We start from the raw sequence: 115,343 nt of genomic DNA, 5'->3' as shown, positions 1-115,343 counted from the left end.
CATGTCTTGTCAACAGCCATGTGGCAAGTGAGCCCGAACCGTTCGATCCTATGGAAATCGCACTACATCAGGCATATCAAGAGCTACCTGGCAAAGATGACCGGCCTGACTTCAAAATGGTTTACGAATACCCGCTGAGTGGCACGCCTCCGATGATGACACACATATTTGAAAATGCATCCGGAGTAAGAATGGTGGCAGCAAAAGGAGCGCCAGAGGCTATGTTATCGGTATGCATGTTGAGCAATGTAGAGAAGGAAAGCATCTTGAAGCCTGTCAATGAATTCACAAAAAAGGGATACCGGGTTCTTGGTGTTGGACAGAGTAGTTTCTCCGCTAACCAATTTCCAGAAACGCAGCAGCAGATCGAATTTCGGTTTGTAGGGCTTATCGCCTTTTACGACCCTGCTAAGCATAATATCCGCTCTGTACTCGAATCTTTTTACAGAGCTGGCATACAGATAAAGATCATTACTGGCGACAATGCCGCCACAACCTAGAACATTGCCTCGCAAATCGGGTTCCGTGGCGCGGAAAATGTCCTGCTTGGGCAGACCCTTATCGGAGAGGATGATCAGCAGCTGCGAAAAACTGTAACTGATACCCAGATTTTTGCGCGCATGTTTCCTGAGGCAAAACTTCGGGTCATCAATGCGCTGAAAGCCAATGGCCAGATAGTGGCGATGATCGGCGATGGTGTAAACGATGGCCCGGCGCTAAAAGCGGCCCACATTGGCATAGCCATGGGCAAAAAAGGAAGCGAGATTGCCAAACAAGCGTCTGCACTTATTCTGCAAAATGATGATCTGTCCGGTATGGTTGACGCCATTGCGGCCGGGAGAAGAATTTATACCAATCTAAAAAAAGCGATCCGGTACATTATTTCCATTCACATACCCATCATCCTGACCTTATTTGTACCACTGCTGCTGGGATGGAAGTATGCTCAGATTTTCACTCCTATACACGTGATCTTTTTTGAACTGATTATGGGACCTACATGCTCGATCGTTTACGAAAATGAGCCTAGCGACAAAGATGTTTTATCGCAAGCGCCACGCCCTTTCACCAGCAGCCTATTTAGTGCAAATGAATTGCTGCTTAGCTTCGTTCAGGGCCTGGTCATTACGGCAGGTTTATTTGGCGTTTACTGGTATGGGCTAAACATCGGCTGCTCAGAGGCTATGACCAGATCACTGGTCTTTATCAGTCTTATTTCGGCTAATTTCTTTCTGACGCTAGCCAACCGCTCATTTGAGAAATCACTGCTTACCACATTGAAATATAAAAATGATCTGATTGGGTGGGTCTTAACGATTTCGATTTCCCTATGCGTTGTAATCCTTTTTACTCCCACCCTGAGAGCCTTGTTTAAGCTCGACGCTGTGAACATAGAGCAGGCTTTACTTTGCATTCTGATTGGCTTTATTTCCGTTAGCTGGTTTGAGATATATAAGTACTGGAAACGACTCTATTAAAGACAGTTATTGATCAAAATCATAATCTGGGCTAAGCCTTATCAAGGCATTAAAGTCCACGATCCCCTTATTTTATCTTGGAAATGGACTAGCTCTGCAACTAACCAATAACTTAATCTCATGAAAAATATTCTGGTTCCTTGTGACTTTTCGAAGGCCTCTGAGCAGGCGCTTCGATTTGCTATTGAAATTGCGGCTCTAAGCCAAGGAGAAGTAACTGTTTTACATGTCATTAACCTGACCCCCGACTACATTGAGACCCTTGAAACAAATCCATATTATGTAGACTCAATGTCTATTCTTGCTGAATTGAAACGACAAGCCGCTTCCGATTTTAATGAATTAAAGCAAAAGGTAGATACGGGTAACGTCCCGGTGAAACTCGCTATTGAACAAGGTCTGTTCAATCATGCAATTTTAAAGTCTATTCACCAGCATAATGCTGATCTTGTGGTGATGGCAACAAACGGTGCCAGCGGGCTCAGCGAAATTCTCGTTGGCTCCAATACTGAAAAAATAGTCCGAAGCTCCCCTGTTCCCGTTTTCGCCATTCACAAAGACCAGAAAGTCGAGCAAATAAAGAATATTATTTTCCCTACTACGATTGAATTGAATAAGGGTGCCTTGATCGAAAAAGTAAAAGCATTGCAAGCTTTTTTTAATGCGAGGCTTTATTTGCTACATGTGAAAACCCCGGAATCCAGGCAGAAAGATCACGAATTGAAGATGGCTTTGGAAAACTTTGCGCGCTTTTATGATCTAGAAAACTACTTGGCAGTAATCAAGCAAGCCAAAACAGAGGAAGAAGGAATTATTAGATTCGCGCGGCAACTCGAATTCTCAATCATTGCGATGTCTACCCACGGACATACCGGTTTGACACACCTGATGCTGGGCAGTATTGCGGAAAACGTTGTAAACCATTGCCCGGAAGCCGTCTGGACGTACTCGGCACCGGAGGTATAAATTTTCCTGTACGACCGTTATATAAAACAACCCTTTAAATTAAATAATGATATTATGAAAAAGAGCAGTGTGTTCTTAAGTGTTTTAGTTGCCGCAGGAGCAGGGATCATTGTTGGTATATTAATAGCTCCCAACAGCGGGGCGAGAACCCGAAGGAAGATTCAGTATTTAGGCGACGACGCCTTGGAAGAACTTGTGCAAACAATTGAAGATTCATTTGACGAATTAAAACGTCAGACGCAAAAGAAGTGCGCCGAAGTAAGAAATAAGCTGATGTGTAATCCGCAGCAGCACTTTAACCATGGGGAGTCAAAAGATCAACCCATACAAAGCAAGCAACCGGTATCATGAGATAAGAACGCTATGAGCATAGCTGGTTACAAGTATTTGAATGTCATGAATCTATGCCGGGTAATCTAGCTCTTGAAAATAGTCTGCTATTGATTTATTTTTAGATAAAACCAGCTATTGCTTAAAATGACTATTCCCCTAAAACAATTTATTGATGCGCTTCCTGCCGACAGGCAATTGGCATTTGCCAGGCTTCGTGACTGTGCAGTAAATAGCGTACCGGAAGGTTTTCTGGAATCATTTAGCGAGAACAGTCTGAATTATATGGTTCCTCACAGCTTATATCCGAGTGGCTACCACTGCAATTCCGCACTTCCCTTGCCATTTGTCAGCATCACCTCGCAAAAAAACGTGATCACTTTACATCACATGGGTCTTTACGCCGATCCTGATCTGCACAGCTGGTTTACTTCGCAATATGTTAAACAAGTTCCAAAGGAACTGGACATGGGTAAGGGCTGTACACGTTTTAAGAAGCCTGATCTGATACCTTATGAGCTGATATCTGACTTGATGTCAAAAACTTCCGTACTAGAATGGATAGCCCTTTACGAGCGCCGCATCAAAAGATAAAAATGTTTGGCTGCACCCTCGATAGCTTTATCATGCTTTTGTTTATCGCTCGCCTAATTCACCACCTTAACGTAAATTGTCCATGTTTAGTGACATTTTGATACAAACCAAGGCAATTTCACGACATATTGAGATGCTGGACGCTCTATTCAAACATGCTACGGAGGGCATTGTGGTGGTTAAAAAATCAGGTGAAATTGTCATGATTAATCCAAAAGCAAAGGAGCTTTTTGGTTACACTGACCAGGGTCTGATTGGAAAGCAAATCGAAACACTCGTACCTCAGCGTTTTGCAAAAAACCATGTACATTACCGAGACGAGTACCTTCAAGCTCCTAAAGCAAGGGGTATGGGCCATTCACTCGATCTTTTTGCTAAAAGATCAGATGGAAGCGAATTTCCCGTAGAAGTAAGCCTGAGTCCATTTACTACCAGTGACGGTGAATTTGTGGTCAGCTTTATTATTGACATTACTGAGCGAAAAAACCAAGAAAACAAGATCAAGGAGGCCAATCTGGAAATACAAAACCTAAACGCCGAATTGGAAGCTCGCGTCGAGCAGCGAACCAGAGAATTAGCACAAGCTGTTAAAAAAATAGAAGAATCTCAGGAAGAAGTTATACGCGCGTTGAAAAAGGAAAAAGAGCTTAATACGATGAAGAGCCAGTTCGTCAATATTGCCTCTCATGAATTCCGCACCCCTTTGGCAACCATTCTCTCATCGGCTTCTCTGATTGGGCGCTACGCAACTACTGAGGAACAGGAAAAAAGACAAAAACACGTCGACAGGATTAAATCAGCGGTCACCAACCTTACTGAAATCCTCAATGATTTTCTCTCCATTGGAAAACTGGAAGAAGGCCGTATCCAGTGTGTCCCGGTCCTTGTCGAACTGCCTTACTTTTGTACAAATCTTATTGAACAAGCACAGGGTTTATGTAAAGAAGGCCAAAAAATTCACTTCAGTTATTCAGGGACCTCCCAGGTTTGGCTAGACAAACAGCTGCTTAGGAACATTTTATTCAACCTGCTTTCCAATGCGATCAAGTATTCTGAAAACAGCAAACCTATCTTTCTTAATGTACTTGCCCAGGAAGAAATGATCAGTATAGAGATTTGCGATCAGGGCATTGGCATCCCGATTGCAGACCAGGTGCATGTTTTTGACCGCTTTTATAGGGCAACTAATGCAGGAACGGTCCAGGGCACAGGTTTGGGTCTCAATATCGTAAGCAGCTATGTCGAGCTGATGGGAGGATCCATTTCACTGTCAAGTGAAGTAGAAAAAGGAACGAAATTCTATGTAAATCTTCCTAATATGATCCTGGAAACCCAAAATCCAGAGTAAATGTTTTCAACTTCGACTTTTGCTTGAGAGTTGAACCTAAAATAAAGAATAATTTGGAACAAAAGAAGATTTTGCTCATTGAGGACAATCCAGAAATGCGCGAGAATACGGCCGAAATTTTGGAATTAGCTAACTATAAGGTCCAAACTGCTCAAAACGGGAAAGAGGGCGTCCGGCTTGCCACGCAATTCAAGCCCGATATCATTATATGCGATATTATGATGCCTGAGCTTGATGGCTATGGAGTGCTGCACCTTCTGAGTAAGGACGAGAATACAGCCCATGTTCCATTTCTTTTCTTGACTGCAAAAGCGGAAAAAGAAGATTATCGCAAAGGCATGACCATGGGAGCAGATGACTATCTTACCAAACCTTACGATGACCTCGAGCTTCTTCATATTGTTGAAGTGCGTTTAAAGAAAAATCAAAATTTACGTAAGAGATTCGAACGCTCATCGGCTGGATTTGATCAGTTCATTCAAGAGGCTAGATCTTATGATTTGCTATCCAAACTTGGACAGGACAGGAAGGTAAAAGCCTTTCGCAAAAAAGACACTATTTATACAGAGGGCAGCTTTCCGTCCCATATCTTCTTTCTTCTAAAAGGGAAAGTGAAAGCATACAAGTCCAGTGATACAGGTAAAGAATACATCACCGAGCTATATAAAATAGGCGATTTTTTTGGATATCTCGACTTGTTGCAGGGTGAACCCTATCAAGAAACTGCCATTGCCCTGGAAGATGTTGAAGTGTCAATCATTCCAAAAGATGACTTTTTCAATCTGTTACAAGGCAACCGGGAGGTATCTTCAAAATTCATCAAGATGCTGTCTAATGAAATTAAAGAAAGGGAACAGCGGTTGCTGAACCTTGCGTATAACTCCGTGCGTAAGAGGGTAGCCCAAGCCTTGGTGATGCTCGCGCAGCGCTACCAAGATGATCATACCAAACCTTTTTCAATGGCTATCGCCCGTGAAGACATCGCCTCAATAGTCGGCACGGCGACGGAAACTGTGATACGCACATTATCAGATTTTAAAGAAGAACACCTTATCGACATGAAAGGCAGTCTCATTACCGTTCTGGAATATGATAAGTTGGTCCGTATTCGAAATTGACCTCGCCTATCAGAAAACTGACAAAAGTCAGTCTTTCTTCTGACCACACTCCTGACAACAAAACTATTAAGAACTGAAATTTACCATCTCAAAGTAAATCAGATTCTAAACTTTGTTGTGATGCTCCCAAAAACAATGAAAGCCGCGGTTGTTCGGCAGTTCGGAAAACCCCTTCAAATCGAAGAAATGCTAGTTAAAAGACCAGGAAATCACCAAATCCTGGTTAAACTTGTTGCCAGTGGCGTTTGTCATACGGACCTGCATGCTGCCGATGGTGATTGGCCTGTCAAACCCAAGCTCCCCCTGATCCCTGGCCATGAAGGCATCGGTTATGTTGCAGCAGTTGGCCCGGAAGTTACCAATGTAAAAGAAGGTGATATCGTAGGCGTGCCCTGGTTATACAGCGCATGTGGACGCTGCGATTACTGCACGACAGGCTGGGAAACGTTATGCGAAACCCAGCAAAACGGCGGATACAGTGTCGACGGCGGCTATGCCGAATACGTTGTGGCCGATGCCCGGTATGTTGCGCATTTACCAGCCGGAACGGATATGATCGAGATGGCGCCAATTCTCTGCGCAGGTGTGACCGTTTACAAAGGGATTAAGGAAACAGAAACCAAAGCGGGAGAATGGATTGCGATCTCAGGTGTAGGTGGCCTTGGGCACCTTGCCATACAATATGCGAAAGCAATGGGCATGCACGTAGCAGCCATTGATATTGCAGACGATAAATTAGAGCTTGCAAAAAGTCTGGGAGCAGATTTGACCGTTAATGCATTGGAAGACGACCCAGGCGAGTATTTGAAAAAAGAAACTGGTGGAATGCATGGCGTATTGGTTACCGCAGTATCGCCGACCGCGTTCAAACAAGGCATTTCGGTGATGAGAAGAAAAGGAACCCTTGCATTGAATGGTTTGCCCCCTGGCGGATTTGATCTGCCTATTTTCGAAACAGTACTCAACCGCTTTACTATTCGTGGCTCCATTGTAGGCACCAGAAAAGATATGCACGAGGCAATAGAATTTGCCCTGGATGGGAAAGTGAAAGCCACCGTGTCTACGGCCCGTTTGGAGGACATTAATGACGTTTTTACTGATATGAAGGCAGGTGAAATTCAGGGACGCGTTGTGATGAAAATTGCCGATGCCTAATTTATTTAAGGCAGTTAGCCTCTCCTATCGCAATGCGCCCTTGCATGTCAGGGGGCTGTTCACGCTCAATGACACCGAAGCCAAACAGCTCATGCTGCGGATAAAGGAGTATTTTCTGGTCAGCGAATTGCTGGTGCTTTCGACCTGCAACAGGACAGAGATCTATTATTCATCATCCAAAGATCTTAACGAGGGCATCATCAAGCTCTTGTTAATTGAAAAACAGATAAATCACACTGAGAAGTATTTGAGCTATTTTAAACAGCTTGTCTGCGAAGAAGATACAGTTCAGCACTTGTTTGAAGTTTCTTTGGGCTTACACTCCCAGGTGATTGGTGATATGCAGATTATAAACCAGGTCAAGCAGGCATACCAATGCAGTATCGACCTTGATCTGGCTGGCCCTTTCCTTCACCGGCTTCTACACACGATATTTTTCGCCAATAAGAGAGTGGTCCAACAGACAGCATTCCGGGACGGAGCCTGCTCTGCGTCCTACGCAACCGTAGAACTTCTAAAAAGTCTGGTGCAGAATCCAAAAATCCTGGTTGTGGGCTTGGGAGAAATTGGTACCGATGTGGTCAAGAACCTTCCACCAGGCACCCAGGTAACATTAGTCAACCGGACAAAAAGCAAGGCCGAAGAGCTCGGCTCAAAATATGGCCACAGGACTGCGGATTTTGATGAGATGGAAGGCGAGATTGCTGCCGCCGATGTGATCATTTCCTCCATTGTCATGGATAAACCATTTTTCACAAAAGATATGTTGGGCCGGTCTGGCAGCTACACTTTCAAATACCTGATCGACCTGTCGGTACCAATCAGTGTAAGCCCGGATGTAGAGGATATCCCCGGCGTTTTAATTTATAACATTGATGGGATACGCGCCAGGACTGACGAAAGCCTGGCACAAAGAATGCAGGCGATCCCAATGGTAAATCAGATTATCTCAGAGGCCATTTCCGATTTTGATGACTGGTCAAAGCAGATGGTCATGCAACCGGTGGTTCAACAATTAAAGCAGGCCCTCGAGCAGATCCGGAGCCAGGAAATTGCCCGAGCTACAAAGGGCTTGTCGCCACAAGAGCTTGAAAACGTGGAACGAATCACCAGCAGTATCATTCAGAAGATCATCAAACAACCCGTTCTTCAACTTAAACAGGCGTGCAAACAAGGTGAGCCAGAAATATTAGTCCAGGCCCTGCAAGACCTGTTCAACCTCGACAAAAAGAACTTACACCATTCCGTTAATTTCTATTAGTGTATTTTGATCGGCATATCTACACTTTGTCTTTTTACTGAGTCTGGAAAGTCCTTGAGAATCTTAGCTAAGGCAGACCGGATCGCTACCTCCACATCGCCGCTTTCATAAACTACAACTTCCAGGACTCCTACTGCCCACCCACGCCATAGGAGGTGCCCGTCCGATGCATTTGATACTTCCAGTGCCAAAGTGGCTTCCCGATAGTTAAAAACATCGGGTCTTGACCGCATATAATAATCCCAATACATGTACCCATAAGGGTCCGGCAAGAATACCGATCGTTCTTCAACAGTGATCGTGTAATCCAGTGTAAGCTCAGCGCTGCTATCGGTCAGCACGTAACCCCGTACTGCTAACAGGTCATTTACCGCTGATCTGATCCTTTTGTCAGTCATTTCATTATAGTATAAAGGGTACCACTCCTGGTCGGCCAAAGGTTTCGACCAGTGATAGGTACGAAACTGCGCCACATCAAATTCTTTGTCATAATCAGAGTAGATCCGGATTTCCGGGCTGCATGCCATCGCAAAGATTGCCAGAAGATATACCAGTCGTTTCATGAGTTATCGGGATCAGATAAATGATCTACCAAATTACCATCTGAACAGCTACTACGTAATGATATTAGATTGCCTTTCGGCTGATCACAATCATGCTTTGATAATCAATGTATAAAACTTCGATGCAAACCGGTCCTCATGAGAAATATCATATTTGGCTGCTACCAGGATCATTACATATGATTGGCAGCAGCGATAATATTGTCCTATTGATAGCAAGGCTTAACTCAATTTCTATTTAATATTTCCACACTCCCACGATATGACTTACCAACCCAATTCCCAACAAGTAACATTCGTTTTACCGATGTACTTTACAAAAGCTGAAATCGTATTTTCAAAATCTTCTAAAAGTCTTGAGAACTTCTCTTTCAAGATCGCCCCGACCAGTAAACCGATTCACGCCATTTCTACTGAGATTTTAGAAAAAGGCCAATGGCTGGCACAATTGATCTGGTCGCAAGGTAAATCGCAATTTTGTAGTGAGCAGGTAATTGACATCAATTGAAATTCTGAACCCGGCTATTTCGCGCCGTCTGCATATTTGAGGATAATGGCCAGTTGCCCGCCATGGTGTGCAGTATGAGATATGATCCTTCCAAGCGATTCCGCTTTCGTTTTCACCCCAAACTCTTTGGTTACAATCTCAGTATCCCAATCCTGATCACTTTGCAGTCCAATAGCGATTTCCAACGCTTCGGCTGAATGAGACACATATTCAAGCAGGCTGGCCAGATCCGTCCATTCCCCTGTATCATGCTGAGCGATCAATGTTTTTGCGCTCACTGAGAGCTTACTTCCAAAAACGTTTTTGGCAAATAACAATTCCACATCTCCAATATGCCTGATCAGGAATCCCACAGTATTCTGTGTGAGGGGCAATTTTCGAATCAGGTCCTGGGATTGAAGGCTTATTAATTGAGTGGAGAAACGTGTCCTTGCTTCCTTCCAGAGAGAAAGAAGCGTCTGTGTTTTTAGTTGTAGTTCCATTTTATTTTCGGTTTTTAATACAAAACAACTATTTCTGCAAACACAGGGCTATGAGTCAGATCATTTAAGGATGTGATATATGTGTGATGAAAAGATCTTATCAAACTTCTTATCAGAGTATTATCATTTTGACTTGTGACCGAAGTCATAATCCTACCCAGCGCTAACATCTACTTTTAATACATCGCAAAAAAATCCTGTCACGAATTTTATCAATCAGCTATGAAAACGATCCTTGTTCCCATTGATTTCTCGGGTCCCTCAGAAAAGGCCCTTTCCGTTGCAAAAGGTATTGCAGCAAAAACAGGTGCAAAGCTCCTGTTGATGTATGTGTATCAACCTTACATTTCTGACATCGCGATTCCAGAAACGATTTATGCCTTGCCTATCTACCAGCAGCTAGAAGAACAGTATAGAAAACAGTTAAACGATCACAGCGAGCAGGCCAAAAAAGAGGGACTAACTGCAGAGGCGATCTGGCGCGCCGAAGGTATCCATGATGCGATCATACGTCAATCTAAAGAATCACAAGCAGACCTGATCGTGATGGGTAGGACTGGAAAGGGAAGTTTCATGGATAAACTAGTTGGAAGTTCTACCACTTCCATAGCCAAGCACGCCTCCTGCCCGGTATTGATTGTGCCTGCTCAAACAAGTAAGTTTTCATTTGAGAAAATCATTTATGCCACCCAACTTGAATACGAAGAGAACGAGATTATTGCGCAGGTAACGGATTTGGTAAAGCAGCTTGGCGCTACGTTGACGTTCTTAAAAGTGGATGCCTGGACACAGCCAGATATTCAACCTGATGGTCAATTTATAGATGAGATCAAAGCACAATTTAACCTGGCCGATAACGATATCGTTGTTACGAAAAACCAGAGGGTAATACACGGAATCGAGGCGTACTGCGATCAGGTGCAAGCGGATTTGATTATTGTGTCCTCAAGAGAAAGAGGATTTCTTGAAGAGCATTTGATCAATCCAAGTCTAACTAAAAAATTGGTATTGGATACGCACTTGCCATTGCTGGTCTATCATTTGAAACCAGACCAATAAGCCATTTTCGAAATCGATTTTCACAAACCGCTAAAATCAGTACAAACACTTCTACTACAAAAGTCATGGAAGACACACTACTGGCACCACTTATTTTCTGGGCCATTTATACTGGCAGCAACCTTACCGCCCTTATCTTGCTTTGGGCAACAATAAAACATCCTGGCGCTGGTCGGGCAATGCTTTCAATTTTCTTTGCGGCTTGTTGCCTGATCAATATATCAAAGGCTATGGAAATGTCCTGGCTCTATGCCAAAGAAGCAGAAATCATCACCCTGCCCTATCACTTCTTTCTCGGCAAAGCCTTGGGAGATCTGGGTAAACCTATACTCTGGATAATTGCTGGTTGCCAGGGATTAGCCTCAATTGCATTGACACGCAAAGGCTTGATTTTCGTTCTGGGTTGCTGGTGCGGAATGATGCTGTTAATAGCGCTATTTCCACTAGGATTGAGGGCTGCTTTTCCAGCGCCAGCATTCGCTGCCCTTGCACTTTATTATCTACAAAAGTCGCCAAGCCATACTGTTCTTACCGGAAAGACTCGGTAACGCGCTAGATGTTCAAAAAGCCTTCGCTCTATTTTAAGTGTACAATTATGATGGTGAATTTTCTCTTTCCCAGGTTAGAATACAGTCGATTGGGAATTGTATTAATACTTTATATGATCCTGGCTGGGTGTCAAAGAAACGCTCAGGAAATTGCCCAAAATAGAAGCGATCCTTTCGCTTCACAACAAAAATCCGGGCATCGAAAAACTGTCGCGGGGGTGAGCTCTTCTAACGTCCTGAGTTTCCGGCACGCAGCGCGCATGTCTACATTGGCGACCGTAAAAGTAAAGTCTATCTTCCCAGAAGTAGCACCCCTGCCCGTACCCGATTTCTACTATGAATTTTTCAATAAAGACTATGTCGGTCCTTATAGGATGCCTTCTGGTGACGGCCGTCAAGACAATACCGGCAGCGCATCGGGTGTGCTGATCAGTGAGGACGGATATATAGTTACTAATTATCATGTCATCAACACTGCGAAAAGTATTGAAGTTATCCTTGCAGACAGGCGCAGTTATCCGGCGACGGTAGTCGGCACCGACAAAGCAACCGATCTGGCATTACTTAAAATCGAGGCAAAAAACCTTCCCTTCATCGAATTTGGCAATTCAGATTCCGCCGCTGTGGGGGACATTGTTTTAATCGTGGGCAATCCGCTAAACTTTACATCTACTGTAACTCAGGGCATTATCAGCTACAAAGCGCGCGACATAGCGCATAGCTCAAAGCAATGGACGCTGCAATCCTATCTTCAAACTGATGGCGTCGTCAATATTGGCAATAGCGGGGGTGCGTTACTGGATATATCCGGAAAACTTCTCGGGATTGTAACAGCGATCGCCTCACCTAACGGCGTATACGCAGGTTATTCATTTGCTATTCCGGTTAAAGTAGTCAAAAAAACCGCTGCTGATTTACGCAACTATGGCCAGGTGCGACGCGGCAGTTTCGGCATGACAGCGGTTGAAATGGATGCGGAAACGGCAGCTGAGTTGAAAACCAGTGTGGTCGCAGGTATTTTAATAGGCAGCATCGAAAACGGAGGCGCAGCTGACGAGGCTGGTTTGGCCCGCGGTGATATTATCACCAGTATTTCCGGGGTAACAGTGGAATCGTTGGCCGAGCTCAGCGAGGTAATTGCCTGCTCCTACCCAGGCCAGCGGCTGCTCTTGAAAGTGGTCAGAAACGGCAGGTATATCCAAAACGCTATTATATTATAGGGCGGCTCGGGCATTGCTAAATAGTAAGCGCGTATCGGACTTCGTGACTATAAGTTGCTGTGGATCAATTAATATTTTAGTCTCGAAAAATGACGTTTATCTCTTTGGTGAGAATATCTGTTAACAAGCCAAGGACAATAATGATATTCAAAATTGTTCCAAATCTTGCGTCCTGCCAAGCCATTAATATTACTGTCTGAGAGACCAATATGGAGAGAATTGCCGCCCAAAGCCAATTTTCATTTCTTAGTAAAAAGAAAACTGTAGTCAGGGTTAATGATATAGTAGCAATTAACGACAAGGCGCCGACAGGGCGAGTTATCTCACTAGAAATAGGGTCAATCCTACTAAAACCGAATGCTGCTGCAAATCCTGCCAAATGTATCAAACCGTGGATTAACATTACAAAAACAAACAAATACCTGATCATGGCTTCCCGGTGAAAAATTGATGAACCTGTTTACTATGGAATCACAAATAGAGCAGAACGGCGGCTCATTAAGAATGACCTGCCTCAATATTGTATGTGACTTTTGTCGTGCGCCTAATTAACCTAATACTTAACCATCATCTACTCATGAACAAAAAATTGAATCTTCCAGAAATACCAGTGCCCGCCAAGGTATCCGAGTTCATCCCTATACCTGCAGAACCAGTTAACCCAGGGTTCCCCGAGATCGATCCCGAAAGTTTTCCAGTACAGCCGCCAGCGCCGAAAGAAATGCCCCCCATACATTTTCCTGATTCTATTTAGGGCAGCAAAAAAGTCCTGCCCGCTCCCGGTCGCTTCTCATGACATATCTCATTTTTAGAGGTGATCAATAGACTGTAGCGCGTCGAAGGGATTAATATAGTTTTAAAGAAATAAATTTTACATCTGCATAATGAAACCAAATCAGCAGCAGGTTCAAGGTTTAGGTCTTAAACTCTGAATACCATGAGAACGATTAGCGAATTTTCAAACGCCAGAAAAGCTACGCCTTTAAAACCTAAGCAGCCTTCATCGGCAACAATGACCGCTTTATTGTTAATTTTTATCATCGCGGTGATCGTCCCCGCAGCCGGTAAGTTCTATGGATCCGTACAGTTTGAAAATGCTGTAAAGCAGCTTTATAAAAACCCTGCGATACAGCATCCAAAGCCATTTTCATACCATCAACTCAGCGGGCTACCCTCTCCTGTTCAGGGCTACCTTAAACATGTTTTGAAGGAAGGCCAAATGCCTGTGAGATCAGTCCGGATGCTTATGAACGGGCAGTTTAGGACTGATATCAAAAAAGATTGGATCGAGGTCAATGCCCAGCAATATATCCCTGGTTGGCAACCCGGCTTTGTGTGGCATGGCAAAGGTTACATGCTATCTTCCAGGGATTCGTATTTGGCAGGCAGCGGAAACTCTGTTGTATATCGGTTTGGTTTCTTTCCAGCGCGTAAATATCGAAGCGATGAAGGAGAGCTTTTGCGCTGGATAGCAGAAAGTACGTTCCATCCAACCACCTTGCTGCCCAGTGACAACATTCAATGGTTACCCATTGATCCCGCATCGGCCTTGGTGACTTTCAGTGATAAAGGTGCACTGATCACTTGCAGGGCTTTCTTTAACAGTAAGCAGGAAATTTCCAGAATGGAAACCTACCGGCCATGGAAAGGCAAAAAAGAAAAGTGGGTAGTTAGATTTAGTAATTATCAATCCAGGAACGGAATGCTAATACCAAATGAGTTGGAAGCGGGATGGCAGCTGACCGATGGGTACTTCTCCGATCTCAAACTCAAAATCACAAGTATTGAATTCAATAAAACTGAAATTTTCTAATGTACTTAAATTGGTCTATACCGGTTATAAAGCTGGCCCTTTTCAGCGCCATTGTTGCATTGATGATCTGCTGTCACAGAAAGCCTGAAACGACTCAGCCCGCTATGGAAAATATCATGGAGTCTGTTTACGCTTCGGGCATTATAAAAGGGGCGAATCAGTACCGGGTTTATTCAACTGTAAACGGCCTGATCGATAAGGTGCTTGTCTCGGAAGGCGAGCTGATCCGGAAAGGCACGCCGGTCATGAGCCTGGTTGGTAATGTGGCCCGGCTTAATGCAGAAAATGCTGAATTAACAGTCGCCTACGCCTCTATCACTGCAAATACCGAGCGTCTGGATGAGTTAAAGAACGCACTTTCGCTGGCCAAACTTAAGTTGGGAAATGAGCAGTCTCTTTGGTCCAGGCAAAAAACCTTTGGGCGCAAAAAATCGGTACGCGCAACGAGTTTGAGCAACGTGAACTCAATTACAACAACGCACTTAACGCTTACGAGACGGCTAAACTCCGGTATACGGAGACATTAAAGCAACTCAGCTTTCAGGAGCAGCAATCCCGGAAAAACTTGCAGATCGCCAAAACAACAGCAAAAGAGTACATAGTAACAAGCCAGCAGGATGGCCAGGTTTATAGTATTCTTAAAGAACCAGGCGAAATGGTCACACCTCAAAGCGCTGTCGCAATCATCGGCGCAGGTGACGATTTTTTGATCGAGATGCAGATCGATGAATATGACATCATCAAGGTCAAAACCGGCCAGAGGATAGCCATCGCGATGGATAGTTACAGAGGCCAGGTCTTTGAGGGGGAAGTAGGCAAAATTGTGCCGTATATGAATGAGGGTTCAAAATCATTTACCGTGGAAGGACATTTTTTGAAAAAGCCGGAGACGCTTTATGCTAACCTGACATGCGAGGCAAACGTTATTATTAGCCAGAAGCCTAAAACCCTTACTATCCCAAGAGATTATTTGATCGATGGCGGGTACGTGCTTGTTGAGAATAATAAAAAACGAAAGGTAAGAATTGGGCTAATGGACTATAAACGGGTCGAGATTGTGGCCGGATTACAGCAGAATGAGCACATTTTTAAACCAGATCCATGAAATTGAAACTGATCATGGACATTTCCTGGGCATTACTGCTTGCCAGATGGAAACAAACTTTGGTTGCAGCCGCAGGTGTAACATTCAGCATTGCCATGTTTATCTCGTTGTTAGGCTTTATGACAGGGCTAAATGTTTTACTCGACGGGCTGATCCTTAACAGGGTACCGCATGTGCGTTTATACAAGTCCATTCGTCCCAGCCAGAAGCAACCCATCATGCAGGTCCCAGGATTTAGAAAACACTATCATTTTATCAGCTCTGTGAAGGCAGTAAATGCAAGTCAGCAGATCCGCAATAGTCAGGCAATCCTGACCTATCTCAGAAATGATCATCTAGTTTTCGGTGCCGCACCCAGGATCACAACACAGGTATTTTTCAATGACGGCAATATCGATCTCACCGGAATAGTACAGGGCATTGATCCAGCACTGGAAAACAAATTATTTAACTTTGATGAATACATGATCTCGGGCTCGGCAGCTGATCTGTCCAAAATCCCGAACAGCATCATTCTCGGAAAGACCTTAGCCGACCTTTTATTAGCAGATGTAGGAGAAGTGATCCAGTTAACAACCTCCCAGGGACAAGTTTTTCAACTCAAGGTTGTTGGCCTTTTTCAATCCGGTATCCAGGAGTATGATAAGACACAAAGCTACGCTTCTGTGAATGTGGTGCAAAAGCTACTGGGAAAAACGGCTCGTTATGTGACGGACATTCAAATCAGATTGACAGATATAACCCAAGCCCCGGCCGTAGCGAAAAAATTTGCCCAGATTTTCGAAACGGATGCCGAAGATATTCAGACAGCTAATGCTCAATTTGAAACCGGCAGCTTTATCAGGACCCTTATTTCTTATGCAGTTGGCATTACCGTTCTGATTGTAGCGGGTTTTGGTATTTATAATATTCTCAACATGATGATTTACGAGAAAATGGATACGATTGCCATATTGAAGGCGACGGGCTTTTCGGGCAAAGATGTGAAAACTGTGTTTCTGCTCATTGCACTCGTCATCGGGCTATTTGGGGGGTACTCGGATTGCTTGCTGGTTTTGGTATCTCGGTCATGGTTGATCAAATTCCCTTCGTGACACCTTCATTGCCAACCATTACGACTTACCCTGTAAATTATAACCCCTGGTTTTACGGCATCGGGATTGTCTTTTCACTGACTACCACGCTGCTTGCCGGGTGGTTCCCATCCCGTAAGGCAAGTAAAATCGACCCGGTTGTTATTATAAGAGGAAAATGATGGAAAACATTGTGCTTGCAGCCCGCCATATCAATAAGGAGTTCACAGATCCTCTCCGGGTCAAAGTGCTTTCAGATGTCTGCTTTGAGATCAAGGCGGGAGAGTTTGTGTCTGTGACCGGCAAATCCGGATGCGGAAAGTCAACTTTGCTTTATATCCTGTCGACCATGGATACTGCCTATGAAGGCGAGCTTTGGATTGACGGCCAGTTGATGAAAAACAGAAAAGAAGAACAGCTAGCCCAGGTCCGAAATGAGAAAATCGGCTTTGTCTTCCAGTTTCATTATCTGTTAAAAGAGTTTACAGTTCTACAAAATGTAATGCTTCCCGGATTAAAGCTCAATAAATATTCTAAACCAGAAGTGGAGCACCGCGCAATGGAGAAACTGACAATGCTGGGCATCGGCGATCTGGCGCTCAAAAATGCCAACCATGTATCGGGAGGTGAAAAGCAGCGGATAGCTATTGCCAGAGCGCTCATCAACGATCCGATGATCATCATGGGAGACGAACCTACCGGTAATCTTGATAAAAAAAACAGCGAACTGGTATTAGAGATCTTTAAACGCCTTGCCGAAGAGTATAACCAGACGATGCTTATTGTTACCCATGACACTAGTTTTGCAAGGAAAACCAGCAGGAATATCGAAATCGAGGATGGTCAGATTATCAAGGACAAAGTAATTACTCGATTCGGCTAACTGCTTAATTTGAAACCTGATCATGATCATTTTCAGTGCTGCAAATGATCATTCACAAGAATCTCTCCCTACTCTATTTTTATGTCGTTGATAAATTATTGTTCAACCTAAATAACAAAAATTATGTCACTCGTAAAAAGAAATGGGACCCTGTTCCCTAAACTGCTTTTAAATGATTTTTTCGATAACAACACGCTGGACATCCCGGCTATGTTTGATTTCGACGGTAACTTTTCCAGGTTTGGACTCTCAGCAAACATCCCCTCGGTTAACATCACCGAAAATAACGAGAATTACTCTATTCAGCTGGCGGCCCCAGGGTTGGAGAAAAAGGATTTTAAGATTGAAGTAGAAAATGATATGCTGACTATCAGTTCTCAAAAAGAACAGCAGAGCGACGAAGAAAAAGACAATTACAGAAGAAGAGAGTTTTCTTATCAAAGCTTTTCGAGATCGTTCCAGCTTCCCCAAAATTCGCAAGCCGATAAAATAGAAGCCCAATATCAGGACGGCATTCTAAAGCTGACACTGCCAAAAAAAGAGATCACTTTGCCTGCGCCGAAAAAGGAAATTGCCATCGCCTAGCTAAGGATCGTTTAAAGAGGTGCCAGAAGGCGTACCGGTTTGCCAATATTGTAGACTGGTGCGCCTTCCGGTATTTAAAGGATATCCAATTATTTTCAATAAAAGAACAATCATGAAAAGTGGAGCGGTGGTATACAAAGGCAAGTATGGTGCAACAAAGCAGTATGCGCAGTGGCTTAGCGGCGATTTAGAACTGCCCTGCTTAGAGGCGGACCTGGTAGCTGGTCAAACCCTAAATAATTTTGATTATATCATTCTGGGAAGTTCGGTCTACTATGGTAAGCTGTTATTGCGCCCATTTCTTGTCAAACATCTGGAAGTACTAAAACACAAGAAAGTCTTCGTTTTTATTTCTTGTGCAACTCCGGATTCCGACCAAAGGGAACAAAAGAGAATTTCAAAGGTGAATATCCCTAAACCGCTTCAAAAGGGAGAAAACATCTTCTTTCTTCCTGGGAAACTCGACCTAAAAGCACTCACTCTATTGGATCGCACCTTGCTACGGATAGCTGCCTTTTTTGAAAAAGACCCGGAAAGAAAAAAAGTAATGACCGATGGGGTCGATGCGCTTTCAAAAGAAAACCTCATAGACCTCGATATTTCAGTGAGGGCATTTGCCCGCGCTACACACTAGTATCTCCATTTTCAGTTCCACACAAGTCTAACCAATTCATGCTGATGAAGATCAAACAAGTACTTAAACTTCTCCCGTTCACATCAATTCTGGCGATTGCTGTGGCCATTTCATGTACGGACCACGATATTCCAAATCCGGATAATCAGTGCGAACGATTGGATGGGACGCCACGCTTCTATCCATGCGAGTTTGAAATCGTCAAAGCAGAGTTCGCCAAAGGATTAACGATCAATGACATTTTTGCAACTATCACCGCGCAAAATACGGACGTGGTACTGCCTATGCAATTTGCCTGGTACCGTTTCAGCCAGAACCCCAATACGATAGACTCACTTTCAAAATCAAATTGCACGTAAAACGCATTGCAAATGCCTCCGTCCAAGCCAGCTCGGGCTACATTCTAGATAAGCCGACCGGCAGGCCTGCTACCATTGCTTCACTTTATTCAACCCTCATCTTTCCCCCACTTCATCCGCAGGTGCCCGTAGAGCTTCAATTGCTGCCTTTGGGCCAGACTGCAGTTGTTATTTCGGATGCTGCTTACCATATCTCAGTCGAGTATTTGCCGCCGCTTAACACGCCGGTGTACACAAATTTCACCGGTAATGTGCTCTACGCCTTCCACAACATTGAAACAACAAAAATACTAATTGCCGCCCCACACAATTATTCACTGGGAATTGATGCGTCAGAGGCACATATCGTGATTAATCCAACATTTACTGAATAACTATTCGGTGTTACAAACCAGGACCGTGATGAAAACACAAATTCCCAACGTTCTCGCACTAAGTGTGATTTTGGCAATGTTTTCCATTGTCTCCTGCACGGATCATCCAATTCCTGAGGAAACGCAATGGCGGCTAAAAGCTTTGACAAGGGTACTGCCCGAAAATACAGAAAGCAAATTTGTAAGTGAATTTTCATACAATCCTGATGGAAGAATTACTTACATATTTACTTATCAAGCCCCGGATAGCGCTGGCTTACCCACAGAGAAGAGTGTGTATCAATACGACCAATCTGGAAGGTTATCTCAAATGGAACGGGCCCTGAGCTCATTAGCTTCCGAGCGATATGTTTACACTTATAACCAAGCAGGGCAACTGTCAGCAATCCACTATACCGGCACGCCAAATGATTACTATGATTTGACTTTTAAGTATGATGGCACCGGAAAACTTCAGAACAGCAGACGATACTTCGATTATTTCCATGCCATTTCCTATGAACAGCTGATCAGTTATTCATTCATCCATGACAATTTGAGCTCAATCCACGCAGAGGCCACAGTGGTGCGGGCAGTTCCGGGAACTAGTATTACCAATACTGAATTCATCTATGACGATCATAAAAACCCGTTTTATGGCACTCATATCATCCCGGCCCCGGTAAAAATTGCATCTCCATCTACAGGCAATTTTCAGCATTACACTTACGCTGGCGGGATCGACAACCTGCTTCATCTAAGTAAAAACAATCCCACTTCTTCCAATATCAAGGGGCTTTCACAAACCAATTACACCTATACCTACCATGTCAGCGGCATGCCAGAGAGCCGGATGACTTGGGTAAAAGCCATGCTCGACCGCCCCGAAGTATTGCACGAAACACTCTACTACGAATACGAACAGTATTAACCTGGCTTAGGACATGGATCTACCGGATACAATGCACGCAATGGTGCTCGAAAAGGCGGGAGAGCCCCTTTTGTATAAAACTGTTCCTGTTCCACAGCCAGGCGAAAACCAGGTACTGATCAAGGTCCATGCATGTGGCGTTTGCCGGACTGATTTACATATTGTCGATGGAGAGCTGAAAAATGCCAAGCTGCCTTTGATACCTGGCCATGAAATCGTCGGAACCGTCGTAATGGTTGGCGTAAAAACCAATGTTCTTCAACCTGGCATGCTTGTGGGTGTTCCCTGGCTTGGGTACACCTGTGGCCAGTGCGTGTATTGTAGAACTGGCCGGGAGAACTTGTGTGATGCTCCACTGTTTACCGGCTATACCATCGATGGAGGTTATGCGCAATATACTGTCGCAGATAGCGCATTCTGTATCCAGCTTCCCGAAATCTTCAACAATCCTGCCTGCGCGCCTTTGCTCTGTGCCGGCCTGATCGGCTACAGGTCTTTAAAGCTTGCCGGTTCGAATGTCAACAATATTGGGATCTACGGATTCGGCGCGGCAGCTCATATCATCACTCAAATTGCCATCAGCCAGGGTAAAAAGATCTATGCATTTACCCGCGAAGGAGATCTGGAAAGTCAGCATTTTGCCAGCAGCCTAGGGGCTGTTTGGTCAGGTCATTCAGGCCAGCTACCGCCCGAAAAGTTAGACGCGGCACTCGTCTTTGCACCCGTCGGTGAGCTCGTGCCCATTGCATTGCAAGCTGTTGATAAAGGAGGTACTGTTGTTTGTGGCGGAATCCATATGAGCGATATTCCATCCTTTCCCTATCAAATTCTATGGGAGGAAAGAAGGATATTGTCCGTAGCCAATCTGACCAGAGATGATGCGAAGGAATTTATAGGAATGCTCGGTCAGGTGCCTGTAACAACTCAGGCAACGTTTTTCCCATTGAATGAGGCAAATACTGTATTAAACGCTCTTCGCGAAGGGTCTATTACAGGTGCGGCCGTTCTGTTAATCAATTAAAGGTTCATTGTGAAGCCAATAAAAGACTGAATTGGCAGATATGGTTTCACTATTTCATCTTAGAAGGGAACACAATAACGGGCAGGTTTATCTGTTCAAGAATGTTCTTTGTTGTGCTTGATTTAAGCATTCTTATTAATAACGCATCTTGATGGTGTAACAAAGCAAGCATGCCGATGCCTTGCCTGGAACATAACCGCTTCAAACTTTGACCCACATTCTTTCCATGAATTTCTAAATGGGTCAAATTTGGATGGTTAATATCTTCAAGCATATTAAAAAAAACCTGTTTGGATACATTCTCTTCACTTTCCTTGTCTTCGATATCATTAACATGGACGAGTTCAAGGTCAAAATGGAGTGCTTCTGCATATTTAGCAAGAAGATTTACTGCCCTCAGATCGGAAAGGTTGAAATCAGTTGCGAACAACACTTTCTGAACGTCTTTAAATTCAAACTTACCAGGAAGTATGAGCACTGGCCTTTTTGCATTTGAGATCACTAAATTGGTATTCTTTCCAAATAAAAAGTGCTTGAAACCGCTCTGTTTACTGGTGCCCATCATGATCATTTCGATATCCTCACTTTCGAGGACATTTTTTAGGTTATCTGACAAATCACCCGCTTCGCAGTGAAACGTGACTTCTGGCCGCCACCTCTCACCAGGCAGAGAGAGTAGAATGAATGCTCGTAATTCAAATGCTATTACACTAAGCTTATCTTTGCTTTCCTGCTGCCAAGATGCGTCATTGCCGTTAATCCATGAGCTGGCCTCGTAAAAGGTGTTGATTGGTAAAGACTGATAGACAGAGAATAAAAGAACGTCACAATGCAGCTCAATGGCAAGTTTAGCCGCTGCCTGAGTCAGATCAGGAGCGTTTTTGGAAGGATCGGTGAGAACCAGGATTTTTTTCATAGACATTAAGAAGGGGTGATCTTGTCCGTTTAGCATTCCAGATCTTAACTTCACTGGCTCATCTGAGTAGAGGCATTTTGCCAGTTAATATTCTAGTAGCAGCTGCGATCCTCATTTCCCGTTTTTGCCGCTTCAATTCTTCATCTAAGAGCTTCAGCTCCTTTTTAATTTTGTTTTCTTCGACTTTGCTAACGTCGTTTATCAGATTCTTGGCTATTTTTCTAATTTCCTTTTCCAGCTTTCTGGTCTGCTGAGTTTCTGCATCAATTTTCAATTTCCGGTTAAGTGCGGTGACGATCTCGTCAACTCTCTGGAGTTTTTCAGCTTTCATTACCTTCTAGGTTTAAGTTCAAATCGGTAAGCCGCAAAAATAATTTCAATGCAAGCTTTTAATGATGACTTGCGCGCATCCCCTATATGATCTTAATCATAGACGAACCTAACTCCCTTAAACTAGGGAGTGCCAAATTATGTTGCAGTGAGTAATGGCCGTACAATCTGTACATGTCTACTACGATGCTTTTTAAAGCCAGGCAATGTGGCTGCGAAAGAGCTGTATCTTTTTATCCTGCTCCATTTTTTTCAGCAACCTGGAAACCACCTCCCTGGATGTATTCAGGTCATTGGCTATCTCCGAATGGGTCATGGCAAGTTTTCCGGTACCGCGGCTTTTCACCTGGTTTTTCAGGTAAAATTCAAGCCGCTGGTCCATGCCTTTGAAAATTACGCTGTCCAAGACCGTCAGCAACTCTTCAAATCTCGACCGGTAATTGTCTATCACAAAATAGTACCAGCTTTTGTATTGCTGCATCAAATTATCCATGAGCTGGATAGGAACCATGATGGCGGTAGTATCTTCCAGAGCAATGGCCGTGATCTCGCTGGTCTGCTGCCTGGTGTTGCAGATCATTGAAAACGCACAGGCATTCCCAGCTTGCAAGGTATAAATGTAAGCTTCCTCGCCATCGTCGCCTTCCCGGTACAACTTCACTTTTCCCCTCGCAATCAATAAAGTATACTTAAAATACTGCCCGGTGCGCATGATCACCTCCCCTGCCGGGATCAGTTTCAGCGTTGATTCCTGTGCGAGCCTTGATTTTAATTCTGGTTCAAAAGCTGGAAAAACCTTATCCAGGTACTCCCTATTTCCTCATTCATATTACCTCATTTTAGACTCAAATATAGAATCAAATCATCTTCTTAAATGTGACATTTATCACTGACTAGCAAAATTCGGTCTGTCAAATTTGTGCTCGAAAAAACACATTTACATGGAAACACTTGCTTACCTGGCTTCGATCTTCATTGGCATATCGCTCGGCCTGATCGGTGGTGGTGGCTCCATTCTGACAGTCCCGGTATTGGTATATCTGTTCGGGATCAGCCCATTGGTTTCCACATCCTATTCGCTTTTTATCGTGGGGTCGACCAGCCTGGTTGGCGCGTTTACAAACTACCGCAAGGGTCTGGTCAACGTTAAAACAGCCACGCTTTTTGGGCTAACCTCAATCACGACCGTGTTCCTGACAAGAAAATTGCTGATACCCTTGATCCCAAACAGCCTTTTTCACTTAGGCAATTTTACCATCACCGAGCCTTTACTTACCATGATCGTCTTTGCGATACTGATGGTGGCTGCTTCAGTAGGTATGATTAGGGACAAAACAAAAAAGCCGGGATGCCTTACATGCAATTTGAAGGGTAATCTCATCAGATTGCTGCTGAGCGGCATTGGAATTGGTCTGACTACCGGCCTCTTGGGGGCAGGAGGTGGCTTTCTGTTGATCCCGACGCTAGTATTGTTCCTGGATATGCCGATGCGCGAAGCTGTCGGCACTTCACTTTTGATTATTGCACTTAACTCTCTGATCGGCTTTTTGGGAGACCTTGGACATTTTACAATTGACTGGTTATTCCTTTCCAAAGTGACCACGGTGGCAATCAGTGGGATTGTGCTTGGCACATGGCTCAGCAAACGGATAAAATCCAATCAATTGAAAGAAGGTTTTGGTTGGTTTGTTCTTGCGATGGGCGTTTTCATTATTACCAAAGAGCTGTTCTCGGCCCTTTGAGCAAAGTCTTTCCTTTTGACATAAGATTTATTGTTGGGTGACAAATGTCACCGATTTCGCTGATTCGATTCCTGAAATTTGTACACATCAAGAACAAAATAAAAATCATATGAAAATTGAACAAATTTATACCGGGTGTCTTGCACAAGGTGCCTACTATATTGAAAGCAATGGAGAGGCCCTCGTGATAGACCCGCTCCGAGAAGTAGATCCCTACATAACGCGTGCGGAGAAGAGCGGCGCGAAAATTAAATATGTATTGGAAACACACTTTCATGCCGACTTTGTCTCGGGCCACATTGACCTGGCTGAGAAAACAGGGGCACAGATCGTGTTTGGACCAACGGCCAAGCCAGGGTTTAAAGCGTATGTGGCAAATGACGGCGAAGTACTGCGACTCGGAGATGTGACAATTAAAGTATTGCACACGCCCGGCCATACGATGGAAAGTACATGCTTTCTGTTGAGTGATGCAACTGGCAAAGACATCGCCATTTTCACCGGCGATACGTTGTTTATCGGAGATGTTGGCCGTCCTGACCTGGCACAAAAAGTCGTGGCTGATCTCACGCAGGATAAACTGGCCAGACATTTATTTACATCATTAAGAACCAAGATCATGCCCCTGGCAGACGATATCATCGTGTATCCTGCTCATGGTTCAGGCAGTGCTTGTGGTAAAAATATGAGTAAAGAAACGAGCGACACACTAGGTAATCAGAAGCTATTCAACTACGCTTTGCGTGCAGACATGACCGAGGAGGAATTTGTGAAAGAGGTTACCGATGGATTGATGCCGCCCCCAGCCTATTTTCCTGAAAACGTAATGATGAACATCAAGGGATACGACAGCATTGATACGGTAATGCAGCGCGGAAATTCCGCTCTTGATCCTGATGCATTTGAAGCAGCGGCCACTGAAACAGGCGCCATCCTGCTTGACACACGTGAAGCCCAGGTTTTCGCCCAAGGCTTCATCCCCAATTCGATCAACATCGGCATTGACGGAAGTTTCGCGCCGTGGGTCGGTGCGATGATCCCTGACATCAAACATCAAATACTGGTGATCGCTGATGACGGCAGAGAAGAAGAAGTGGTAACCAGGCTCGCCCGTGTCGGTTATGATTATACGATCGGCTATCTAAATAGCGGCTTCGAGGCGTGGGAAAAAGCAGGTAAAGAAATCGATCATATAGAATCCGTTACTGCGGTCGAAATGGCACGGCGACTTACAAGCAATCATGACTTGACCGTGCTTGATGTAAGAAGAGCCAGCGAGCATTTCTCTGAGCATGTAATCGGATCGGAGAATATTCCATTGGACTACCTCAATGACCACCTGGCTGAAATCAGTAAAGACAAAACCTATCTGGTTTACTGCGCGGGCGGGTACCGTTCAATGATTTTTAATTCGATCCTCAAAGCCCGTGGTTACGATAATCTGATTGACGTCCAGGGAGGCTTTAAAGCAATTAAAGAATCCGGCCTTTTTCAGATAAGCAATTACGTCTGCCCAAGTACTATGTTATAAATCAGAGTGCCTACCTGTCCGACAAAATAATCTTTAATCATTTAAATGTCATAATATGAAATCAAACATGGGATCTGCCGATAAAATAATTCGTGTGCTACTCGCCCTTTCGGCTGCGGTATTATACTTTACAGGCATAACATCTGGAACGCCAGGTATCGCTTTGATGGCGATCGGGGCCGTATTGCTGGTAACGTCCTTTCTGAATTTTTGCCCGCTCTACACGATTTTCGGTATCTCCACCAGAAATAAAAAATAAACCTATGGGACTCTTATCTTCATTATTCGTAAATAAGAGAAGTAATCTCTCCCATTTTTCCGACCTGTCAAAACCGCCTGGTCTTGAGGGACAAATGAGGGACAAAAATTAGTAAATCATTCAGGAAAGAGCAAAATAAAACGTCTGAAAATTTAGATCAAATATCTAGTTTTCAGGCATTTGTATATTAATACTTAGTAGTATTCTATGTGTTTACTTCCCGATACAAAACTTACTAAAAATATTATCCAAAAGATCATCCGTCACAATTGTCCCCGTAATCTCACCCAGATGATGTAGCGACAGTCTGATGTCCTGCGCCAGAAAATCACCTGTAATCCCGGTGTTGAGTCCGTTGAGCACGTCGGCTAATGCTTCGTTGGTTTTGAGCAGGTGCTCGTAATGGCGCAGGTTGGTTACTACCGTGTCACCTGCCGCTTGCCGGTGCACCAATGACACCAGTCTATCAGTCAGACCTGCCAGTCCTTTTTGGGTTTGAGCCGAAATCTGAATGACTTCCTGGTGATCAACGGCCAACTTCTCGCTTAGATCTGAGTGCAGGTCAATTTTATTTAAAACAAACAAAACCTCTTTCCCTGCCGGTAAATCACTGGCGAGCTGTTTATTTTCCATTAAAGTTTCCTGGCTGTCAAAAAGGAAAATGACGATATCAGCCTTTTCCATTGCCGCTTTGGAGCGCTGTATCCCAATTGACTCCACCAGATCAACCGTTTGGCGGATTCCAGCCGTATCTATAAATCTGAATTTAAGCCCGCCGAGCACGATCGTGTCTTCGATCACGTCCCTTGTCGTGCCGGCAATGCTTGTCACAATCGCTTTTTCCTCGTTGAGCAGTGCATTCAAAAGTGTTGACTTGCCTACATTGGGCGAGCCGATGATGGCAACCGGTACGCCTTCTTTAATTGCATTGCCGAAATCAAAGGAATCAATCAGCGGCGCAATCGTAGTTTGCAAGGCATTGATCAAACGCCGCAGATCCTCGCGCTGCGCAAACTCGACATCTTCTTCGCCAAAATCCAGTTCAAGCTCTATTAATGAAGCAAAATGAATCAGCTCGCTGCGAAGTGAGGCCAGCTTTTTAGAAAATCCACCCCGAAGTTGATTCAATGCGGTTTTATGGCTGGCCTGAGAATCTGCTGCGATCAGATCGGCGACAGCTTCGGCTTGCACCAGGTCAAACTGGCCGTTCAGGAAAGCACGCTGAGTGAACTCCCCGGGCTTGGCAATTCTCGCCCCCTTGGTAATGAGCAGTTTCAGTATCTGGCGGATAATGTAGTCAGAGCCATGGCATGAAATTTCAACCGAATCTTCTTTCGTAAATGATTTTGGTGTTTTAAAAATCGTGACCAGTACCTCATCAATCACTTCCTCCTCTGACCGTATCGTCCCGAAATGAACGGTATGACTTTCCGCGTTTTCAAGATTTTTCCCTCCAAAGACCGAATTAACCATTGCAATAGCGCCGAGTCCGGATACCCGGATGATCGCAATAGCACCCACGCCAGATGGGGTTGCAAGCGCGCATATGACTTCCTGTTGATGGATTTTCGCTGTATTCATAATGCAAATATGCGACTAAATCTGAATTTCGTACCTTTGTGGGATTTTCCAGCCGCTTTGGTTGTTACACTTTTTTAAACATTTGTCTTCTTTAAATTTTGCTTACTGAAACTTCACCGATCCTCACCCATCAGCTTCCCGTCATGGAGGCCTTCTATACCCTGCAGGGCGAAGGCCAGCATAGTGGCAAAGCGGCTTACTTTATCCGCCTGGGCGGCTGCGAGGTGGGTTGTCACTGGTGTGATGTAAAAGAATCCTGGGATGCGAGTCTTCACCCCCGACACAGTATCACATCCATTGTGGATGGAGCATTGCAGTATCCAGGCCGACTGGCGGTTGTTACCGGCGGCGAGCCATTGATGTATAACCTGGATGAGCTGACTGCTGCCCTGCAAAGGGCGGGGTTCAAAACAAACATTGAAACCTCAGGCGTTTATCCATTCACCGGTCATTGGGACTGGGTGTGTTTTTCACCGAAAAAGTTTAAAACCCCACACCCGGACATCTATCAAAATGCCCATGAGCTCAAAGCCATTATCTACAATAAAAGTGATTTTGACTTTGCAGAAGAGCACGCCAGCCAGGTTTCGGGCGACTGCGCGCTACTGCTCCAGCCAGAATGGAGTAAGCAACAGGTGATGCTGCCTTTGATAATTGACTATATCAAAGACAATCCCAAATGGAAAATGTCGTTACAAACTCACAAGTTTATGAATATTCCATAATGCGCCGGGTTCTGATTTTTTTTCTGTTATTAAGTCTTCACACACTGCACGTTGCCTCAGCACAAGATGCTACTTTGCCGAGACGGGCACGGGAAATTTACGACAAAGCGCAGGCTGCCTGGCAGGCGCGCCAACTCGTAGAAGCTGCTACGCTCTTTGAAAAAGTGCTTCAAGAGGTCCCCGACAGCTATGACACGCACTTGCGCCTTGCGCAGATCTATGAATTGCAGCGGAATGTCGACCTGGTAAAAAAACACTATTATAAGGTAGTCGCATTGAAACCAACGGCCCCTCAATCTGCCGGGGCTTTTCAATGGTTGGGCCGCTATCATTTCAATGCCGAGCGCTACGACTCAGCACAGGTTTATTTCGAAAAGGCCTACCCATTGTTTCCACCCAAATCAAGTCTTTCAAGACTAGCCGAAAAATCCATTGCTTCTTCCATATTTGCGCAGCATGCAATCAAAAATCCGCTTGTGATCCAGAAACGTTCGCTGGGCGATACGGTCAACTTTCTGGGCACGCAGTATTTCCCGGTCATGACCGCTGATGATGAGACGCTGATATTTACCGGGCTTACCGAAAATAGGGACGAGAATATTTACATTACCCACCGCAAACAAAATGGCCGGGCCGCGGACGGCGGGGCCACCGATGGCCGGGCCGCGACCGGCTGGGAAGTACCAGAAGAGATTTCAAAAGCAATCAATACGTCCAACAATGAGGGCACATGCAGTGTGTCGGCCGACGGCCGGACGCTGGTTTTTACAGCCTGCAACCGGCAGGATGGTTTTGGAAGCTGCGATCTATACATTTCCCATAAAGACGGCAGGGATTGGAGTGCGCCAGTCAATCTTGGTCAGCAGGTCAATACCCGTGACTGGGAGTCGCAGCCGTCACTCTCCGCTGACGGGCACACATTGTACTTCGCTTCCGACCGCAAAGGCGGGCAGGGTAAAAGAGACATCTGGATGACGCATTTAGATGAAAAGAAACAATGGACAAACCCCAAAAATCTGGGCACGACTATTAATACCTCAGACGATGAAAACGCGCCTTTTATCCATGCCAACGGACGCACGCTTTTTTACGCCTCCAATGGCCTGACCGGTATGGGCGGTTTCGACATTTTTATTTCCCAAAGAATGGACACGGTCTGGTCACCCTCAAAAAATCTGGGCTATCCCATCAACACGGTCGCCGACCAGGTAGGTATGTTCATTGCTTCCGATGGCCAGAAGGCCTACTATACCGATGATACTTCCGAAAGAGGCAAAACACGCTCGCTGATTTACACCTTTCAGCTTCCCGAGTCGGTTCAGCAGATGATCATTCCCACGCGCTATGCCAAAGGAAGGGTTTTTGATAAAAAGACCGGTACCCCGCTGGCCTCGGAGATTGACCTGTTTGATTTAAAAACCCAGCAAAAAGTAGGCGCATTTACATCTGACGGTAAAACCGGCTCATTTCTGACGGTCCTTAACAGTGGTGGAGAATACGCTTTTTATGTTTCCAAAACAGGCTACCTCTTTAAAAGTCTTTCCTTTACCGTCAATGATTCTGCCTCTTTTGTGAACCTTGATATTCCGCTGGAAGCCATTGAAAAAGACCGGGCCGAAGTACTCAACAATATTTTCTTTCACACCGGCCAGTACGAGCTTGACGACAAGTCAAAGGTGGAGCTCAACAAGATGGTCGAATTTTTAAATAAAAACAGGAGCATTAAGATTGAGATTTCCGGTCACACCGACGATGTGGGCTCGGACAGTGAAAACATGGAGCTTTCCCGTAAGAGAGCGTTGTCTGTACAACAATATTTGCATAAATCCGGGGTTAGCACAGAAAGGATCTCCTCAAAGGGTTACGGTGAGACAAAACCCGTGGCTGCCAACGACTCAGAAACCGCCCGCCAGATGAACCGGCGCATTGAATGGCGGATACTCTAATAGAATTTGCATAAAGAACTGAAATTTCGCACTTTTGTCGATCAGCCAATGTTGTATTTGACGAGTACAACCATTGCATTGCCCCAATAAGCACACTTGAATGCCTGGCTAGGCTCTTCTTTATTTTACAGTAATAATTAACAACATTCGTCATTAACAATTAGTATTTAATAAATATGTCATCTGAGAAAGTTTCTTGCCTGATTATTGGCTCCGGCCCCGCCGGTTACACAGCCGCTATATATGCTTCCAGAGCAGGATTGAATCCTGTACTTTACCAAGGTGCCCAACCAGGCGGCCAGCTGACGATCACTACCGAGGTAGATAATTATCCAGGCTATCCCGACGGAATTACAGGCCCTGAAATGATGATCAATTTTGAAAAACAGGCCAAGCGTTTCGGAACCGACGTTCGCTACGGCCTCGCAACCGAAGTGGATTTTACGACCTATCCTCATAAAGTGATCATCGACAATAAGCATGAGATCCATGCTGATTCAGTGATTATTTCGACAGGTGCTTCCGCCAAATGGCTGGGCCTTGAAGATGAAGAAAGGCTAAATGGCCGCGGTGTTTCTGCCTGTGCGGTCTGTGATGGTTTCTTTTTCCGTGGTCAGGATGTAGTGGTGGTTGGCGCGGGAGATACTGCCGCTGAGGAAGCCAGCTACCTGGCTAAGCTTTGCCGTAAGGTATACCTGCTCGTGCGTCGCGACGAAATGCGCGCATCTAAAATCATGCAGAAAAGAGTGGAAATGCTTCCAAACATTGAAGTGCTTTGGAACACTGAAACTGTTAAGCTCAATGGTGAAGATGGACTCGAATCTGTATTGGTTAAAAATAATAAAACCGGCCAGGAGCAACTTTTGGACGCAACTGGTTTCTTTGTAGCAATAGGCCACAAACCCAACACAGATATTTTCAAAGGTTACTTGCATATGGATGAGACGGGCTACATCCAAACCATCAAAGGAAGCTCCTGCACGAATGTAAAAGGTGTTTTTGCTTGTGGTGATGCGCAGGACAATGTATACAGACAAGCCATTACCGCCGCCGGAACGGGCTGTATGGCGGCATTGGATGCCGAAAGATTTTTGATGGAACGCGAAGTGGACATTATTATCGAAGAGACAGCTTAATTATTTGCCATACCCCTAATTTGAATCAGGCTATGCTCAGGACGTCAAACGGCGAGTATAGTCTGATCTGATTTTATCCCTATGAAAGTAAAGCTTATTGTAAGTTTGCTAATGACCGTGTGTTTGATCTCCTGGAACACGCAAGCGCAAGAGCGAGGAAAATTCAAAAGAAATCCTAAAATCAATCAGTCCGGAAACAACGCCAACGAAGGACCTACTACCAAAGTGACCGTTCCGCAAGCCGAGGACGAGTACCAGGTAGAAACTTCCAATCTTAAATTTCAAAGCCAGTTTGAACCTGTCAAGCCCCTCAATCCGGTGGTGAGCGAGGATACCACTACCCTTGATGAAGGCGAGACGGAAGTTGTGCAGGTGGAAGATTCAATACTGGTGGCCGACGAATGGGTAAAAGCAGCAGAATATTACGTGATCTGGGATGCACGCAGCATTAATCCCTACGGGTTGAGCCCACTGGAATTTGACGAACCGGTCGATCTGAAACTGTATGATCCGGCTGCCAACCGCATGTGGAGCACGCCCATGACCCGCACGCCAACGACATCCAATTTCAGCTACCGCTGGGGCCGCTGGCACAATGGTACGGATCTGGACCTTGAAACTGGCGATACGGTGCGCTCGACTTATGACGGAATGGTCAGGATTGTGGCATGGGACGGTAGTGGTTACGGCCGTTTCATTTTAGTCAGGCATTATAATGGACTGGAAACACTATATGGCCACCTTTCAAAACAATCCGTAGAATCCGGTCAGCTGGTCAAAGCCGGAGAAATGATCGGCCTGGGCGGTAACACCGGCAGAAGCTCAGGTTCTCACCTGCATTATGAAAACCGGTACGAAGGCAACCCGTTTGACCCCAGAAACATTTTTGACTGGGACAATGCGGCCATCAAATCTGACCACTTTCTGCTCACCAGTTCCGCCTGGAATCACCTCAGGGGCAAATCCAACAAAAGTGAATTCGAGGCAGGGGATGCGCCAGTGGCCTATACCCGCTCTATTTTGCACAAAGTACGCTCCGGTGACACGCTGGGCTCGATTGCAAGCCGGTATGGGGTAAGTATTTCTTCGATCGCCCGGCGCAACAGAATGTCGACGCGTTCCACATTAAGGATCGGACAGAAGCTTCGCATCAAATAACCTGACAAAGTTTATGAAACTAGATATTTTAGCCATCACGGCCCATCCCGACGATGTCGAACTATGCTGTGCGGGCACGCTCTTGTCTCAAATGGCACTGGGCAGAAAAGTGGGCATTGTAGACCTTACCCGCGGCGAGCTAGGCACCAGAGGTACCCCGGAAGGCCGGATTCAGGAAGCCCAGGACGCGGCGGCGATCATGAATATCGCAGTGAGGGACAATGTGGGGCTTGCCGACGGCTTTTTTGCCAACAATGAAGCCCATCAAAAAGCAATTATTCCCTATATCCGCAAATACCAGCCTGATATTGTTATTACCAATGCCGTAAACGATCGCCACCCCGATCATGGAAGGGCCGGACAGCTGGTTGCCGACAGCTGCTTTTACTCGGGGTTGAGAATGATCAAAACCTACGACGAGCAAGGCAATGAGCAGGAAGCCTGGCGCCCCAAACATATTTTCCATACCGTTCAGGACCGCTATATCTCTCCGGATTTTGTCGTTGACATATCGGCATTCCACGATCTGAAAGTTGAGGCGATCCGCGCATTCAAAAGTCAGTTTCATGTGCCTGAATACCAGGGTGAAGACCAGCCCCAAAGCTACATCTCAACACCCGAGTTTCTAGAATTCGTTATAGCCCGCGCCCGGGAAATGGGACATGCCATCGGCGTCTCATTTGGAGAGGGTTTTACGAGCGCTAAAAAACTGGGAGTAAAAGATTTGTCAGCCTTTATTTAGGGTCAATATTTTCATTCCGCTCCCATGGGCGACTTCCCTCCTGGCAAGTCACCCAAAGCACTATTGATCAGATCATTGACATTTTGTCTGACGAGCTCACCAATGTACTAGGCCCACAGATTCAAAAAAGGGTAATAATAGATTGAAACCGCTACAAGTTGTCGAAAATTTGTCAAATTAATTCAATGACAAATAGAATTAATTAACTTTTTTATATACTTGCGGGCACATCAATCATTATTCACTTTTATTTAGGCATTCCATGAAAAAAAGTCTAATGTATCTCTGGCTCCTGGTCTTACTGGGTGCGAGCTCCTGGTCCTGTAAAGACGATGACAAAACACCTGAGTCTTACAAGCTCGAAGATTCCTGGCTGCCAGGCTGGACATCACAAAAAGTGCTCGACATTGCCAAAGGCCAGCGCCCTGACCCATCTGTTTACCTTGACCAAAAATACATTGTCTACCATCTGGGTGAATTTGCCAATGGGGCCGCCTACCTGGTCACCAAAAAAGCACTGGACGATTACGGCCGTGATACGCTCGGTTACCCCGACAACACACAGTTTGTGATGCCTAAAAGCGAAATGGACGCACTTCTGGCTAAGACCAACAAGGATATCAGTAAAATTGAAAAAGAGCTTGGCATCCCGGCCGGCAGCTGGACGGGCAAAGAAATGGTAAAAATCGAAATACAGGACCCCAAGGCACTGCGGCTCCGTATGCCATCCGGTAATGAGATGGGCGCTAACAGTCTCTGGCTACCGGGAGGCCAGCTTCCAACCGGATATCCCGAGGCCGTCATCAACAAGATCCCAAAGGGAAAATACACTGAAACTCCCCTTTAAAACGAAAAGGCCAGTACATTTGTAAATGCACTGGCCCCTCGTTTTTCAGTGCTATCTTAGCTGTTTAAATAATTCTTTTTTGAGATGCGGGAAATTGCCAGGGAGCCATGGAGCTATACTTTTACAGAACAAGGTCCGGGTGACTATATTCTGACTGTCGTATGTGGCGGTGCGGGCCTTTATGACTATTCGATCCGGCTGGATCAGCAGCAGGTAGCAGGTTATCAAAAAGAAGGTATGCCATTCATTTTAAGGCTCATCGAGCAGGTACGCTTTAACCAATCCCCTTTCGAAAAGCAAAAAGTCTGACCCGCAAAATGTTCCGGCGATGCCGATCATATATTAAAACCTGAGAGCTACTCAACTTTTAGCTCGCCGATTTCGTATATATAGAATAAACCATCAAATCAGACCAGCATGAAAAAATCACTTTTGCTTGCCATGTTGGGGACCGTAGCAGTTTTGCTGCAAAACTGCTACGGACAATCCTCATCAGAGCAAACTACCCAAACCAAAAAAAGCGCAGAATACTCTCATACTGACACTTCGAAAGTAAATAAAAACAACAATGACTGGCAGAAGATCCTTTCACCGGAAGTATACCAGGTAGCCAGGCTAAAAGGTACTGAAAGGCCATTTACCAGTGCATTTGAGCATTCCAAAGAGATTGGCACATTCTATTGTGCCGTTTGCGGTAACCCGCTTTTCAAGAGTGATGCCAAGTACGAAAGCGGCTGCGGATGGCCCAGCTTCTTTGAGCCCATCAATAAAAAATCAATTATTGAAGCCAAGGATAACAGCCTCGGCATGAGGCGCATTGAGGTCATGTGCGGACGTTGCAAATCGCACCTGGGCCATGTTTTCGACGACGGGCCCCCTCCTACCGGACTTCGTTATTGTATCAATGGGGTCGTGCTGGACTTTGAGAAGGCTAAAACAGCAGAAAAGAAATACAACGGAAAAAAGAAAGCCAACGCAGGCAGCTGATCTGACCTGTATGGAGTCAGAAAAAACCACTCATTGCTGATGGAAGGGCAACGTCCTTATAATCAGCAACGAGTGGTTTTTTCATTGGGCAAATTAAAAAAAAAGTTGGTGAATCACTTCCACAATTTGTTCTAATTCTAAATAAAGCCGTATGTTTGCCCGGATTTATTATTGGTCTAAATAAGCCAAACGTACAATATAAGCCAAACGTACAATCCCTAACATATACGGTATATAACAATGCTACACCTTAACTCAAAATGGCAGGCGATCCTGCTGGCGTCCCTAGTGGCTTTCGCTGTCACTTCCTGCTCTGACGACGATGAAGGAACACCTGTACAGCCAGATTTGCGCGCTAAAATTGATATCGCCAAGGCCACACCTACTACGCCATACAAGGCCCTGTTCACAGATGCAAAAGGCGACACGACGGTTGATCTCAAATCAGGAAATGACCGCTACAAGATGTTCCAGGCCCTTAATTACTACCTGGGTTCTGCCGTCAGAGACAGCGCTGTGCTTGAGGCTACTGTGATGAAGAATATGTACGCCAACACCGCCAGTCCGTTTACAGACATTAAAACGTCCACCATCTCTATCAAAGGAGCGGATCTGAATGCTTCTGAGGTGCAACTAAGAAACGTTACAGCTAATTCGAAATCTTCGGCGGAAGCTGAGGCCAACCGTGTTGCAATAGAAGGTTATTTTACTTCCATGGCCGACGCTAGTAAATCTGTGAAAGCGGCTGCTTCCAAAGGCGTGGCCGGAAAACTGGGAACCTATCTGGTCAACAAGCAAGGCATTGAAATAGCGCAAATCATTCAAAAAGGATTGATCGGTGCTGTTCAGCTGGACCACATCAGCAACGTGTTGCTCGATAAAGGACTTACCGCAGATAACAGCGCACTGGTTTCAGGCAAAAAATATACTGCCTTGGAACACAACTGGGATGAAGCCTACGGTTTGTTGACATTGAACCCAATTTACCTGGCTGGCGCGACCGACGCTGCCAGAAATTCCAACGAAAGCTTTATTGGATCTTACCTGTGGGAATACAACAAGGCCAGCTATGCAAAAATCCATCCTGCATTTTTGAAAGGCCGCGTTGCGATCGTCAACAAAGACAATACTGAACTGAAAACGCAGGCCACATTTATCCGTACCGAAATGGAGAAAGCCATCGCTGCTGCCGCATTGGGATACCTCGGTAAATGGAAAAGCGCAGCAACCGATGCAGCCCGCGCGCACGCCATCGGCGAAGGCCTTGGCTTTATTTACTCGCTTCGCTTCTGTACGATCAACGGTGCTGATGCTGCATTTTCAGACGGCCTGCTGGGTGGACTGGTCGGTTCACCAAACGGCTTCTGGGATTTGACTAACGAAAAAATAAATGCTGCTTCTGACGCTATCACGGCCAAATTCAAGCTGTAAGCACATTCAAAAATAGATTCATGTCCAAGGTGGATTGACAACATTTTGTCAATCCACCATTGTTGTTTAAGATCTAACCACTAATAGAATGAAAAAATACCTTGTGCTGCTGCTGACATTATCACTCTGGGCCTGCTCTGACAGCGGCGACAAACCCGAACCGGTGCCCGTTGACGAGGATAAGGACCGCAAAGTAATGCTCTCCTACCTGGCCAGCCAGATCATTATCCCCTCTTATGATCAGTTCAAAGTCAAATTTGATGCGATGGTTGCCAAATCAAATGCATTTGCTGCCAAGCCCGACGCTGCAACGTTAGCCGATTATCGCGGCGCCTGGGCAGATGCCTATACGGAATGGCAAAAAGTGGAGCTCTTTGATTTTGGTCCCGGGGAAAAACACACGATCCGTAATTTTTTCAATATCTATCCTGCTAGTGAGCTGGGTATCGCCGCTAACATGGCCGATCCTGCTTCCAGCCTGGACGTACCGAGCTCCTACCCCAGCCAGGGATTTCCAGCCCTGGATTATCTGATCAACGGGCTTGCTGCTACCGACGCGGCCATACTCACCGAGTATACCACCGCACCGGATGCCGCCAAAAAACTGGCCTATATCAAGCGTGTCAATGAGCGGATGAGCTCGATTCTTAATACGGTGATCACCGAATGGAAAGGCCCTTACAATGCGACTTTTACCACAAAAACAGGCCTGGATATCGGCTCTTCCACTTCGCTGCTGGTTAACGGATATGTGCTTCATTACGAGCGCTACATCCGTTCCGGAAAATTTGGTATTCCCTCTGGCGCCATGCTCAATGGTGTTCCTGCTGCTGAGAAAGTAGAGGCCTACTATAAAAAGGATTTGTCGCTAACGCTGGCCAAAACGGCACATCAGGCCTATATTGATTTTTTCAATGGTAAAGATGTTAAATCCGGCGGGTCTGGTCCTTCTTTGAAAACCTACCTGAATGCACTAGGGGCCAAAGACAGCGCTACCGGTAAGTCGCTCTCCGAGCTGCTCAACAGCCAATTTGAAGCAAGCAACGCCAAACTCAGTGTGTTGAAGCCTAACCTTTTCGAAGAGGTCAAGACCAACAACCAAGCCATGAAGGATACTTACACGGAAATGCAGAAAGCGGTGCGGATGCTGAAAGTGGATATGAGCTCGGCCATGAGCATTACCATTACTTACACCGACAACGATGGGGACTAGGCCGCAAAGGCACTTTTGCAACCTGGTAAAAATTTCACCTGGCCCGCAGGGATTCGAATGTATCTTTGCCGGCGCATTTGCAGCCCTCCAATTCAGTTCCGCATTTTACTATTGAAAGATGAAGCCAAAGGTCTTTAACCTGTTTTGCATATTACTGCTTGTCTCGACTGCTTCCATCGCCCAATCCCGATTTTCAGGACAGGTTTTTTCAAGATCAGACAGCACGGTCATCCAAGGTTGCCTGATTTATTTAAGTGATCAGCTCAGCGTTCTCACCGATAGCAGCGGAGCATTTCTTTTTCAAAGCGTTCCCAATGGCAGCTACACCCTGCAAACAACTGTATCGCATTTCAGGGTATTGAAAAAAAACATTTCTATAAGCGGCAAAGACATGCACCTGGACCTTTACCTGACCTCTTCGGATCAAACCTTGCAGGAGCTGACGGTCACAGAAAAATCTACTGATTTTGGATTTTCACGGCTCAGGGGTGTGGAAAGTATGGGGATTTATGAAGGAAAAAAATCAGAAGTCATTACCCCTGAGCAGCTGGTCGCCAATTTATCCACCAACAACGCGCGCCAGGTGTATTCCCGGGTGGCAGGACTGAACATCTGGGAAAATGAGGGAGGCGGTTTACAGCTGAGCATTGGCGGCCGCGGTCTTGACCCCAACCGCACTTCCAATTTCAATGTCCGCCAAAATGGGCACGACATCAGCGCCGATGCGCTGGGCTATCCGGAAAGTTACTATACCCCTCCTATTGAGGGCGTGGGCCGCATTCAGATCGTGCGGGGTGCAGCCTCCTTGCAGTATGGCACGCAGTTTGGCGGGCTGATCAATTTTGTCATGCGAAAACCGGTTCAAAACAAGAAATTAGAGGTAGTCGCCCGGCAGAGCATCGGTTCGTTTGGCTTTTACAATGCCTTCACCAGCGCCAGTGGCAGCATGGGAAAACTGAGCTACTATACTTTTTATCAATACAAAAAGGCCGACGGCTGGCGGGCTAATTCTCATTTTAACAGTTCGACTCTGTACGCCGATCTGGACTATAAGCTCTCAGAGAAAACATCGTTGGGCCTGGATGTGACCCATATGGACTACCTGGCCAAACAGCCCGGCGGGCTTTCGGATGCCATGTTCAAGAACGATGCCCGGCAGACCAACCGTGAGAGAAACTGGTTTCAGGTGGGATGGAATATGATGGCCCTGCATTTTGATCACAAGTTCAATGCCACTAGTGACTTTAATCTCAGGGTTTTCGGTCTGGCCGCTCATCGCTATTCGCTCGGGTTCAGGCCTAACCGGGTGGCGACCATCGATGATAACAGTGAGCGTGATCTGATCAAAGGCAATTTTACCAACTGGGGTGCGGAAGCCCGCTATCTGAAACGTTATTTTGTGGCCAAGAAAATGGCCGTTTTGCTGGTGGGAACCCGTTACTATCACGGTTTCAACCACAGTCTTCAGGGTCAGGGGTCAAAGGGTAAGGATGCCGATTTCAGCTTTGTTGAGCCTGAAAGGTTTGTTACCTATGACTACCGATTTCCAAACAGAAATGTCTCTTTGTTTGCCGAAAACGTGTTTTACCTCAGTGAACGCTTGTCGGTTACGCCCGGCGTCCGTTTTGAATACATTAAGACAACTGCCGATGGTTTCTATGGCAATATCTCGCGTGATTTGGCCGGTAACATCATCAATATTTCCAAAACCACAGAGCAGCGCAGCAATGGGCGGCAGTTTGTGCTAGCAGGCGTGGGCGTCAGCTACAAGCCGCATTCAAAGGTTGATCTGTATGGAAATATCTCTCAGAACTACCGCTCGATTACATTCAGTGATATGCGCATCGCCAATCCTTCCTCGGTGATTGATCCCGATCTGAAAGATGAAAAAGGGTATTCTATTGATTTGGGTGTCCGCAGTCATCAAACCGCCCTTTACAATTATGATATCAGTCTATTTTATCTGAATTATAATAACAGGATCGGTGAAGTTCAGTTTTACGATGAAAGCAACAGGGTCCTCAGATTGAGAAGCAATGTGGGCCAGGCTATCATCACAGGCATTGAATCGTATGCCGAAGCAGATTTTTTAAGGCTGGCCCTGCCAGACTCGAAAGATTGGAGCGGCGTGGTTTTCTCTAATCTTGCATTGATTCAATCCGAATACAAACACAGCGAAGTGCCAGGGGTTCAGGGCAACCAGGTGGAATTTGTGCCCAAAGTCAATCTTAAAACCGGACTAAGAATCGGATATAAAAAGCTGAAAGGCTCCTTTCAGCTCACCAGCCTGAGCGACCAGTTTTCGGAGGCAACCAATGCGACCGATGGCGGCGTATCCTCGGTTGTGGGCCTTATTCCAGCCTATCAAATTATGGACCTGAGTTTTTCCTATGAATGGAAAATGTTGAAAATAGAATCCAGCATCAACAATTTAGCCAACCAGATGTATTTTACCAGACGTGCCACGGGCTACCCCGGTCCGGGTATCCTGCCCTCAGACGGTCGCGGGTTCTACCTGACAGTACAGGTAAAGATCTGATAGTTACAGCGACGGGACCGAATGCAATGCGATCCGGTTTCCTTCCGAGTCCAGAAATGCCGCCATATAACCATATTCAGGGCTGATTTGCGTCTTGGGTACCAGAATGCTGCCACCTGCCGCTTCGATCCGATCGAGGATGATTTGCACATCCGGATTGGCATTCAGATAAATCAGTGGCCCGTCGGTGGCCGATGGCCTGTGAAACCCTTGGCTGTATACCAGCGCCCCTCCTACTCCACTCATCATGTTATCGATGGGAAACATTCGCATTTTCAGATTGGGAGTATCGAGCGGGATGAGCTGGATCTGAAATAGCGTTTCGTAAAAAGTAGCGGCACGGTCCAGGTCCGTGGTAGGGATTTCAAACCAGCTTATTGCATTGTCCATGGTGAGGGCATATTAGGATGGATGTCCCGCCAATATAATCAATCGCTGAATTTTCCCAAAACCAACCCGAAATGAAATCCCAGCACCAGGCTGGGAACCATCTCCCCTGTTCCCGGACTGGTATTGGACCACATTTCCCTGGGCTTGGAGTACCTTACATTTTCCAGGCCAGCCGTGATGGCCCTCACACCGATGTGCCGCATGCCAAATCCCGTGAAAAGATCCAGGGCTATTCGACTACCCAGATAGAATTGCCAGCCCATTCTGGCATGCCCGGCGGCGACAAACCGGCCGATTTTAATATCCCTGTTTTCAAAAAATCCGCAGGTACCCATCTCGTTGCAGTCCATTCCGACCCATTGATTATCGCGGTACACCACTTTTTTGTATAGAAATTCACCACCCACATATCCCCTGACGCGGCGGCCGTCAAAATAATAATACCGGAGCTGGGTCCTGCTTTTGAAGATTTCCTTGTTGGGCGGGTTGACCTCGTCGGTATACCAAATGCTAAAAGAAGACTGTCCATAGCCCAGGTCTTCTTGCAGGCTCCATCCACTTTTGCCCAGCGGAACCTCCACACCAAACTGGACCGTATTGTCAGCGTCGAAAAGTGGTAGGGGCGAGAATTTGACGATCACATGGTTTTTGGCCTTTTCAACATCAATTTGCGCCAAAACCTTCTTAAATGGAAAGAAAACGCATGCCATGCAAATCAGCGAAAATCTCATAGGACCGGAATTTTACTTAGTAGTTCAATCGTGTCGGTATCGTCATATTGGTATTGGAACAGCCCTTTTTTGCCGGTAATGATCAGGTGCTTACCCCGGGAAATCACATCGTAGGACGGCAGGTCGTGAAAGTAATGCTTGTATATGGGTACTGCCGGGTTGGAAATGTCCATGACCCGGAAACCCTTATCGCCCTCGCAAACAAAGAGCCTATTTCCCGATGCGCTCAGTCCGTAGGGTGAATCCATGGCTTGGCTGTTGACAAGCACTGGTTTAACCGGATCACTGATATCGACCACATCCAGGGAGCTTAATGTGTTCCCAATCCGGCAAACCACACCGCTTCTCAGGGTTACATAAGCATATTTTCCCTGCACAACCACCGGATCACAGGACTGTATGTGGGTGAATTTGGAGAGCAGTACAGGCTCTTTGGGTCTTGTATTATCGTAAATGTACATCCCATCGCTGGCCCCAATGAAAAGATTGTCCTTGAATGGAAAAATGGTTTCGATGCCCAGGCCCATGTCTTTGGTCACCGATTTGACAGGGTTTGCACCTTCGCTAATGTCATAGACTTCCAAAGACCGCTTGGAGACAATGTAAAGGGTACTACCTGTGATGGCAAACCGAGCCATGGATCCGCCAGTACCGGACTGAGGGTTTAGTGCCGAATCATTGCCCCCATCGCAGGAGGTCAGAATGATCAGCAGGCCGATGATTGCCAACCCTATGAAAAACAAAGGTGCCAGTCTTTTCATGATACCATTAAAAATTAAATAGATCTTGTATGGATTGTTTTAACGCAGGATCGCCTGATGCGAATTATCTGAAACATCTTGGCTGCTCAGGCATAGGGACTTTTTCCCAACCGATGACTACCCCCTTTTTACTTTCAACACATTCAAAATAAATGTTTTGGTAAGGCGGGTAGTTACTGACCGGTATGGCATCCGCGACTTTTTTGGCCAGTTTGGGTGTCTTGGGATCGCTGATATCGAAGACCAGTAAATTAGAAAGGTTATCAGCATAAAGAAACTGGCCCTTGGCGGCCATGTCGTAATTACCTGTAATGGCAATAAATGAGAGGTTTTCCGGGTTTTTCGGATCAGTATTATTGATGATATGAATCCCCTTTCCCATTTCATTGATAAATAGGTACGGGTCTGAAACGTAGATTTTGCCAGGTTCGGTCAGCGGTTTAGCCGCCGTAAACTCGATTTTGGCCACTTCATCCGCACTGGCATAAATGGGTTTATAGCCCGTGCCATCAAATTTGACTCCATTGACAGGCTCCCTGGGCTCCGGCAGACAGGACAGCGAAATAAACAGCAGAAGCAGTAAATGAAGAGATTTTTTCATGGCCAATGTAGTCAGGATACCCATTTTCCTTTTAGACACCATGTTGCATAATATGGTTGCATCCGTTTTGTCGAAACGGGAAATATTTGTGGGTAATAGAGCTGAGCTACTTTTCCATCTTGACAGGTGGCCACTCCATGCTCATCCTTTTGAGTCTGTCTTTGTAATAGCGTTTATAATCTGCTTTGATTTGATTTTCTAAGAATGATTTATCAATCAAAGAATCAATAGCATCATCTCTGCCAATGAATTCATTGATCATTTTATTGACACGGCTTTCTTTAATTTCCAATACCCTGCCGAATTCCAAGAAATCCTCACCAGTGCAAAAGCCCGGGGCATCATAAGCCATGGTAAACCGCTCTTTTAATAGCATCAGGGCCATATCCGATTCATTGGGAGAATGTATCCGGGTGCAAAGCAGGTCGTAGGCAGGTGACAATATATAATCCCCTTCATCGATTTGGATTATAGAGAAGTTTTTCACGTGGGCGTCACCATTTGAAAATACATAATTGAAAAGCACAAGCCGGAAGAACTTTTCAATTTCTATTGGATACATGGAAATGTGAAGTTTGATCAGCTCGCCAATTTCCTGGTAGGATAAATCATACTTAAAGTTTTTGCTGTGGGTTTCTTCGGTTAACTGAGCAATTTGGGCAAAGTCCTCCTGTTGAGATTTTGTGCCATCTGCCTTGACATCAAATCTTTTGACCAGATAAGCCGGGGTTCGGTCATTGAAGTATACGATCGCGTTAGCGGGGACGGTGATTTTGAAAAGTTGTCTAGCCAATTGCATGGTCAAATGCTCATTAGCAGGCGCTTGATCCAGGTTTTTGAATTGACCAGAAGGAATAGGTTTGAGTAGGTATTGCCCAGCAGTGTCAGTAAGAATCAGTTTGTTGTCCTGCAAACGCATAGAGTATTTTACTTGAACACCTGAGATTGACATTTTCTTGGTCAAGTCCCGATAAAGATCCGATTCCTCTTTGAAGGGTGAATTAAATGGTAAAATGTGATCGACTTTTTTTCCATTAAACAGGTCTGCCAGGCATTTTTTACAATAACCGGCCCTGTCTATTTCCTTGAAACACCCGTGACAAATCATAATACCTCTCTAACTGTTATTGATCCTATTGTATCAGATTTTGCTGTTGCCAACAATAGACTAAAATGGTCATTTTCGTCTATTCTTAATAATCTACATTGGGTTTGCTTATTGACTCCCTCGGATAGTAAACCGTAAAAGAACGGGAATAGAACCTTGGAAGCATATGCTTGCTGTACCTTTGGAAAAGAAAGACTGATCGCAAAACAATTCGGATCTTCCAGGTAAGAATCCTCATACCGGAAAGTATACTGCTGGCGACCGGTTTTTATAAGGGTGCCAGCCAGCACATCATTATTATATATATGTGCCTTTCTAATCATTACCTGATTACTTCCAGTTTGATCTCCATACCAAGAACTTTACAAATACGCAACAAGGTTTCAAGTTCCGGGTTGGCCACTCCTTTTTCGATATCTCTAAGGGTACGAGGGGAAACCCCGGCAATGTCTGCCAGTTCTTCCTGTATGATCTTTCGGGATTTACGTCTGCTTTGAATGATTTTCCCGATTATTTCTTTCTCTCCAAATTTGATATGCATGGTACCTGACCGGCATTAAAGTGCCTATTTTACCCAAATATAGTAGGCACTGATATAAATTCCAATAAAACAGCAGTATAATTCCGATAATAACCACAAACCATCCATTTGTGATTCAATCTCCTAAAAGCGGCAGTATAACTCCTGTATTAGATATTACTTGCTGGATCTTCATACACCCATATAGTTTAGTCAATAAAAGATCATGGGACTGCTTACGGGCGCAGTAATAAGCTTCTTGAAGGAACCTTGCCAGACTCAAAGTCCGGATTCAATTTCTTAAAGTCCTGGCATCATTTGACTATATCTTCCACCGCGGCTTGATCACCCCTTGCCGGACCGTGCCAGATGCCTCCTCCAAAGGTTACAATAAATATTTTTTCAGGGTCACCAGGGTCAAGATCCACACGTTTTCCCCACTTGAAATTGTAGCCTTTGATTCGGCTCCACGTATTCCCCGAATCCGCAGATCTGTATGCAGAACCATTAAATCCACAGGCGTAAAAGGTGTTGATGCGCCCGTCATAAGTAATGTCGTGTATATGCTGATCATGGTGCAAAACCTGTTTCCAGCTTTTGCCATCGTCATCGGAAGCAAAAATTCCGCCTCCGGTATCCTGCGAGAACTTGCCACTGGCTCTTTTTCCCCAGCCAGAAAGGATTAGCCGTTGCCCGTTTTGCGGATCGACAGCCAGACTGGTGGGGCCATTGGTGCCTTCGGGTAATCTCACCTTTGTCCACGACTCAGCGCCGTCCGTGGAGCGGTACAATGCACCGTCCCCCGCACCGACGCTACCCTTTTCGCTTCGCCGGCTCACTACCAGAAACAAAGTGTTATCCTTTTCTCTTTTCACAATGCGCCAGGCAAAGGGCTCATTTCCCTGGATCCCATTATTTTTCTGTTTCCAGCTCTTGCCGCCATCGCTGGATTTGTAGACGCCCTTGCCAAAAACGCAGACATACAACGTCCGGTTTTCAGGATCGCTCGCCGGGTCGATCAGAATGTGGGTCGCGGCCCCTTCGCCAATGTCATGACTAATGGGCTTCCAGGTTTGGCCTGCATCCTCACTGAGCAGTACACCGCCTTTGTAATCCTTGGTTCCGTTTTTTCGCCACATTTTGGGTCTGGGCAGATCATGTGTTCCGCTCATGACCGCCCAAACGCGACCCTTTACTTTCGGATCAAATTCAAGCCAGTAAGTACTATTGGCCCAGGCGCGCGGAACGCCATTATTTTGGGTCGCGCTCAGCCAGCTTTCTGCTCCGTCTTTGCTTTCCATCAGCCCGATATCCGTATTGGCGATGAATACATGGCTGCTCTCAAAAGGATCAAAAACCACTGCATAACTCGTTGTTACTTCCAGTCCACGGGAAATCCAGCCACCGCTATTCTTTTTTCGGGTATAGACCTGCTCCCAGCTTTTACCGCCATTGCTGGATTTGACGGTTCGACCAAAATCAGTTGCATAACAAATATCCGGATCCGAAGGTGATACCCCTATTGAAAATGGGTTTTCCCCCCAGCTCGGCCCGAAGCGTTCATTGATCCATCCGTTTTCAAAGTTTTTGGAGACGACATTCTCATTTTTGGTCAAGTCGTCTTTCCATGCAAGCGCCCAGGTTTGGCCGTAATCCTCACTTTTGGCCACGCCAATGCTGGTAGTGTCCGCGTGCACTTTCAAATTCGCGTAGGATACATATACCACTTGTGGGTGCTGCGCGCTGGTGGCAATACTTCGCCACTCGGGATCCGCAGCGCCTTTCACTGCCCATTTAATTAGCCCAGCCTGCCTGTTTTCCCAGTGCTTACCACCGTCTTTGGTAAAGTAAATTCCCGAGTTTTCCTGGTCAGCATTAAAGTAGGACGTTCCGGAAATGGCGTAGATCATAAAGCGCTTACTTTTCTTGTCAAAACCTGCTGCAAACTCAGTAAGCTCTGTAACATGGGTATTTCTATTGATTTCCCACGCGCCCTTTTCCCGTTTGGTAATCGCATTTTGGCCGCATACATAGATCGTCCTATCGTTTTCGGGCGAGCCAGGGTTAATGTAAATGTTTTTGATTTTCCCCGTCAGCTGCCGCTCTTTGCGCCAGGTGATCCCACCATCTTTTGAAGTATAAAAAGCTGAACGCGCATCCATTGAACTGTCCCCGATGGAAATGGCGGCATATACCTTTTTTGAATCAGCCGGATCAACCGCAAATGCCTGCACTTTCCGGTCCATACCATCATTTGTTATCAGCTTCTCGCTGGCATGATCGCCTTGGGAAACAATACCGCTGAGATCGGATCCAGAAGGATAAAAAAGCGACCAAGTGCTGCCCCGATCGATACTTTTGTAGAGTCCGATCGAATTGGCATAAACCGTATTGGAGTCAACCGGGTCAAAGACAAAGTAGTTAACAGGCCCTTTGAGGTTAAACATGCGCCACGAATTACCCCCGTCATCAGTGGCAAACGAGCCTGTCATATCACAAGCCACCATCGCGCGGCTGGGGTTATGCGGGCTGATGGCAGGATAAAACATCGCCCCTCCCCCGCCAAAGCCGACAAAGCCCCATTGATCATTTCTTCCGTTCGGATTCTTGTATTTTGAATGCTCCCTCAAAGCAGCCCCATGCCAGACGCTGGATCCAAAAGTATTGATAAAAATCTGCCCGGGATCATTGCGGTCCACGGTAATGCGATGGCCCCAATGAAAATCGTAGCCTTTGATCTTATGCCAGGCTTTCCCGTAGTCATCACTGCGGTAAGCGGCACTGTTGAATGTATTGCAGTAGAGCCTTCCCCCATGATAGGGATCTGCAGTCACATCGTATACATATTGCTTTTTGTCAAAAATGCTTTTCCAGGTTGTCCCGTTATCTTCTGAGAGGAATATACCGCCGGGGATTTCGAGTTTTTTATTTCCTCCAGTTGATCGCGCCACCTCTCCGCCAATCAGATCGCTGAGATCAATATCTGCCCAGCCCGCCAGGTAAATACGGTCTGGACCCTTGGGGTCATATTCGATACCATTTGGGAAAAGGAGTCCGTCGGTAACATTGAGCTTCGTCCAGTTTTCGGCCCCGTCGGTTGACCTGTAAACTGCTCCCGAATAAAACTCTCTCCCTTTTTTACCGTTTTTGTGCGCAGGTGTTGCGCTTACCGTCAGAAAAAGGGTGCCGTTTCCGGTCCGGGTCAGCTCGAAAGCGCAGGTATTCTCGCCAATCCCTTTATTTTTCAATCGCCAGCTTCTGCCATCGTCTGTTGATTTGAAAACCCCTTTAGAATACACACTGGCATACAATGTGCGCTTGCCCGGAGCGGAGCTCGGGTCCAGCACAATGCTGGTTGCAGGTGAATCCATTCCCATGCCTTCAATGCTGGGCTGCCAGGTTCTGCCGCCATCCGTCGAGACGCAGACTCCGCCTTTGGCGCTCTTTTTCCAGGCAGGGTTTCTGGTCATTTTCCCGCGCGGATAATCATGCATTCCCGACCAGACCGACCAGACTTTTCCCTTTATCTTCGGGTCAAATTCGAGCCAGTAGCAGGTATTGACCCATTCGGCAGGAACTCCCTGGACGGAACGCGTCCAGCTTTTACCGCTATTGAAACTGTGATGAAAGCCAATATCGGTGTAGCTGATGGCAATATGACTGCTGTCGAAAGGGTCAAAATGTACGCCGTAACTGGTAGTCACGTCGAGTCCTGTGCTCTTGTAGCTGCCACCCGGTTGCGGCTCGCTGTAAATTTCATTCCATGATTCGCCGCCATCGATGGTTTTCATCGTCCTGTACCAATCCGTAACGATGGCTATTTTTCCATCCAGCGGAGATACGCCCACATCCATCAACCGGATGTACTCGCCGCCAAATGCCCTGGCCGCCCACGCGTCTTTCAGATTTGCCGCGTCGACGCCATCCCTGACACCATACTGACCTGAACCTCCCCCACCTTTCCATACCCAATCCCAGTTTTTACCACCATCACCTGTTTTCAATACGCCATACCAATAAATAAACCCGCCGTCTTTTTTTTGCTCATAACGGTTGGTAACCAAATACACCTGCCGGGCATCGAACTCGGCGCAGGAAATCATGGAATAGCTAGGTTTTGTGCCTGCCTGCGCATTGGTTACCAATGTGTTTTCGCTCTGCTTCCAGCTACTGCCTTGATCCTGAGAAATCCAGAGCTCGCTATGGCCGAATTCCTCCTGGATCTGTTGCCCAGGATCGTGGTGCAGTGCATAAAATATTTCCTTTCCGCCCTTTGATACGCTGCCTGCCGTAAAGCAGAACGCGGGACTCATTGCCTTCGGAAACATTTTGGGGACGATTTTACGGGTGGTTTTATTAAAAACAAATGCCGATTCCCCGGTAAAGACCATCAGTTCATTTTTGAGTCCGCAGCCATTGCTGTACAAATATTCGATGCGCTTTCCGATATCTTTTTTCTCCCAGCTTTTGCCGCCATTGAAAGAGTAAAACAAATACGGCCCCATACTAAAATACAATGAAGCTGAGCGGACCGGGTCCACACGGATAGCCCCTATACGTCCCTCTTCCATTTCATAAAGGGAGCCGGCCTTGGTCTGAATCTGAAAAGTAGCGTGGTCGCCGGAATATGACTGGCTGAGCACGTCGGTTGGGGAGGGGAATATTTGCTCCCAGGTTTTGCCGCCATCCATGCTTTTGTTTAAAGTATTGGAACCAATGTAGATGGTGTTGGAATCCAAAGGATCATAGGCAAAACTGTTGGCCCCGTTTGGAAGATTGATCTGATCATAGGACTTACCCCCATTTTTAGTCAGATAGGATCCTGTCCTATCACATCTGAGCAAAAACTCTGAGACGCTGTGATAGGAGAATGTTGGGATAAAAATAGCCCCGCCCCCACCCGGGCCGATCTTCTCCCACTGCGGCCTTTGCTCCTCCTTTATGTCATTGTCATCGAATGCAAAACGGAATGCCAAAAAACCTGCCAGCACAAGCAGGGAAAGTGTGGCTCTGCCCACCTTGTTGAAATACAACATTTTCTAATGAATTAAACGGTTATAGCAGCCCAGGCTATTTTCTGCTCAGTATTTGGGCCGCGTTGGTTTTGTAAATTTTCTTTAAAACCGCATCACTGAGCCCAAAGCCTTGCAGCGGCCAGTGGTAACCCGTCAGATCAATAGCATAAAAATGTTCATCCTTGGTTTCCAGTACCCTGAAAGTGGTTTCATACATGTAGTCGGTGGCCTGCATATCGGTCCCGTATAAGAGCTTATCCTGATACTTTTCAAAAAATTGATGCATATACCTCGGTATCGGCGCGATCTCGGCATACCTGGCGGCAAAATCTGCATACAGGTTTTGGTATTGGGACAACAAGCGCCCCAGAATGGTCAGATCATATTCGCAATTGGCTAAATGACAGGCAATGAATGTCGTCCCGGGGTTGTCACGCACCACATTTTCAAGCGTACGGATCAACGCACCATGCCCCAAAAACCCTGGTTTACTTTGGTCGACTCTCCACTCGAAGGCATTCATCAAGCCGTCATTGGTTGAGTCGGCCGGCTCGTACATCCACATTGGTTCGGCAACATGGACATTCACCGGCAACTTCAACTGGCCGCATTTCTCAAACAAGGGCTTCATGCGCTGATCATCGATATGCATGCCGTGCGCGGCCACCGGCTTGGAAAAAACCTCCCCAAGGCCTTTATCACCCAGCTCGCCTACACCTTTGGCGCCAAGCTTTGCGCATCGTTCCAGCTCTTTGACTGCTTTCTGACTCCATCCAGGCTTGTTATAACCCGTATAATCAAAGCCGCACCATAGCTCAAAACGCTCGCCGTAAGGCGCATAGGCTTTATAGACCGAGTCAAACCCTGCGCCAGTCAGCATGGTAAGTATGATGGTTTTTTCGATTCCAAAACGATCCATGCGCTTTACCCATTCTTTCAATTCGGCATCGGTCTTCACATTACCCTGGTGGGCATGCATGTCGATGACCGGATGGCTGGCTTTGGTAATTTTGGTTACCGGAATCTTGTAAATCGAATGCGGCCGGTAGTTTTTCAGCAGCAGGGAATCTGCCCGTTGGGCCGGGCAGATTCCTATAGAAATGATAAAAAGCAATGTGTAACCGAGGAATTTTAACATGCTATTGGAAGGTCAGGTTGATGATCAATACCCCGCATTCTGCCCGATTGCTTTGGCATCCAGGGCCGGTATAGGCAGCAGGTAATCAGTCTGCTGGAAGCCCTGTGCATTGTCCGGCAGATTGACCTGCTCTAAAATCCGTTTTCTTAAAACATCAAAGTACCGGTCGTTTTCAAAACAAAGCTCATAGCTCCTTTCGTCAATTACCTTTTGGTCAAAAGCCGCTTTGCTCAATGCTAGGGTTGCCCTTGCTTCCTTGCCCGTAGCTGCATTGGCCCGGTCTATGATCAGATTCAGCCGGTCTACCGCAAGTTGGGTAGGCGCGCCGCCTGCCATGTTGGCTGCTTCTGCGTAGATGAGCAGGATGTCGGCAAAACGCAGCAGCTTCATTTCGATACCTGCATCACCACCGCTGACCTGCTGCTCATAAGTAAGGTTAGGCATATTGTATTTACCAATGTAGGGTACTCCGTCGGCAGATTTGGACCAGTTAATGATCGGCGCGGCAGGATCATAAATGTCCGAGGTAAAGTCAAGCAGCAGATAGTTGTGCTTGCGGGGCTGCTCGGGATAAATGTTGGATGCCCAGTAAATCTTCACAGGGCCACCGCTCCATCCGTCCATTTCGGAAGGCGCCCAGGCATTGCCCGGCATGTAAGGGGTTTGGGGTGTCGTATAGAAGGCAAACATAATTTCCATGCTGCGGTTGTTGGCTGTTTTGAAGACATCCTGCAAATTCGGTAGCAGCTTGTAAGGCCCTTTGGTAATGACCTCATCGGCCACATCGCGCGCTTTTGCATAATATTCGCTTTGATTGAGTGGAGCTGTTGCCCGGGTCAAATACGCTTTGGCCAAAAATCCTTTGGCAATCCATTTATTGGGTTTGCCAGGCGTTGCCGCTTCGTAGTCGCCCAGATGATCTGCTGCAAACGCCAGATCGGCTTCCAGCAGATCGTAGACCTTGGCCACTTCCAGACGGGACTCGGGTGTTAATGGCGTCAGTACCGGATCAGGCGTTTCTTCTGTGAGATAGGGAATTTTGCCATACAAACGTACCAGTGTGAAATAGTTGAATGCTCTCAGAAATCTCCCCTGCGCCACGACCTGATCGATTGCATCCTGCGAATTACCGGCCAGGCTTCCACCTTTGACCGCTTTCAGCACTGCATTAATGTTGGCAATGGATTTATAATGCCAGTTCCAAAGATCATTGAAGGAGGAAACCCCAAAGTCAAGACTGGTACCTTCAAAGTGGCCATCGGGAAAAGCAGGTATGTTCTGATACCCTCCCCATGTGACAAACAGGGCGTTGATCGATCCGGCATAAGCTGCCTCACACTGACTGAGGGTCGCATAGAAATTCCGCGGGGTGGAGATCCCTGCGGGTGCTTCCTGTAGACTCTCGCAGGAGAAACTGAGTATGATCAAAAGTAACGCGACAATACTTTTAGCTGGGTAGAATATATTCTTTTTCATTGGATGCACTTTTAAAATGTCAGATTAAGTCCAAACATGAGTGATTTGGCCGTCGGATAATTGCTCAGGTCAATACCCAGACCACCGGCCCCGCCGGCATTAAAGGAGCTCACCTCCGGGTCGTAGCCCGTGTACTTGGTGATGGTAAACAGGTTAATACCCGTCACATAGGTCGAGAGCCTGCTGATTCCTATCCTGCCGACAATGGATGTGGGAATAGTATAGGTAAGGGTTACATTTTTCATCCGCAGGTAGGAGCCATCCTCGATCCAACGGCTGGAACGCTGGTCGACGCCAATCCCCGAGGTTTGATTACTGCCCAGTTCCAGCAGGTTTCTTTCCCGTGAGCTCAAAAACACGGGCACGTCCGTATTTTGATTTTCAGCGCTCCATCTGTTTTTAAGATTGGTGCTTAGCCCGTTGGAGGGGTTTTCGGTTTTAATTCTGACGGCATTAAAAATCGCATTGCCATAACTGCCTTGCATCAGAAAAGTCAGATCGAAATCTTTGTAGCTCACCGTGTTATTCCAGCCATAGATAAACTTGGGCGAAGCATTCCCGATCACTTCCAACCCGTCGGCTGCCCTGGTTATTTTGCCGTCTCCGTTCACATCTTTCCACTTCGGCTCCCCTGGCGCCTGTCCCATTTTCTTAGCCTCGGCACGCTCTGCTTCACTCCAAGTTCCCAGGTTGGTATAGCCGCGCATCTGATCTACCGGCTGACCTACCTGTAAGTACTTCAAAGAAAAACCGCTGCCGTAGATCTGGTAGCCTCCACCCGTATTGGTCCGGATGGCCAAAGGAGCATTGTCAAGCAGGGTCAATACCTTACTTCGGTTGAAAGAAATATTGGCCGATGTGCTCCATTTTAGCGCCCCGGCCGCCAGAGGCTTACCTCCGACAGAAATTTCAAGTCCTTTGTTTTGTATCGAGCCCACATTGGAAAGAATCGTCGTAAAGCCTGTGTAGGCCTCTACCTGTTTGTTTAGCAAAAGGTCCGCAGTGGTCTTTTTATAAAGGTCCACTGTGGCAACCAACCGCTCTGCAAAGAAGCCCAGGTCCATACCCACATTGGTCTGCTGGGTAGTTTCCCATTTCAGGTTGGGATTGGCCGCCCGACCCAGCGCAAAGCCTACATTGGGCGCACTGTTGCCTTCGTAGGGATAGTTGAAACCAGAAGCAACCGTTGCCAGGGTTTGATAGGGCTGAATAGCCTGATTACCGGTTTTACCCCAGCTCGCGCGCAGCTTTAAATTGGAAATAGCCTTGATATTTTCAAGAAATGCTTCCTGGGAAACGCGCCAGGCAGCGGCCGCAGATGGAAAATATCCCCATTTATTATTGGCCCCGAAAACCGACGACCCGTCAGCCCGGTAACTGGCTGTGATCATGTATTTGTCATTGAATACGTAGTTGACCCGGCCCAGAAACGAATTCAAAACCTGCTTTGCCTGCGCATTGTAACGTTCATTAATCTGAGAGGCGCCGCCCAGGTCATTGATCCCGGTATCATCGCTGAAAAATCCCTGAGCGGAGATAAAAGAGCTCTTGGACTGTATCAACTGCTGTTCTGCTACGCCGGTGAAGGTTAGCGCATGCTTTTTATTGAAAACATTGCTGTATGTGAGAATGTTGGAATTCTGGTAATACTGATACTTGCTTTCGGTCAGATCACCCAGTCCGCTCACGCCACGGCCCGGCTGGGTTTTGGTGCTGTAATAATGCTGCTCATCATTGGAATTGATGCTGGCAGCGCCAGTAACCCGCAATGAGAACCCTTTCAGCAGTTTAAAATCCAGGAATGTGCTGATCTCGTTGGTAATGTTATTTTTCTCCGACTTGGTTTCTAAGGCGGTGGCCACCGGGTTCCATACATCACTGTCTGCATAGATCTTGGAGCCATCCGGGCCGCCTTTCAATGCCTTATTGTTGTAGTTTCCATTGGCATCATAAACCGGAGTAACCGGGTCAAATCGCGCGACGGTATTGATTACCTGCCCGAGGATATCCCCAAAACGCGTTCCTTCTCCTACCGGCGGCACATTGCCCTTGTCTTTGATCACGTTCAGGTTGATCCCTGCATTCATCCAACTGGTCACTTTCAGATCCAGGTTACTTCTTAAATTATAACGGGCGTATTTGGTATTGACCACAATTCCCTGTTGGTTCATATAACCGGCCGAGACGAAAAAACGGGCCGATTCACCGCCACCGCTGACCGAGAGCTGATGGTTCTGCAGTTTTCCGCTCCGGTATATTTCATTCTGCCAGTCCGTACCGCCATTGGCATCCAGCTGCGCAATCTGCTCGGTTGAAAAAGGTATCACCGGGGTAATGGGCGCGCTGGCCGTTCCATTCTGTGTGGCTGCCCAGTCGTTGGACTTGCGGGCATAGTAACCGGCATTCATCAAATCCAGTTTATGGTTCAGCCTCTGAAAGCCCATGCTGAAACCGTAGTTGAAGACCGCTTTGCCGGATGCGCCCCTTTTGGTTGTAATCAGTATTACCCCGTTTGCGCCACGCGCTCCATAAATCGCCGTGGCCGAAGCATCTTTGAGTACTTCCAGGGATTCAATATCGTTGGGGTTGATTGTCGTGATGTTGACCCCCTGTATGCCATCCACCACCACCAGCGCATTGTTACCACCCGTTATCGAGTTGCCGCCTCTGACGCGGATAGTGGCATTGCCACCAGGCGCTCCGTCCGTATTCTGCACCATGACGCCAGCAGCGCGGCCCTGCAAAGCCTGATCCACCCGCTGGGTGGGAAGCCGCGTCAGATCCGAGCCCTTTACCGAGCTGACCGAGCCGGTAAGATCTGACTTTTTCTGGGTACCGTATCCTACTACCATTACTTCATCGAGTGCTTTGGTGTCAGCGGCCAGTGCTATATCAATCTTTTTTCTGTCTCCGATAGTAGCTTCCTTTGAGAGATACCCTACAAAGGAAAACACCAGCACATCCGCATCCGAGCCGATGCTGATGCTGTACGCCCCGCTCGCACCGGTGACCGTACCACGCTGCGTGCCTTTGAGCACGACACTGACGCCGGGTAATCCTTCGCCTTTTTCATCAGTTACAGCGCCGGTTACAGTTCGGTCCGGTGGACTGGTGGCAGGCATTGCACCCAGAAAATTGTCCGGGTCACCGTCCGCGCCGGGAGAATCTGTCCAGGACCGATGCAAGAGAATGGAGCCGTCCACGAGCCGAAAACCAATGTTCATGGGTTTCAATGTGGTTTCAAGCACAAAAGAGAGCTTTTGGTTAACGTGGTGAACCGACAGTTTGCGCTGCGCGCCAATGGCCTTGGAGCTGTAAACGAAATCGACGCCCGTTGATTTTTCAAGAGTATTCAAAAAAGCGCCGACGTTGGTCTGGTCCAGATGAATCGTCACGATCCGTTCCAGCAGGTTTTGCGCATGGGTGGGCCCTGCCTGAATGGCACTTATCACAAAAGCCGCCAGGATAAATTGGTAGACGGAGTGTTTCATAACTACCCAGAGCCAGGTTTGACAATGTAGATGGTCTTTCATACTTTTGAATGTTTGTTAAGTTTTGTCTAGGATTTAGCAATAGCAGCCCTTTTACACCCTGAGATGGATGTTCTGACAGATACAGGAAGGGCCGAGTAAATCGGTACCGGTGCAACGGTACCGATTTCATTTTCAGAAACTCAGATAAAGTCAGCGCATAGTTTAGAAGGTTATAGATGGGTAATTATTGACAGCCTTTTCCTGTAATCAAAATCTTGGTCCCACGCACTTCGTAGCTCCCGTTGATGGTTCCGCAAAGCAGTTCCAGTTTGGTAAACAAGGCCTGGTGCGTGAGATTTCCAGTAAATGGACAATGGCTCAAAGATTCCTGCTCCAATTCAATTTCCGTTCCGTAGATGACTTCCAGCTGATGGATCACCTGGCCAATGGGTGTATCCTCAAATTCCAGCGAGGGGGCTGCCACCGCCGCTGACACAGCCGCGACAATGGGCTGAGGGTCCTCGGCGATACTGGTCACGAACTGCTCGTTATCAGGAAAATAGGTTGCTTTCTGATTGGGAGTCAAAATCACACCGCGATTGGGGCTGACATTGGTAAGGTCTTTGGCCGTCTGCCTGTACACGGTCACCTTACCGCTTTGAACGATCACCTGAATAGGTTGTCCTGGATCGCCTGTCCGGACCAGAAATGTCGTGCCCAATACTTTTGTAATGATATCACCAGAATACACCAGAAATGGCCGGCTGGGATCACGATGTACGCGGAAGCTGGCCTCGCCCAGCAATCTCACATCCCTGGTTTTCTGATTGAAATCCTTATGCATGGCCAGTTGCGCATGCGGGGAGAGCACAACAATACTTCCATCGGGCAGTTTCACTTCCTTGGACTTGTCGGTCTGATTAACAAACTGCGTCCACTGGGCCTGTTCCACTTTGTCGATCAGCGACTGCGGTCCAAACCAGTTTGGGAGAATTTTCTGGTTCCCATTTAAACCTATCACGATGGCGATCGCGGCAGCTATACCAGAAGCGGCCACGGCGAGTTGACGCCACAATGGCCGGATGAAAGGTACGGGGTCCGCACCTGCCAGCTGGCTTTGCGGCTGCACCTGACTCCACAGCTTTTGCTCCATGATAAGCCACTGCTCTTCTGAGAGCGGAATTTCTATGGGCTCTCCAAGCAATTCGTACCACTGCTCAACGAGCTGGATTTCGGCCGGTGTACATGTATGTGCTTCGTAACGGGTTAATAAGCCAAGAAGGGCAGATCGATTCATGAGCAAGCAACGTCAGAAGTTTTCATTTATATAGTATACAAATGCAGGTGCAGCCGTAAAAGAAATTTGCACTTATTTGAAAAATGAAAAACAAATGAGCACCAAATGGCAAGATTCTTGAAATAATTACATCCCAGACCTCCCTTTGACAATAGAAAAAAATGAGAGGGATCTACGAAAAAAGAAAGGAGGTGGCAATGGTGTAGGCCAGATAGTCTTTTAATTGAAACCGTAGCAGCCGTAAGGACTGTGTGATATGATATTCCACAGCACGATCAGAAAGCCCTAAGTGCGCTGCGATTTCTGAGGTAGAACGCTGCTCAAAACGGCTCATCTGAAATACCAGCCTTGTTTTTTCAGGAAGTAGCAGCAGGGCCTGTTCCAATGCGGCCGATAAGTCGGCCAAATCTACGTCGGTATCGGCCAATTGCTCAGCGGCTTGATATGAAGCTTCCCCCAGCTCGGCCTGCGCACTAGCAAGCTTGGCTTTAATGAAGCCGATCACGCTGTATTTAAGCGCCGTTTTCAGGTAAGCCTCCGGCTTTTCGATCAGGGTCTTTTGCCGGTTCTCCCACAATCTTAAGAATAATTCCTGCACCAATTCCTCGGCAGCCACCTGACTATTGGTTTTCCAGGTCGCAATCGAAAACAATGCACGCCAGTGACGCTGATAGATCGCCTCATAAGCTTTTGCGTCCCCTGTAAAAAGAAGCCGTCCCAGCATTTCATCGGGCAGCGTCGAATACAGATCATGCTCCATGGTAAGTGTTTAGGCCGGTACCGGTAAGTTTCCTGATAATCAAGTCAAGATACACAGATTTCTTTACAATGAAACTGCGTGCTGAGGCGGGCCGGGAACTGGCCGCTTCTGACTTAACCCCACACAATCTCTGGTTTGCCCCACCTCATTGAGATGATCTCGCAGCTGGTCATCATCTCATCACATTGGTTTCCCAGTGTTTAGGCCGCAAATTTTGCATCACCGATCGGGTTGAAAACAAACCAAGCCCTATTAGCCATACTTTACTAAGATTCAAATGAACAGGTTTTCAATGTTTTTTACCTACGTTGTGATGAGCGTATGCTTCCTCTCATACGGCCTGAGTACATGTAATTTAAGCGATACCTTGTCTGGCATTTACACCCCGGATTCCCGCGGTCTTTTTTTACTCAATTTCTCGCTCACTAATAGGATAGATATAAAGTTTTATAACATACTTTTAACTTTGGAAGAAACAGCCACATGTTTCTTCCAAAGTTTTTGCATTTATAAACCGGTGAAAAATGAAAATCAAAAGTTACGAGTTGTTTCAGGTGCCTCCAAGATGGTTATTTCTAAAAATAGAAACAGATGAGGGCCTCATTGGCTGGGGAGAACCGGTGATCGAGGGCAAAGCTGCAACAGTGAAAGCCGCAGTGATTGAGCTGATGGAAGCATTGATCGGTAAAGATCCGATGGATATTGAGGGGCATTGGAACACCATGTACCGTGGAGGATTTTATCGTGGCGGACCAATCCTGATGAGCGCCATAGCGGGTATCGATCAGGCGTTGTGGGATATCAAGGGAAAGTTTTATAATGCTCCTGTTTATCAACTTCTTGGAGGCAAATGCAGGGATAAGATCAAAGTGTATTCCTGGATTGGCGGCGATCGTCCGGCCGATGTTGCCAATGCTGCGAAACTGTCTTTTGAAAGTGGTTTCAAAGCCATTAAAATGAATGCGACCGACGAAATGCAGTACATTGATTCTTACGAAAAAATTGATCTGGTACTGGCCAGGGTCGGCTCGATACGTGACGCTGTGGGTTATGGCCTGGATATTGGCGTGGACTTCCACGGAAGACTGCACAAGCCTATGGCGAAGGTGTTGGCGAAGGAATTGGAGCAGTTCCGGCCTATGTTTATTGAGGAGCCTGTTTTACCTGAGAACAATGAGGCGCTACGTGAGATTGCCAACCATACCTGCATTCCTATCGCTACCGGTGAAAGAATGTTCAGCCGCTGGCAATTTAAAAATTTGTTAACGGACGGATACGCCGACATCATTCAGCCTGACTTGTCACATGCCGGCGGGATTACTGAATGTAAAAAAATCATGTCAATGGCCGAAGCTTTCGACGTTGCAGCAGCCCCACATTGTCCGCTCGGGCCTATCGCGCTGGCAGCTTGCCTGCAGGTAGATGCTACTTGCCACAACGCATTTATACAAGAGCAAAGTCTGGGTATACATTATAATCAGGGAAATGACCTGATGGATTATCTGCAAGATCAAGCAGTTTTTAGTTACGAAGGTGGTTTTGTCAATATTCCATCCGGCCCGGGACTAGGAATTCAGGTGGATGAGGCGCAGGTAAGGAAGATGGTCGAGGTAGGTCACAACTGGAAAAATCCGTTGTGGACACACGCCGACGGCAGCGCCGCTGAATGGTGATTGGGCTAAGGGCTGATTTTCAACAGACGGTACATTCTGATGGTGCGAGAGGCTATTTTAACTATTTTAAAAATAGCCTCTTGCTTGAATTTTCTAACTTCTTATCAACAGTTTTGAAGCTCGTCAGACGTTGTCCCACCCCAGTTGGCCAAGCCTTTCTAAACCCAGGCAACCAGCGACCCATTCAAGTTCTATGGCAATAAGTTTCTTGAAAACCTGCGAGATCCATTGCTCGGTATCTTCATCGGATGCCGCTTTGATAAACACATTGTGATTGTTTTCCAGCTGCACCGCGAAGCTGTGCGCTGACGACAACCCACAATCGGATACCGTCCACCGGATCGGTTTTTTTGTCAACTGCCTCCGGCAGGTCTCGTAAATGCTGTCGAGGCGCTTTTTCCGCTATTGTTAACCATATGCAATTTCCAGTTTGCAGGAAAGGAACTCGAAAACCCGGACTTAACCACTTTTCAAAACTTTCTCAGGATTGGTTCCTGCCGCTTTCACGGTCTGTGAGCCGATCAGGAAAAACGCAAATAACACCCCCAATTACGATCCGCCCAGCATTTCGGCCTGGCGGATAGACTGATGATGCGGGAATTTACTAAAACCATCTTCTCAAAAATCATATAAGTGAGCGGCGATGCAACCAGGTTCGAAATGACGAACAGAATTAAACAGCTTTTACAGAAAAGGTAGATCGGGCCGAGGGATGAACAAGCTTTAATTGTGTGTACGGTATGAAAGTATTTTTTGATTTAATATACTTTTGCCTATAACACTTCATCGGAATGCTGCACTGTCCTGGCGAGGGACTCTTGATGTTCATTTTACAACCCTAACTCCTCATTGAGAATGAAAAAAATTTTGCGAATTGTCGGTATTTTATTGGCAGTAGTCATCTTGGTTGCGGCCAGTGCGATCCTTTACATTAAAACTGCCCTGCCTGACGTGGGAGATGCGCCTGAAATCTCCATTGAAAAAACGCCTGCAAGAATTGAAAGGGGCAAATACCTGGCCAACCATGTGACAGTCTGCATGGATTGCCACAGCTCCCGGGACTGGAATCTGTATTCGGCCCCGCTACTGGAAGGCAACTTTGGGGGCGGCGGAGAGGTTTTTGGGCGGGAACTTGGTTTTCCCGGTGTGTTCCACGCCAGAAACATCACTCCATACGGCATTGGTCAATGGACTGACGGAGAAGTTTTCCGGGCAATCACCACAGGCGTCAGCAGAGACGGCAGTCCGCTGTTTGAAGTGATGCCCTATCACGGCTACGGCCAGCTCGACCAGGAAGACATCTACAGCATCGTCGCCTATGTCAGAAGCCTTGAAGCAGTCAAGCACGACATCCCGGCACCCGAGAAGGATTTCCCAGTCAATATTTTGATCAATACCATGCCATCAAAGGCAAATTTGCAGCCTAAGCCAGCGGAAAGTGATGTTTTGGCTACGGGTAAATATATGACGCGCGCCTCTGGATGTGTAGAATGTCATAGCATGCGAGAAAAAGGAAAGATCGTAGCAGGGACTGAATTTGGGGGAGGAATGGAATTTGTGTTCCCTTCCGGCATCGTCCGCTCGGCCAACATCACCCCTGACAAAACAACGGGAATAGGTCTTTGGACCGAAGATGCTTTTGTTAAAAAATTCAAAATGTATGCTGACTCCGGCTATGTGCCCCACAAAGTAGGTCCGACCGAGATGAACACTACCATGCCCTGGATGATGTATGCGGGTATGAAAGAGCAGGATTTAAGGGCGATTTTCACCTATCTGCGTAGTCTGTCACCGATCAGTCACACGGTGGTCAAGTTTCAGCCTAAGTGATGGAAGGTAAAATAGTCACGAATTTTTAGTCTACCTGCAAGAAATTTGTTCATAATTATTCAGATGCAGTGGGTTAATCAAAATCACCTACGAGCCAGAACCTTGAAGGCATGGCTAATCCACTTAAGAAACAGCGGCCTGGCAAAAATGCCCAGGCCGCTGGCTAAAAAATTCAAACTTTCTACCTTTCCCCTTTATAAGTCCATTTTTCTGTGAAGAATGTACGGTCAACCCCGCCAGCCTGAACCAAGATGTACTTTACCTCCAGGGTTTTGCTTCCATCATCGTTAACGGTGAATTTATTGACACCGGTCGGATCAAGTCTGGCCGAGCGGCCGCTTGAATTGGTTCCCTGCCCATAGAAGTTGGTCACACTGATCACTTTTCCGTCGCTATCCATGTTAAATATGGGTGCAAAGTTTCCGTACTGTGACGCATCCGGACCGTTCAGGATAGGATGCGTGTAATTATAGAAATCTGCACCGTTTGCGGAGTTTGAGAACATGGCCACTGAATTGGCGCCCGTAGTATGTAAGTCAGCATCAATTGGATAATTTCCTACAAGAGCTGAATTTGTTACGTCCAGCATTGGTTGCGTCGCTTCCACTTCATAGTTTCCATCATACTTGTTCTTGATACTAAAAAAAACAAGGATCGAGTCTTTCGAACTGCTTAGGTTGTAGCCTCCCGCGTCGGACACCGCAAATGCGAGTGCGTACTTTTTACCTAGATCGGTCCACTTGCTCCCATCAAGCTCGATCGTGAATTCTTTGGAAAAATCACCAGAGGCGAAGTTAACCTTATAGCCATCACCGGACTTTTCAAACGCAGAATTTGCCAGTTTGAAAAAATCGTCAGGCAGTGCTTCGAACGTTTCGCCGTTATGCACATTGAATGAATCAATCATGGCTTGCGATTGGGTCAAAACGAAAGTACTGGCCGTTTTCAACGTGGCATTTGAATTCGCATCTTTTCTTAGACTAAACGCATCCATGGTTTTCACTTCTGTGAAAGGGGAGAAGAAAAAATTCTGCTCAGGTCCTTCCAGAATCTTGACCAGGGTTTGCCCCTGATCGCCAAGTGGTACCAAATCATCATCAATACAGGAGCTCAGCACCATGGCGAGCATCCCTAGGGCAAGCAAACTTTTCGAAATTATATTTTTCATATATGTTAATATCAGGTTCTGAATAAAAGATACTTATCCTCGCTTATTGATCCCACCAAACCCGCGAATCCTGTGTGTCGCCACCGGTCAGCCTCGCAATCGCTTCTTTCACACTCACCTCGTTGCTGGTGTACTCATTGGATGCGTAGGTGTACCGGCGAACGATTTGACGCGATGAATTCACAGCGTTGACGGCCGGTGTCAAAGCCGGATATCCCGTTCTTCTCCACAGATTCCATGCTGCCATTCCGTTGGGATAGCTGGCAACATATTGCTGCGTGGCGATTTTAGCCAGGTTTGCTCCTGTGCCGGCCGATGCTGATAACGCAACAGCGCTTTGTGTAAAGTAGGATGCAGGTGCGGTCAGTCCCCATTGTTCATACGAAAGATCGATGCCTAGCTTGTAAGTGGCAGCAACATTTTCAGTTGTCCACCCATAGTCAGCGGCTTCGGCACGGGCAAGGGTTACCTGGCTTGCTGTAAGCACGTAGACCGGGCTGCTTTCGGTTCTTTTATCGCCTCTGAGCACACGTGCCCAGGTTGGATTGGCAGCCGTGAAAGCTTCTGCTGTTGCTCTCACAACACCATACGGCACGCCGATATTTGAGCTAGCATTGGCGTTTGCAGTTGTCTGGCTCTCGGTTGCACCTCCAAAAACGGTCTGCCGGTTGTCTGACAGCGAACCCATTAATGTGGTCATGGTTGCACTTTCGGCCAAGTCCTTACGACCATTGTAAGTATTAAACCAGTTACTTTTAAAGTTTCCCCCCGGATATTTTACCACGAAATTCTGGGCGTTGGTGGCGATCACGCCCGCAGGATCAGCCAAAGCGGATTTGAACTCAGTCGCCGCGTATTCGGAGGCACCTTTGAATTTTTTTGACAATTGTAAAGCAGCCATCAGTCTGATGGAATTCGCCGTTCTTTTCCATTGCGCAACATCTCCCGCAAAGATGACATCTCCGGTTATAGCAGAGCCATCAAATTGGGTAACAGCTGTTTTCAAAGTCGCAATCACACCTTTGTAAATCTCCTCCTGCGTATCATATTTCGGGCGGGAAAAATCAACGCCTTTCAGGGCCTCACTGTAGGGAACATCACCCCATTTATCAGTAACATTCAGGAAAATATATTGTTGCAATATGGTAGCGACAACATTCATATTGTTACTTTGATTCTGGACCTTGATGTTTTCAAGATCATAGAGATCTCCTGAGTATATTCCGGTATGGTCTATTTGCGGGATACTGTAAAGGGACGCATCCGAATACTGCGTTTCTGAAAAATACTGCGCATACATACCTCCCCGGCTATCAGATGCATAACCTCCGATGTGGGATTCAACATTGGTAAGAAGAGCCGCAATGCTTGGGTCCGTGGTTACAGACGGGTCTTTATTGGTATCTCCAAAATCCGCGAGATCGTCGCAGGATGAGAGAGAAAAAAACAATGATGTGCTTAGAATATATATTAGTTTCTTTTTCATATGAATTTTCAATTAGCTAAATCAAATTAGGTTAAGATCAGAATCCAACTCTTATATTGAAGCCGTAACCGCGCGTTCCCGGGTACTGGCCGGTTTCACCATAGATCGCACTTACCTCCGAGGGATCAAAGTCTTTGGTTTTTGCATAGATCAAAACCGGATTTCTCGCTACAAAAGACACAGAAAGTGAGGTAAGGGTTTTTGGAATCCCTAATTTCCTGAGCGGTACCTTATAGCCTATCGACAGTTCGCGTAATTTGATGTAAGTCAAATCGTAGATGTAATCGTCAAAAGTCTTTTTGGAGAAAAGATTGTGAAAATAATCCTGTGCTTCCACATAGAAATCAACAGGTTCACCCTCTGCATTTACACCCACCGTATGAACACCGCCACCGTCGGCCACAGCGTCACGAATGGAATTTCCCTTGTCGTTGGCCACTGCTGTACGGGCGGTAAGGCCGCTATATGAGCCCCACATGTTTGATAAAGAGCTGAATTTCCCGCCGAACTGATAGTCAAAATTCACGTTAACAGTGAAGTCGTTAAACAGCTCAAAGGAGTTTTGCAATCCACCGGTAACTTTCGGCAGTACGCTTCCAAAATTGACTTCCGGATCGTTGTCATAAAAACCATTGGCATCCAAAACGGGTACACCGTTGATTCGTTTGATGCCATTGCCGATCAGCTGCCCCCATCTTTTGCCTTTTTGGTGAACCATGATAGGCATGGTGGTTCCCCATCCACCACCAAGGTTTCCTGTTCTGGTAATTCCGAATTCGTCGCTAAGTTCGATAACGTCATTCTCGAAAATATTAGAATAAGTTGCCGTCAGGTCCCACCGGAACTTTGGTATTAAAACGGGGGTCAGGTTCAGGTTGAACTCAACACCCTTTTTGCTGATCTTTCCGATATTGGTCAAAAGCGAAGTAAATCCACTTGCCCCATTGATACTCAGTGCATAAGGGAAGGCAACCTCGGTACCGTCAAAATAAGTCGCCGAAATACCTGCACGGCTTTTGAGGAATTTAAGATCGAGTCCTATTTCTTTTTGATTGACCACAGAGCCACTGATTGCCGGATCGACAAGCTGGTTTGGCGTTCCCATCAAAAGGTTTGTGCCCCATTTGTTTGCGGGAACACTATAAGCAAAACCAGGATAGCGGTATGCACCGAAGCTTTCATTGGTTGTACCCAGGGCCTTTGGAATTTCACCCCAAGATGCCCTCAGTTTTCCCATAGTCAACCAAGGTGTTGCATTGCTCAGCAGATCGCTGAATACGAACGAGGCGCCTAATGACTTGGAGAGGACGGCATTATCATCGGTGGGCAAGGTAGAGTACCAGTCTTTTCTCAATGATCCATCAATGAACAACATGTTTTTATACCCGAATGCAGCCCTTCCGAAAATAGCCCTGTATTTTTCTTCAACACGATCATTTCCAACCTGAGGCTGATCTACCGAGTTGCCAACCGTGTAAAGATTTGGAATACTAAGTCCGTTTACCGTGTTGGCATAGTTGGTTTTGGCGATCGCTGAGAAGAAATCAGATCCTGCTGATAAATCTACTTTGAAATCTCCGAACACTTTACTGTACGTAGCCAGCACATCAATGTTCTGACGATTACTGTAACCCTGATAAGTGCTGTATGCACCTTTCTCGCCTGTCTGCAACGCGCTGGTTAGCAGGTCAGTGCTTCTTTTGTTTTCATTGAACCCATTATTTTGTTGCTTTCTGTAGGTTGCCTTTACTCTGAAATCGTCATTAAACTTGTAAATAAAGGCCACATCACCATAGATTCTGTCGCGCTGCTGGAAATTGTTGATCAGATTCAAATAGGTGTAGGGATTGTACCAATAGTTGCCGCCATAAAATGCTTTCACATTGGAGGCGTCATAACTGATGGGGGAAGCGTGGTTCCAGCTGGCGTATATGCCTTCTGGGGTTTGCAGGCCTTGTAGCTCCTTCATAATACCCATGTCCAGGTTCCTATGGAACCACTGGTTAAAGTTCCCTGATGTCGCATTGGCGTAGCCATCAGAAATTTCACCATCCAGTTTCCAGTTGATGTAGTTGACATTGGCACTCACTTCAAAATGCTTGCTGATGTCATAGCTGGTCATCAGGTTCAAGGTATTCTTATTCAATTTACTATTTGGGATCAGCCCTTTGACATGCTGATTTCCATAAGTCATCTTGAAGTTGAGCTTATCCGTGGCCGTACTGAAGCTGATCGAGTTATTGAGGGTAACCCCGGTATTGTAAAACTCCCTTGCATTGTCCGGTTGCGGGTTCAAAGCAGCAGTTTGGTAGGAACGGCTATGGCCACCATACCATGCATACCACGGTATGTATTCCTGTCCTACCATCCTTGGACCCCAGCTTGCATCATCATTGTAATCATTATAATACTTGCCGCTCAGTGCCTGCCATTCCACCGGATGACCTTCCTGCCATACGTATTTTACAAGCTCAGAAGAAGATCCGCCAGCATAAGAATTCTGATAGTTGGGCAAAATGTTGACTTTGTCAAACTGTGCTCCAAGGTTCAGGACAACGCCTGTTCCTTGTCCTTTAACGCCTCTTTTTAACGTAATCACAATCGCCCCGTTTGCTCCCTGAGCACCGAACTGGGCAGCGGCAGCGGGGCCTTGTAATACTGATATTGTTTCAATGTCATCTAAATTGACATCGTCAGCATTCGGAAGGATTGTTCCGTTTACTACATAAAGCGCGCCGGAACCTGTTCCGAATCCCGATGCCCCTCTGAGCCTTACCTCTGTATTTCGTCCCAGTGCCGCCACAGACTGGCTTCTGACTTGTATACCGGCAACCTTACCGGCAAGGGCATTGTTGATGTTGGTCTGACGAATGGTGTTTAATTGTTCATCATTGACAACCTGGGCACTATACGTAGTTGCGCGTGAAGATGTTTTAGCGCCGTAAGCTCCGGTTACCACAACTTCGGTTAACACCATGTCCGACAAGACCAGGGAGACATCCAACTCGGTTTTAGTGCCCAGCTCAACAGTTTGAACTTCAAAACCAACGAAACTGAACACGAGGGCTTTTACGTCCTGTGAAACGGAAATAGTAAAAGCACCATTTTCATTAGTCGTTGTACCACTGGCAGTTCCTGGTACGAATACAGAGACACCCGGCAGTTCAGAGCCGTCGTTGGCCTTGACTTTTCCTGTAATTGTTTTGTTTTGAGCGGTGGCGTCCGGACACACCACGGCAAGGAACGAAAAGAAGAGTAGATAGTATTTAAGCATATAAATTAATTAGGTTAGTTGGTACAACAAATGTTCATTAAAATTTGGTTAAAATCAACATTGTATTATACAATAAATTGTATTATTTAAATATCATAATATATAATTCGCTTTTTTATGAAATTTATTTAATAAAAGATGGTTTTCGGTTTACAAAAATGACTAATCACCAAGTTTCAGGGACGCTATCGCACGGAGACAAAACAAAAAGCGGTTTGCAGTGTGATGAAGGGTAAGGCAGGGGCTCAGATCAGATATAGAGCTCACAAAACCGTTGAATTCCGGCTTTGACTTGCTAAGCAGCTTTTGGAAAGGACGACCGGCAAAGCCCCTCACTGAGAAATGGGATAAAATCCAACGGCGATGGTTTCAGCCCGGTGCCGCGCATGCTGATCACATATTTTTCCGCATGGCCACCAGCCTCTTGACATTGTAGCTCACCAAGTCAATTTGAACCATTGAGTCATGAGCCTACAATCCTACCCATTTGCTGTGCTGCGCAGGCCTCTTCTTTCCAAAGACCTACTTTACGATTTCCATCAGAGCACCTGTGAGGATCCCCAGGCCTTTGAAGCAGCGCTTCTGGCGATATTCTCTGGTCCGCTTCTTTTGGAAGGTTTACAGCTGGCCTCCACGGAGGTATATGATGCCACCTTGCAACTGCTGCAAACCGGGACTGTTAGCGGCAAGCAAAAACTGCTCATGAGCCTTTACAAATACCTGGTCCGTTGGTGCCATCGATGCACACCGTTCGGCCTTTTTGCCGGTTACTTTCCGGCTGCCATTTCCAATAAAACAGATATCGAGTTTTCAAAACTGCCGCTGCAAAGACATCGCAGGCTAGATCACCGTATTTTAGGGTCCATTAAAGATTTGATTTTAAAAAATCCCAGGTACGTCAAGCAGCTTCGATTTTACCCTAATACTTCCCTGTATAAATTGGGGGATACATTCCGCTTTGTGCAGCGGCTCTCAAACCATGACGCTGCCGGCTTTTCCCTCAACGAGGCCGTAGCCCACCCCGTACTGGATGAGCTTCTGAAAAAAGCCCGGAACGGCCTTTTACCGTCGGAGCTGGTGGCTTTTCTTATGGGTGCCAATCTTTCCAAAGCCAACGCGTGGGCCTATTTAAAATCCCTTGTCGATAGTCAGCTGCTCGTCTCGGGAATTGAAATGAATATTACCGGACCAGATTACCTGCGCTTGCTTATTGCGCGTACCGACCAGCTCGAAGGCAGCGGCGCACTGGTCAAAGGGCTCAGGAAACTGGAAAAAGGCCTGGCTGAAAACCACACTTTCGAAAACCTGGATCAACAGGTGGGCAACCTCCTTGCTGATCGCCCCAATACCCCTTGCATTCAGACCGATCTTTGTTTCCCTACCCAGAGGGCCACTTTGAGCCAGAAAACAATTGATTACCTGCGTGCGAGGATACTCAAAATGGGACGTCTCTGCAAAACCGGTCAGAGCAAAGACCTTGCCATCTTCGCCCGGGATTTAAATGCCCGGTACGGCCAGCAGCAGGTTCCGCTTTTGCAAGCCTTAGACTATGACTACGGGGTCGGCTACGGTGCGCTCAAAAATGATATTCAGTGGAGCAAGTCGCTCCTTGCGGGTTTGGAATTTACCGACCCGGCCGATGAGGATGCCACCGACCCGTTGGTAGAAGCCGTCTTTATGGACTTTATGGCCCCAAATGCGCAATGCATACAGCTGACAGATCAAATGCTTCACCCAGGTAGCAATGCTGTCGCAGGCTTACCGGAGAGCTTTTATTTGCTGGGAAGTATCATCACCGCATCCCAACAGGCCCTTGACAACGCCGATTTTCTATTTGAGCTAAAAGCGCTCAGCGGACCTTCGGCAACGCATCTGCTAACACGGTTCGGTGTGGCCGATGCATCCCTGCGCCATCAAATCGCCAGCATCATCCAAACCGAGCAAAAACACCGACCCGAGGTGATCTTTGCCGAAATTGCCCATATTGCCAATTTAAGAGATGCCAATGTCACGGCCCGAGCTGCATTCCGGGACTTTGAGATTTGCTATCTGGCCAGTAGCGGCGCTCGGCACAACTTAGGCCTATGTGATCTAACTGTCGGTAGCGATGACGGGAAAAAACTAAGCTTACGTAGCACAAAATACCAGAAGGAAGTGATCCCGGTTTTAAGCTGCGCCCACAATTACAGCCAGGGCCTTCCGATCTACCGCTTTCTTTGCGAGCTGGCCAGCCAGCACAGCACAGCCCTGTACTGGGACTGGGGCCGTTTTTCCAACAGCCCATTTCTGCCCAGGGTGCAATATGAAAAGCTGGTGATAAGTAAAGCAAGCTGGCAGTTGGGTCCAGCCGAGCTTGCCGCGCTGAAGACACTACAAAAAAAGAATTCCCTTTCAAGCCAAGAGCCTCTCAGGGTTTGGTGGAAAGAAATCAAAGGCAAACGAAGACTCCCGCGGTATTTTACGGTGGGAAACCACGACAACCAGCTTCTGATTGACAGCGAGCATCCGATCTCATTAGCGCTGTTAGCTCAGATACTAAAGAAAGATGGCAGCCTGCGGCTCACCGAAAACCTGGAAGAGCCTTTTAAGGGCATGCTGAAAGATGAAGGAAAACACTTTTCCAGCGAGATCATCATACCATTTGCTAATCATCAAAACCCCGTCGCCAGCAGCACGCCGCCCAAGCCGGGCCTTGAAAATCCAGCCAGAGCCTTTATGCTCACCAGCAGCTGGCTTTACGTAAAAATTTATTGTAGCCCAGGACTCTCTGACCAAATCATCACCGGTCAACTGGGGCCATTATCAGAAAAGCTGATAAGCTCCAAGGTGATTGATAAATGGTTTTACATCCGCTACCAGGATCCAAAACCCCATATTCGCATACGCTTCTATTATCCTGGCAAATCGGAATTCTGGGTAAAGGTTCTTCAAGAACTACATCAGGCGCTAGCACCGTTAGTTCAAACCGGCGCAGTATCGGGCATGCAAACCGATATTTACCAAAGAGAGCCCGAACGCTACGGGGCGCAATACTATGAGCAGGTTGAATCCATATTTCATCTGGACAGCCAGACTGTTTACCGGTGCCTTTGTCTGCTGTCCGCTCCAAACAACCCGGACCTGTCCTGGCTTGCAGCACTCCAAGGCGCCGATGCGCTTTTAAGTGACCTGGGCCTAGACCCATATCAAAAGAATGCGTTAATCCAGGCCCTGGATGCGCAGTTCTCTGATGAGCAGGACGCGCAGGGGCGCCTAACGGTCACAATCAATCGAGACTATCGCCTGCACAGAGCAGAGATTGCCAGTGTCTTGGAATGGGCAGGCACCCAAGCCGGGATGGCGCCGTTTCAAGACTACTTTGAAGCGCGCTCAACCAAAATCAAGGCGCTGCTGGCCCCTGTTTTGACGGACGACCCGCAATTCTCACAGCAGCTCGCCCCGCATCTGCTTCACCTGTTTTTGAACCGGTGGTTTAGCAGCCAGCATAGAACGCAAGAGTTTGTCATCTATAAATATCTAAAGAACTACTATGTCACTCTCTTGAAAAACCGTGATTTCAGCAAAAAATCAGCCAAAAATGGCAGCATGTAACCGAAAATTTATTTAAATTCACTTAGCCCCCTCGAACCAATCCTGTGACGCGTACCTACCAGTCGGATGCATAGTACTTAAACACTTATTGCAATGAAGCTAGAAGCTACCACCCCACTGCAATGCCTGATCATTGACGATGAGAGCTCGGCACACAAAACCTTAAAATTCCATATGGGCAAAGTCCCCTGGCTTGAATTCACCCATAGCTGTATGAATGCCGTCCGGGCCTTGGAGCTCATATCCTCAATAAGGCCCGATATCATTTTTCTAGACGTTGACATGCCCCACCTGTCGGGCATTGAAATGCTCGGGCTCGCCGGCAGGATCTCTGCCTCGGTGATTTTGACAACGGCCCATGAAAAGTTTGCCATACAGGGATATGAGTATGATGTGACCGACTTTCTTTTAAAACCTATTTCTTTTCCCCGGTTTTTAAGGGCGGTCAACAAAGTCAGAGAACGCGGCAATCCTGACCCGTCACGAAACGAGCGGCCCGCTGCGGCAGCTACTAATGAGCCTCATCCGCACCACCCATTTCAGATCGTCGACTGTACCAGGCCGGCGGACACGGCCCTGGCCAGCCCAGCAGATTCGCCCGTGTTTGCCGAGAAAATGATGTGGGTCAAAGTCGATAAGAACATTTACCCCCTTGAATACAAACACATCTACATGATCCAAAGCTATGGCAACTACGTTCAGATCTATTCGAGAGCCCATAAGCTTGTGGTCAGGACATCGCTGACGCTTCTTCTCAAAAACCTGCCGCCGCATTTCATTCAGACCCACCGCTCGTATATTATCAACAGTGCACACATCAGCCACATCAGCGGCAATGAGATCTACTTGACAGATCTGGGTTTTAAAGCAATGATTTCCAAGGAGTTAAGAAATGATTTTTTGAGAAGACTTCCTGTATCCTATGGATAACAACCACCAGGATTTTATAAACCGGTATTTTTTCCGAGAGCAAAATCCGGCACAAAGAACTCGGTATCATGCTGCATTCTGGCTTGCCTTTATCGCATTGCATTTGCTGTATTTCATTGATTCTGGCGATGAGATCAAGCTCACACCGCGCTGGGTGGTTTCCTATGGCCTTTACTATTTTCGCTTTGTTCCCGTATTTTATCTCTCCGTATTGATCTTTGATGTGCTCAAACATCGCTATCAGGGCCTTGATCTAGTCATTAGGATAGTCGTGTTGATGGTACTGCTCATGCATGTGATGAATGTGTCTTTATTTTTGCTGCTCGAATCGGTCTACGGACTCCAATCGCTTTCGAGCCCTTTCCAGCATTTTGGCCAAAACTACCTTCGGCCCATCAGTGAGAGCAAACCCTCAGAAATACTCATCCTTTTGATGTATGATCTGACCGAGATACAATTGCTCTTCCTTCCGATAGGGCTGAAAATGACCAAGTTCGGCTTACTCGCTCAGATCCAAAAATTGGAACTTCAAGCCGATAAACTGAAAAACGAGCTGCAAACATTAAGGTCCCAGCCTGCTCCCCATTTTGTTTTGAATGCGGTTAATGCCGCCTATGCCGAAATCCAACCCGTCAGCGAGCGTGCTGCCGAATACCTTGAAGACCTGACGGGTGTGTTGCATTTTGCGCTCTATGAAACAACCCACAATATGATTCTGCTTCACAAGGAGTGGAATGCACTTCTGCACTTTGTGCATATGGAATCGAAGCGCTTCGATGATCGGCTCAGAGTAAGCATCAATCAAGACGGAGACATGTCTCATCAGGTCTATATTCCCACCCTGATGCTGATTACACTTACTGAAAACGCTTTCAAACACGGAGTCTATAAGGCCCTGGATGATTGCTGGATTGATATTCTTTTGACAACCAAAGAGGGCGAGCTTATTTTTATGATTTCAAACAGTAAGACCCAAAACAGTGCCGCTTCACAGGACGACGACAATTCGGGCATCGGTTTGGCCAACATCAGACAACGTCTTGAACTGTATTTCCCCAAAAACCACCAGCTGCAAATCTCGGAAAACAAGACGAGCTTCACGGTCAGAATCAGATTTGCTTTGAAGGCCAAAGCCTAGGTGAGAAAACGCCAACAACGGCATTTGTTTTGCAGACAGTCCTTCGAATGCCACCACCGGTTTACGGTTACGGTTTTGAATAAAGTGTTCGACTTTTGCTTGAGCTCCTGTTGTGACCAACGTCCCTTGTTCGCATCCGGATGAGGCTGCCGGAAACTCTTGTATGATATGGTCTGAGAACTCCATACCGAAGGTGCTTGCTTGGCAGTAAATGTGCTAGGCCTACTATATTTCATGGCTAACGGTTGGTAAAACCTTACATCGGTTGGTAAAGCAAGGCTTCCTTTACCAGTAACCTAAGCTTGACCGTAACTTTTGATTTGCCGATGAAATGATACGGAACCTAGCGGATCAATCAACTAATGCAGAAAGTGCTAACTGGCCTGACCAAGTTGCTTGCGGATATCGGATACATAGTCTGCGGTTACCTCTAGGGCAGACGCAATCTGTTCATCTGTAAGTAAGGACTGTTTGATCAGGTTCCGGACCGCTTTTTCGGTCTTTTCCAAATGCCCCTCGTTCCGGCCTTTCTCTACAAAAAAATCCAAGGTATTCATGACAGTTTCTTTCGTTTGAGTAGGTAGCGATGTGATCAGCTCGAGAACCTGCTGTACGGTGAGATCGCTACTCACGAATGTATAAACAATAAGGCTACTTTGCAAGTTCTGGTCCATTTCACCGGCTAGTGCCAGTATCGTTGGAATCAGTTTACCAAGCCTGTCTTTTAATGCGCTGTACTTCAACGCCAGCAGCGAGGCGGCCAGGAACTTATTGTGCAAAGCCTGGATCTGCTGGTCTGGGATTTGCCCTAGGTTGTGAAAAATGTACTGGTATTCGGGCAAAAATCCCAGCAGCTCGGGTCCTATGTTTTCGAACAGGCCGGAAAGCGTGTTATATTCCCAGCGGTTTTTACCGTGATAGAGCAGTATTGGAATGATCAGCGAGGGCTTTTCACCATTTCCGATCTGTTTCAGCATCCCCGAAAAAATGTAGCTACCGATTTGGATAGGTACATTTTTATCAATATAGCTCTTGTGTTCGATCAGAAGGGAGATTTTAACTCGTTGTTCGCCACCAGCCATACGGCATTCGTACAGAATATCAGACATTGATTTTTGCAAATCCTTGGAGACGTATGTGTCCGGAAGCTGCCTAAAAGTGGAAAAATCCAGCTTTTTAATGACATGTTCAGGTAGACAAATCCGAAAATAATCCAGGGCGATTTGCTGATTGGCCATAATAGCCCTGATGAAAGTGTCGTGCTTTGATGTGTGCTTAGCCATGATTCAAAAATATGCTTTTTAGCTTTCAGTTCCTGACTAAGTAGCGATGTCCCAGACAATTGATCCTTTGGGTGAAACTGACTTATTGATGCATGATTGAACCCAATACCTGCCATGAGCCTAAACTCATGCCAAAATCATTGGTAAGCTCATCACAGGAAAATCAAAAGACTAGGGAGCTGTTCATTATTATTTTATGTTCACTGAACACGAACAAGATAAAAAAATGAACAGAACTACTAGCGAAAGAGAAATTGCTGAGACTGCCTTGAAAAATCTGGAGGGCCACACTGGCATAAAAGGAACTTGGGAGCCAACAATCGCACGGCCTGACCCAGGCTTTGATGGAAAGACTTCACTAAGTATTAAAGGTAAACCGCTGACATTTATAACAGAAATTAAAGGTGAATTTCGCGGCTACTTTATAGACGAACTTTTACACCAAGCTAAAAAGAACAAACCATTTCTGTTAATCGCCGAAAAGATTTTTCCAGCACAGAAACAACGTCTACGCGAAGAAGGAATAGCTTATTTGGACGTGGCAGGCAACATCTATGTGGCAGATGGCGAAACGCTGATTTGGTTAGAAGGCCAAAAAGCCGTGCGTATTGACAAAGAACAAACCAAGAGGAACCGAGCATTTACCAAAGCGGGGCTCCGAATCGTCTACATATTTTTAGAAAACGAGACCTATGTCAACTACACATACCGCCAAATTGCCAGCCTTGCCACTGTTGCACTGGGCACGATCAAGCCAGTGATATCTGCATTGAAAGAAGATGGATATCTGCTCGAAGTGAATAAAAAAAGAATGCTGCTCAATAATAAAAAACAGTTGTTGGAAAACTGGCTAATCGGCTACGCCAATGTATTGAAACCATCCTTACTTTTGGGCACTTACTTTTTTCGCGAGATTGATCAGTGGAAGGAGCTCGATCTTCCGGAGGGAGCAGTCTGGGGCGGAGAACCGGCCGGTGAATATTTAACCAATTATCTGAATCCCCAGCAGTGGACTATCTATACATCTCAAAACAAGGTAGAGCTAATAAGAAAATTACAACTCATTCCCAAAGAAGACGGTAACCTAAAAATTTACAAACGCTTCTTTGCCCCCACGTTCCAAGGCTGCCAGCGATTAGAGGCCCCTGAAATTATAACTTACGCAGATTTGATGATCACGGGAGATCCTCGGTGCATAGAAACAGCACAAATCTTATACGAAAATCGTCTCGCAAAAAAATTTGATTAAGCATGAGGTATGGCGAACTAAAAAATGTTTTTGATGCAATTCTCACCACAACAATCCTCAAAAATTCTCCGGCGAGAGAGAAAATTCCTGTCGTCGCATTAGGAGCAGTTCCAGCTCAGTACAATACGTCCTACAGCTTTCCCACCTCCAGTTCTTATAACGCTGCATGTTAAAATCATCTGCCGCTGACTAAATGCTCGCTTCCCTCACATCCACCGCATGGAGAATGCTGGCTTCTGGCCGTTGCAAGGACATACTTGAGCACGCTGGCAAAACTGCTTCCTATTGCCACTTTATCCATAATCGTGTCGTAGCTCTCTAAGGATTTAATCAAAGAGAAGCTGCCTGTAATTCTTTAAATCGCAATCAGCACTTCCTTGTGATAGCGCGTGAGCTGCCTCTACCTCAAGCCACTGTAACGAGCATGGAAGGTTTCAAACCTACAATGCTCCCATTCGAAACAAAATTACCAGGTTTGGTCACATAAATTTCAGCGCCTTGATATACCCACCTTGTTTTGCTTGATGTCCTAATGTCCACTAATTCAATACTGCATCATGAAAAAAAATCAAAAGCTCGTTCTAAAACAAACTTGGTTGCATCATTATCAGGGCCAAATCTGGCGGAACCTGGCTAAAACCTCGCAAGAAGAACCCATCACCACCAGTGGCATGATTTGCACGATGATTATCCGAAGGTAAATCACCAAGGTGTACCTAACCGAGTCTGGCAGCTATCTTTTCCCGATAGCTGCTTTTTAGTGCCCTGCAAAAAAGATCGGTGAGTCGGGCCACCCAAAGGCGCACAGCGCACCAGATCCCCTCTTCTAAAAATGAAAATATTAGGCTCAAAACTTGAAATTCTCATGATAGAAAAGCATCGCACCATCGAATGGCTGGATTTTATCCTCACAACCGTTTTGAATACAGCTCAAACAGATGCCACAGCGCTGACTGCCCAGCAACTTCAAACGCTTATCGGAAAAGCCCATCAAGAAAAGCTCAGCTATATCTCTTTTCTCAAGGGGCAAAACCTGCGTCTTTCCGGCAGACGAAAACTACTCCATCTTATTGATCAGCAGCATGGCAAGCTGCTGATCTTACTGGATCAGGCCTATGAAAATGCGGCTTTGATCCAGATTCCCGACCCGATGATCATCAGCGCCATTGATTCTATCAGTTGCTGCATTTATGAGCTTCTCACTTTCATGGAAAGTCGGATGGATATCTATATCTCATTGGATGATCCTGCTGGGCCAGCTTATGTTTCCCATGCCCAAAAAGAGCTTGGCGGCCACATTGATCTGATCCGAGCAGATCTGTTGAGCCACACCGACAATCAGATCCTGACCGATATTGTACTCAGATCAATGGTTGATATCAGCCAAGAGCCAGGTCAGCGCGCGATTACTTTTCGAGAAATCTTTTACAAAAAAGAGCTGCTGAAAGAACTGGAAAAAATCAGCCGCATCTCCGATCAACGCAAAGCCCATGATGCAATAGTCGAACTATTGGTTTATATGAATTTCAACAGTCGATCATTCATAAATTACTTTACCCAAACGCTCGCCCGGCGCATCAATAGCTCTGGCTCTGCTCGTGAAAAAATGACTCAGTTGTTGCATAGCTACAAGGAATTCAAGCAGATGCACAAAAAATCGGGTGTCAGACTGCACCCGTACCAGGCAGATGTCAAGAAAGCCATTGGCGACTGGTTTACCCAGGAGATCAACTACCTGGAAAAAATGTGCCAGTGGGATATAGCCGGACACCTGCAAGGTTCCACGGCCATATCACAACAAAAACCAGAGCCTTTCAAGGTCATGGTGTTACTCTCCGTTGATCAGATCGGGCTGATTTTAAGAGCACTGGATTCGGTGCGGATTTTAAAAGCCAAATCACTCAATGCCGTTTTTGAGAGCATTACGCCATTCCTTTCTACGCCCAGAAAGCCAGAGATATCCTGGGAAAGCATGCGCTCGAAATCCTACACTTTCGAAGAAAAAGACAAACAGACCGTCATCAAGATTTTGCAAACGGTCATCGACTGGATCAACGAATACTGACACCTCATCCATCAAAAACTATGAATGCTTCAAAGCTCTCAGATCACCTGGCCGCCTTTTACCCACTGAGTACTGGATTCAAAACTGCATTGGACCAGGTGCTCATCCGGCAGGTTTTCAAAAAAGGGGCATTGCTCAGGCAAAGCGGCCCCCGTCCGACAATCTGGTTTATCGTAGAAGGGCTTGCCAAAGCCATCTACGAAGATCAAGACGGCAAAGAACACGTTACCCGGTTTTGGAAACAAGGCCAGGTCATGCTTTTGGCCAACGGCAACACCCACATGATGACTGCGGACCGGATCGTGCTTTTGGAAGACAGCGTCTTGACAACAATGACCAGTGCCAGCATCCTTTTTCTTTATCACAGCTTCCCGGAGGGGCCAAAGTTGTCTAGTAAAATCTTGCTCGATGACCGAAATCAGGGTGAGCTCAAATCGTTTCTTTGCTCCTTGCCTGCTCAGCAGGCCTACAGGCAATTCCAACAAGTTTTTCCGGCCAGACGCCTGATGCTCAAAGACATTGCAAGCTACCTTGAAATCTCGCCGGGCAGGCTCAGTGAGATCAGAAAAAGTTTGCGCTGACCCGGCCTGTCATACAAAAAAGAATCAATGATCCACTTACGATACAGGAAGTTACAACCTGTTTTTCCCATCTAGCTTTATGGGCACCTGCACAAGACCTGGCATGCACCGGTAGCCAGTCTGCGACCGACGGGTTACACCAAAATAAACAGCTATGAAAGCAAAAACACTTCCGACAATCCTATCGGCGATCTTGATCACTCTTTTCCTGTACACGGCCCTTTCCAAACTGCTGGATTTCGAACAGTTCAGAAAACAGATGTCCAATCAAAACATACCCAAATGGTCGGCAGGACTTCTGGCCTGGGGCATTGTGTCCAGTGAAATCATGGCAGTCATTCTTTTAGCCACCGAGAAATACCGGCTCTGGGGTTTGTATACTTCGGCTTTGCTCATGGTTGTTTTCAGCGGGTATATGGTACTGGTGCTTCTTGATTTTTTCGACCGGGTGCCTTGCAGCTGTGGAGGGGTGCTCAACTCGATGAATTTTGGCGCGCATCTTCTTTTTAACCTGGCATTTCTGACCATTACGATCCTGGCCATTGCCTTGACCAGAAAAAGTCAGCAGCATCGCGCTCGGGTTTAAAATCTTAGTCGCAGCAGGCACAGGCGGGATGTCTGCCCTGCATGCGCCAGGGGAAACGCTGAAAACCTGAAAACAGAGTAGGCACTTTCTTATCATTCACAATTTTATTTTTAAATCTAATGAAAAAGTTAAAAATCAATTATCTCATCATGGCTGCCCTGGTGCTAGGAAGCAGTATGGCCGTGGCAACCCGGAGCGTAGCAGGCCAGAAAACAGCACTCGTCACCAGATGGGAACGCGTGGCCGCGGATGGCGATGATACGGGAAGCTGGCGAGCTGTCTCTTCTGAGTCGTGCGAAGCCTCAGAGAAAATCTGCAAGGCCGACTTTGCCACAGGTTATGATCCCAATCAGCATACCGAGGCTCAAAACAACAGCGCTGCGCTCTCCGGCACGATCCAGTCCGGTTATGTTCAGCAGTAAAGAGTAAGTTTTTGGTAAGGCAAACCGCCAGTGGCGGTTTGCCTTTTTTCTTGGGTCTTACCTGGGGTTTTGCTCGATGCCGCTGAGTTTGATCTCATTATCAGGAATCGGAAAAACATACCGGTTATCGCCTGGGGCTAACTTGAGCGGCTTGCCATTGACGATCCGCATCAGGGTTACCTGATGAGCTGGTTCCATATTGAGCCTTCTTAAATCGGACCATCTTAAACCGCGGGCGAACAGCTCTTTTCTCCGCTCCATTAAGACCAGGTCCAGTATGGTCTCATCGGTTGCTTTCAAGGTTTCAAAGCTGCCCTTTTTGAACCTGCTTCTCAGCAGCGTGTTCAGATCGGCCAGTGCAAGATCTGTTTTCTTGCTACGGGCATAACTTTCAGCACGTATCAAATAGAGCTCATCGGTCACCAGGCCTCCATAAAGGGAGGCACCGCCACCGTAGCTTCCTTTAAAACCATATACGCCACTGGGCCGTGACACAAAAAAGCAGGTTTTCCTCAAATCATTGCTTTGATAAGATTGGTACAGGACCGAGTCGACACCCGTTAGCGGTGAGCTTACCAGTGGCGAGTAGGGCGTCAGTCCATAGTGATAAATGATTTCAGGGTTCGCCTTTGAGAATGGCGCGGGAAAAGGCCTCGCAGCCGAAGGGTTTAGCGTATTGTAGTCCAGTAAATGATCATGGATTTGCAGAGCGGCCGATGCCATCAGCCCGGCTTTCTCATAGTCACCCATGCTCAGATAGACCCTGGCCAGCAGCGCCTTGACAGCTGCGCCTGAAGGCCGGTTGATGTAGGTTACCTGTGGCGGGAGCATGGGCTCGGATTCTGTCAGATCTGCGATGATCTGATCATAGGTCTGCTTTAAGGATCCCCTACCCACTATTTGATTGACATCCATGGAAAGCCGGATCGGTATACCGGGCAGAACCGCCGCCGTAGCCGGCTCGTAGGGCGCCGCAAAAACCTGCGCCAGATGAAAATGCGACACAGCGCGGTAAAATAGGGCGCTGCCATAAATGTGCTGGTAGAGCTCTTCCGTCTGGGCATCGGGGCTGATCTTGCGCAGCCCATCTAAGGCGATATTGGCGTTAAAGATGGCCTTGTATGGGAATTCCCAGTCGGCTACCCCTGTCCCTTCGAAAATGTCATCTGCCCACAAATAGGCATTGCGAGGCACAAATGGCAGGTTTTTCAAATTATCGTCCGGATGATAAAATTCATCGGTGGCCAGTGCCTGAATGCCAGGCCCCTGATTCATGGCCACGCCAGCCGCGTCAAGCAAGGCCTGAAAATGTTGCAGTTGACTAGGAACCACCAGCGACTTGCTGGGTTTTACATCCAGGTAATCCGGGGAGCACCCCAAAGGCACGCCGGCGGTAATGATCAGAAATAGCGAAATCTTTTTCATCTTTTTAAATAGCGTTAAAAATCAATCTTTAATCCCGCAGCGAGACTCTTGGAGGGTGGAGGGGACGACAAATAATCTGGATCCAGATTGGATTTGGCCCGCTTGTAGATTATACCGAGGTTGCTGGCAAACAAATAAATCTGGACAGTCTGAAAGGGCATCCAGCGCGCATGGCTTTTGGATAGCGTATAACTTAAATTGATGTCTTGGAGCCGCACGTGGTCCCCTCTGTGAACCAAAACAGATGAATGGGTGTAAAATTCGTCCCGGGCTGAGCTGCTCACCGGAGGCATCGAAGGCACATGGGTGGTCAGCTCATCGCCAGGCTGCTGCCAGCGACGGTAATAATCTGAGTGCCCCCCGTTCCCCTGTAGCAGGCTGCCATAACTGACCGATGGCGCTCTGATGTAATACCCAAGCCGGTAGCTGATGTTGGCTGAAAGTGATAGGCCACGGAAAGAAAAGGTGTTGCGGAGCGCCCCAAAAAGCCGCGGCCGCAGCGAGCCGTGGTAGATCAGCTCATCAATACCGGTCGATGTTCTGAGTGCACTATAATCCTTACTGATCTCACCATTCAAATACCCCTGCGGATCCCCGGATGCCGCATCCAGGCCAGCCCACTGGTAGCTGTACATGGCATACAAGGGCCTGCCTTCTGTGGGAACCATAACGTCTGCGCTCAGATACGCGGCTGAACTGACGGGCTTGATCAGATACTTACTTACCTGATCGGCAGCATAACTGGCCAGCAGCGTGGTCTGCCAACCCAGAGCGCCCCTTACATTTTCGCTGGTGATGGTGATATCAAAACCATGGCCTTTGGTGTTGGCCGTATTTCCCTTAAAGGTGGTGATGCCAGTCTGCGGCGCAAAGGGGGCCTCCCCGATCAAATCGATACCTTTTTTAAAGTAATACTCCAGACTGGCGCTCAGCCGATTGTTCTTGGTTTTTAGATCAGCGCCCAGATTGATCATTTTGGTGCGCTCCCAACGCAGCTGCGGGTTTGGGGGGTTGACTACCCTAGCGTAGGGGAGTCCGTATGGGGCAGCGGCAGCCGAAAACATGGCAGTTGTGTAGGCTGAAAGCGTCTTGTCAATATTACCATTGTAGCCAAATGTGGCCCGCAGGTTCAGATAGGGCATCCACCTGAGCTTGTAGAAGGGCTCACTGCTCAGCTTCCAGCTCAGACCTGCCGAATAAAGCGGAACCCCCTTCTGGTTTGCTTTCACGCCGAAAAGATTGGATTGGTCTAACCTGGCGCTGGCTGAGAGTGTATAAAGGCCGCCGTAGGTATAGGCAGCATTGCCATAATAGGAAATGTAGCGGTCAGTCAGGGATGTAATCCCATCATAGTTAGGGATCTGATTCAGCGTGGAGGCCGGGTTGACATAGGAACTAAAATAGGACAGGTAGTCCACTGCAACACTGGTGGCCATCTCATTGTCAAAGCCATAGTACCCCCTTCCGGTACCTTCTGTATTCAGTCCACGGACCTCAGCGCCTGCCAATGCGGTCAGGCTGCCGCTCTTCTGCCAATCTTGATGATAGTTAAGCTGGGCGCGCAGCGAGTGGCTGGTGGTAGCCAGCTGCTGCATATCCAAAATGTCCCCGATGGGCACGGCGCGTTGAAGACTTCCGTCCTGACCAACAGAGGTGAAACGGTTGATCAAATCCCTGGTGTACCAGCTATCGATGCTTTTTCGGTTTCGCTGTTGGTTGTCAATTTTATTGTATTGATAAAGCATTTGCACCGAAAGGGCTGGCAGCACCGCGTAAGTCGCATTCAAGTTCAGACGATAGTCGGCCATTGAGGCGGTGTGATCCCCTATCTGGATTTCCTGCAAAGGATTATACCGCCAGTCGAGCAGGCCGGCCTGCTGGGCATCCTCAATAAAACTGCCCCGGTAGCTATGCGGAATAAAAACCGGCTTGGCCCCTTGATCGACCAGACGCACATAAGGAGGCAGGGGTTTGCCATTGGCAATATTGAGATTTTGCATGGAGAGTGCATTGAGCTCATTTTTGGAAGCGGCATAATAGATTGCTGTCGTCACATCGAGCTTTTGGCCGAGCAGGCTCAACGTGTTGCTGGCATTGACCGTAGTCCTGCTACTGGCATTGCCTACGGCAGCAGCCATGTTCCGATCGTAACCCGCTGAAATGAAGTATTTGTTGGTAATGCCTCCGCCACGGACGTTAATTGCATACTGCTGATTGAGCTGGTTTCGGTACAAATATTTGCCTACATCTTCTCTCAGGTCCTGATTTTTGAGCCCGTCTATCTGTGTTTGGAGCTGGGATTGGGAAATCTTCCCGTCCCGCTGCGCTATTAAAAGCTCTACCACCGGTGTCAGGGCTGTCTTTTCTTCACTGTCCTCGAAGGTTTTATAGTACCCCCTCTCAAAGAGGGCTTTCTCCATGTCAATATAGTCGGCAGTTGCGATCGCAGGAAAATAAGAAAGATCGGGCTTCTGGCCTACCGTCACATTGGAATTGAAGGAAACCTGAACGGGCTTATTGAATTTCCCTTTTTTGGTCGTGATTACAATGACGCCGTTGGACGATTGCGCTCCCCAGATCGAGGCCGCGGCCGCATCTTTGAGCACGGTAATACTTTCCACATCATTAGGATTAATCAGGCTGATATCCCCTATGTAGGGAAAGTTGTCGAGTACCACCAGTGGATCTTCTCTTCCAAAAATCGTGTTGTTGCCTCGGATGCTGATCGCACTTTGGGCACCTGGGCGCACCATGCCGCTACGGTTAAAGACCAGGCCGGCCACATTGTCGGCCAACCGGCCGATGATATCGCTGCTCACCTGCCGGCTGAGCAGTTCATTGCCCACGTGCGCAAAAGACCCCGGGGCGCGCTCTGGGGAAATATCCTGATAACCGCTGGAAATGACCACTTCACCCAGCTGACTGGGATCCGCTTCCAGCTCGACAGAAACCCAGCCCAACCCCTTCACAGGTACCTGCTTTTTACGGTAACCAATAAAGGAAACGATGATTTCAGGTTCGTCAGAGGCGGGTATGCGAATGCGGAACCGACCGGCGGAATCTGCACTCACCCCTTGCAGACTAGCCTTGTGTACGACCGAGGCGCCTGCGAGTGGTGTTTTGGTGTCAGCCGCAAGAATTCTTCCCTCGATGAGAATCTGCGATAACCCGGTCAACGGCAAGGCACAGAAAAAGAGCAAATACAAAATATTTTTCATGAGATTTTGCTGTCTATCAATCTGGTATGACTATTTACTGGTCGGTTCACGATCACGGATCACCAAAACGGGCCGGTCCAACTGCTTCTCGGTGAGCATCAGCCCGTAGCGGGCAAGTGCTTTGTTGAGATCGGGTAAATTTGAAATATTGCCTTCTATTTGAAGGTCAACAGCGGCGGTATGACCCGTTTGGTCCACCAGATTCAGCGGACAGTTCTGTGTCAGGTTAAACCGGTCCACCAGGCTTCCCAGAGAAGCATTGGCAAGCTTCCATTCGAAAGGGTCGATGCTGATTTGCGCTCTGCCGCCCGCTGAGGGTTTCAATAAATGTCCTTGCCCCTCCATGCGGACCAGTGCCAAACATTTCCTGGTGCGGTTTTCCATCGCCGCAGCGTAATCTGGAAAGAAGTTGATCAGATCCTGCTGCATGATGGCATTGGTTTTGTCCTGAAATCCAGCTGGCACGATGAGCTCATAGCAAAAACCATTGTCATCTTTAAGCCAGTCCAGGTAATGCTGGCCATGAAGCCCTGTCGTCAATCTGGATGCCCGCTCTGATTCGATCACCACACTGCCCTCATCGAGTATGTTGCCCGGTTTGGCATAGGCGATCCGGTAAAGCCAAAACCGGCTGCAATTGGTAACGGTGATTTTGCGACCGGTCTTCGGATCGATATTCCAGGAGAACCTGCCCTGCATGCCAGGTGTGTAACGGGTCAAGACCGAATGGTAAATCATATTGCTGCCATCCCCGCCATTACCATTGGCCAGCAGCGGACGGGATTGATCGTATGCGATACGCTTTTCGTCCCTTTTTTCATTTAAAACGGGTTTTGCCCGGCGCAAATAGGAGCTGATTTTGTCCGAGTTGATCTGATCCATCCCAGTTACGGCCACTACCACCCCATCCCGATCAATCCAGACATAATGCGGTAATGAATTATGATAGAAGAATTTGCCCAAAATACTATCGGAGACAACTTCCGGATGCAGTATACGTTTACCATGACGCTTCTCATATTTGGCGCGAAATGCAGTTACGGTGTTTTCCGGCTGAGTCGTGACAGGCAAAAACTGCACTTTTCCTTCGAACTGGTTTTGCAAGGAATCCATTTTGGGTATCATCGATACGCATGGACTGCACCAGGTAGCCCAAAAGTCCAGGATGAGCAGTTTACCTTTGAAATCTGAGCGTTTTGCAGACGCTGTCTGGTAATGAAGTATGCGGTTAATTGCGACATCAGGCACTGTATCTCCGATGGCAAGGGGCCTGATTTGAGAAATCTTCTGGGCTTTGAGTGGATGTGAGCCCCAAAGCAGGAAATAAACAAGCAATAAGTTGAAAATGTAAGGCAAAGAGTTGCCTGGGGAGCAAAAACGTGAGTTCATTGCAACTAATTTTTAGGAGTGAAAAAGATCCGTCAGTAATGAATTTCAAGAATCGAGCATAACTTTTCCCCAGAAGGAAAACATAGCTGAGACCTTTAGCTGAACGGATGAGATTGTATATAGCAGCGCTTGCTATTCTCAGTCAGGAGGGCAGATAACAACAATTAGGATTGATTTCATAACACTAGATGGTTTGCGCTTTTAGTTTAAAAGCATGAAACAATAAGTATTAAATAAGAGAAGCTCCTTTGCGAATGTGGTTCAACAAGGAACCTGAACGAGACGTGGAGCTCAACTGATTTCATTTACAGGTACCGATATACCTTGGAGCTAATAAGCAAACCCACGCCCAGGACGTGTGCCGTTTTTTAATGAGAGACTTTGAGCGAATGTTTCAATTTCTCTATAAGTATCGCGGAATCCTTAAAATAAGACCAATTGCCCTGTCTCAAAAATTAAACAAACATAGCAAAAAAGTAAAATGATATACAATCATACGTCAATTTATTTTTAAAATACCATGACTTTCCTTGTATGGATAACAAGGACATTATACTTCAACAATTTGCAAATGCGGTTCTAGTCTCTGCAAAGCAAAGAAATCTGAGCCTAAGAAAATTGGCGGCGGCTTCTGGCCTCGAGTACTCTCAAGTGCAAAGAATTACAAAAGGAAAGGTCAATCTAGCCTTGACCACCATCATCTCGCTCTGCGAAGGTCTCGAGATAAGCCCGTCCGAATTGTTCAGTCAGTTCAAATAAAAGTTGAAATCCAAACGGTCTCGTCACAGCACGCAACATACAACTAATGCCCGGGATTGATTTTGAGTGGTGATGCCGTAAAATTGACCATTTCAGACTTACAAAAAGTTGGAACCATCGTCAATGACTTGTATCGACCTAAACTTTCGGTTGAGGTCTTTCAATTTTTCTCTCGGTCAAACTTCTGGTAAAGGCCTAAGCTGCAAGATATCAGCAAGCAGTTTACTCCTGAAATCTGAGCGATTTGCAGACGCTGCCCGATAGCGAAGTATCCAGTTAATTACGAGGTCGGGCATCGTATCTTCGGTTGCAAGCGGCTTAATTTTAGAAGTCTGCTGGGCTTTGAGTGGCTCACCAAAGCAGGAAATAGACAAACAGCAAGTTGAAAACATTAGGCAAAGAGTTCCCAGGGAAGCAAAACGTGAGTTCATTGCAACAATTATTAAGGAGTGAAAATTAAGAAATTGCTTCGCTCGTAAGCGGCTCTGTTGCCACACAACGAGAAGCACCTGACATTGCGGTGTTGTTACAGATTGAATTCGAGCAAATAGTTTCAATCCGGTGGACAAATTACTAAAACAAGAATTGACATCATAAGCGCGACTTGGTTAGTGTTGCAGAGCAGTGTTATGCAAAGTGCAATTGAACCAAAAAGTACAAAATTTTGGAAGCAATATTTCGAATGAGGACCTTGATTCACTTAATACATCCAGTTTTACGAGTTCTCAATCTTCCAATTAGCAGTAGCGAGTCAAATTTCCAAGAGGTAAAAAATATACAAACGGACAGGCAAACACTTTGACCGTTTTGATTCCTACATCCTTAATTCAAAATTAAGAAAAAGCAAATAAAAAGTCAACCATATGGTTGACTTTTTATTTGCTAAATATCTTCTCATTGCATCATGAGTGCAAAATTGAATGAAGTTGATGAGAAATTAAAGGAAAGCATTGCCAAAAGGATAACTCAACTAAGAGTTGCTTCTGGCAAAAGGCAGTCGCAGTTTGCCTTAGAAAATTTGGAATTAGAGAAACAAGTCCTACAACGACTTGAAGCTGGAAGGGGTGCTTCAATTTATACTATAAACAAATTTTGCAAATCAATTGGTATTAGTCTGAGTGAATTTTTCAATTCTGAACATTTTAGTTGATATCGAAAATACACTAAAGCTCAGACACTTTTAGTCAGTGAATATCCTATAACCCTCCTTTTCAGTTTCTTCCGCACCTCACATAACGGGTGTTCCAGGTCAGATCTTGGTGACTACCGGTTCGACAATAATTCTAAAATCAGTCGGAGATAATACTCATTTTAAAACAACTCGCCGCCTAAATATCGAGCATTTTGGAGAGTACCCTCCTATTCAACGGTCGTCATCGAACAAAAATTGAGTTTCCTTGCTGGTGCCATTTACTGAATCGTTGACACATACTTTTTCAATAACCTTGTTTGACATGAACAATCATGCATCATCTTATCTACTACCTAACATTCCAATAATCTGGCAGCAGCGCATCTATCACGTAAACCATAAGTTGACTTGACACCTTATCGATTTGGGTGGCAAAAAGGTGATAGAAAATTTGTACTTTTTTGCCACCCTACTCCAACCTTTACTTTGCATCGGATCTTCTGATGGATATCACATCCTGTTGTCCAGCCTGCGTCCATGAACACTTAAATCTGATTCATTATGCTCACCTTTGACCTTTGGAAATACTACCTCATTTTCGTATCGGCTAGCTTGCTCGCTTATTATGCCCTGATCCTATTGCGCTTCTATAAAGCAGATCTGAAAACCCTCTTTTCTGGTAAAACCCGTTCCCAGCAGTTTAGCCCGGCCCCGCTCAATGAGTCTCTCGCAGAGGTTGCCACCGAGCCGGCAGGCCAGCTCACAGCAAACGGCGTGGAGTCTTTTCTTTGGAAAGACCCGGCAGTCTTCGAGCAGGCGGTTTCCGCTTCTGATGCTCTCAAGACCGCCATTGGTGAAGCATTCGATAAAAACTACAGCAAAGACGATCTACTAGCACTTCTGCAAATGATATTAAGTGAATACGCGAGCCTGGGTGAGTCCCTTCACCGGGTTCCGGTCATCGAATTCATTCAGGCAGAATGCGCAAAATATGGCTCCATACATCTAAGCACGGCTGAAATAACCAAAGTTTGGAGAAAGTTGGATTGACGGAGCCGCCCGAGAAAGGCCCTTCTGCCCCCGTAGCAGAAGGCGCTCTTTTAGGGCAAATTCAAAGAAGTATGTTCCACCAATTAAATAGACAAGACCTATGAAAACAAATCGTATCAATCGCCGATCACTGCTTTTACTGGCATTCCTTCTGGTAGCCAGTTCGGTTAAAGTATGGTCTCAAGATGGGGCGGCCGGGATTCAAGAAGCCGATTCGCAGGTAAGATCCTACTTTGAACCCGGCACCAATTTAATGTATGCGATTGGGGCCGTATTAGGCCTTGTAGGGGCTGTAAAAGTATTTCAAAAATGGAATGGAGGAGACCAGGATACAGGCAAAGTGGCCTCGGCTTGGTTTGGAAGCTGCATTTTCTTGGTGGTCGTAGCCACCGTCCTTCAATCATTCTTTGGCCTGTAATCCGCTCACGTATACACCAGCACGTCACAACTGTCCAGCCTGACCTATGCAGCGAATCATCTACCCCATCAACAAGGGCATCAATGCAAGTATTGTCTTTCGGGGCCTGAAAGGTCAGTACATCTTGTATATGGCAGCGGCCATCTTTGCTTTGATGATCCTTTATGCGCTCATGTATGTGATAGGGATCAACACTTACGTGAGCCTTCTGATCACCGTCGTTCTGGCCGGTCTGTCGACGGCGCTGGTGTACCATCTGAGTGCCGCTTACGGTGAGCACGGCCTGACCAAAGCCCTGGCCAGGCGTTCAATACCCAATGTAGTCAAAGCTACCTCGAGGGCAAAGTTTATGAATCCTAAAAAAAGCATCTAATGCAGAAGCTACTCAGCGAGATACTTCCGATACTGGATATAGAGCATGATCTGATCCTTTCCAAGGCAGGGGATGTCACCATTGCCTTTCAGGTGCAGCTTCCCGAAATCTTTACGCTTTCCGAGGCCCAGTACGATGCCTTTCACCAGACTTGGGTGAAGGCAATCAAGGTTTTGCAGCCGCGCACGGTTTTGCAAAAACAAGATTGGTTTGTAATCAAACCCTTTCGCGCAGAAAGTGCCGCATCCAAAAGCTTTCTGAGCACGGCAAGCGATGCATTCTTTAAAGGAAGGCCTTATTTGGATCACCAATGTTTTTTAATGCTGACCCGTATGCCCGATGAGCGCAGGCTTTCCTCTTCGCTGCTTTCCAATCTGATCAGGCCTTCGATCGCACCAAGCCAGACGCTCGAGCAGCAGTCACTCGATGACTTCTTAGACAGCGCTGGCCAGTTTAAAAGAATATTGGAAGACAGTGGTTTTGCTCGTCTGGATCAGCTTGACAACCAAGCGCTTTTCAGCCAGGCCAAGAAAGCGGGACTGATCGAGAAATATGGTTTCCTTCTCACAGATGATCAGCAGCGTATCCTACGCGATGTCAGCTTTCAGAACGGGATACAGATCGGAGACCGGAATTGCAGCCTTTACACGCTGGCGGATGCATCCGATCTACCCTCACAATGCAGCGCTTCTGCCACCTATGAGCGCTACTCGACAGAGCGCACCAAGTTTAGCATTGGTTTTGCCAGCCTGTTGGGAGAGCTCTTGCACTGTAACCATATCTACAACCAGTATATTTTTACAACCGACACGGAGAAGACGCTCAAAAGGCTTGAAAGTAAACGACTCAGACTGCAATCCCTATCGCTTTACGCCAGAGAAAACAACCTGGCCTTGGAGGCTACTAACGAGTTTTTAAATGAAGCCATTCGCGAGCAGCGCCTGCCGGTCAAGGCCCATTTCAATGTACTGGCGTGGACTGAGGAGCATTCCGGTGTCAAGGAGCTCAAAAGCCGGGTATCTTCCGCCCTTGCCCAACTGGATACTTCCGCCAAAATCGAATCGGTAGGAGCCCCTCAGATTTTTTGGGCCGGTATTCCGGGAAACGCCGGGGACTTTCCCATGAATGATACCTTTGATACTTTCGCAGAACAGGCGGCTTGCTTTTTGAACTTAGAGGCTCCTTACCGTTCCTCGGAGGGTGACTTTGGAATCCGCTTGGGAGACAGGCTGACGGGTAAACCTGTACTAGTCGATATCTCTGACGAACCCTTCGAGCGCGGGATTATCCAGAACAGAAATAAGTTTATTCTGGGGCCATCGGGGAGCGGCAAAAGCTTTTTTACCAACCACATGGTTCGCAGCTATTATGAATCGGGCGCCCATATCGTGCTTGTTGATGTGGGCCACAGCTACAAAGGCCTCTGTGATATGGTATCGGGTTACTACTTCACTTATGATACAGACAATCCGATCCGCTTTAACCCTTTTTACATCGAGGAGGGTTATGCGCTGGACATTGAAAAGAAGGAAAGTATCAAGACCCTGCTTGTAGCGCTTTGGAAAAAAGATGATGAGACTTTCACACGCTCGGAGTATGTTGCTCTGTCCAATGCGCTGACGTTGTTTTATGAACTGGCCGGTCAGCGGGGCACTTTCCCCTGTTTTGACAGCTTCTACGAGTTTCTGCTTACTGATTTTACGGCTGTGCTCAAAGAGGACCAGGTCAAAGAGCGGGATTTTGATATGGGTAACTTTCTATATGTGCTCAAACCCTACTATCGAGGCGGCGAGTTTGATTACCTTCTTAATGCCCGTCAGAACATCGATCTGTTAGCGGAGCGCTTTATTGTCTTCGAACTAGATCATATCAAAGAGCATCCAGTCCTTTTTCCGATCGTTACCATTATCATCATGGAAGTTTTCATCTCCAAGATGCGCAAGTTGACTGGGATCAGAAAAGTGATTCTCGTTGAAGAGGCTTGGAAGGCTATCGCCCGAGAAGGCATGGCTGAATACATTCAATACATCTTTAAAACGGTTAGAAAGTTTTTTGGAGAAGCCATCGTTGTCACCCAGGAGGTAGAAGATATCATCTCCTCCCCTATCGTCAAACAGGCCATTATCAATAACTCTGATTGCAAAATTCTGCTGGATCAGAGCAAATACCAAAACAAGTTTGATCAGATACAGGAATTGCTCGGCCTGACAGACAAAGAGAAGTCTCTGGTATTGTCGGTCAATAAGGCCAATGATCCTCTTAGAAAATACAAAGAAGTATTCATCAGTCTGGGCGGGGTGCTTTCCAAGGTGTATCGCACCGAGGTGAGTCCGGAGGAGTATTTGACCTATACCACAGAGCAGCGTGAAAAGATGAAAGTCGCAGAATACGCTGGCCGGCTTGGCAGCATCCAACAAGCCGTTGGGCTGCTGGCAGAAGAGATGCGGCAAGCCAAACGATAAAAACAGCAATGAGATGAGAAGGAAAGTCTTTATGATCGTGTTTTTTATTTTTACGGCAACTACCCCAGTCAAGCAAGCTGAGGCCGCCATCCCTTGGGCCCAAATCATCAAAGAGGCTGTCAAGCGCGTGGTGCGGGCTTTTGACCTTTTGGTTCAGCGCAGGCAAAACCGGCAGATCCGTCTTCAAAACGCCCAGAAGGCCCTTGAGAACACGATGGCCAAATTAAAGCTGGATGAAATTGAAGACTGGGTCAAAAAACAGCGGGATCTCTATGAGCAGTACTATCAGGAGCTCAAAAAGGTAAAAGCAGTCGTCAGCTATTATTTCCGTGTGAAGGCGATCGCTGACAAGCAGATCCAAATCCTGAGAGCCTACCAATCGGCTTGGGCTTTATTTCGCAACGACGCCCATTTCACTGCCATCGAGCGGGGCCATATGCAAACGGTCTACCAGGGAATGCTTGCAGAAACTGCCCGCAGTGTTGAACTCTTGGAGCTGGTGGTCAAATCATTTACCACTCAAATGTCTGATGTGAAGCGTCTTGAAATCATTGACCAGGCCGCCGACAGAACGGATCAGATCCTGGATGAGCTCAATGCATTCAGCCATGAGAACAAGCTTTTGAGCCTGTCCCGCGCTAAAAATGAGGTGGATGCCAAAGTCGTCAAAGAACTATACGGAATTCCATAAATCGTTATGATCAACAAAACAATGCTACTGGCCATCTGGCTGGCGCTCTTGCAGACTGCGTGCCACGGCCAAAGATTCAAGGAATGGTTCCGGCAGAATAAGACCCAGAAACAGTATCTGCTCGAACAGATTGCCCAGCTGAAAATCTATTTGGAGCTCACCCAGAAAGGCTACCGGATCGCAAGGCAAGGCCTTGCCACGATCCATCAGCTCAAAAACGGGGAATTCAAACTGCACAAAAATCGTTTCGATTCGCTGTTGACGGTCAATTCCTCAATCACATCGCTGGACAGGCTGCAACAGATCTCTGACATGCATGGCAGCATCAATCAGATCTGTGAAAAGCTGCCAGCCGAGCTGGCCCAATGCACAGGTTTGGCAGATGTGCAAAGAAAACAGGTCCGCACCGCGCTCGACAGGCTCTATCAGGATTGCCAGGTGCTGATAGGCGGGTTTCTTTCTGTGATCCGAAGCGGGCAGTTGCGCATGACCGACGATGAGCGGATAACCCGTATCCAGGCGATCCATCAGCAGTTTGAATCCAATTACATTTTTGCAGAAAGTCTTCGGCGCCAGGTTGGCTTATTGTGCAAGCAAGCCGCAGCGCAGGAAGATGAGATGAACCACCGTCAAATCATTCACGGCTTTAACTGATCAAGAAATGAAAAAAATGATAATAATCCTGCTGCTAGGCCTGGTTTGGCCTGCCAGCTCGAAGGCGCAGAGCCCTGAGGTGACCCAGCTGATTTTGAACCTGGAAAAGCTCAATGAGCTGCGTAAAATCCTCAAAGAGCTCAAAAAAGGATATGAGATCCTCTTTGAGGGCTACACTAAAATCAGAGATATTTCCCGCGGCAACTTCAAGCTTCATCAAGCGTTTTTGGACGGGCTCTTGCAGGTGAGTCCTTCTGTGAAACGCTATGGTCGTATAGCCGATATCGTAAAGATCCAGCTAGCCATTCTTTCCGAGTCCAGACAAAGCCTCTCGCGCCTGGCTGCATCGGGCGCATTCAGCGCTCAGGAGCTGGATTACCTGCAAAAGGTTTACGGTGATCTGCTTGCAGACAGCGTAAAAAACCTGGATGCACTCACGGACGTACTCACCGATAAAAAGCTGCGCGCCTCAGACGACGAGCGGCTCTCTGTGATTGATGGGATCTATGAGCAGCTCAGTGAAAAGCTAGTATTTCTCAGAGATTTTAACAGCAACAACAGCGTTTTGGCCGCCCAGCGCAGGGAAGAAAAGTCTTCGATGGGCACCTTGAAAGAAATCTATGGGCTGCAACCCTAATTCAAACGCCATGAAAAAAAGTATTACGCTATTAACTGGGCTGATGGTGCTGGCCCTGCCCGGAACCGCCCTGGCCCAGGGTTATGAGGCCCAGATCCGCGGCCTGAACCAGGTGCTCGATGAGCTCTATGCGCAGATGCTGCCGCTGTGCTCCAAGCTCATCAGCGTCGGACGCGGGATCGCAGCTTTTGGCGCGATCTGGTATATCGGCCACCGGGTATGGCGCCACATCGCAGCCGCAGAACCCGTTGACTTTTACCCGCTGCTGCGCCCGTTCGTGCTGGGATTTGCCATTCTAATCTTCCCTTCTGTGATCGCCCTTTTAAATGCGGTGCTCTCCCCTGCCGTGCGGGGCACCTCCTCGATGGTGGCTGATTCCAATAAAGCCATCCAGGTGCTTTTGAAACAGAAACAGGACGCCATCAAAAGCTCTCAGTTCTGGGAAATGTATGTGGGAGATGATAGCCGTGGCAGTAAGGAGAAATGGCTCAAATATATGTATGGGGACAGCTACTCAGAGGGTTTTACCGACGACATTGCCAACGATATCAAGTTCTACATGGCCAAGCAGTCCTACAACTTTCGCAATTCAATCAAGGCGGCCCTGAGCGAAATTCTCCGCGTGATCTTTGAGGCCGCCGCCCTTTGCATCAACACGATGCGCACCTTTCAGCTGATCGTGCTGGCCATCATTGGCCCGATGGCATTTGGCATTGCTGTTTTTGATGGTTTTCAACATACGCTGACGGCCTGGATTGCCCGCTACATCAATGTTTACCTCTGGCTGCCGGTAGCCAATATCTTCGGGGCTATCATCGGCAAGATCCAGGAAAAAATGATCGCCATGGACATCCGTCAGATTGAAGGCGCTGGTGACACCTTTTTTAATGCCCATGACGTCGCATACATACTTTTTCTCATCATTGGCATCGTCGGTTATTTCTCCGTACCCTCAGTAGCTGGTTATATCATCCACGCCGGTGGCCCTAACTCGCTGCTCTATAAAGTTACGGCCCTGTTTGCCAGTACGGCCGGCTCGGCAGCCAAAATCGCCGCTCCCGCCTCCCCCGTGTTTGGAAGATCCCTCACAGCTCAACGCTAGACAGATATGTTTACCAAAACCAAGGACATCGAAAGGGCATTTCGCCACATCAGGCTATTTACGTTGGTAGTCGTTCTCAGCAGCGCAGCCAGCTGCGCTGTGGCCATCTACCTGAGCATAGGACTTGCTGAACGCTCTGGTCAGAAGGTCTACCTTTTGGCCAGCGGCAAGGTGCTGGAAGCCTACGCCTCCGAGCGCAGCGAGAATATCGCTGTCGAGGCCCGTGACCACGTAGCCAGCTTCCACCGGCTTTTTTTTACGTTGGCACCCGATGATAAGGTCATCAGTGCCAGCATGGCCAAAGCACTCTATTTAGCGGACGGCTCGGCCAAAAAACAATATGAAGACCTTAAAGAGTCAGGCTATTACACAGGTGTCATTTCGGGCAACATCTCTCAGGAAATCCAGATCGACAGCATCCTGATCTCATCTGAGAAGCCTCCTTACCGCTTTGAATGCAAGGCCATTCAAAAGATTATCCGCCCCACAAGCATCGTCTTGCGTAGCCTGGTGACCCAGGGGCAGCTGCGGCCGGTGCTACGCAGTGATAACAATCCCCACGGCTTTCTCATCGAGCGCTGGCTAACCCTGGAAAATAAAGACATACATGTACAAAACCGCTAGCATATGTTTTATCGATTCAAACCCACCAGAAGGCGCGCCCCCATCGCGCAGCCCGCTGCAAACGCCAATCTGGCAAAGCTCATCTTTGAGAAAATCACCGCCAGCCAGCGCAGGATTGCGCAAGCGCTAGAAAAGGGCTGCTCTCAACTTTCTGATCGCGCCCTGAAAAGGTGCTGGCTAGCGGCCGGTATCGGCTCGGCGCTCATGGCAAGCTACCTGATGTATGCGGGGCTAGCCAACAGTCCTTATAGCCTCTTTCTGATTAGTCCGGCCAGCGTCACACCCCCTGAACAGATGCAGGTGCCGGCCGGGATGACCCAGCAGCTATTGCTGGACCTGTATTTAGACAGCATGCAAAAAGCGATCGTAGCAGACAGTATCAGCGCTCTAACACCTCAACACGAAAAACATGGAAAATCAGCTCAATGAATCTGCTGCTCAGCGCAGATTTTACCTTTTGATGCCAGTAATTGTCTTACCCTTTCTGACTGTGATCTACTGGCTGGTGGTGATCAAAAACATGGGTACAAATCTGGCTGAGGCCAGCTCCAAAGGCGGGCTGCTGACCAGTCTACCGGCAGCCTCACCCCAAGAGGGTGATCCGGTCAGCAAACTGGAATTCTACCATAAAGCCGAGCAGGATTCGGCGGCCCGTTTAAAACAGATCAAAAAAGACCCTTACCGGCAGGGCGCCCCGCCAGAAGGTGCTGATTCGCTACGATCACGTCTCATGGGCCTGGAAGGATCGATGGCAAAAAACAAGAAAGGTAAGCCTCTCCAAGCCGCTTTACTGGATGAGGACCATCCGGAGACGCGCCTGGTCAAACAAAGACTTGCCGCACTTGACCGGGCGCTGGCCGCCGCCCAGAGTCCGGCCTTCGACCAGGCTAGCCCTGTCGCCCCTGAGCCGGAACCCAAGCCAGAAGCACCCACGACCGAACAGTTCGATGCGATGATGCAGGACCTGCAAGCGCAGGCCTCCGAGCAGCCCGCAGACCCCGAGCTGGATAAGCTCGATAGTATGCTGGATAAAATTATGCAAATCCAGGACCCTCATCAAAAAGAGGCCGGTACGGCAGCCCAACCGGCCAAAGCGGCCTATACGGCCACGGCAGCTGCTCAAAAAGATCCGGTCACTTTGATGGACGTGCAAAGCCCGGACTCACTTTCGGGTTTGGCTTCGCACGCATCTTCGGCTGAAAATGGCTTTTTTTCTTTGGATCAGACTCTGCCCGATGCTGTCTCCGCCGGCATCACAGCCGTGGTCAGTCAGGATCAACAGCTCATTACAGGCTCGATCATTCGGCTGCGGCTTACCAGTCCCATGCTGGTAGCAGGGGTAACCTTACCTGAGCATACGCTGCTATACGGAACAGTCACGCTCGCCGGCGAAAGGCTGCAAGTTGAAATCAGCTCGATCCATATCCAAAACCAGCTGCTGCCTGTCAAGCTTAGTGTATATGACCAGGATGGACTTTCCGGCATTTACATTCCAGGAGCCCTTTCGCGGGTAGTGGCCAAGCAACAAATCAGCCAGGACATCCAGGGATATGACCTGGATATTGCCGGCACCTCTGCCGGAGTGCAGGCTGCCAGCGCTGCGGTACAGACGGCCAAAACTTTTTTAAGCAGAAAAACCAGGCTCGTCCAGGTCAAGGTACCCGACGGGTATCAGGTCCTACTCAAAGATTTAAACTCCCCACTGCCATGAAAACCCTTGCCATACCCAAATTTGTATTTTTCGCGCTGACCACCTTGGCCGGATTCATTGCCAGCGCCCAAGATGCATCTCTTGCCAGTCAAAAAACACTCGCCTTACAGGTGAGCCTGAATCAGACTGTTTCAGTGCGCTTTCCCGAGGCTATCACAAGCGTCGATCGGGGCAGCAGTCAGCTGCTGGCCAAAAAAGCGCCAACGGTCGAAAATGTGCTGCTCTTAAAGGCTGGCTCTCCTGATATGCCGCCCACCAGTCTGATGGTTATCCTCTCTGATGGGTCTCTGCATAGTTTTCAGGTGCAATTCAGTAGCGGGCCGGTTCCGATCGGTTTGGAGCTGCTTTCGGATACAGCCCCGGGCGCTGTTACAACTGCGCAGCTTTCCGGCCAGCAGCCGCTGATCCGCCATGAAATGGGCAAAGCCCAAGGCATGCCCCGAAATCTCAGGGTGAAAGCCTCTACCCAGGGCATTAAGGCCCGGATCGACGGCTTTTACATAGCTGGCGACAGGATTTATCTCCGGCTGAGCCTTGCCAACCATTCGGTGATCGGCTATGATCTGGCCAGCGTTGCTTTGTATCTCCAAGACAAAGCCCAGCCTAAAAGAACAGCGGCCCAGCAAAAACAGATCATACCACTCTTGCCGCTTCCCAAGCAAAACACCATAGCATCCGGGGGGCAGCTTACAGTCGTGATCCCGCTACCCAAACTCACCATTGATCGCCGCAAGTATCTGGCCGTGCAAATCCATGAAAATACCGGCAGCAGAAACATCTCTATCCGGCTCAAAGCGAGCCATTTTAGAAAAATGAAAGCGCTCTGAGCGGACCTAACCTTTAAAGTATAACGATCATGAACCAGAAAAACTTCGAGTACCTCAAAGAGCAAGTCAAATTCGCCGGCTTCGGAGAGAGTCTGCATCAGCAGCTCCAAGAAAACATGCACAAGCAGCTCCCCGAATTTGCTTTGCAGCACCAGGCCCGCTTTGGTGGTGATCAGATCAGCAGCTGGCTGCACTTTAAAAAATCTGCCAGCAGCGAGCTGTATTTTTTTAACAGCTATTTAGCGTCTCTTAAAAACCAGGATCAAACCCAAAAAATCAACCACCTTTTTTCAACAAACCACCCAGGCAGCTTCACGCTAAAGGAAGCCTTCAACCTTTTGCAGGGGCGCGCCGTTGAAAAGCAGCTGGTCAATGGCGATGGCAAGCGCTACCGGGCGTGGCTACAAATGGATTTTAAGCAAACCGAGCTTAATGGCAACTTTAAGATCCGGCAGTTTCACACTAGCTACGGTTACGATCTGGAAAAATCCCTGGCCAAGCTTTCCCTGCGGGAGCTTGCTGAGCCGGATAGTAAAAGCAGGCTGCTGGACTCGCTTCGGAAAGGCAACCGCCAGCAGGTTACCCTGATTGACGGCCCAAAACAGCACAAGCTCTTCGTTGAGGCCAGCCCCCAGTTCAAGGCCATCATCGTCTATGATCAAAACGCAGTCCGTCAGCAGATTCAGCAGGTGACCCAAAAACAAAGCCAGCAGATCTCAAACCAAACAACAGTCATGCACGCTCAGCAGTCCGTGCTGAATACCGACAAAGACCGCCAACAAGGCCTTTCCATCGGCTAAGGGTTGGCCTCTTGCATTTCAAACCACTCGTAGTCACTGATGCTATGGATTTTGCAGGTGATCAAGACTATATCAAAAGGGTGCGCGAAACAGATATGGTCAGCTACCTTTCGCGGCTGGGCATTGAGCCTGAAAAGATCAGCGGGGTCAATTATTGGTATCTAAGCCCGCTCCGGGCCGAGCGGACGGCATCCTTTAAAGTCAACCGGAATTTGAACCGGTGGTTTGATTTTGGCGAAGGCATCGGGGGCAATCTGATTGATTTCGGGATCCTGCACCAACAGTGCAGCGTGGCTGATTTTCTGCGGCAATTCAAAGTCGATCTGCTCGTAGGTCGCCTGAAAGAGCACCAAGCGCCTTCTGCTTCTGAGCGGGAAAGAGAAAGCAAAATCCAGATCCTGGAAGTCACAGGGATACAGAAACCTGCGCTGCTCGAATATCTGACGCAAAGAAAGATCGCAGCGGATGCGGCCAGGGCTTTCTGCCACCAGGTTCACTATCAACTGGCTGGCAAAAACTACTACGCGATCGGTTTTCGAAATGATTCAGGCGGATTTGAGCTTCGGAATCCATACAGCAAAATCAGCAGTTCACCCAAGGATATTACCAGCATCAACCGGGGAGCAACCACAGTCAGCGTTTTTGAAGGCTTTTTCGATATGCTTTCTTACCAGAGTTTATATGGCAGCAAAACCAGGCCGCCTGAAAATTTGGTCGTTCTCAACTCGGTCGCATTTTTTAAGAGGTCTCAGCCATTTTTAGAAACCCATCAAAGCATCCAGCTGTACCTGGACCAGGACCAGTCGGGAAGACTTCTGACTACTCGCGCCCTGGCGCTGGGCGACCAGTACGTGGACCGGAGCAGTCTTTACAGTGGGTTTAAGGATCTCAATGAGTACCTGCTAGCCAGCCAGCAGCCGCACGCCAAACTGATTGCCCATCAAGAGGGCCATCAACTCTGATCCGGCTTCTGGCCAAGAGGCCCGCCAGAAGCCTGAACCAGTAAACATCTCAAAGCAAGCTTTAAAATGAAAACAAAAAAACCAAGCAAGCAGTCGCAATCGAAATACATCTGTTTTAGGATCGATGTTGACCAATACGATTTGCTTCGGGAAAACTGTAAGCAGACCACCTGCCGCAGTTTGAGCCAGTATATCCGAAAACTCTTATCGGCAGGGCCCGTCACAGTCAATTACCGAAACGCCACCATGGAAGAGCTCATTGTTGAGCTTTCAGCTTTAAGGGGAGAGCTTGCGCATGTGTCCAGAACCTTTGAAAGCGCAGTAGATCAGCTTGGCGGCTTCCAAAACGCTCAGCAGCTGGGCAGTTGGCTGCTACGTTTTGAGACTGAGAAGAGGGATCTTGCCACCCAGATACATTCGATCAATGAATACATCAAAAAAACAGCCAAGCAATGGTTGCAGTAATCGGCACGAACCGCTCTTTGTCCAAATCGTTTTATTACAACGAACAGAAGGTCAAAAAAGGCCAGGCCAGCTGCATTTTGGCCGAAAACTATCCCTGCGAGCCAGATGAGCTTTCTTCCAAAGCGCGCCTTGCCGTCTTGCGCAGACGCGCAGCACTCAATGAAAATCTGGCCAAGAACTCGGTTCACATCAGCCTGAACTTTCATCCCTCTGATAAGCTTTCCAAAGCAAAACTGCAAGATATTGCCCGCATGTACATGACCCTGATCGGGTTTGGCCACCAACCCTATCTGGTCTATCAGCATCTGGATGTCGCCCATCCGCACCTGCACGTGGTGGGAGTCAACATCAGGCCAGATGGCAGCTGGATCAATACCTACCGGATGGGTATGGGCCTATCTCAAAAGGCAAGCAGACAGATCGAGAAGCGTTATGATCTCACTGTTGCCAGCGGCCATAGCACCGTTCTTTCTCCGCTGGCAGGCTCTCAAAAACTGCGCTATGGAAAAACGCCAACATCCCCTACCATAGCAGGTGTGCTTGCGATGGTACTTCCCAGTTTTCACTACGGCTCTCTGATCGAGCTCAATGCTGTGTTGCGTCATTACAATGTTTGCGCCGACCCGGCCAGGAGCAACGCCAAGATCTTAAACCGTCAGGGCTTGGTGTACCGCGCCCTGAGCGAAGATGGTCGAAAAGTGGGAGCACCCATTAAAGCCCGCTCTTTCTCAGCAAAACACACCCTTCCCTACCTGAACGGCCGTTTTATCAGCGGAAAAGCCCAGCGGACAGCTCATCAGCCGCGCGTGAGCTCAATGATTGACCTGGCGCTACTAAGCTCCGCTAGCAGCGTTTCTGAGCTGCAAGAACAGCTGGCCCGGGAAGGTATCAAAACCGTTTTCGCTGTGAGCCAAAAAGGAGCAGTCTCTGAGCTTTTCTTTGTTGATTTCAAAACGCGCTGCGTATTCACTGCCAGCGGGCTGGGTGAAAAATATGCGCCCGCTAAGCTGCTGGGAAAATTCGCTGACTTCCGGCACGTACCCAGCCCGAAGGATACACTCTCCCCCCAGGCTTCGGTCTGGGATCAAAGCGGCCGCCTGCCCATAGATGCAAGCGGCCACAAACGCACCGGTGATGAGCGGGCCGTGGCAGATACAGATCAGGCAAGTCTTAGATTGGAGCTCCTTGCGCCCGTCGCAGACGGTGATTATCTGCCCTGGCAGCTAAAAAAACGGTCCAAGAAAAAAAGAAAAGAAATCACTATTCAACTTTAATACTAGAATACCATGGCCTCAAGCACCGGTGAGAACGAGCAAGCCTTGCGGCGGATCATGGACATGAGCCGTCTGATTAGCATACTGGCACTTGCCCTGCACTTTTACTACTATTGTTACCGGGTCTTCGAGCATTGGCAGCTCAGCTGGCCAATCATGGACAAAATTCTAAAACAGGTAGAAAAAACGGGGCTTTTCAGCTCATTTTCCAAGACAAAGCTGGCTGCGCTGCTCTTTCTTGTGATCTCGCTGCTTGGGGCCAAAGGAAAGAAAAAACAGGCGCTCAGCCTTGCAATGCCCCTTGGCTGGATGCTGGCGGGGCTAGTGGTATTTACTTTGGCCAGCGGGTTGCTGCACCTTCCGCTACCGGCAGCCACAGCCGCTGGCAGCTATATGCTCTGCTGCACCTCAGGTTACCTGGCCATCCTGTATGGGGGCTCGCATCTTTCACGGGTGATTCGCCAGCGCATCAATGTCGACATATTCAATGCCGACAATGAGAGCTTTCCCCAGCAGGAGCAGCTGCTGGCAAACCCCTACTCGGTCAATTTGAAAGCCCGCTACCATCACCGTGGCAGAACACGGGCGAGCTGGATCAACTTCATCAACCCTTTCCGGGGCATTCTGGTCGTTGGATCTCCCGGGTCAGGAAAGACCTATTACGTCATTCGTCACATCATCACCCAGCATATCCAAAAGGGATTTACCATGTTCCTCTATGATTTTAAGTTCGATGATCTGACCAGGATCGCCTACAACACCTGGCTTGAATATAAATCCGGCCCGGGTATGGCCAAGCATTTTTACTATATCAATTTCGATGACCTCTCGCGCTCTCACCGCTGTAATCCGCTGGAACCTGCCTCCTTGATCGATATCTCCGATGCGGCAGAATCAGCCAGAACCATCCTGATGGGGCTCAACCGGGAGTGGATCCGGAGGCAGGGAGACTTTTTTGTCGAGTCCCCCATTAATTTCCTGACGGCTATCATCTGGTTTCTGCGCTGCTACCAAGACGGCGTCTTCTGCACTTTGCCACATGTCGTAGAGCTCATGCAAACGCCCCACGCCAAGCTTTTTTCAGTGCTCAGGACCCAAAAAGAGATTCACGTGCTCATTAATCCTTTCATATCCGCTTTCCTGCACCAGGCCAATCAGCAGCTGGAAGGGCAAATTGCCTCGGCTCAGATCTCTATGGCGCGTCTTTCCTCGCCAGCGCTTTACTATATACTTTCGGGAAACGACTTTTCTCTGGACATCAACAGTCATAGCCAGCCCAAGATTGTTTGCATGGGAAATAATCCTCAAAAGCTTCAAACCTTCGGTGCAGTGATTTCGCTGTACATTAGCCGCATCATCAAATCGGTCAATCAGAAGGGCAAGCAAAAATCCAGCCTGGTCTTTGACGAATTCCCAACTGTTTATCTCAACCACATCGATGCCTTGATTGCGACGGCGCGTCAAAACAAAGTGGCTACCACGATCGGAATTCAGGACCTGAGCCAACTTAGGAAGGATTATGGCAGGGAGCTCGCCGACGTGGTCATGAACATTACCGGTAACATCATTTGCGGGCAGGTCACCGGGGAGACTGCCAAGCAGCTCTCAGAGCGCTTTGGCCGGATCAACCAGGACCGGACCAGTCTATCCATCAACAGGACGGACACCTCCATTAGCCAATCTAAACAACTGGACCTTGCCATCCCACCCTCCAAGATAGCCTCGTTGAGCGCAGGTGAATTTGTGGGGATGACCTCGGATAATCCAGATCAAACCATGCTTTTGAAGACCTTTCATTGCCAGCTTATCAATAACCATGACGCCATCCGCAAACAGGAGGCCCGCTACCAGCCGCTACCCGTGGTACGACAGATCAATGCCTCCGTTATTGATGCTAATTACCTGCAAATCAAAGAGGATATTGAAGGGATCATATTTTCGGAAATGGAAAGGATGCTTAATGATCCTGAGTTGTCGCATTTGATTATCAGCAAATAGGGGTTTCTATGTGTTCAATCCATCTTAACAAATCCTTTGTGTTCTATGAAGGATATCTTGTCCCATAGCTCCCAAAGCTAAATGTACTTCCTACTTTTGAGTAAATACATCCGAGTCATTATCAATAGCTCTATCGTTAATTGCACATTTTGGAAAATTAAAAAGCTATGTTCCAATCTGTTCTGGGAGAAATTTTTGATCGCCGCATCCAAGCATTCCATGGGGTCAGCTCGGTAGCCTTTTTGGTGAAACAGGTTATTACATGGCTTAACTTAATGGAATTGACACCAATTTACTCTCAATCGCCATCTCGAAGGAAGGCTATCGCGTAATTTAGTTTGCACCTTTTAGTTGATCAGACAATTTATTGTATTGCAAATAGTGCGGACTTGCCGAACGTCAAAGTCAAAAACGTCATAGAAGTCAAGGACTCTGCTGAATATGCATATGTGACCTGTAAGTTACTAATTATGCACAGCCATGGAAAGTCCAACTGACGGGTCTATTTTTTATAGTTCAATAATGGCCATAGCATACTCTTTATAACCAGGCCCCAAGCCTCCAAAACGTTGCTGTACAAGCTTTCCCATCAACCCAAGATCACCAAGCTTGTGAAAGACTTCCTTGGGAAAGTGCTGTTTTTTGCCCCACCATTGATATTGGTTTAATATGGTGTGCTGCAAAATCTCTCACCGTTTCTTTGATCAGATGGCAGGTTTCCTCCCGCTGGCTCTGAGTTAAATCTGATTTTGTTATGTTCATAATGGTTGATGATTATATTTGTGCTATTCAATCATTCTGAGAAATAGACAAATTCATTAACCGCAAACGAACAAATCCGGATGGTAGCAGTGAACATCCGTTTAAAAAAATTACTTTTGCAAAGGCCTCAGTACCATAGACTTGGTAAAGTTCAATTTTTTAATCATAAATAAATACCGTAACAGCTATATAATAATCATCACATTTTATGAAAATCGCAGTTGTAGGAACAGGTTATGTTGGATTAGTGACTGGTACTTGCTTTGCCGAAACCGGCAATCAGGTTACTTGTGTTGACATTGATGTCAGAAAAATAGAACGTCTTCAAAAGGGTGAGGTACCTATCTACGAACCCGGGCTTGATGTGCTTTTTGACCGTAACGTGGCGGAAGGTCGTCTGGTATTTACTACGAATCTCGCAGAAGGCATTAAAGACGCCAAAGTAATTTTCCTTGCATTGCCAACACCTCCCGGTGAAGACGGATCAGCGGATTTGAAGTACATCCTTAAAGTAGCCGATGATCTTGGATACATATTGGATCAATACGCAGTGATTATCGATAAGAGTACTGTACCGGTAGGCACTGCTGAAAAAGTACACGCAGCGATCGTGAAAAATGCAAAAGTGGATTTTGACGTGGTTTCTAACCCTGAATTTTTGAGGGAAGGTGTCGCCGTCGAAGATTTCATGAAGCCTGACCGCGTTGTGGTGGGGACCTCTTCTGAAAAAGCTAAGAAGGTAATGGAGAAATTGTATGCTCCATTAGTGAGACAGGGTAACCCTGTCATATTTATGGATGAGCGTTCGGCAGAAATGACCAAATATGCAGCGAACTCTTTCCTGGCGATGAAAATCACTTTCATGAACGAAATTGCCAACCTTTGCGAAAAAGTAGGTGCCAATGTGGACGATATCCGTCGTGGTATCGGAACGGACAGTCGCATTGGTAAAAGGTTCCTTTTTGCAGGTATCGGATACGGTGGAAGCTGTTTCCCAAAAGACGTACAGGCTTTGGCTAAAACCTCCAAAGACTACAACTATGATTTCCGCATTCTCCAATCAGTAATGGATGTCAATGATGATCAGAAGAAAAAACTTCTTCCGATGGTTGAAACTTACTTCGAAGGTAGCCTGAAAGGAAAAACGATCGCTGTGTGGGGTCTTGCATTCAAACCTTATACGGATGATATCCGTGAAGCTCCCGCCCTTGAAAATATCAATTTCTTGCTCGAAGCAGGTGCAAAAGTGACGGTATACGATCCCGAAGCAATGAACAATGTAAAGGGTATATTAGGAGATAAAGTTACTTTCTGCCATACGCCTTACGCAGCTTTGGATGATGCTGACGCCCTGATGATCTTCACAGAATGGCCTCAGTTCCGTACTCCTGAGTTTGAGAAAATGGGTAAGTTGCTCAAAAATAAAGTAATTTTTGACGGAAGAAACCTGTATGAACTAGAACAAATGAAGGAAATGGGCTATACCTATTACAGTATTGGTAGGGAAAAAGTGATTCCAGCCTGAGAAAATTGAAAATATTGTCGGGATATTGAACACCTGCGATCGAGAGGCTTGTCAGTGACGGACGTGTACTACGTGCATTGTCAGGCCTTAGAGCTGGATGGTACGAATCAACTCCAGCCAGACATCACGAAAGCCAAGGAAATCCTGGGCCGGGAGCCAAAAGTTTCACGTCCGGAAGATTTAAAATCACATACGATTACTTCCGTAACTTACCTACTGAAAGGTTGTATGAAGAGTCTAGTCACAGAGGTGTTGAAGGATTCAGTGATAATAAGTAATAGAGATTTATAAACAAAACATCCAGCACATTGAAATCTGCTGGGTGTTTTATTTAGAGGAAATAGGCTCAATTTAAACATAGTGGCCTGATAAGTAAATAATTGTATAAAAAAATCGGTTCAATTTCAGAGCCTGAAATCCAACCTATCCTGAACATCAAATTGCAATTCGCCCAGGACATTTTGAAAGTCCGGTTGATAAGAACACTGTAATTTTAATTGATTGTGATTTCTTGGATGAACAAATTCTACGCTCACTGCATGTAGCATCATGCTGGTCATATCCAGATTATCCTTGAAGTATTTATTCTGCTTGTTGCAGCCGTGAGGGCGGTCGCCGATGATGGGATGGAAAATGTGAGCCATGTGCTTGCGGAGTTGATGCATCCGGCCGGTTGTGGGCGTCAGCTCCACAAGGGAGTAACGCGAGGTCAGGTGCTTGCCGATTGCAAAGGGCACTTCTGTTCTTTGCAGGGTTTTGTAGGAGGTAAAAGCCTGCTGAATGGTTCCGTCCTCCCGTTTTAAGGGATAGTCAATTTCACCACTATCTGGCGTAAAACCCCGGACAATGGCGTGATAGGTCTTATTGATTTCTCCTTCCTGAAACTTTTGCTGCATTAAGCTGTTCATTTCATCATTTAATGCAAACAAAAGTACGCCTGCTGTTTTTCTGTCCAGACGATGGACCGGGTACACTTTCTGACCCAGCTGATCGCGCAGCAGCTGCACCGCGAAGATATCTGTATCTGCTGCAATCGATGAGCGGTGGACTAGCAGCCCGTGCGGCTTATTGATAGCCACCAGCTCCTCGTCCTGGTAAATGATCGAAAGTGGGAAATATGGATCTGAGAGCACTTAAAAAATAGACAGGTCCTTTTCAGTTTTGGACGTAAGTACGGCGTAGGAACTCGGCTTGATTCCCAGTAAATATGGAAAAAACCGTAGAATGGCGAATTTCAATTTGGTCACAAATAAACCTTTGGGATTGTTCTTAAACAATGGCCTGATCACTTCTTCGTGATACAAATGACAAATGTCTTTTTTGACCTCTAAATTCTCTGACCGCAATAAAAACCGAAACAATGACGGCGTATAAATGTTTATGTGCCCGTAGGACAAGAAATGTTTCAGTTTCTTGTCTACATAAAATGAGAAATCAATGGGCACTTCAAAAATCTGGTTTTTGGATACTCTTTTGATCTCCCTTAAAAGCAATCTCTCGTGCTCGACGTGCTCCATCACGTGTGAGCAGATCACCAAATCGAAATGATCGTCAGGATAAGGTATTTTGTACCCGTCAAACAATAGAATGTCATTGAGACTCTTGATGTTTTTGGATTTGATCAGTCCGATGCCGCTCTCTGAGATTTCCACGCAGTTCATGTCCGGGCAAAAATCCCATTGTGATAGCCAGCTCAGTATACTCCCCTCTCCTGCCCCGACTTCCAGTACATTTTTGAAACTAATATTTTTGGTTAATTCTACGATGTTAAGCGCCTTATATTTGGCCCCGGTGTTGCGCCAGGCTACTGAACTTTCATCATATTGCGAGGAATAGGAATCCTTTACGTTGTCAGATATTTGCATACAATTATAAATAATGCGCTAAGCAAAAAAGCTGTTTTTGAGGGTAGTTTAACTCTTTCTGCTGTGTCTGATACGAAACCTGATGATCGCCCACAGTACCAGATACAGGATCCCTAGCAGCATTCCGATCTCCATACTGAATACCCACGCTGTACGGTCCAAAATGCTTTCAAAGAGGTTTTTAATGATCGCTTCCGGCTCGTGAATGATATCCCAACTGTTCATCCTTCTGACCCTGCCCAAATATACGCCAAATCCCGCCAGGGGCAGACTGATCAACAGCAGGATATTAGCTGTTCTTTTTTCAAAAACACGCCTCCATGAGCGGTGTATCCAGTAAAGTGAGACCAATCCATTGAAAAGGCTTACTTCCGCATAGGAAAAAAGCATAATGATGTCATGCCAGGTCAGATCTCGCTGATAATCAACCGTTAAATGCGCCAGATCGGTGATCATATAAGGCGCATTGGGCAGAAAAGCAATCCAGGTTACACTAAGCAAGGTGATGATGATGACATTGCTGTCGAAGCGCTTGGTCAATGTATCAGCCAGAAACGCGATAATCAGGGGTATCCAACTCAGAAATAAATTCCAGTCCAGCGAAAAATCAACAGGGGAATTAAAAAGAATGCGGATCAGATGAAAAGTGACAGCTGCGATACTCAAAAGCAAAAGCAGCAACAGCGAAAAAACGCCTTCCATAGTGATAATGGGAGGATCAGATACGCTAAACTTATAATTCCTTATCCAATCTATTAAACGGTCCAATAGTGATCAATTTAAGTTCATTCATGACGATTTAAATGCAAGGCAAATGAAAAGCAAAATCGGCACACTACATTCATATCATTGATTTCATTAAATAAAACATTGATATAATCATAATCACCTCTTATTCCCTGGCTGCTCACGTCTGACAAACTCTGAATTCAGGCTATGCCTGAGTAGGATTCTTTTGTTCTTTTTTAGGTTTACGTCTCTTCTGTTTTCCAGAAGGTTTGCCGGCAGGCCGGTTTCCCGGGCCTTTTCTGGGTCCTGAGGAGCGGAACTTTTTGGGTTCAAATACCGGCGGCTCACCAAGTCCCAGTTCCTGGGTAATGGACCTTTTCTCTACTTCTTTTTCAAAAAGCCGTTCTATTTTCAGAACGTATTTTTGATCTTGTTCATTGATAAAAGTGATCGCTGTGCCCTTCGACTCTGCCCTGGCCGTACGGCCAATGCGGTGCACATAATCCTCAGGATCGCGCGGAACGTCATAATTGACTACGTGGCTCAAATTGTCAATATCTATACCGCGTGAAAGCACATCTGTCGCGACGAGCACAGGAAATTTTCTATTTTTAAAATCCCTCAGCACAATTTCACGATCCGCCTGCTCGGAATCCGAAGAAATTCCGTGAGCGCCCATTCCTAATTTGCGCAGCGAACGTACAATGGGCTCTACTGTCGACTTCCGTGAAGTAAACAAGACCATACTTGTTGTACTTTGTTCCTGGCTCAGTAAATGGAGCAGCAATGGCAATTTTTGTTCGTCTTTGGCCATATAGAACTGCTGGTCGATGCGGTCAACAGGTCTTGAAACGGCCAGCCTGATTTCTTCCGGATTTTGAAGGATCCGCTTAGCCAGCTCTCCTATTTTAGAGGGCATTGTTGCTGAAAACATCAACGTCTGACGCTTGGTGGGCAGAAAGCTCATTATTTTAAGGATATCACCCAAAAAGCCCATATCCAGCATCCGGTCAGCTTCATCGAGCACCAAATGTTTCAGATCACTAAAATTGACATATCCCAGCTGCAAATGAGCGATCAGGCGTCCGGGCGTAGCAATGATAATGTCCGCTCCTTGGGTCAGGGCTTTTTTCTGCTGATCCCACTCCGGCCCTTTATTTCCTCCGTACACAGCAATGCTGGTAGCTCCGACAAAATAGCCCAGCCCCTGAATTTGCTGGTCGATCTGAACGGCTAGTTCACGCGTAGGAACAAGGATCAATGCGCCGGTATGGACATTGGTTTCGTGGGCTACCTTATCAAGAATGGGGATCAGGTATGCGGCGGTTTTGCCGGTACCGGTCTGGGCACAGGCCAAAAGGTCTTTGCCACTCAGAATGTAGGGGATTGCTTGCTCCTGGATAGGTGTTGCCTGCTGGTAATTCATGGAATCCACGGCGCTTAATACGTCTTCGTGGAGTTCAAATTCATTAAAATTCAAAATTCAGCTTATAAAGTCCGCCAATCCTCTGATTAACAGACGCGTTAAAAATGCGCTGACTTTAATTTTCCCAGTCAGCAAACCGCTTGATTTGAACAAATATAACAAAAATCGACTGGAATGAAAAGTGGGACGGAAAACATGTGGGCAAATATTTGGCCCTTCATGCTCCCCACCCCGAAAAGTCAATGCGTCATTCTACCGGCGAAAGCTCACTGGCCTCCTGATCTGTATAAAGTCTGGACTTGGTGATAAAACGGATCCCCAGTGGAATTTCCAGCGAAAAACTTGACCCGCGTCCAGGTGTGACATCGATTGTAAGCTGGGTATGTTTCCAGTATTCAAACTGGTCGCGACTCATGTAAAACCCGCAGCCAGCGATTTCCCCCAACAGCACATCACTATCCGATGTCCGGAACTCTCCTTTGGGAAAACACATGGGCTGCGAGCCATCACAACAACCGCCACTCTGATGGAACATCAGCTCACCATTCTCTTTTTGTAGTTTCGCTACTACCTTTTCAGCCTCTGGCGTTATCAATACCCTGCTCGTCATAGCTGATCAGAAAAAGCCCAACTTATTCTTGTCATAAGAAATCAGCATGTTTTTGGTCTGGCGATAATAACCGAGCATCATTTTGTGGTTTTCACGACCGAAACCGGATTTTTTATAACCCCCAAATGGCGCATGTGCCGGATAGGCGTGGTAGTTATTGACCCACACCCTACCCGCCTGAATAGCGCGAGGCACCTGATAAATCTCGTGTGCATCACGCGTCCACACGCCCGCGCCTAGTCCGTAGAGGGTATCATTGGCAATGGCAATGGCCTCCTCAGTGGTTTTGAATGTCGTGACGCAAACCACCGGACCGAAGATTTCCTCCTGGAAGATCCTCATTTTGTTATGTCCTTTAAATATAGTGGGTTTAATGTAGTAGCCACCCGAAATGCCATTCTCGAATGTCTGCGCGTCCCCACCAGCGAGCACTTCTGCTCCTTCTTCTTTACCGATTTTAAGATAGGAAAGGATTTTCTCGTATTGATCATTGGAGGCCTGAGCTCCCATCATGGTGGTACTATCCAGCGGATGACCCATTTTGATGGCATTGGTACGCTCAATGACCCTACTGATAAACTTGTCATAAATACTCTCATGAACCAAAATACGCGACGGACAAGTGCAAACTTCACCCTGGTTGAGCGCGAACAAAACCGCTCCTTCAATGGCTTTGTCAAAGAAGGCGTCGTCCTCGTCTGCCACCGACGGAAAGAATATGTTTGGTGATTTTCCACCCAACTCCATAGTGACTGGTACCAGGTTGTCTGACGCATATTGCATAATAAGCCTTCCCGTGGTGGTTTCACCGGTAAACGCCACTTTGGCAACTCTTGGTGAGGAAGCCAGTGGCTTGCCTGCTTCTACCCCAAAGCCTGAAACGATGTTGAGCACACCAGCCGGCAGAATCTCACCGATCAGCTCCATTAGTACCATAATGGATGTAGGCGTCTGCTCAGCGGGTTTCACTACCACGCAGCAACCTGCGGCCAAAGCCGGAGCGATTTTCCAGGTAGCCATTAGCAATGGGAAATTCCATGGAATGATCTGGGCGACAACACCCAGCGGTTCATGCAGATTGATGCACACTGTGTTTTCATCATGCTCGGAAACACTACCCTCCTCAGCACGTATTACGCCGGCAAAGTAGCGGAAATGGTCCACGCAAAGCGGCAGGTCAGCAGCCCGGGTCTCCCTGATCGCCTTACCATTGTCAATCGTTTCCACAATGGCCAGGTATTCCAGATTGTCTTCAATGACCTGGGCAATTTTTAAAAGTAGATTGCTCCGGTATGTTGCAGCTGATTTACTCCAAGCTGGAAATGCCCTGTGGGCTGCGTCCAATGCATTTTCAATATCTTCTTTGGTGGACCGGGCCGCGCGGGTAAAAACCTGGCCGTCCATTGGTGAGACGTTTTCAAAGTACTGCCCTTTAACGGGTTCTACGAATTTTCCATCTATAAAATTTCCATACTTTTCTTTAAAATCAGGGCGCTTTGCCAGATTTTCATTGACCTTAGGTTTGCTTTCAATTGTTGGGTTTTCGGTGATCGTATCCATAAGTTAAAGGTTAATTTTAATGATTAATGAATACAAACCTAGCCTGATACCACGTTAATCATTGGTACGATCGTTCCAGATTATAGGATAAATATCTCATTTTATCAAAACATAATTATATTTATCTCAGAGGCATTAACTTGCAAAAGCATTGGTTAAAATTGCGGTTTTCATCTTGATATTGGGTAGCTATGGCAGCAGGTTATAAATTAAATCAGGTGGCGTTATCGGGTGAAAAGTCCCTGAAAACGCTGGTCGAAAACCGCCGCGCGTTTACACTGGAAAACTGCGAGTTAAATTTGTTTGAAACGCTCCAGCCCTCACTACTGGTCCCGCTCACGTTTTCAGATTTTGTGATCACCAGTATGTTGCGGGGTAAAAAGGTCATGCATCTCTTTGACCAGCCGGGCTTTGACTACCTGCCCGGAGAGACTGTGCTGGTACCGGCCAATGTCACGATGAAAATTGATTTCCCGGATGCTAACCGTGACAATCCCACGCAATGCATCGCGCTGGCATTAGATCAAAATAAAATTCAGCAAATTGTAGACCGGCTCAATGAGGCCTATCCAAGGGAAGGAAAACATCAGTTCTGGAACCTGCAACACAACCAGTATCATTTTCTCAATAATCTGGAACTGGCCCAGACCTTAAACAAACTGATCCATATTTGTTCGGGCTCCGCGCTGGGAAAGGACATTCTGGCGGATCTGACCTTACAGGAACTAATCGTGCACATCATTCAAACCCAGAACCTGGCAGCAGTAGAAGATGGTGCATATTTTCATGATGACAGCCCGCTCGCCTTTGTGATCAGCTACATCCGGGCCAATATCAGCGAAAAGATCCAGGTCGATGAGCTTAGTGAGAAGGCATGCATGAGCCGCACTTCCTTTTACCGGGCTTTCAAAAGAGAATTCAGTTTGAGCCCCCTGGATTTTATTTTAAAGGAAAAGATTAAAAAAGCGAAGCATTTGCTCTCAGAGAGCAAAGCCAGCATTTCAGATATCTGTTACCAGCTCGGCTTTTCAGATCTAAACTATTTCGGCAGGCAGTTCAGAAAATCAGAAGGCATATCCCCCAGCCAGTACCGTAATGTAAGTAGCAACGACAAGTAGGCCTTTGACCTTCAACCGGTCGATCATCATAATGGCCCTGTCTATCCTGATCTGAACGGATTTCGCTCCGGATATATAATGGATAATCGCTCTTTGCATACTAGGCAGACTGGCGTAGAAAAGATGCTTCCCCTGCGGATCTATTTCGAGCAGCTCAGTTAGTTCTTCGGGCATATCCCTCCCAAATTCACTGTCGTCCTTCCAGGCCTGGACCGAGAGTGTCTGCCCTAAGACAAATTTCCCTTGCTGACGAAGTGGCGCGCCGACGTTAATGTAAAACCTTCCATCACCCTTGGGCCGGATAGCGCATTGAAATTCAACGGTGTCATCCAATCTGCAACGTATGCGCGCTGGTCTTCGCCCCTGCACAAAGTGCTGAGCGGTCTGGTCAGGTACCATGATATAAAATACGCCTCCCTTTCCAGGAAGGCGCTCCAATATGGCTTCGAAATGTAAAGTGTTTTCCATAAATCAAAAATGGAAATGATATTGGCAAAAAACGATTACTCCGTTAAGGGTCTGACCATAATGTCTTTGTATAGTACAACGCTCTTAGGATCATGGGCCTGCAGAGCAAATGTACCGGACTTTAAGAATTTGTTTTTCATGTCCCCCTCCCTTTTGTCAACATCTGCTTCCTCATAGTCCACCACCACTTTATCATTGATTTTAATGGTAATGTGCTTGCCTTCTACTTTGATGTATTCTGTATACCATTCGTTGTCTTTGGCGTAAGTTTCCTTTACATCTACCACATTATATAAACTTCCCGTTCTTTTGTAGTCAGTATGCGATTGGTTAACCTGCACCTCGTAACCTTGCGAAGGCCAGCCATCTTCCTGATAGGCTGTATGAATAAAGATTCCGGAATTTGCGCCAGGCTTGGTCATCACCGTGGCTTTGAACTCAAAATTTTTGAACATATGATTTTTGACCGGACCATCATAAAACAAATGCGCGCGGGGGCCTGCTACCTGAATATTTCCATCGACAATGGTAAACGAGCTTGCATTGGCCCCAATTTTCCAGCCGTCAAAGTTCTTTCCATTGTAAATAGAAATCCAGCCGTCCTGAGCGCTCGCCGAATTGAATGCCATCAGGCTTAACAAAAAAATAATACTTAGTAACCCAATTCCTTTTTTCATAAAATGTTCGGTCTTGTTAGTGAAAATGGTGATCATGTCTTGTGATGATTTTCAGAAAGTAAATCCCTAATACCTTAAAAACTACTGCTAATTAACGAACTATTAATAAAGCCTGCATCTGGCCATCAGTCAACCACGCGTGCTAGCCAGGATTATATTATTGCGGTATCTTTGACAGCCTGAAAGATTGAGCCATGAAGAACCCCTATATATCCCTTTTAGCCACCGCCTGGCGCTACGCCCGTCATCAACGCAGACGTTACCTACTTGTTTATGGTATGTTCGTGATGGCCAATATTGTGCTGGCCATGAACCCACTATTGTACGGCTGGTTTATACAGTCATTTCAAAAAGATCCCGACGCAGCCCTTGACAATGTATGGCTTTATGCGGGTGGTTATTTTGCATTGATGCTGGCCGAATGGGCTTTTCACGGTCCTGCCAGGATCATGGAGCGCAAACTGGCCTTTGATTTGAGCAAAAATTTCCTGGATGAAATGTACCATCAGGCGCTACATCTGCCGATCAAATGGCATCAGGACCATCACAGCGGAGCGACCATTAACCGGATCAGGAAGGCCTATGAAGCGTTAAGGGATTTCTTTCAGAACGGATTTATGTTCCTGCATGCCTTTGCCAAATTCGTCTTCTCATTCATCGCTATTCTATGGTTTTCACCCATTTTCGGAGCCATTGGCGTTTTGATTGGCATCATTAATGTGTGGGTCATTTTTAAATTCGATAAGCCCTTCATCAAAGCACTCGACGAAACCAATGAAAAAGAGCACATTGTTTCTTCAACCTTATTCGACAGCCTTTCCAACATCATTACTGTTATCACATTGCGCCTGGAAAAACGGATGAAGATCCGTCTGATGGGAAAGGTTAGCGAAGTATTTCCTCCCTTTCGCAGGTCCGTATCGATCAACGAATGGAAATGGTTTGTCGCCAGCGTATTTATCGCAATTATCTACATTGTCGTGACCGTTGGATATGTATACCAGCATTACATTCCCGGCCAGGTTTTCCTGGTGGGTGGGCTGGTGACTCTTTTAAGTTATGTGAACCAATTCACCAGCGTATTTCAGGACATTGCGTGGCAGTATACCGAAATTATCCGTTATAATACCGAGGTACAAACAGCCAGGGTCATCGGAGAGACCTACGAGCAGCAGCATCGCCCCGAAGCCTCCCAGGACCTCCCATCCAACTGGAATGAAATTCATATCAGCAATCTGAATTTCTCCCACGGTGAAACCTACGACAGTCAAAAAGGGGCCCATAGCCTGCACAGCCTTGACATTCGTATACGGAGGGGCCAACACGTGGCTTTTATAGGAGAAAGCGGAAGTGGGAAAAGTACATTGCTGGCTCTCTTGCGGGGCCTCTACCAACCTGAAGAAGGCACCGCAGTGAGCATCGATGGCCGGTCTGCTGATATTGCTATGCTCGCCGATCAGGTAACCCTTTTCCCGCAAGACCCGGAAATATTTGAAAACAGCATTGAATACAATATAACACTGGGCCTGCCTTTCGAAGAGCAGGATATTTTGCAGGTATGCGCAACTGCCCATTTTGCGGAGGTAATACAGAAACTACCAAACGGGCTACAATCC

The 115,343-nt window shown here is 47.0% G+C and carries 108 protein-coding genes and 1 pseudogene (2 of these 109 running past the window's edge); 71 read left to right on the top strand and 38 right to left on the bottom strand.

Translation table 11 applies throughout. From position 1 onward, the window contains the following. From ON006_RS05100 to hemA, 10 genes are all read left to right on the top strand, one after another. On the top strand, window positions 1-138 hold the 3' end of the coding sequence (locus ON006_RS05100) for an HAD-IC family P-type ATPase (RefSeq protein ID WP_244819552.1). It extends 1,011 nt beyond the left edge of the window; only the last 138 of its 1,149 coding nucleotides appear in the window; the start codon falls outside the window, past its left edge; its stop codon occupies window positions 136-138. Then, the gene (locus ON006_RS05095) at window positions 51-500 is read left to right on the top strand and encodes a hypothetical protein (protein ID WP_374760199.1); all 450 of its coding nucleotides are present in this window, start codon (window positions 51-53) and stop codon (window positions 498-500) included. The genes ON006_RS05100 and ON006_RS05095 overlap by 88 nt, the downstream gene beginning before the upstream one ends. Window positions 501-620: 120 nt before the next feature. Beyond that, window positions 621-1,478 (top strand): HAD-IC family P-type ATPase, encoded by an 858-nt coding sequence (locus tag ON006_RS05090; RefSeq protein WP_244819554.1) that lies wholly within the window; start codon window positions 621-623, stop codon window positions 1,476-1,478. A 120-nt stretch (window positions 1,479-1,598) separates the two neighbouring features. Beyond that, the gene (locus ON006_RS05085) at window positions 1,599-2,444 is read left to right on the top strand and encodes a universal stress protein (protein WP_244819555.1); all 846 of its coding nucleotides are present in this window, start codon (window positions 1,599-1,601) and stop codon (window positions 2,442-2,444) included. A gap of 54 nt (window positions 2,445-2,498) precedes the next feature. Beyond that, entirely contained in the window at window positions 2,499-2,795 is a 297-nt protein-coding gene (locus ON006_RS05080; protein ID WP_244819556.1) for a YtxH domain-containing protein, read from the top strand. A 126-nt stretch (window positions 2,796-2,921) separates the two neighbouring features. Further along, window positions 2,922-3,368 carry a DUF1801 domain-containing protein gene (locus ON006_RS05075; RefSeq protein ID WP_244819557.1) on the top strand — a complete coding sequence of 149 codons (447 nt, stop codon included), beginning with the start codon at window positions 2,922-2,924 and terminating at the stop codon, window positions 3,366-3,368. A gap of 82 nt (window positions 3,369-3,450) precedes the next feature. Beyond that, entirely contained in the window at window positions 3,451-4,716 is a 1,266-nt protein-coding gene (locus ON006_RS05070; RefSeq protein WP_244819558.1) for a sensor histidine kinase, read from the top strand. A 53-nt stretch (window positions 4,717-4,769) separates the two neighbouring features. Next, window positions 4,770-5,834, top strand: coding sequence for a response regulator (locus tag ON006_RS05065; protein WP_255772825.1), 1,065 nt, complete (start codon window positions 4,770-4,772; stop codon window positions 5,832-5,834). A gap of 120 nt (window positions 5,835-5,954) precedes the next feature. After that, entirely contained in the window at window positions 5,955-6,989 is a 1,035-nt protein-coding gene (gene adhP / locus ON006_RS05060; RefSeq protein WP_244819559.1) for an alcohol dehydrogenase AdhP, read from the top strand. After that, window positions 6,982-8,250: a glutamyl-tRNA reductase gene (hemA, locus tag ON006_RS05055; RefSeq protein WP_244819560.1), complete on the top strand. Its 1,269-nt coding sequence runs from the start codon at window positions 6,982-6,984 to the stop codon at window positions 8,248-8,250. Before adhP ends, hemA begins: the two co-directional genes overlap by 8 nt. Here hemA and ON006_RS05050 read toward each other — a convergent pair. Beyond that, window positions 8,247-8,813, bottom strand: coding sequence for a DUF4136 domain-containing protein (locus ON006_RS05050; protein WP_244819561.1), 567 nt, complete (start codon window positions 8,811-8,813; stop codon window positions 8,247-8,249). The genes hemA and ON006_RS05050 overlap by 4 nt on opposite strands. Window positions 8,814-9,075: 262 nt before the next feature. On the opposite strand from ON006_RS05050, the gene ON006_RS05045 reads away from it, so the two are divergent. Then, on the top strand, window positions 9,076-9,321 hold the full coding sequence (locus ON006_RS05045; RefSeq protein WP_244819562.1) for a hypothetical protein: 246 nt from the start codon (window positions 9,076-9,078) through the stop codon (window positions 9,319-9,321). Window positions 9,322-9,335: 14 nt separating this feature from the next. Here ON006_RS05045 and ON006_RS05040 read toward each other — a convergent pair whose 3' ends face one another. After that, window positions 9,336-9,803, bottom strand: a complete 468-nt coding sequence (locus ON006_RS05040) for a DinB family protein (protein WP_244819563.1) — start codon at window positions 9,801-9,803, stop codon at window positions 9,336-9,338. 222 nt (window positions 9,804-10,025) lie between these two features. On the opposite strand from ON006_RS05040, the gene ON006_RS05035 reads away from it, so the two are divergent. From ON006_RS05035 to ON006_RS05025, 3 genes are all read left to right on the top strand, one after another. Continuing rightward, window positions 10,026-10,862 carry a universal stress protein gene (locus ON006_RS05035; protein WP_244819564.1) on the top strand — a complete coding sequence of 279 codons (837 nt, stop codon included), beginning with the start codon at window positions 10,026-10,028 and terminating at the stop codon, window positions 10,860-10,862. Between the two features lie 65 nt (window positions 10,863-10,927). Further along, a complete protein-coding gene (locus ON006_RS05030; protein WP_244819565.1) occupies window positions 10,928-11,410 on the top strand; it encodes a hypothetical protein in 483 nt (160 codons plus the stop codon). A gap of 89 nt (window positions 11,411-11,499) precedes the next feature. After that, complete coding sequence (locus ON006_RS05025) at window positions 11,500-12,630, top strand: S1C family serine protease (protein WP_244819566.1); 1,131 nt, start codon at window positions 11,500-11,502, stop codon at window positions 12,628-12,630. A 76-nt stretch (window positions 12,631-12,706) separates the two neighbouring features. Here the strand turns inward: ON006_RS05025 and ON006_RS05020 are convergent, their stop codons facing one another. Next, complete coding sequence (locus ON006_RS05020) at window positions 12,707-13,060, bottom strand: hypothetical protein (RefSeq protein ID WP_244819567.1); 354 nt, start codon at window positions 13,058-13,060, stop codon at window positions 12,707-12,709. Between the two features lie 507 nt (window positions 13,061-13,567). On the opposite strand from ON006_RS05020, the gene ON006_RS05015 reads away from it, so the two are divergent. The 11 genes and pseudogenes from ON006_RS05015 to ON006_RS04965 all read left to right on the top strand — a co-directional run bounded on the left by ON006_RS05015 (window position 13,568) and on the right by ON006_RS04965 (window position 21,387). Beyond that, window positions 13,568-14,443, top strand: coding sequence for a DUF6544 family protein (locus ON006_RS05015; protein WP_244819568.1), 876 nt, complete (start codon window positions 13,568-13,570; stop codon window positions 14,441-14,443). Further along, complete coding sequence (locus ON006_RS05010) at window positions 14,443-14,970, top strand: efflux RND transporter periplasmic adaptor subunit (protein ID WP_244819569.1); 528 nt, start codon at window positions 14,443-14,445, stop codon at window positions 14,968-14,970. Before ON006_RS05015 ends, ON006_RS05010 begins: the two co-directional genes overlap by 1 nt. Before the next feature lie 38 nt (window positions 14,971-15,008). Beyond that, window positions 15,009-15,548 carry an efflux RND transporter periplasmic adaptor subunit gene (locus tag ON006_RS05005; RefSeq protein WP_510185785.1) on the top strand — a complete coding sequence of 180 codons (540 nt, stop codon included), beginning with the start codon at window positions 15,009-15,011 and terminating at the stop codon, window positions 15,546-15,548. Beyond that, window positions 15,545-16,803, top strand: a pseudogene (locus ON006_RS05000) (ABC transporter permease). Before ON006_RS05005 ends, ON006_RS05000 begins: the two are co-directional and overlap by 4 nt. Beyond that, window positions 16,800-17,504 carry an ABC transporter ATP-binding protein gene (locus ON006_RS04995; RefSeq protein WP_244819570.1) on the top strand — a complete coding sequence of 235 codons (705 nt, stop codon included), beginning with the start codon at window positions 16,800-16,802 and terminating at the stop codon, window positions 17,502-17,504. The pseudogene ON006_RS05000 and the gene ON006_RS04995 overlap by 4 nt, the downstream one beginning before the upstream one ends. A gap of 123 nt (window positions 17,505-17,627) precedes the next feature. Next, window positions 17,628-18,089 carry an Hsp20/alpha crystallin family protein gene (locus tag ON006_RS04990; protein WP_244819571.1) on the top strand — a complete coding sequence of 154 codons (462 nt, stop codon included), beginning with the start codon at window positions 17,628-17,630 and terminating at the stop codon, window positions 18,087-18,089. Between the two features lie 112 nt (window positions 18,090-18,201). Beyond that, window positions 18,202-18,723: a flavodoxin domain-containing protein gene (locus ON006_RS04985; protein WP_244819572.1), complete on the top strand. Its 522-nt coding sequence runs from the start codon at window positions 18,202-18,204 to the stop codon at window positions 18,721-18,723. 44 nt (window positions 18,724-18,767) lie between these two features. Further along, on the top strand, window positions 18,768-19,082 hold the full coding sequence (locus tag ON006_RS04980) for a hypothetical protein (protein ID WP_244819573.1): 315 nt from the start codon (window positions 18,768-18,770) through the stop codon (window positions 19,080-19,082). Further along, window positions 19,073-19,456 (top strand): hypothetical protein, encoded by a 384-nt coding sequence (locus ON006_RS04975; RefSeq protein ID WP_244819574.1) that lies wholly within the window; start codon window positions 19,073-19,075, stop codon window positions 19,454-19,456. Before ON006_RS04980 ends, ON006_RS04975 begins: the two co-directional genes overlap by 10 nt. Before the next feature lie 28 nt (window positions 19,457-19,484). Continuing rightward, window positions 19,485-20,366 (top strand): hypothetical protein, encoded by an 882-nt coding sequence (locus ON006_RS04970; protein WP_244819575.1) that lies wholly within the window; start codon window positions 19,485-19,487, stop codon window positions 20,364-20,366. Window positions 20,367-20,379: 13 nt separating this feature from the next. Continuing rightward, window positions 20,380-21,387, top strand: coding sequence for a zinc-dependent alcohol dehydrogenase family protein (locus tag ON006_RS04965; protein WP_244819576.1), 1,008 nt, complete (start codon window positions 20,380-20,382; stop codon window positions 21,385-21,387). Between the two features lie 49 nt (window positions 21,388-21,436). Here the strand turns inward: ON006_RS04965 and ON006_RS04960 are convergent, their stop codons facing one another. From ON006_RS04960 to ON006_RS04950, 3 genes are all read right to left on the bottom strand, one after another. Then, entirely contained in the window at window positions 21,437-22,303 is an 867-nt protein-coding gene (locus ON006_RS04960) for a universal stress protein (RefSeq protein ID WP_244819577.1), read from the bottom strand. A 58-nt stretch (window positions 22,304-22,361) separates the two neighbouring features. Further along, window positions 22,362-22,634 carry a hypothetical protein gene (locus ON006_RS04955; RefSeq protein ID WP_244819578.1) on the bottom strand — a complete coding sequence of 91 codons (273 nt, stop codon included), beginning with the start codon at window positions 22,632-22,634 and terminating at the stop codon, window positions 22,362-22,364. Window positions 22,635-22,826: 192 nt separating this feature from the next. Further along, window positions 22,827-23,438: a Crp/Fnr family transcriptional regulator gene (locus ON006_RS04950; RefSeq protein WP_255772855.1), complete on the bottom strand. Its 612-nt coding sequence runs from the start codon at window positions 23,436-23,438 to the stop codon at window positions 22,827-22,829. Window positions 23,439-23,574: 136 nt separating this feature from the next. Here ON006_RS04950 and ON006_RS04945 point away from each other — a divergent pair, with 136 nt between their 5' ends. From ON006_RS04945 to ON006_RS04935, 3 genes are all read left to right on the top strand, one after another. Continuing rightward, window positions 23,575-24,375 (top strand): sulfite exporter TauE/SafE family protein, encoded by an 801-nt coding sequence (locus ON006_RS04945; protein ID WP_244819580.1) that lies wholly within the window; start codon window positions 23,575-23,577, stop codon window positions 24,373-24,375. Window positions 24,376-24,484: 109 nt separating this feature from the next. Beyond that, window positions 24,485-25,906 (top strand): MBL fold metallo-hydrolase, encoded by a 1,422-nt coding sequence (locus ON006_RS04940; RefSeq protein ID WP_244819581.1) that lies wholly within the window; start codon window positions 24,485-24,487, stop codon window positions 25,904-25,906. 55 nt (window positions 25,907-25,961) lie between these two features. Further along, a complete protein-coding gene (locus tag ON006_RS04935; RefSeq protein ID WP_244819582.1) occupies window positions 25,962-26,165 on the top strand; it encodes a YgaP family membrane protein in 204 nt (67 codons plus the stop codon). A gap of 213 nt (window positions 26,166-26,378) precedes the next feature. Here ON006_RS04935 and mnmE read toward each other — a convergent pair whose 3' ends face one another. Then, window positions 26,379-27,746 (bottom strand): tRNA uridine-5-carboxymethylaminomethyl(34) synthesis GTPase MnmE, encoded by a 1,368-nt coding sequence (gene mnmE / locus ON006_RS04930; protein ID WP_244819583.1) that lies wholly within the window; start codon window positions 27,744-27,746, stop codon window positions 26,379-26,381. 143 nt (window positions 27,747-27,889) lie between these two features. On the opposite strand from mnmE, the gene ON006_RS04925 reads away from it, so the two are divergent. The 11 genes from ON006_RS04925 (at window position 27,890) to ON006_RS04875 (ending at window position 40,470) form a co-directional block, all read left to right on the top strand. Beyond that, complete coding sequence (locus ON006_RS04925; protein WP_244819669.1) at window positions 27,890-28,471, top strand: 7-carboxy-7-deazaguanine synthase QueE; 582 nt, start codon at window positions 27,890-27,892, stop codon at window positions 28,469-28,471. Further along, complete coding sequence (locus tag ON006_RS04920) at window positions 28,471-30,417, top strand: OmpA family protein (protein WP_244819584.1); 1,947 nt, start codon at window positions 28,471-28,473, stop codon at window positions 30,415-30,417. Before ON006_RS04925 ends, ON006_RS04920 begins: the two co-directional genes overlap by 1 nt. 176 nt (window positions 30,418-30,593) lie before the next feature. Further along, window positions 30,594-31,553, top strand: coding sequence for a thioredoxin-disulfide reductase (gene trxB, locus ON006_RS04915; protein WP_244819585.1), 960 nt, complete (start codon window positions 30,594-30,596; stop codon window positions 31,551-31,553). Window positions 31,554-31,634: 81 nt separating this feature from the next. Then, window positions 31,635-32,711 (top strand): peptidoglycan DD-metalloendopeptidase family protein, encoded by a 1,077-nt coding sequence (locus ON006_RS04910; RefSeq protein WP_244819586.1) that lies wholly within the window; start codon window positions 31,635-31,637, stop codon window positions 32,709-32,711. Between the two features lie 13 nt (window positions 32,712-32,724). After that, window positions 32,725-33,453: a bacillithiol biosynthesis deacetylase BshB1 gene (gene bshB1 / locus ON006_RS04905; RefSeq protein WP_244819587.1), complete on the top strand. Its 729-nt coding sequence runs from the start codon at window positions 32,725-32,727 to the stop codon at window positions 33,451-33,453. Window positions 33,454-33,715: 262 nt separating this feature from the next. Then, window positions 33,716-34,300, top strand: a complete 585-nt coding sequence (locus ON006_RS04900; protein WP_244819588.1) for a hypothetical protein — start codon at window positions 33,716-33,718, stop codon at window positions 34,298-34,300. Window positions 34,301-34,384: 84 nt separating this feature from the next. Next, window positions 34,385-34,609, top strand: a complete 225-nt coding sequence (locus ON006_RS04895) for a hypothetical protein (RefSeq protein WP_244819589.1) — start codon at window positions 34,385-34,387, stop codon at window positions 34,607-34,609. Window positions 34,610-34,717: 108 nt separating this feature from the next. Next, on the top strand, window positions 34,718-35,287 hold the full coding sequence (msrB, locus tag ON006_RS04890; RefSeq protein WP_244819590.1) for a peptide-methionine (R)-S-oxide reductase MsrB: 570 nt from the start codon (window positions 34,718-34,720) through the stop codon (window positions 35,285-35,287). A 240-nt stretch (window positions 35,288-35,527) separates the two neighbouring features. Further along, entirely contained in the window at window positions 35,528-36,718 is a 1,191-nt protein-coding gene (locus ON006_RS04885; protein WP_244819591.1) for a DUF4856 domain-containing protein, read from the top strand. An 88-nt stretch (window positions 36,719-36,806) separates the two neighbouring features. Continuing rightward, a complete protein-coding gene (locus tag ON006_RS04880) occupies window positions 36,807-37,931 on the top strand; it encodes an imelysin family protein (protein WP_244819592.1) in 1,125 nt (374 codons plus the stop codon). Between the two features lie 118 nt (window positions 37,932-38,049). Beyond that, window positions 38,050-40,470: a TonB-dependent receptor domain-containing protein gene (locus tag ON006_RS04875; protein ID WP_244819593.1), complete on the top strand. Its 2,421-nt coding sequence runs from the start codon at window positions 38,050-38,052 to the stop codon at window positions 40,468-40,470. A 3-nt stretch (window positions 40,471-40,473) separates the two neighbouring features. On the opposite strand, the gene ON006_RS04870 is transcribed toward ON006_RS04875, so the two are convergent. From ON006_RS04870 to ON006_RS04810, 13 genes are all read right to left on the bottom strand, one after another. Continuing rightward, entirely contained in the window at window positions 40,474-40,860 is a 387-nt protein-coding gene (locus ON006_RS04870) for a VOC family protein (RefSeq protein WP_244819594.1), read from the bottom strand. A 38-nt stretch (window positions 40,861-40,898) separates the two neighbouring features. Beyond that, window positions 40,899-41,591, bottom strand: coding sequence for a DUF3575 domain-containing protein (locus ON006_RS04865; RefSeq protein ID WP_244819595.1), 693 nt, complete (start codon window positions 41,589-41,591; stop codon window positions 40,899-40,901). Beyond that, on the bottom strand, window positions 41,588-42,352 hold the full coding sequence (locus tag ON006_RS04860; protein ID WP_244819596.1) for an LVIVD repeat-containing protein: 765 nt from the start codon (window positions 42,350-42,352) through the stop codon (window positions 41,588-41,590). Before ON006_RS04860 ends, ON006_RS04865 begins: the two co-directional genes overlap by 4 nt. Before the next feature lie 64 nt (window positions 42,353-42,416). Then, the gene (locus ON006_RS04855; protein ID WP_244819597.1) at window positions 42,417-42,953 is read right to left on the bottom strand and encodes an LVIVD repeat-containing protein; all 537 of its coding nucleotides are present in this window, start codon (window positions 42,951-42,953) and stop codon (window positions 42,417-42,419) included. A gap of 106 nt (window positions 42,954-43,059) precedes the next feature. Further along, entirely contained in the window at window positions 43,060-44,061 is a 1,002-nt protein-coding gene (locus ON006_RS04850; RefSeq protein WP_255772828.1) for a type II toxin-antitoxin system HipA family toxin, read from the bottom strand. Beyond that, a complete protein-coding gene (locus ON006_RS04845) occupies window positions 44,058-44,384 on the bottom strand; it encodes a HipA N-terminal domain-containing protein (RefSeq protein ID WP_244819599.1) in 327 nt (108 codons plus the stop codon). Before ON006_RS04845 ends, ON006_RS04850 begins: the two co-directional genes overlap by 4 nt. After that, window positions 44,384-44,602 (bottom strand): helix-turn-helix domain-containing protein, encoded by a 219-nt coding sequence (locus ON006_RS04840; RefSeq protein ID WP_244819600.1) that lies wholly within the window; start codon window positions 44,600-44,602, stop codon window positions 44,384-44,386. Before ON006_RS04840 ends, ON006_RS04845 begins: the two co-directional genes overlap by 1 nt. A 293-nt stretch (window positions 44,603-44,895) precedes the next feature. Continuing rightward, complete coding sequence (locus ON006_RS04835; RefSeq protein WP_244819601.1) at window positions 44,896-49,617, bottom strand: VPS10 domain-containing protein; 4,722 nt, start codon at window positions 49,615-49,617, stop codon at window positions 44,896-44,898. Between the two features lie 34 nt (window positions 49,618-49,651). Then, a complete protein-coding gene (locus tag ON006_RS04830) occupies window positions 49,652-50,734 on the bottom strand; it encodes an amidohydrolase family protein (protein ID WP_244819602.1) in 1,083 nt (360 codons plus the stop codon). A gap of 24 nt (window positions 50,735-50,758) precedes the next feature. Continuing rightward, window positions 50,759-52,210 carry a RagB/SusD family nutrient uptake outer membrane protein gene (locus ON006_RS04825; protein ID WP_244819603.1) on the bottom strand — a complete coding sequence of 484 codons (1,452 nt, stop codon included), beginning with the start codon at window positions 52,208-52,210 and terminating at the stop codon, window positions 50,759-50,761. Between the two features lie 11 nt (window positions 52,211-52,221). Continuing rightward, window positions 52,222-55,743, bottom strand: a complete 3,522-nt coding sequence (locus ON006_RS04820; RefSeq protein WP_244819604.1) for a SusC/RagA family TonB-linked outer membrane protein — start codon at window positions 55,741-55,743, stop codon at window positions 52,222-52,224. 184 nt (window positions 55,744-55,927) lie between these two features. After that, window positions 55,928-56,980: a FecR family protein gene (locus ON006_RS04815; RefSeq protein WP_244819605.1), complete on the bottom strand. Its 1,053-nt coding sequence runs from the start codon at window positions 56,978-56,980 to the stop codon at window positions 55,928-55,930. A 172-nt stretch (window positions 56,981-57,152) separates the two neighbouring features. Beyond that, a complete protein-coding gene (locus ON006_RS04810; RefSeq protein WP_244819606.1) occupies window positions 57,153-57,740 on the bottom strand; it encodes a sigma-70 family RNA polymerase sigma factor in 588 nt (195 codons plus the stop codon). Between the two features lie 524 nt (window positions 57,741-58,264). Between ON006_RS04810 and dgoD the strand changes: the two genes are divergently transcribed. Then, complete coding sequence (gene dgoD, locus ON006_RS04805; RefSeq protein ID WP_244819607.1) at window positions 58,265-59,413, top strand: galactonate dehydratase; 1,149 nt, start codon at window positions 58,265-58,267, stop codon at window positions 59,411-59,413. A 123-nt stretch (window positions 59,414-59,536) separates the two neighbouring features. Here the strand turns inward: dgoD and ON006_RS04800 are convergent, their stop codons facing one another. After that, window positions 59,537-59,770, bottom strand: a complete 234-nt coding sequence (locus ON006_RS04800) for a hypothetical protein (RefSeq protein ID WP_244819608.1) — start codon at window positions 59,768-59,770, stop codon at window positions 59,537-59,539. A 498-nt stretch (window positions 59,771-60,268) separates the two neighbouring features. Between ON006_RS04800 and ON006_RS04795 the strand changes: the two genes are divergently transcribed. Further along, entirely contained in the window at window positions 60,269-61,243 is a 975-nt protein-coding gene (locus ON006_RS04795; protein ID WP_244819609.1) for a c-type cytochrome, read from the top strand. 181 nt (window positions 61,244-61,424) lie between these two features. Here the strand turns inward: ON006_RS04795 and ON006_RS04790 are convergent, their stop codons facing one another. The 3 genes from ON006_RS04790 to ON006_RS04780 are packed head-to-tail and all read right to left on the bottom strand — an operon-like array spanning window position 61,425 to window position 67,171. After that, the gene (locus tag ON006_RS04790; protein ID WP_244819610.1) at window positions 61,425-62,411 is read right to left on the bottom strand and encodes a DUF1735 domain-containing protein; all 987 of its coding nucleotides are present in this window, start codon (window positions 62,409-62,411) and stop codon (window positions 61,425-61,427) included. A gap of 43 nt (window positions 62,412-62,454) precedes the next feature. Next, the gene (locus ON006_RS04785) at window positions 62,455-63,897 is read right to left on the bottom strand and encodes a SusD/RagB family nutrient-binding outer membrane lipoprotein (RefSeq protein ID WP_244819611.1); all 1,443 of its coding nucleotides are present in this window, start codon (window positions 63,895-63,897) and stop codon (window positions 62,455-62,457) included. A 37-nt stretch (window positions 63,898-63,934) separates the two neighbouring features. Beyond that, window positions 63,935-67,171 carry a SusC/RagA family TonB-linked outer membrane protein gene (locus ON006_RS04780; protein ID WP_244819612.1) on the bottom strand — a complete coding sequence of 1,079 codons (3,237 nt, stop codon included), beginning with the start codon at window positions 67,169-67,171 and terminating at the stop codon, window positions 63,935-63,937. A 465-nt stretch (window positions 67,172-67,636) separates the two neighbouring features. Here ON006_RS04780 and ON006_RS04775 point away from each other — a divergent pair, with 465 nt between their 5' ends. The 3 genes from ON006_RS04775 (at window position 67,637) to ON006_RS04765 (ending at window position 72,830) form a co-directional block, all read left to right on the top strand. Further along, complete coding sequence (locus ON006_RS04775) at window positions 67,637-70,762, top strand: lantibiotic dehydratase (RefSeq protein WP_244819613.1); 3,126 nt, start codon at window positions 67,637-67,639, stop codon at window positions 70,760-70,762. A gap of 93 nt (window positions 70,763-70,855) precedes the next feature. Next, window positions 70,856-71,692 carry a LytR/AlgR family response regulator transcription factor gene (locus tag ON006_RS04770; RefSeq protein WP_244819614.1) on the top strand — a complete coding sequence of 279 codons (837 nt, stop codon included), beginning with the start codon at window positions 70,856-70,858 and terminating at the stop codon, window positions 71,690-71,692. Further along, window positions 71,685-72,830, top strand: coding sequence for a sensor histidine kinase (locus ON006_RS04765; protein ID WP_244819615.1), 1,146 nt, complete (start codon window positions 71,685-71,687; stop codon window positions 72,828-72,830). Before ON006_RS04770 ends, ON006_RS04765 begins: the two co-directional genes overlap by 8 nt. A 374-nt stretch (window positions 72,831-73,204) precedes the next feature. Here the strand turns inward: ON006_RS04765 and ON006_RS04760 are convergent, their stop codons facing one another. Beyond that, window positions 73,205-74,113: an Rpn family recombination-promoting nuclease/putative transposase gene (locus tag ON006_RS04760; RefSeq protein ID WP_244819616.1), complete on the bottom strand. Its 909-nt coding sequence runs from the start codon at window positions 74,111-74,113 to the stop codon at window positions 73,205-73,207. Window positions 74,114-74,309: 196 nt separating this feature from the next. On the opposite strand from ON006_RS04760, the gene ON006_RS04755 reads away from it, so the two are divergent. The 5 genes from ON006_RS04755 to ON006_RS04735 all read left to right on the top strand — a co-directional run bounded on the left by ON006_RS04755 (window position 74,310) and on the right by ON006_RS04735 (window position 79,016). Beyond that, on the top strand, window positions 74,310-75,362 hold the full coding sequence (locus ON006_RS04755; protein WP_267609959.1) for a type IV toxin-antitoxin system AbiEi family antitoxin: 1,053 nt from the start codon (window positions 74,310-74,312) through the stop codon (window positions 75,360-75,362). A gap of 865 nt (window positions 75,363-76,227) precedes the next feature. Further along, window positions 76,228-77,427, top strand: a complete 1,200-nt coding sequence (locus ON006_RS04750) for a hypothetical protein (protein ID WP_244819618.1) — start codon at window positions 76,228-76,230, stop codon at window positions 77,425-77,427. A gap of 20 nt (window positions 77,428-77,447) precedes the next feature. Then, entirely contained in the window at window positions 77,448-78,008 is a 561-nt protein-coding gene (locus ON006_RS04745; protein ID WP_244819619.1) for a Crp/Fnr family transcriptional regulator, read from the top strand. Between the two features lie 154 nt (window positions 78,009-78,162). After that, complete coding sequence (locus ON006_RS04740) at window positions 78,163-78,594, top strand: MauE/DoxX family redox-associated membrane protein (protein WP_244819620.1); 432 nt, start codon at window positions 78,163-78,165, stop codon at window positions 78,592-78,594. Between the two features lie 119 nt (window positions 78,595-78,713). Then, window positions 78,714-79,016: a hypothetical protein gene (locus ON006_RS04735; RefSeq protein WP_244819621.1), complete on the top strand. Its 303-nt coding sequence runs from the start codon at window positions 78,714-78,716 to the stop codon at window positions 79,014-79,016. A gap of 57 nt (window positions 79,017-79,073) precedes the next feature. Here ON006_RS04735 and ON006_RS04730 read toward each other — a convergent pair whose 3' ends face one another. The 3 genes from ON006_RS04730 to ON006_RS04720 are packed head-to-tail and all read right to left on the bottom strand — an operon-like array spanning window position 79,074 to window position 85,048. Continuing rightward, complete coding sequence (locus tag ON006_RS04730) at window positions 79,074-80,441, bottom strand: RagB/SusD family nutrient uptake outer membrane protein (RefSeq protein ID WP_244819622.1); 1,368 nt, start codon at window positions 80,439-80,441, stop codon at window positions 79,074-79,076. A 14-nt stretch (window positions 80,442-80,455) separates the two neighbouring features. Next, window positions 80,456-83,659, bottom strand: a complete 3,204-nt coding sequence (locus ON006_RS04725) for a SusC/RagA family TonB-linked outer membrane protein (RefSeq protein ID WP_244819623.1) — start codon at window positions 83,657-83,659, stop codon at window positions 80,456-80,458. 30 nt (window positions 83,660-83,689) lie between these two features. Continuing rightward, window positions 83,690-85,048 (bottom strand): TlpA family protein disulfide reductase, encoded by a 1,359-nt coding sequence (locus ON006_RS04720; RefSeq protein WP_244819624.1) that lies wholly within the window; start codon window positions 85,046-85,048, stop codon window positions 83,690-83,692. A 534-nt stretch (window positions 85,049-85,582) separates the two neighbouring features. Here ON006_RS04720 and ON006_RS32245 point away from each other — a divergent pair. The 19 genes from ON006_RS32245 to mobC all read left to right on the top strand — a co-directional run bounded on the left by ON006_RS32245 (window position 85,583) and on the right by mobC (window position 102,987). Then, complete coding sequence (locus ON006_RS32245) at window positions 85,583-85,807, top strand: helix-turn-helix domain-containing protein (RefSeq protein ID WP_374760200.1); 225 nt, start codon at window positions 85,583-85,585, stop codon at window positions 85,805-85,807. Between the two features lie 904 nt (window positions 85,808-86,711). After that, window positions 86,712-86,957: a helix-turn-helix domain-containing protein gene (locus ON006_RS04715; protein ID WP_244819625.1), complete on the top strand. Its 246-nt coding sequence runs from the start codon at window positions 86,712-86,714 to the stop codon at window positions 86,955-86,957. Window positions 86,958-87,500: 543 nt separating this feature from the next. Further along, entirely contained in the window at window positions 87,501-87,989 is a 489-nt protein-coding gene (locus ON006_RS04710) for a hypothetical protein (protein WP_244819626.1), read from the top strand. Window positions 87,990-88,089: 100 nt separating this feature from the next. Then, the gene (locus ON006_RS04705) at window positions 88,090-88,407 is read left to right on the top strand and encodes a DUF4134 domain-containing protein (RefSeq protein ID WP_244819627.1); all 318 of its coding nucleotides are present in this window, start codon (window positions 88,090-88,092) and stop codon (window positions 88,405-88,407) included. A 46-nt stretch (window positions 88,408-88,453) separates the two neighbouring features. Next, on the top strand, window positions 88,454-88,780 hold the full coding sequence (locus tag ON006_RS04700; protein WP_244819628.1) for a DUF4133 domain-containing protein: 327 nt from the start codon (window positions 88,454-88,456) through the stop codon (window positions 88,778-88,780). Further along, the gene (locus ON006_RS04695; RefSeq protein ID WP_244819629.1) at window positions 88,780-91,242 is read left to right on the top strand and encodes a TraG family conjugative transposon ATPase; all 2,463 of its coding nucleotides are present in this window, start codon (window positions 88,780-88,782) and stop codon (window positions 91,240-91,242) included. Before ON006_RS04700 ends, ON006_RS04695 begins: the two co-directional genes overlap by 1 nt. A gap of 13 nt (window positions 91,243-91,255) precedes the next feature. Then, window positions 91,256-91,933: a conjugal transfer protein TraI gene (locus ON006_RS04690; protein ID WP_244819630.1), complete on the top strand. Its 678-nt coding sequence runs from the start codon at window positions 91,256-91,258 to the stop codon at window positions 91,931-91,933. 6 nt (window positions 91,934-91,939) lie between these two features. Then, complete coding sequence (locus ON006_RS04685; RefSeq protein ID WP_244819631.1) at window positions 91,940-92,587, top strand: hypothetical protein; 648 nt, start codon at window positions 91,940-91,942, stop codon at window positions 92,585-92,587. Window positions 92,588-92,594: 7 nt separating this feature from the next. Next, the gene (locus tag ON006_RS04680) at window positions 92,595-93,224 is read left to right on the top strand and encodes a TerB family tellurite resistance protein (protein ID WP_244819632.1); all 630 of its coding nucleotides are present in this window, start codon (window positions 92,595-92,597) and stop codon (window positions 93,222-93,224) included. Between the two features lie 10 nt (window positions 93,225-93,234). Further along, window positions 93,235-94,326: a conjugative transposon protein TraJ gene (traJ, locus tag ON006_RS04675; protein WP_244819633.1), complete on the top strand. Its 1,092-nt coding sequence runs from the start codon at window positions 93,235-93,237 to the stop codon at window positions 94,324-94,326. A gap of 6 nt (window positions 94,327-94,332) precedes the next feature. Continuing rightward, window positions 94,333-94,950, top strand: a complete 618-nt coding sequence (gene traK, locus ON006_RS04670) for a conjugative transposon protein TraK (RefSeq protein WP_244819634.1) — start codon at window positions 94,333-94,335, stop codon at window positions 94,948-94,950. Between the two features lie 3 nt (window positions 94,951-94,953). Continuing rightward, window positions 94,954-95,379, top strand: coding sequence for a hypothetical protein (locus ON006_RS04665; protein ID WP_244819635.1), 426 nt, complete (start codon window positions 94,954-94,956; stop codon window positions 95,377-95,379). Beyond that, window positions 95,360-96,661 carry a conjugative transposon protein TraM gene (gene traM / locus ON006_RS04660; protein ID WP_244819636.1) on the top strand — a complete coding sequence of 434 codons (1,302 nt, stop codon included), beginning with the start codon at window positions 95,360-95,362 and terminating at the stop codon, window positions 96,659-96,661. The genes ON006_RS04665 and traM overlap by 20 nt, the downstream gene beginning before the upstream one ends. Next, entirely contained in the window at window positions 96,658-97,488 is an 831-nt protein-coding gene (locus ON006_RS04655; protein ID WP_244819637.1) for a DUF4138 domain-containing protein, read from the top strand. The genes traM and ON006_RS04655 overlap by 4 nt, the downstream gene beginning before the upstream one ends. A 29-nt stretch (window positions 97,489-97,517) precedes the next feature. Then, on the top strand, window positions 97,518-98,288 hold the full coding sequence (locus tag ON006_RS04650; protein WP_244819638.1) for a hypothetical protein: 771 nt from the start codon (window positions 97,518-97,520) through the stop codon (window positions 98,286-98,288). Between the two features lie 44 nt (window positions 98,289-98,332). Then, window positions 98,333-99,250, top strand: a complete 918-nt coding sequence (locus ON006_RS04645; RefSeq protein WP_244819639.1) for a DUF8464 domain-containing protein — start codon at window positions 98,333-98,335, stop codon at window positions 99,248-99,250. 66 nt (window positions 99,251-99,316) lie between these two features. Further along, window positions 99,317-99,715 carry a plasmid mobilization protein gene (locus tag ON006_RS04640; RefSeq protein WP_244819640.1) on the top strand — a complete coding sequence of 133 codons (399 nt, stop codon included), beginning with the start codon at window positions 99,317-99,319 and terminating at the stop codon, window positions 99,713-99,715. After that, window positions 99,703-100,989, top strand: coding sequence for a relaxase/mobilization nuclease domain-containing protein (locus tag ON006_RS04635; RefSeq protein WP_244819641.1), 1,287 nt, complete (start codon window positions 99,703-99,705; stop codon window positions 100,987-100,989). Before ON006_RS04640 ends, ON006_RS04635 begins: the two co-directional genes overlap by 13 nt. A 12-nt stretch (window positions 100,990-101,001) precedes the next feature. Next, window positions 101,002-102,987: a conjugal transfer protein MobC gene (mobC, locus tag ON006_RS04630; protein ID WP_244819642.1), complete on the top strand. Its 1,986-nt coding sequence runs from the start codon at window positions 101,002-101,004 to the stop codon at window positions 102,985-102,987. Between the two features lie 509 nt (window positions 102,988-103,496). Here the strand turns inward: mobC and ON006_RS32240 are convergent. Beyond that, window positions 103,497-103,658, bottom strand: coding sequence for an acyl-CoA dehydrogenase family protein (locus ON006_RS32240; protein ID WP_374760206.1), 162 nt, complete (start codon window positions 103,656-103,658; stop codon window positions 103,497-103,499). Further along, window positions 103,588-103,749 (bottom strand): hypothetical protein, encoded by a 162-nt coding sequence (locus tag ON006_RS04625; RefSeq protein WP_244819643.1) that lies wholly within the window; start codon window positions 103,747-103,749, stop codon window positions 103,588-103,590. The genes ON006_RS32240 and ON006_RS04625 overlap by 71 nt, the downstream gene beginning before the upstream one ends. A gap of 208 nt (window positions 103,750-103,957) precedes the next feature. On the opposite strand from ON006_RS04625, the gene ON006_RS04620 reads away from it, so the two are divergent. Then, on the top strand, window positions 103,958-105,274 hold the full coding sequence (locus ON006_RS04620) for a UDP-glucose dehydrogenase family protein (RefSeq protein WP_267609958.1): 1,317 nt from the start codon (window positions 103,958-103,960) through the stop codon (window positions 105,272-105,274). A gap of 404 nt (window positions 105,275-105,678) precedes the next feature. Here the strand turns inward: ON006_RS04620 and ON006_RS04610 are convergent, their stop codons facing one another. The 6 genes from ON006_RS04610 to ON006_RS04585 form a co-directional block, all read right to left on the bottom strand. Further along, the gene (locus ON006_RS04610) at window positions 105,679-106,407 is read right to left on the bottom strand and encodes a pseudouridine synthase (RefSeq protein WP_244825048.1); all 729 of its coding nucleotides are present in this window, start codon (window positions 106,405-106,407) and stop codon (window positions 105,679-105,681) included. Beyond that, window positions 106,408-107,139, bottom strand: a complete 732-nt coding sequence (locus ON006_RS04605; RefSeq protein ID WP_244825046.1) for a class I SAM-dependent methyltransferase — start codon at window positions 107,137-107,139, stop codon at window positions 106,408-106,410. Window positions 107,140-107,187: 48 nt separating this feature from the next. Further along, window positions 107,188-107,907, bottom strand: coding sequence for a DUF1361 domain-containing protein (locus ON006_RS04600; protein ID WP_244825040.1), 720 nt, complete (start codon window positions 107,905-107,907; stop codon window positions 107,188-107,190). 166 nt (window positions 107,908-108,073) lie between these two features. Beyond that, the gene (locus ON006_RS04595; protein ID WP_310590228.1) at window positions 108,074-109,348 is read right to left on the bottom strand and encodes a DEAD/DEAH box helicase; all 1,275 of its coding nucleotides are present in this window, start codon (window positions 109,346-109,348) and stop codon (window positions 108,074-108,076) included. Window positions 109,349-109,541: 193 nt separating this feature from the next. Further along, window positions 109,542-109,904, bottom strand: a complete 363-nt coding sequence (locus tag ON006_RS04590) for a DUF779 domain-containing protein (protein WP_244825038.1) — start codon at window positions 109,902-109,904, stop codon at window positions 109,542-109,544. A gap of 6 nt (window positions 109,905-109,910) precedes the next feature. Next, on the bottom strand, window positions 109,911-111,464 hold the full coding sequence (locus tag ON006_RS04585; protein WP_244825037.1) for an aldehyde dehydrogenase family protein: 1,554 nt from the start codon (window positions 111,462-111,464) through the stop codon (window positions 109,911-109,913). Between the two features lie 191 nt (window positions 111,465-111,655). Between ON006_RS04585 and ON006_RS04580 the strand changes: the two genes are divergently transcribed. After that, the gene (locus tag ON006_RS04580) at window positions 111,656-112,582 is read left to right on the top strand and encodes an AraC family transcriptional regulator (protein WP_244825036.1); all 927 of its coding nucleotides are present in this window, start codon (window positions 111,656-111,658) and stop codon (window positions 112,580-112,582) included. On the opposite strand, the gene ON006_RS04575 is transcribed toward ON006_RS04580, so the two are convergent. Beyond that, complete coding sequence (locus ON006_RS04575; protein ID WP_244825034.1) at window positions 112,529-113,050, bottom strand: YdeI/OmpD-associated family protein; 522 nt, start codon at window positions 113,048-113,050, stop codon at window positions 112,529-112,531. The two genes, ON006_RS04580 and ON006_RS04575, sit on opposite strands and share 54 nt — an antisense overlap. 35 nt (window positions 113,051-113,085) lie before the next feature. Continuing rightward, window positions 113,086-113,727 (bottom strand): 3-keto-disaccharide hydrolase, encoded by a 642-nt coding sequence (locus tag ON006_RS04570; protein WP_244825032.1) that lies wholly within the window; start codon window positions 113,725-113,727, stop codon window positions 113,086-113,088. A 194-nt stretch (window positions 113,728-113,921) separates the two neighbouring features. Between ON006_RS04570 and ON006_RS04565 the strand changes: the two genes are divergently transcribed. Next, on the top strand, window positions 113,922-115,343 hold the 5' portion of the coding sequence (locus tag ON006_RS04565; protein ID WP_244825030.1) for an ABC transporter ATP-binding protein. It continues 348 nt past the right edge of the window; only the first 1,422 of its 1,770 coding nucleotides appear in the window; its start codon is at window positions 113,922-113,924; the stop codon falls past the right edge of the window.

The sequence above is a fragment of the Dyadobacter pollutisoli genome (assembly GCF_026625565.1).
GTDB lineage: Bacteria > Bacteroidota > Bacteroidia > Cytophagales > Spirosomataceae > Dyadobacter > Dyadobacter pollutisoli.
This window is presented reverse-complemented; position numbering and strand designations above follow the sequence as displayed.

What these genes read in the sequence shown, in the direction of transcription:
- ON006_RS04635 (WP_244819641.1), top strand. Translation starts at nt 99,703, where the DNA reads ATGGTTGCAGTAATCGGCACGAACCGCTCTTTGTCCAAATCGTTTTAT.
- ON006_RS04685 (WP_244819631.1), top strand. Translation starts at nt 91,940, where the DNA reads ATGATCAACAAAACAATGCTACTGGCCATCTGGCTGGCGCTCTTGCAG.
- dgoD (WP_244819607.1), top strand. Translation starts at nt 58,265, where the DNA reads ATGAAAATCAAAAGTTACGAGTTGTTTCAGGTGCCTCCAAGATGGTTA.
- ON006_RS04755 (WP_267609959.1), top strand. Translation starts at nt 74,310, where the DNA reads ATGTTCACTGAACACGAACAAGATAAAAAAATGAACAGAACTACTAGC.
- ON006_RS04790 (WP_244819610.1), bottom strand. Translation starts at nt 62,411, where the DNA reads ATGAAAAATATAATTTCGAAAAGTTTGCTTGCCCTAGGGATGCTCGCC.
- ON006_RS04605 (WP_244825046.1), bottom strand. Translation starts at nt 107,139, where the DNA reads ATGCAAATATCTGACAACGTAAAGGATTCCTATTCCTCGCAATATGAT.
- ON006_RS04655 (WP_244819637.1), top strand. Translation starts at nt 96,658, where the DNA reads ATGAAAACCCTTGCCATACCCAAATTTGTATTTTTCGCGCTGACCACC.
- ON006_RS04570 (WP_244825032.1), bottom strand. Translation starts at nt 113,727, where the DNA reads ATGAAAAAAGGAATTGGGTTACTAAGTATTATTTTTTTGTTAAGCCTG.
- ON006_RS04625 (WP_244819643.1), bottom strand. Translation starts at nt 103,749, where the DNA reads ATGAACATAACAAAATCAGATTTAACTCAGAGCCAGCGGGAGGAAACC.
- ON006_RS04960 (WP_244819577.1), bottom strand. Translation starts at nt 22,303, where the DNA reads ATGAAAAAAATCCTGGTTCTCACCGATCCTTCCAAAAACGCTCCTGAT.
- ON006_RS04730 (WP_244819622.1), bottom strand. Translation starts at nt 80,441, where the DNA reads ATGAAAAAGATTTCGCTATTTCTGATCATTACCGCCGGCGTGCCTTTG.
- ON006_RS05090 (WP_244819554.1), top strand. Translation starts at nt 621, where the DNA reads ATGTTTCCTGAGGCAAAACTTCGGGTCATCAATGCGCTGAAAGCCAAT.
- ON006_RS04690 (WP_244819630.1), top strand. Translation starts at nt 91,256, where the DNA reads ATGAGAAGGAAAGTCTTTATGATCGTGTTTTTTATTTTTACGGCAACT.
- ON006_RS04795 (WP_244819609.1), top strand. Translation starts at nt 60,269, where the DNA reads ATGAAAAAAATTTTGCGAATTGTCGGTATTTTATTGGCAGTAGTCATC.
- ON006_RS04965 (WP_244819576.1), top strand. Translation starts at nt 20,380, where the DNA reads ATGGATCTACCGGATACAATGCACGCAATGGTGCTCGAAAAGGCGGGA.
- ON006_RS04735 (WP_244819621.1), top strand. Translation starts at nt 78,714, where the DNA reads ATGAAAAAGTTAAAAATCAATTATCTCATCATGGCTGCCCTGGTGCTA.
- ON006_RS04695 (WP_244819629.1), top strand. Translation starts at nt 88,780, where the DNA reads ATGCAGAAGCTACTCAGCGAGATACTTCCGATACTGGATATAGAGCAT.
- ON006_RS04710 (WP_244819626.1), top strand. Translation starts at nt 87,501, where the DNA reads ATGCTCACCTTTGACCTTTGGAAATACTACCTCATTTTCGTATCGGCT.
- ON006_RS05035 (WP_244819564.1), top strand. Translation starts at nt 10,026, where the DNA reads ATGAAAACGATCCTTGTTCCCATTGATTTCTCGGGTCCCTCAGAAAAG.
- ON006_RS05020 (WP_244819567.1), bottom strand. Translation starts at nt 13,060, where the DNA reads ATGATCAGGTATTTGTTTGTTTTTGTAATGTTAATCCACGGTTTGATA.
- ON006_RS05070 (WP_244819558.1), top strand. Translation starts at nt 3,451, where the DNA reads ATGTTTAGTGACATTTTGATACAAACCAAGGCAATTTCACGACATATT.
- ON006_RS04920 (WP_244819584.1), top strand. Translation starts at nt 28,471, where the DNA reads ATGCGCCGGGTTCTGATTTTTTTTCTGTTATTAAGTCTTCACACACTG.
- ON006_RS05085 (WP_244819555.1), top strand. Translation starts at nt 1,599, where the DNA reads ATGAAAAATATTCTGGTTCCTTGTGACTTTTCGAAGGCCTCTGAGCAG.
- traM (WP_244819636.1), top strand. Translation starts at nt 95,360, where the DNA reads ATGGAAAATCAGCTCAATGAATCTGCTGCTCAGCGCAGATTTTACCTT.
- ON006_RS05075 (WP_244819557.1), top strand. Translation starts at nt 2,922, where the DNA reads ATGACTATTCCCCTAAAACAATTTATTGATGCGCTTCCTGCCGACAGG.
- ON006_RS04855 (WP_244819597.1), bottom strand. Translation starts at nt 42,953, where the DNA reads ATGAAAAAATCTCTTCATTTACTGCTTCTGCTGTTTATTTCGCTGTCC.
- ON006_RS04775 (WP_244819613.1), top strand. Translation starts at nt 67,637, where the DNA reads ATGAGCCTACAATCCTACCCATTTGCTGTGCTGCGCAGGCCTCTTCTT.
- ON006_RS04780 (WP_244819612.1), bottom strand. Translation starts at nt 67,171, where the DNA reads ATGCTTAAATACTATCTACTCTTCTTTTCGTTCCTTGCCGTGGTGTGT.
- ON006_RS04835 (WP_244819601.1), bottom strand. Translation starts at nt 49,617, where the DNA reads ATGTTGTATTTCAACAAGGTGGGCAGAGCCACACTTTCCCTGCTTGTG.
- ON006_RS04810 (WP_244819606.1), bottom strand. Translation starts at nt 57,740, where the DNA reads ATGGAGCATGATCTGTATTCGACGCTGCCCGATGAAATGCTGGGACGG.
- ON006_RS04725 (WP_244819623.1), bottom strand. Translation starts at nt 83,659, where the DNA reads ATGAAAAATATTTTGTATTTGCTCTTTTTCTGTGCCTTGCCGTTGACC.
- adhP (WP_244819559.1), top strand. Translation starts at nt 5,955, where the DNA reads ATGCTCCCAAAAACAATGAAAGCCGCGGTTGTTCGGCAGTTCGGAAAA.
- ON006_RS04985 (WP_244819572.1), top strand. Translation starts at nt 18,202, where the DNA reads ATGAAAAGTGGAGCGGTGGTATACAAAGGCAAGTATGGTGCAACAAAG.
- ON006_RS04880 (WP_244819592.1), top strand. Translation starts at nt 36,807, where the DNA reads ATGAAAAAATACCTTGTGCTGCTGCTGACATTATCACTCTGGGCCTGC.
- ON006_RS04745 (WP_244819619.1), top strand. Translation starts at nt 77,448, where the DNA reads ATGAATGCTTCAAAGCTCTCAGATCACCTGGCCGCCTTTTACCCACTG.
- ON006_RS04940 (WP_244819581.1), top strand. Translation starts at nt 24,485, where the DNA reads ATGAAAATTGAACAAATTTATACCGGGTGTCTTGCACAAGGTGCCTAC.
- traJ (WP_244819633.1), top strand. Translation starts at nt 93,235, where the DNA reads ATGAAAAAAAGTATTACGCTATTAACTGGGCTGATGGTGCTGGCCCTG.
- ON006_RS04740 (WP_244819620.1), top strand. Translation starts at nt 78,163, where the DNA reads ATGAAAGCAAAAACACTTCCGACAATCCTATCGGCGATCTTGATCACT.
- ON006_RS04945 (WP_244819580.1), top strand. Translation starts at nt 23,575, where the DNA reads ATGGAAACACTTGCTTACCTGGCTTCGATCTTCATTGGCATATCGCTC.
- ON006_RS04870 (WP_244819594.1), bottom strand. Translation starts at nt 40,860, where the DNA reads ATGGACAATGCAATAAGCTGGTTTGAAATCCCTACCACGGACCTGGAC.
- ON006_RS32245 (WP_374760200.1), top strand. Translation starts at nt 85,583, where the DNA reads ATGGATAACAAGGACATTATACTTCAACAATTTGCAAATGCGGTTCTA.
- ON006_RS04990 (WP_244819571.1), top strand. Translation starts at nt 17,628, where the DNA reads ATGTCACTCGTAAAAAGAAATGGGACCCTGTTCCCTAAACTGCTTTTA.
- ON006_RS04955 (WP_244819578.1), bottom strand. Translation starts at nt 22,634, where the DNA reads ATGAAAGCTGAAAAACTCCAGAGAGTTGACGAGATCGTCACCGCACTT.
- ON006_RS04910 (WP_244819586.1), top strand. Translation starts at nt 31,635, where the DNA reads ATGAAAGTAAAGCTTATTGTAAGTTTGCTAATGACCGTGTGTTTGATC.
- ON006_RS04820 (WP_244819604.1), bottom strand. Translation starts at nt 55,743, where the DNA reads ATGAAAGACCATCTACATTGTCAAACCTGGCTCTGGGTAGTTATGAAA.
- ON006_RS04815 (WP_244819605.1), bottom strand. Translation starts at nt 56,980, where the DNA reads ATGAATCGATCTGCCCTTCTTGGCTTATTAACCCGTTACGAAGCACAT.
- ON006_RS04705 (WP_244819627.1), top strand. Translation starts at nt 88,090, where the DNA reads ATGAAAACAAATCGTATCAATCGCCGATCACTGCTTTTACTGGCATTC.
- ON006_RS04580 (WP_244825036.1), top strand. Translation starts at nt 111,656, where the DNA reads ATGGCAGCAGGTTATAAATTAAATCAGGTGGCGTTATCGGGTGAAAAG.
- mobC (WP_244819642.1), top strand. Translation starts at nt 101,002, where the DNA reads ATGGCCTCAAGCACCGGTGAGAACGAGCAAGCCTTGCGGCGGATCATG.
- ON006_RS04720 (WP_244819624.1), bottom strand. Translation starts at nt 85,048, where the DNA reads ATGAACTCACGTTTTTGCTCCCCAGGCAACTCTTTGCCTTACATTTTC.
- trxB (WP_244819585.1), top strand. Translation starts at nt 30,594, where the DNA reads ATGTCATCTGAGAAAGTTTCTTGCCTGATTATTGGCTCCGGCCCCGCC.
- ON006_RS04760 (WP_244819616.1), bottom strand. Translation starts at nt 74,113, where the DNA reads ATGGCTAAGCACACATCAAAGCACGACACTTTCATCAGGGCTATTATG.
- ON006_RS04715 (WP_244819625.1), top strand. Translation starts at nt 86,712, where the DNA reads ATGAGTGCAAAATTGAATGAAGTTGATGAGAAATTAAAGGAAAGCATT.
- ON006_RS04850 (WP_255772828.1), bottom strand. Translation starts at nt 44,061, where the DNA reads ATGATTTGTCACGGGTGTTTCAAGGAAATAGACAGGGCCGGTTATTGT.
- traK (WP_244819634.1), top strand. Translation starts at nt 94,333, where the DNA reads ATGTTTACCAAAACCAAGGACATCGAAAGGGCATTTCGCCACATCAGG.
- ON006_RS04700 (WP_244819628.1), top strand. Translation starts at nt 88,454, where the DNA reads ATGCAGCGAATCATCTACCCCATCAACAAGGGCATCAATGCAAGTATT.
- ON006_RS04895 (WP_244819589.1), top strand. Translation starts at nt 34,385, where the DNA reads ATGCGGGAAATTGCCAGGGAGCCATGGAGCTATACTTTTACAGAACAA.
- ON006_RS04840 (WP_244819600.1), bottom strand. Translation starts at nt 44,602, where the DNA reads ATGCATATCAAATTTGGAGAGAAAGAAATAATCGGGAAAATCATTCAA.
- ON006_RS05040 (WP_244819563.1), bottom strand. Translation starts at nt 9,803, where the DNA reads ATGGAACTACAACTAAAAACACAGACGCTTCTTTCTCTCTGGAAGGAA.
- msrB (WP_244819590.1), top strand. Translation starts at nt 34,718, where the DNA reads ATGAAAAAATCACTTTTGCTTGCCATGTTGGGGACCGTAGCAGTTTTG.
- ON006_RS04875 (WP_244819593.1), top strand. Translation starts at nt 38,050, where the DNA reads ATGAAGCCAAAGGTCTTTAACCTGTTTTGCATATTACTGCTTGTCTCG.
- ON006_RS04650 (WP_244819638.1), top strand. Translation starts at nt 97,518, where the DNA reads ATGAACCAGAAAAACTTCGAGTACCTCAAAGAGCAAGTCAAATTCGCC.
- ON006_RS04575 (WP_244825034.1), bottom strand. Translation starts at nt 113,050, where the DNA reads ATGGAAAACACTTTACATTTCGAAGCCATATTGGAGCGCCTTCCTGGA.
- ON006_RS04665 (WP_244819635.1), top strand. Translation starts at nt 94,954, where the DNA reads ATGTTTTATCGATTCAAACCCACCAGAAGGCGCGCCCCCATCGCGCAG.
- bshB1 (WP_244819587.1), top strand. Translation starts at nt 32,725, where the DNA reads ATGAAACTAGATATTTTAGCCATCACGGCCCATCCCGACGATGTCGAA.
- mnmE (WP_244819583.1), bottom strand. Translation starts at nt 27,746, where the DNA reads ATGAATACAGCGAAAATCCATCAACAGGAAGTCATATGCGCGCTTGCA.
- ON006_RS04765 (WP_244819615.1), top strand. Translation starts at nt 71,685, where the DNA reads ATGGATAACAACCACCAGGATTTTATAAACCGGTATTTTTTCCGAGAG.
- ON006_RS04640 (WP_244819640.1), top strand. Translation starts at nt 99,317, where the DNA reads ATGAAAACAAAAAAACCAAGCAAGCAGTCGCAATCGAAATACATCTGT.
- ON006_RS04935 (WP_244819582.1), top strand. Translation starts at nt 25,962, where the DNA reads ATGAAATCAAACATGGGATCTGCCGATAAAATAATTCGTGTGCTACTC.
- ON006_RS04865 (WP_244819595.1), bottom strand. Translation starts at nt 41,591, where the DNA reads ATGAGATTTTCGCTGATTTGCATGGCATGCGTTTTCTTTCCATTTAAG.
- ON006_RS05045 (WP_244819562.1), top strand. Translation starts at nt 9,076, where the DNA reads ATGACTTACCAACCCAATTCCCAACAAGTAACATTCGTTTTACCGATG.
- ON006_RS04770 (WP_244819614.1), top strand. Translation starts at nt 70,856, where the DNA reads ATGAAGCTAGAAGCTACCACCCCACTGCAATGCCTGATCATTGACGAT.
- ON006_RS04750 (WP_244819618.1), top strand. Translation starts at nt 76,228, where the DNA reads ATGATAGAAAAGCATCGCACCATCGAATGGCTGGATTTTATCCTCACA.
- ON006_RS04980 (WP_244819573.1), top strand. Translation starts at nt 18,768, where the DNA reads ATGAAGATCAAACAAGTACTTAAACTTCTCCCGTTCACATCAATTCTG.
- ON006_RS05030 (WP_244819565.1), top strand. Translation starts at nt 10,928, where the DNA reads ATGGAAGACACACTACTGGCACCACTTATTTTCTGGGCCATTTATACT.
- ON006_RS04995 (WP_244819570.1), top strand. Translation starts at nt 16,800, where the DNA reads ATGATGGAAAACATTGTGCTTGCAGCCCGCCATATCAATAAGGAGTTC.
- ON006_RS04925 (WP_244819669.1), top strand. Translation starts at nt 27,890, where the DNA reads ATGGAGGCCTTCTATACCCTGCAGGGCGAAGGCCAGCATAGTGGCAAA.
- ON006_RS04830 (WP_244819602.1), bottom strand. Translation starts at nt 50,734, where the DNA reads ATGTTAAAATTCCTCGGTTACACATTGCTTTTTATCATTTCTATAGGA.
- ON006_RS04845 (WP_244819599.1), bottom strand. Translation starts at nt 44,384, where the DNA reads ATGATTAGAAAGGCACATATATATAATAATGATGTGCTGGCTGGCACC.
- ON006_RS04585 (WP_244825037.1), bottom strand. Translation starts at nt 111,464, where the DNA reads ATGGATACGATCACCGAAAACCCAACAATTGAAAGCAAACCTAAGGTC.
- ON006_RS04620 (WP_267609958.1), top strand. Translation starts at nt 103,958, where the DNA reads ATGAAAATCGCAGTTGTAGGAACAGGTTATGTTGGATTAGTGACTGGT.
- ON006_RS05050 (WP_244819561.1), bottom strand. Translation starts at nt 8,813, where the DNA reads ATGAAACGACTGGTATATCTTCTGGCAATCTTTGCGATGGCATGCAGC.
- ON006_RS04825 (WP_244819603.1), bottom strand. Translation starts at nt 52,210, where the DNA reads ATGAAAAAGAATATATTCTACCCAGCTAAAAGTATTGTCGCGTTACTT.
- ON006_RS04785 (WP_244819611.1), bottom strand. Translation starts at nt 63,897, where the DNA reads ATGAAAAAGAAACTAATATATATTCTAAGCACATCATTGTTTTTTTCT.
- ON006_RS04860 (WP_244819596.1), bottom strand. Translation starts at nt 42,352, where the DNA reads ATGAAAAGACTGGCACCTTTGTTTTTCATAGGGTTGGCAATCATCGGC.
- ON006_RS05080 (WP_244819556.1), top strand. Translation starts at nt 2,499, where the DNA reads ATGAAAAAGAGCAGTGTGTTCTTAAGTGTTTTAGTTGCCGCAGGAGCA.
- hemA (WP_244819560.1), top strand. Translation starts at nt 6,982, where the DNA reads ATGCCTAATTTATTTAAGGCAGTTAGCCTCTCCTATCGCAATGCGCCC.
- ON006_RS04900 (WP_244819588.1), top strand. Translation starts at nt 33,716, where the DNA reads ATGAAAAAAAGTCTAATGTATCTCTGGCTCCTGGTCTTACTGGGTGCG.
- ON006_RS05095 (WP_374760199.1), top strand. Translation starts at nt 51, where the DNA reads ATGGAAATCGCACTACATCAGGCATATCAAGAGCTACCTGGCAAAGAT.
- ON006_RS04970 (WP_244819575.1), top strand. Translation starts at nt 19,485, where the DNA reads ATGAAAACACAAATTCCCAACGTTCTCGCACTAAGTGTGATTTTGGCA.
- ON006_RS05010 (WP_244819569.1), top strand. Translation starts at nt 14,443, where the DNA reads ATGTACTTAAATTGGTCTATACCGGTTATAAAGCTGGCCCTTTTCAGC.
- ON006_RS04645 (WP_244819639.1), top strand. Translation starts at nt 98,333, where the DNA reads ATGGATTTTGCAGGTGATCAAGACTATATCAAAAGGGTGCGCGAAACA.
- ON006_RS04680 (WP_244819632.1), top strand. Translation starts at nt 92,595, where the DNA reads ATGAAAAAAATGATAATAATCCTGCTGCTAGGCCTGGTTTGGCCTGCC.
- ON006_RS05015 (WP_244819568.1), top strand. Translation starts at nt 13,568, where the DNA reads ATGAGAACGATTAGCGAATTTTCAAACGCCAGAAAAGCTACGCCTTTA.
- ON006_RS04885 (WP_244819591.1), top strand. Translation starts at nt 35,528, where the DNA reads ATGCTACACCTTAACTCAAAATGGCAGGCGATCCTGCTGGCGTCCCTA.
- ON006_RS04590 (WP_244825038.1), bottom strand. Translation starts at nt 109,904, where the DNA reads ATGACGAGCAGGGTATTGATAACGCCAGAGGCTGAAAAGGTAGTAGCG.